General features: G+C 57.9%; 82 protein-coding genes and 1 pseudogene (2 of these 83 cut by a window edge). 39 read left to right on the top strand and 44 right to left on the bottom strand.

Annotated features, from left to right (window positions below; genetic code table 11):
- Positions 1-810, top strand: the 3' portion of a protein-coding gene (locus tag J4D97_RS09925; RefSeq protein WP_208307442.1) for an NAD(P)/FAD-dependent oxidoreductase. Its footprint begins 534 nt before the window's first position; the window shows 810 of its 1,344 coding nt (coding positions 535-1,344); the start codon falls outside the window, past its left edge; its stop codon occupies positions 808-810.
- A gap of 168 nt (positions 811-978) precedes the next feature.
- Here the strand turns inward: J4D97_RS09925 and J4D97_RS09920 are convergent, their stop codons facing one another.
- Entirely contained in the window at positions 979-1,935 is a 957-nt protein-coding gene (locus J4D97_RS09920) for a YihY/virulence factor BrkB family protein (protein WP_208307441.1), read from the bottom strand.
- Between the two features lie 175 nt (positions 1,936-2,110).
- On the opposite strand from J4D97_RS09920, the gene J4D97_RS09915 reads away from it, so the two are divergent.
- The gene (locus tag J4D97_RS09915) at positions 2,111-2,557 is read left to right on the top strand and encodes a DUF2062 domain-containing protein (RefSeq protein ID WP_208307440.1); all 447 of its coding nucleotides are present in this window, start codon (positions 2,111-2,113) and stop codon (positions 2,555-2,557) included.
- A gap of 144 nt (positions 2,558-2,701) precedes the next feature.
- Here J4D97_RS09915 and J4D97_RS09910 read toward each other — a convergent pair whose 3' ends face one another.
- From J4D97_RS09910 to J4D97_RS09895, 4 genes are all read right to left on the bottom strand, one after another.
- Positions 2,702-3,670, bottom strand: a complete 969-nt coding sequence (locus J4D97_RS09910) for an enhanced serine sensitivity protein SseB C-terminal domain-containing protein (RefSeq protein WP_208307439.1) — start codon at positions 3,668-3,670, stop codon at positions 2,702-2,704.
- A 168-nt stretch (positions 3,671-3,838) separates the two neighbouring features.
- Positions 3,839-4,255 (bottom strand): c-type cytochrome, encoded by a 417-nt coding sequence (locus tag J4D97_RS09905; protein ID WP_208307438.1) that lies wholly within the window; start codon positions 4,253-4,255, stop codon positions 3,839-3,841.
- Positions 4,252-4,956: an SCO family protein gene (locus J4D97_RS09900; protein ID WP_208307437.1), complete on the bottom strand. Its 705-nt coding sequence runs from the start codon at positions 4,954-4,956 to the stop codon at positions 4,252-4,254. Before J4D97_RS09900 ends, J4D97_RS09905 begins: the two co-directional genes overlap by 4 nt.
- Positions 4,953-5,384 (bottom strand): hypothetical protein, encoded by a 432-nt coding sequence (locus J4D97_RS09895; protein WP_208307436.1) that lies wholly within the window; start codon positions 5,382-5,384, stop codon positions 4,953-4,955. Before J4D97_RS09895 ends, J4D97_RS09900 begins: the two co-directional genes overlap by 4 nt.
- 237 nt (positions 5,385-5,621) lie before the next feature.
- Here J4D97_RS09895 and J4D97_RS09890 point away from each other — a divergent pair, with 237 nt between their 5' ends.
- From J4D97_RS09890 to J4D97_RS09860, 7 genes are all read left to right on the top strand, one after another.
- Complete coding sequence (locus J4D97_RS09890; RefSeq protein WP_185283979.1) at positions 5,622-6,299, top strand: response regulator; 678 nt, start codon at positions 5,622-5,624, stop codon at positions 6,297-6,299.
- Between the two features lie 174 nt (positions 6,300-6,473).
- A complete protein-coding gene (locus tag J4D97_RS09885; RefSeq protein WP_208307435.1) occupies positions 6,474-7,850 on the top strand; it encodes a sensor histidine kinase in 1,377 nt (458 codons plus the stop codon).
- Positions 7,851-8,046: 196 nt separating this feature from the next.
- Positions 8,047-9,168: a 23S rRNA pseudouridine(2604) synthase RluF gene (rluF, locus tag J4D97_RS09880; protein WP_208307434.1), complete on the top strand. Its 1,122-nt coding sequence runs from the start codon at positions 8,047-8,049 to the stop codon at positions 9,166-9,168.
- 347 nt (positions 9,169-9,515) lie between these two features.
- Positions 9,516-9,821: a hypothetical protein gene (locus J4D97_RS09875; protein ID WP_185283976.1), complete on the top strand. Its 306-nt coding sequence runs from the start codon at positions 9,516-9,518 to the stop codon at positions 9,819-9,821.
- A 58-nt stretch (positions 9,822-9,879) separates the two neighbouring features.
- Positions 9,880-11,031, top strand: a complete 1,152-nt coding sequence (locus J4D97_RS09870; RefSeq protein WP_185283975.1) for an efflux RND transporter periplasmic adaptor subunit — start codon at positions 9,880-9,882, stop codon at positions 11,029-11,031.
- A 107-nt stretch (positions 11,032-11,138) separates the two neighbouring features.
- Positions 11,139-14,306, top strand: a complete 3,168-nt coding sequence (locus J4D97_RS09865) for an efflux RND transporter permease subunit (RefSeq protein WP_208307433.1) — start codon at positions 11,139-11,141, stop codon at positions 14,304-14,306.
- A 304-nt stretch (positions 14,307-14,610) separates the two neighbouring features.
- On the top strand, positions 14,611-16,080 hold the full coding sequence (locus J4D97_RS09860) for a TolC family protein (RefSeq protein ID WP_185283973.1): 1,470 nt from the start codon (positions 14,611-14,613) through the stop codon (positions 16,078-16,080).
- Between the two features lie 155 nt (positions 16,081-16,235).
- On the opposite strand, the gene J4D97_RS09855 is transcribed toward J4D97_RS09860, so the two are convergent.
- On the bottom strand, positions 16,236-17,396 hold the full coding sequence (locus J4D97_RS09855; RefSeq protein WP_208307432.1) for a LacI family DNA-binding transcriptional regulator: 1,161 nt from the start codon (positions 17,394-17,396) through the stop codon (positions 16,236-16,238).
- 325 nt (positions 17,397-17,721) lie between these two features.
- On the opposite strand from J4D97_RS09855, the gene uxuA reads away from it, so the two are divergent.
- The 20 genes from uxuA (at position 17,722) to J4D97_RS09755 (ending at position 55,088) form a co-directional block, all read left to right on the top strand.
- Entirely contained in the window at positions 17,722-18,972 is a 1,251-nt protein-coding gene (gene uxuA, locus J4D97_RS09850) for a mannonate dehydratase (RefSeq protein ID WP_208307431.1), read from the top strand.
- A gap of 78 nt (positions 18,973-19,050) precedes the next feature.
- Positions 19,051-21,150, top strand: a complete 2,100-nt coding sequence (locus J4D97_RS09845; protein ID WP_208307430.1) for an alpha-glucuronidase family glycosyl hydrolase — start codon at positions 19,051-19,053, stop codon at positions 21,148-21,150.
- Between the two features lie 38 nt (positions 21,151-21,188).
- The gene (locus J4D97_RS09840; protein ID WP_208307429.1) at positions 21,189-22,007 is read left to right on the top strand and encodes an SDR family NAD(P)-dependent oxidoreductase; all 819 of its coding nucleotides are present in this window, start codon (positions 21,189-21,191) and stop codon (positions 22,005-22,007) included.
- Between the two features lie 136 nt (positions 22,008-22,143).
- Positions 22,144-25,185 carry a SusC/RagA family TonB-linked outer membrane protein gene (locus J4D97_RS09835; protein ID WP_243900238.1) on the top strand — a complete coding sequence of 1,014 codons (3,042 nt, stop codon included), beginning with the start codon at positions 22,144-22,146 and terminating at the stop codon, positions 25,183-25,185.
- A 12-nt stretch (positions 25,186-25,197) separates the two neighbouring features.
- On the top strand, positions 25,198-27,159 hold the full coding sequence (locus J4D97_RS09830) for a RagB/SusD family nutrient uptake outer membrane protein (RefSeq protein ID WP_208307427.1): 1,962 nt from the start codon (positions 25,198-25,200) through the stop codon (positions 27,157-27,159).
- Between the two features lie 231 nt (positions 27,160-27,390).
- On the top strand, positions 27,391-29,340 hold the full coding sequence (locus J4D97_RS09825; protein ID WP_208307426.1) for a sialate O-acetylesterase: 1,950 nt from the start codon (positions 27,391-27,393) through the stop codon (positions 29,338-29,340).
- A complete protein-coding gene (locus tag J4D97_RS09820) occupies positions 29,330-31,525 on the top strand; it encodes a glycoside hydrolase family 3 N-terminal domain-containing protein (protein ID WP_208307425.1) in 2,196 nt (731 codons plus the stop codon). The genes J4D97_RS09825 and J4D97_RS09820 overlap by 11 nt, the downstream gene beginning before the upstream one ends.
- Before the next feature lie 197 nt (positions 31,526-31,722).
- A complete protein-coding gene (locus tag J4D97_RS09815; RefSeq protein ID WP_208307424.1) occupies positions 31,723-33,249 on the top strand; it encodes a xylulokinase in 1,527 nt (508 codons plus the stop codon).
- Positions 33,227-34,558 carry a xylose isomerase gene (gene xylA / locus J4D97_RS09810; protein WP_208307423.1) on the top strand — a complete coding sequence of 444 codons (1,332 nt, stop codon included), beginning with the start codon at positions 33,227-33,229 and terminating at the stop codon, positions 34,556-34,558. The genes J4D97_RS09815 and xylA overlap by 23 nt, the downstream gene beginning before the upstream one ends.
- A 146-nt stretch (positions 34,559-34,704) precedes the next feature.
- Entirely contained in the window at positions 34,705-35,820 is a 1,116-nt protein-coding gene (locus J4D97_RS09805; protein ID WP_208307422.1) for an endo-1,4-beta-xylanase, read from the top strand.
- A gap of 129 nt (positions 35,821-35,949) precedes the next feature.
- Complete coding sequence (locus J4D97_RS09800) at positions 35,950-38,598, top strand: glycosyl hydrolase 115 family protein (RefSeq protein ID WP_208307421.1); 2,649 nt, start codon at positions 35,950-35,952, stop codon at positions 38,596-38,598.
- An 84-nt stretch (positions 38,599-38,682) separates the two neighbouring features.
- Entirely contained in the window at positions 38,683-41,049 is a 2,367-nt protein-coding gene (locus J4D97_RS09795; RefSeq protein ID WP_208307420.1) for a glycoside hydrolase family 127 protein, read from the top strand.
- Between the two features lie 71 nt (positions 41,050-41,120).
- Positions 41,121-42,803: a glycoside hydrolase family 43 protein gene (locus tag J4D97_RS09790; RefSeq protein ID WP_208307419.1), complete on the top strand. Its 1,683-nt coding sequence runs from the start codon at positions 41,121-41,123 to the stop codon at positions 42,801-42,803.
- 39 nt (positions 42,804-42,842) lie between these two features.
- Positions 42,843-44,771, top strand: coding sequence for a glycoside hydrolase family 97 protein (locus J4D97_RS09785; RefSeq protein ID WP_208307418.1), 1,929 nt, complete (start codon positions 42,843-42,845; stop codon positions 44,769-44,771).
- A gap of 86 nt (positions 44,772-44,857) precedes the next feature.
- A complete protein-coding gene (locus J4D97_RS09780; RefSeq protein ID WP_208307417.1) occupies positions 44,858-46,159 on the top strand; it encodes a glycosyl hydrolase family 8 in 1,302 nt (433 codons plus the stop codon).
- 74 nt (positions 46,160-46,233) lie between these two features.
- The gene (locus J4D97_RS09775; RefSeq protein ID WP_208307416.1) at positions 46,234-47,787 is read left to right on the top strand and encodes a glycoside hydrolase family 43 protein; all 1,554 of its coding nucleotides are present in this window, start codon (positions 46,234-46,236) and stop codon (positions 47,785-47,787) included.
- Between the two features lie 98 nt (positions 47,788-47,885).
- Positions 47,886-49,280, top strand: coding sequence for a family 43 glycosylhydrolase (locus J4D97_RS09770; protein WP_243900237.1), 1,395 nt, complete (start codon positions 47,886-47,888; stop codon positions 49,278-49,280).
- A gap of 78 nt (positions 49,281-49,358) precedes the next feature.
- The gene (locus J4D97_RS09765; protein ID WP_208307415.1) at positions 49,359-51,287 is read left to right on the top strand and encodes an alpha/beta hydrolase-fold protein; all 1,929 of its coding nucleotides are present in this window, start codon (positions 49,359-49,361) and stop codon (positions 51,285-51,287) included.
- Positions 51,288-51,606: 319 nt separating this feature from the next.
- Entirely contained in the window at positions 51,607-54,093 is a 2,487-nt protein-coding gene (locus J4D97_RS09760) for a glycoside hydrolase family 95 protein (RefSeq protein ID WP_208307414.1), read from the top strand.
- A gap of 38 nt (positions 54,094-54,131) precedes the next feature.
- Positions 54,132-55,088 carry a glycoside hydrolase family 43 protein gene (locus J4D97_RS09755; RefSeq protein WP_208307413.1) on the top strand — a complete coding sequence of 319 codons (957 nt, stop codon included), beginning with the start codon at positions 54,132-54,134 and terminating at the stop codon, positions 55,086-55,088.
- An 83-nt stretch (positions 55,089-55,171) separates the two neighbouring features.
- Here J4D97_RS09755 and J4D97_RS09750 read toward each other — a convergent pair whose 3' ends face one another.
- The 5 genes from J4D97_RS09750 to J4D97_RS09730 form a co-directional block, all read right to left on the bottom strand.
- Positions 55,172-55,525: a hypothetical protein gene (locus J4D97_RS09750; protein ID WP_208307412.1), complete on the bottom strand. Its 354-nt coding sequence runs from the start codon at positions 55,523-55,525 to the stop codon at positions 55,172-55,174.
- 1,162 nt (positions 55,526-56,687) lie between these two features.
- Positions 56,688-57,116, bottom strand: coding sequence for a hypothetical protein (locus J4D97_RS09745; RefSeq protein ID WP_208307411.1), 429 nt, complete (start codon positions 57,114-57,116; stop codon positions 56,688-56,690).
- A 21-nt stretch (positions 57,117-57,137) separates the two neighbouring features.
- Positions 57,138-58,514, bottom strand: coding sequence for a GMC oxidoreductase (locus J4D97_RS09740; RefSeq protein WP_243900236.1), 1,377 nt, complete (start codon positions 58,512-58,514; stop codon positions 57,138-57,140).
- 304 nt (positions 58,515-58,818) lie between these two features.
- Positions 58,819-59,322 (bottom strand): DUF4112 domain-containing protein, encoded by a 504-nt coding sequence (locus tag J4D97_RS09735; RefSeq protein ID WP_208307409.1) that lies wholly within the window; start codon positions 59,320-59,322, stop codon positions 58,819-58,821.
- A gap of 73 nt (positions 59,323-59,395) precedes the next feature.
- Positions 59,396-60,841, bottom strand: a complete 1,446-nt coding sequence (locus J4D97_RS09730) for a DNA integrity scanning protein DisA nucleotide-binding domain protein (protein ID WP_208307408.1) — start codon at positions 60,839-60,841, stop codon at positions 59,396-59,398.
- Positions 60,842-60,996: 155 nt separating this feature from the next.
- On the opposite strand from J4D97_RS09730, the gene J4D97_RS09725 reads away from it, so the two are divergent.
- Positions 60,997-61,239: a hypothetical protein gene (locus J4D97_RS09725; protein WP_185283948.1), complete on the top strand. Its 243-nt coding sequence runs from the start codon at positions 60,997-60,999 to the stop codon at positions 61,237-61,239.
- Positions 61,240-61,447: 208 nt separating this feature from the next.
- On the opposite strand, the gene J4D97_RS09720 is transcribed toward J4D97_RS09725, so the two are convergent.
- Positions 61,448-62,671, bottom strand: coding sequence for an NAD(P)/FAD-dependent oxidoreductase (locus tag J4D97_RS09720; protein ID WP_208307407.1), 1,224 nt, complete (start codon positions 62,669-62,671; stop codon positions 61,448-61,450).
- Between the two features lie 164 nt (positions 62,672-62,835).
- On the opposite strand from J4D97_RS09720, the gene J4D97_RS09715 reads away from it, so the two are divergent.
- Positions 62,836-64,023 (top strand): cation:proton antiporter, encoded by a 1,188-nt coding sequence (locus J4D97_RS09715; RefSeq protein WP_208307406.1) that lies wholly within the window; start codon positions 62,836-62,838, stop codon positions 64,021-64,023.
- A gap of 145 nt (positions 64,024-64,168) precedes the next feature.
- Here J4D97_RS09715 and J4D97_RS09710 read toward each other — a convergent pair whose 3' ends face one another.
- From J4D97_RS09710 to J4D97_RS09645, 14 genes are all read right to left on the bottom strand, one after another.
- Complete coding sequence (locus tag J4D97_RS09710; protein WP_208307405.1) at positions 64,169-65,950, bottom strand: chloride channel protein; 1,782 nt, start codon at positions 65,948-65,950, stop codon at positions 64,169-64,171.
- Between the two features lie 157 nt (positions 65,951-66,107).
- The gene (locus J4D97_RS09705) at positions 66,108-66,935 is read right to left on the bottom strand and encodes a mechanosensitive ion channel family protein (protein WP_185283944.1); all 828 of its coding nucleotides are present in this window, start codon (positions 66,933-66,935) and stop codon (positions 66,108-66,110) included.
- A gap of 105 nt (positions 66,936-67,040) precedes the next feature.
- Complete coding sequence (locus tag J4D97_RS09700; RefSeq protein WP_208307404.1) at positions 67,041-67,814, bottom strand: enoyl-CoA hydratase/isomerase family protein; 774 nt, start codon at positions 67,812-67,814, stop codon at positions 67,041-67,043.
- 109 nt (positions 67,815-67,923) lie between these two features.
- The gene (gene paaZ, locus J4D97_RS09695; RefSeq protein ID WP_208307403.1) at positions 67,924-69,975 is read right to left on the bottom strand and encodes a phenylacetic acid degradation bifunctional protein PaaZ; all 2,052 of its coding nucleotides are present in this window, start codon (positions 69,973-69,975) and stop codon (positions 67,924-67,926) included.
- A gap of 38 nt (positions 69,976-70,013) precedes the next feature.
- Positions 70,014-71,192, bottom strand: a complete 1,179-nt coding sequence (locus tag J4D97_RS09690; RefSeq protein ID WP_208307402.1) for a 3-hydroxyacyl-CoA dehydrogenase NAD-binding domain-containing protein — start codon at positions 71,190-71,192, stop codon at positions 70,014-70,016.
- A 135-nt stretch (positions 71,193-71,327) separates the two neighbouring features.
- Complete coding sequence (locus tag J4D97_RS09685; protein WP_208307401.1) at positions 71,328-72,107, bottom strand: enoyl-CoA hydratase-related protein; 780 nt, start codon at positions 72,105-72,107, stop codon at positions 71,328-71,330.
- Between the two features lie 19 nt (positions 72,108-72,126).
- On the bottom strand, positions 72,127-72,672 hold the full coding sequence (paaD, locus tag J4D97_RS09680) for a 1,2-phenylacetyl-CoA epoxidase subunit PaaD (protein WP_208307400.1): 546 nt from the start codon (positions 72,670-72,672) through the stop codon (positions 72,127-72,129).
- 58 nt (positions 72,673-72,730) lie between these two features.
- Positions 72,731-73,534, bottom strand: a complete 804-nt coding sequence (paaC, locus tag J4D97_RS09675; RefSeq protein ID WP_208307399.1) for a 1,2-phenylacetyl-CoA epoxidase subunit PaaC — start codon at positions 73,532-73,534, stop codon at positions 72,731-72,733.
- Positions 73,535-73,545: 11 nt separating this feature from the next.
- Positions 73,546-73,833: a 1,2-phenylacetyl-CoA epoxidase subunit PaaB gene (paaB, locus tag J4D97_RS09670; RefSeq protein WP_185283937.1), complete on the bottom strand. Its 288-nt coding sequence runs from the start codon at positions 73,831-73,833 to the stop codon at positions 73,546-73,548.
- Positions 73,834-73,911: 78 nt separating this feature from the next.
- On the bottom strand, positions 73,912-74,856 hold the full coding sequence (gene paaA / locus J4D97_RS09665; protein ID WP_208307398.1) for a 1,2-phenylacetyl-CoA epoxidase subunit PaaA: 945 nt from the start codon (positions 74,854-74,856) through the stop codon (positions 73,912-73,914).
- Positions 74,857-75,015: 159 nt separating this feature from the next.
- Positions 75,016-76,092: a 1,2-phenylacetyl-CoA epoxidase subunit PaaE gene (gene paaE / locus J4D97_RS09660; protein ID WP_208307397.1), complete on the bottom strand. Its 1,077-nt coding sequence runs from the start codon at positions 76,090-76,092 to the stop codon at positions 75,016-75,018.
- A gap of 103 nt (positions 76,093-76,195) precedes the next feature.
- Positions 76,196-76,777 (bottom strand): TetR/AcrR family transcriptional regulator, encoded by a 582-nt coding sequence (locus J4D97_RS09655; protein ID WP_208307396.1) that lies wholly within the window; start codon positions 76,775-76,777, stop codon positions 76,196-76,198.
- A 402-nt stretch (positions 76,778-77,179) separates the two neighbouring features.
- A complete protein-coding gene (gene fbaA, locus J4D97_RS09650; RefSeq protein WP_185283933.1) occupies positions 77,180-78,262 on the bottom strand; it encodes a class II fructose-bisphosphate aldolase in 1,083 nt (360 codons plus the stop codon).
- Between the two features lie 163 nt (positions 78,263-78,425).
- Positions 78,426-78,770 (bottom strand): hypothetical protein, encoded by a 345-nt coding sequence (locus tag J4D97_RS09645; RefSeq protein WP_208307395.1) that lies wholly within the window; start codon positions 78,768-78,770, stop codon positions 78,426-78,428.
- A 307-nt stretch (positions 78,771-79,077) separates the two neighbouring features.
- Between J4D97_RS09645 and J4D97_RS09640 the strand changes: the two genes are divergently transcribed.
- Positions 79,078-79,899: a phosphatase PAP2 family protein gene (locus J4D97_RS09640; protein WP_208307394.1), complete on the top strand. Its 822-nt coding sequence runs from the start codon at positions 79,078-79,080 to the stop codon at positions 79,897-79,899.
- 176 nt (positions 79,900-80,075) lie between these two features.
- Here the strand turns inward: J4D97_RS09640 and J4D97_RS09635 are convergent, their stop codons facing one another.
- Together J4D97_RS09635 and J4D97_RS09630 are read right to left on the bottom strand one after the other, a co-directional pair.
- Positions 80,076-80,513 carry a nucleoside deaminase gene (locus J4D97_RS09635; RefSeq protein ID WP_208307393.1) on the bottom strand — a complete coding sequence of 146 codons (438 nt, stop codon included), beginning with the start codon at positions 80,511-80,513 and terminating at the stop codon, positions 80,076-80,078.
- A 210-nt stretch (positions 80,514-80,723) separates the two neighbouring features.
- The gene (locus tag J4D97_RS09630; RefSeq protein ID WP_208307392.1) at positions 80,724-83,744 is read right to left on the bottom strand and encodes a PD-(D/E)XK nuclease family protein; all 3,021 of its coding nucleotides are present in this window, start codon (positions 83,742-83,744) and stop codon (positions 80,724-80,726) included.
- A 57-nt stretch (positions 83,745-83,801) separates the two neighbouring features.
- Between J4D97_RS09630 and J4D97_RS09625 the strand changes: the two genes are divergently transcribed.
- A complete protein-coding gene (locus J4D97_RS09625) occupies positions 83,802-84,728 on the top strand; it encodes an alpha/beta hydrolase (RefSeq protein ID WP_208307391.1) in 927 nt (308 codons plus the stop codon).
- An 86-nt stretch (positions 84,729-84,814) separates the two neighbouring features.
- Here the strand turns inward: J4D97_RS09625 and J4D97_RS09620 are convergent, their stop codons facing one another.
- From J4D97_RS09620 to J4D97_RS09575, 10 genes are all read right to left on the bottom strand, one after another.
- The gene (locus J4D97_RS09620) at positions 84,815-86,680 is read right to left on the bottom strand and encodes a glycoside hydrolase family 97 protein (protein WP_208307390.1); all 1,866 of its coding nucleotides are present in this window, start codon (positions 86,678-86,680) and stop codon (positions 84,815-84,817) included.
- Positions 86,681-86,807: 127 nt separating this feature from the next.
- A complete protein-coding gene (locus J4D97_RS09615) occupies positions 86,808-89,009 on the bottom strand; it encodes a GH92 family glycosyl hydrolase (RefSeq protein WP_208307389.1) in 2,202 nt (733 codons plus the stop codon).
- Positions 89,010-89,092: 83 nt separating this feature from the next.
- On the bottom strand, positions 89,093-90,256 hold the full coding sequence (locus tag J4D97_RS09610) for a glycoside hydrolase family 76 protein (RefSeq protein ID WP_208307388.1): 1,164 nt from the start codon (positions 90,254-90,256) through the stop codon (positions 89,093-89,095).
- A 109-nt stretch (positions 90,257-90,365) separates the two neighbouring features.
- Positions 90,366-91,505: a SusE domain-containing protein gene (locus tag J4D97_RS09605; protein WP_185283925.1), complete on the bottom strand. Its 1,140-nt coding sequence runs from the start codon at positions 91,503-91,505 to the stop codon at positions 90,366-90,368.
- A gap of 117 nt (positions 91,506-91,622) precedes the next feature.
- A complete protein-coding gene (locus tag J4D97_RS09600) occupies positions 91,623-93,230 on the bottom strand; it encodes a RagB/SusD family nutrient uptake outer membrane protein (RefSeq protein ID WP_185283924.1) in 1,608 nt (535 codons plus the stop codon).
- Between the two features lie 18 nt (positions 93,231-93,248).
- Positions 93,249-96,698: a TonB-dependent receptor gene (locus tag J4D97_RS09595; protein WP_208307386.1), complete on the bottom strand. Its 3,450-nt coding sequence runs from the start codon at positions 96,696-96,698 to the stop codon at positions 93,249-93,251.
- A gap of 98 nt (positions 96,699-96,796) precedes the next feature.
- Positions 96,797-97,861 carry a FecR family protein gene (locus tag J4D97_RS09590; RefSeq protein WP_208307385.1) on the bottom strand — a complete coding sequence of 355 codons (1,065 nt, stop codon included), beginning with the start codon at positions 97,859-97,861 and terminating at the stop codon, positions 96,797-96,799.
- 117 nt (positions 97,862-97,978) lie between these two features.
- A complete protein-coding gene (locus J4D97_RS09585) occupies positions 97,979-98,584 on the bottom strand; it encodes an RNA polymerase sigma-70 factor (protein WP_185283921.1) in 606 nt (201 codons plus the stop codon).
- A gap of 99 nt (positions 98,585-98,683) precedes the next feature.
- Complete coding sequence (locus J4D97_RS09580) at positions 98,684-100,879, bottom strand: xanthine dehydrogenase family protein molybdopterin-binding subunit (RefSeq protein WP_208307384.1); 2,196 nt, start codon at positions 100,877-100,879, stop codon at positions 98,684-98,686.
- Between the two features lie 154 nt (positions 100,880-101,033).
- A complete protein-coding gene (locus J4D97_RS09575) occupies positions 101,034-101,513 on the bottom strand; it encodes a (2Fe-2S)-binding protein (RefSeq protein ID WP_208307383.1) in 480 nt (159 codons plus the stop codon).
- A 142-nt stretch (positions 101,514-101,655) separates the two neighbouring features.
- On the opposite strand from J4D97_RS09575, the gene J4D97_RS09570 reads away from it, so the two are divergent.
- Positions 101,656-102,168, top strand: a complete 513-nt coding sequence (locus J4D97_RS09570) for a vitamin K epoxide reductase family protein (protein WP_185283918.1) — start codon at positions 101,656-101,658, stop codon at positions 102,166-102,168.
- Positions 102,169-102,235: 67 nt separating this feature from the next.
- Here J4D97_RS09570 and J4D97_RS09565 read toward each other — a convergent pair whose 3' ends face one another.
- The 3 genes from J4D97_RS09565 to J4D97_RS09555 form a co-directional block, all read right to left on the bottom strand.
- Positions 102,236-103,495 (bottom strand): TCR/Tet family MFS transporter, encoded by a 1,260-nt coding sequence (locus J4D97_RS09565; protein ID WP_208307382.1) that lies wholly within the window; start codon positions 103,493-103,495, stop codon positions 102,236-102,238.
- 75 nt (positions 103,496-103,570) lie between these two features.
- The gene (locus J4D97_RS09560; RefSeq protein WP_208307381.1) at positions 103,571-107,011 is read right to left on the bottom strand and encodes a UvrD-helicase domain-containing protein; all 3,441 of its coding nucleotides are present in this window, start codon (positions 107,009-107,011) and stop codon (positions 103,571-103,573) included.
- 148 nt (positions 107,012-107,159) lie between these two features.
- A complete protein-coding gene (locus J4D97_RS09555) occupies positions 107,160-107,585 on the bottom strand; it encodes an acyl-CoA thioesterase (protein WP_208307380.1) in 426 nt (141 codons plus the stop codon).
- Between the two features lie 205 nt (positions 107,586-107,790).
- Here J4D97_RS09555 and J4D97_RS09550 point away from each other — a divergent pair, with 205 nt between their 5' ends.
- Positions 107,791-107,985, top strand: a complete 195-nt coding sequence (locus tag J4D97_RS09550) for a cold-shock protein (RefSeq protein WP_185283914.1) — start codon at positions 107,791-107,793, stop codon at positions 107,983-107,985.
- Positions 107,986-108,482: 497 nt separating this feature from the next.
- Positions 108,483-110,435, top strand: coding sequence for a DEAD/DEAH box helicase (locus J4D97_RS09545; RefSeq protein ID WP_208307379.1), 1,953 nt, complete (start codon positions 108,483-108,485; stop codon positions 110,433-110,435).
- Between the two features lie 177 nt (positions 110,436-110,612).
- Here J4D97_RS09545 and J4D97_RS09540 read toward each other — a convergent pair whose 3' ends face one another.
- Together J4D97_RS09540 and J4D97_RS09535 are read right to left on the bottom strand one after the other, a co-directional pair.
- Positions 110,613-111,068, bottom strand: coding sequence for a PA2169 family four-helix-bundle protein (locus tag J4D97_RS09540; RefSeq protein ID WP_185283912.1), 456 nt, complete (start codon positions 111,066-111,068; stop codon positions 110,613-110,615).
- A 131-nt stretch (positions 111,069-111,199) separates the two neighbouring features.
- Positions 111,200-112,675 carry a DUF5723 family protein gene (locus tag J4D97_RS09535; RefSeq protein ID WP_208307378.1) on the bottom strand — a complete coding sequence of 492 codons (1,476 nt, stop codon included), beginning with the start codon at positions 112,673-112,675 and terminating at the stop codon, positions 111,200-111,202.
- 267 nt (positions 112,676-112,942) lie between these two features.
- On the opposite strand from J4D97_RS09535, the gene J4D97_RS09530 reads away from it, so the two are divergent.
- The 3 genes and pseudogenes from J4D97_RS09530 (at position 112,943) to J4D97_RS23520 (ending at position 114,689) form a co-directional block, all read left to right on the top strand.
- On the top strand, positions 112,943-113,659 hold the full coding sequence (locus J4D97_RS09530; RefSeq protein ID WP_208307377.1) for a bacteriorhodopsin: 717 nt from the start codon (positions 112,943-112,945) through the stop codon (positions 113,657-113,659).
- A gap of 32 nt (positions 113,660-113,691) precedes the next feature.
- Positions 113,692-113,940 carry a hypothetical protein gene (locus J4D97_RS09525; RefSeq protein WP_208307376.1) on the top strand — a complete coding sequence of 83 codons (249 nt, stop codon included), beginning with the start codon at positions 113,692-113,694 and terminating at the stop codon, positions 113,938-113,940.
- Positions 113,925-114,689, top strand: a pseudogene (locus tag J4D97_RS23520) (Brp/Blh family beta-carotene 15,15'-dioxygenase). The gene J4D97_RS09525 and the pseudogene J4D97_RS23520 overlap by 16 nt, the downstream one beginning before the upstream one ends.
- Here the strand turns inward: J4D97_RS23520 and J4D97_RS09510 are convergent.
- Positions 114,686-115,343: the 3' portion of an NAD(P)/FAD-dependent oxidoreductase gene (locus tag J4D97_RS09510; RefSeq protein ID WP_347879336.1), read on the bottom strand. Its footprint extends 590 nt past the window's final position; the window shows 658 of its 1,248 coding nt (coding positions 591-1,248); its start codon lies beyond the right edge, outside the window — the gene reads right to left on this strand; its stop codon occupies positions 114,686-114,688. The pseudogene J4D97_RS23520 and the gene J4D97_RS09510 sit on opposite strands and share 4 nt — an antisense overlap.

Below are 115,343 nucleotides of genomic sequence, written 5' to 3'. Positions count from 1 at the left end.
CCTACGGGCGTAGAAATGGCCGGCTCCATTGCCGAAATGCGCGCCCACGTGCTGCCAGAAGACTACCCTGGCTTGGATTTCAGCCAGATGCACATCTACCTGGTAGAAGGACTAGACCGCGTGCTGCCGCCCATGTCGCCTGTGTCCAGTGCTCACACCCACGAGGATTTGAAAGAGTTAGGCGTTATCGTGAAAACCAACACGCTGGTTGAAAACTACGACGGGCAGGTGGTGAAGCTGAAAAATGGAGAAGAAATCCGGGCACGGACGCTGATTTGGGCCGCCGGCGTAACGGGAGCCACAGTAGAGGGCATGCCCAAGGAAACGTTGGAGCGCGGCCGTTATGTGGTCAACTTGTTCAACCAAGTGCAGGGCTTCTCCGACGTATTCGCTATCGGCGACATTGCCCTGATGCGGAGCGAGAGATGGCCAAATGGCCACCCCGGCGTGGCGCAACCTGCCATTCAGCAGGGCGTGCACCTGGCCAAAAACCTACACCGCCTGCGCCGAGGTGAGATACTAGAGCCATTTTCCTACTTCGATAAAGGCTCCCTGGCCATCACCGGCCGCAACCGCGCCGTGGCCGATCTACCCGGCGGTAAGCACCTGAGCGGCTTTATGGCCTGGGCCGCGTGGCTATTCGTGCACATTTTCTACCTCATCGGTTTCCGCAGCAAGCTGGTGGTGATGGCCAACTGGGTGTACCGCTTCTTTACCTATCAAAGCGGTACGCGCGTGATTATCAGTCCGTACGTGCGCAAAGACGATGTGAAAACGCAGGAGTTCATGCAGCGCCAGCAGATGGAATAGAGGTGAATTTATGAGTGAATAGATAGACAAAGCGTCTGTCATCCTGCGCGCAGCAAAGGACCTTATCACGTTAGGACGAGTCGTTATTACACTTGTCGTTCTACTGTCATAAGGTCCTTCGCTGCGCTCAGCATGACAGACGCTTTCTTGATTTACAACCTAACCACTTCACCCCTGGCTCTCTTCTTCCTCCTCAGCTAAATTCACCAGCCGGTAGCGTACGGCGTGGCGTTTGGGCTTGATGTCGTGGCCGATGTAGTGGGCATAGACTTTCGTAAAGCAGGCGCCGAAATAGAAAATCATGGCGCAATAGAATACGAAGAGTAGCACCAGCACAATGCTGGATGCCGGTCCGTAAATGGGGCCAAGATTGCGCGGTACCAACAAATAGCCTAGGATAAATTCGCCCAAATCAATAAGTATGGCCGTGAGTACGGCGCCGGGCAGCACGGCCCGCCACGAAACAATGGCCAAACTAAGCGTGCGGAAGGTGAAGGCAAACCACGCCACCAGAATCAGCAAAGATGCCAGCCGGTTGAGCGTTTGAACTACGTAATAGCCGAAAGGGGCGTTGAAATCGACAAGCGAGTGAGCGAATAGCGAGAGCAGCGCGTCTACCAGAAATGCCAGCATGGAAAGGCCCGCCGTAGCCAGCAACACGCGTAACGAGCGGCCCCGCTCCTTCAGGAGATTGGAAAACGGCGAAAACCCATTCTCCGGCCGGATGCTCCAGAGCTGGTTGAGGGAGTGCTGAATAACGACAAACAGCGTAGTGGCGATGAATAGTAGGAACGCAAAACCCAACCACGTCACGGTGCGGCTGCGCTCCACGTTGGTCACGTTTTGCAAAATCTGCTGTACCAGCCCTGCAGCCGAAGCGCCCAGCAAATCGGCCACTTTGGTGAGCAGCATCTGCCGCACAATAGATTTGGAATAGAGCGACCCCAGCACCTGAATCAGGATGATGACGATAGGGGGTAGGGCAAACGTGGTGAAAAACGCCGTGGCCGCCCCTAGCCGCAGTGGGTCATTGGCCGACAGCATCCGACTGGCACGGCGCAGTAGCACAAAGAAATCCTTCCACTCTTTTGACCGAGGCTGGCCTGGCACGCGTACTTTTGTCATTCCCTGATTGATTCGCTGGCCAAGTAGCGCCGGAGCGAACTGCGAAGATACAACGCGGGGATGCCCGTCGTCTATCATTGCCTCAAAAACCTGCCTTGTTTTGGTTGAACCCGCCGCCCCGCTACCGCCCTCTTCATCGCCGCCTTCTTGGCTGCGCCGCCGGGTGCTATTGCCTTTGCAAAATATTCTCAAGCAAGGGCTTACTCCGCACCAATTGGCCCTCACCACAGCCGTAGGGGTAGCCATTGGCATTGTGCCGGTGCTGGGCGCCACCACGTTGTTGGGCACGCTGGCGGCCGTACGCCTGCGTCTGAATGTGGCCGCCATGCTGCTCATCAGTCACCTAATGAGCCCGCTGCAACTGCTGTTTATGCTGCCGCTGCTGCGGTTTGGGGCGCCGCTGCTGGGCGCCAACGCCCAAACGCTGACGATGGGCCGCGTGCGTTATCTATTCACGCATGATCTGGGTGGTGCCTTCACGCTGCTGTGGCGCGCCGAGTTGGGCGCGCTGCTGCTGTGGCTGGTGGCCGCGGTGCCGCTGGGCCTTATCCTGTATTTCAGTGCCCGGCCAATCTACCAGGGCCTGTTGCAGAAGAAAGCTCTGAAGGAGTTGGAGGGCTAAGGAGTAGAGGACTTACGTCGTTAAAGTAAAAAAAGCCGTCATGCTGAGCTTGTCGAAGCATCTCTATTGTGAGTAATCAATTTACTACCTGTAGAGATGCTTCGACAAGCTCAGCATGACAGCCTGATCTTTTTCCTTCCTAATCTACTTCTGATAAATCGGCTCGCTTTGTAGGAAGTACTGATTAATGGGCTCGCCCGAAGCGGGGTCGATGAGCATCATGTCCAGCTGGGGCTGGTTGGTGAGGTGCTCTTGCAGCGTGGGGCCGAATTCCTGTAGGAAATCGGGGTTGGCGGCGGTGGAGTGGAAAGCCAGCAGCAGGCGTGGCGGCTCAGGTGAGCCCTGTATCTGCATTTGGGCTAGGTAGGCGGCTTCAATGTCAGGGTTGGTGGCGCAGTAGGTGCGCACGGCCTCCGCCAGGCCAGCCGTCGACTCGTGGGGCGGGCCCAACATCACCTGCATTTCCTGGCCTTCGCCCTCGCCGGGAATATTGGTGAGGTTACCAGCCAGCAAATCGGCCAGCTCGGCGGCGGGCAGCAGCTTGCCTACTGGCGAGAAGGGGTTGAGGGCACAATCGGCACCTTGCACCATCTGAAACAGGTCGATGCCGCGCAGGCGCAGGTAGGAAATCGTCTCCTGTTCCACGGCGCCGTCGCTCACGCGCTCCAGCGACGTAAATACCGGAATCTTGCCGTCGTTCAGCACTTGCAACTGAATTTCCATGCCTTCGGTGGGCGTCACTTCGCCGGGCTCCAGGCCTTCTTTGGGGTGCAGTACTACTACCACTTCTTCCTGTAACAGCGCCCGGTAGAAAATGGGGCGTGCATTAGGCTCGGCGGCGGCGCGCATCAGCAATTCCTCCAGCACGTTGGTGGGCTCGAAGTCGGGCATAGGCGGCATGGGCGGAATATACGGCTCCTGCATAGGAGGCATAGGGGGCATGGACGGCGGTGCTGGCACACCGGCTTGCGGCGGCGAAGTATAATTGGAGCCTTTGTAGCGAGGGCCACCAGGGGTAGCGGGCTGCTCGGGGGTAGAAGGGGTAGGCGTTGCCGACGGTGTAGGAGTGGAAGTCGGCTCGTTTTTAGGTTTCAGAAAGTCAAACAGACCCATAGGAAAGGAATCAATAACGAAGCAAAGGGATAAGAAAAGTTGTTAGGGAGCAGTTGATAGTTGTCAGTCAACGATTTAGTTTAAAACCAACAATTGACAACTAATATCTGACAACTTAGGAAGGCCAAGCTAGGCAATTTGGGGCAAATTTATGCAGTGGCGTGCCAATTACTGGCCGTCGCTGCCGTGGCAGGCATCCAGCAGCTCCGACACCTCCCGGATGGTGTACGTCTGATTTTGATTGCCCCACTGCTGCTGCACAAAGTTGAGAATATTGGTAATCTGCGAGTCGGTAAGGTCGTCGTGGCCAGGCATCACCTGGTTAAAGGTCACCCCGTTGACCACGATCGGGCCTTGCTGCCCCTCGCGGATCAGGCAGGGTAGGGCAGCGCGCTGCTGGTGCAGGTAGTCGGCGCCAGCCAAAGGCGGAATCAGGCGGCGCAGGCCCTCGCCCTGCTCGCCGTGGCAGCTGGCGCAATGTGTGGCGTAGAGCTTCTCGCCCTCATTCTGGCGGTTGGAAAAACAGCTGACCAGCAAGCTAGCCGCTGCCAGACCCGCCGCGCCGCGCAGCCACCAGCGCCTCACGGCCGCGGGGCCGTAGCGGTGGCAGGGGTAGCACTCACTTCCTGCAACAGCACCGGAATTTCCTTGATCAGGCGGTCCACTTCGTCCTTGTTCAAGCCGTCGTAGATGCCGCGCACGTGGCGGTTGGGGTCTACCAGGGCAAAAGCGCCGGTGTGAGCAAAGCCGCCGGGGGCTTCTTTATCTACCTGAGCGCCCGTCATGTAGGCGCGGGCCAGCGCAAACACCGTATCGTGGGGAGCGGTGGCGAAGTGCCAGCGCGAGGCGTCGGTCACGCCCAGGCGCTCGGCATAGTCGCGCAGCACAGGAATGGAGTCGTGGGCCGGGTCGATGGTGTGCGACAGGAACACCACGCGTGGGTTGTCTTTATACTTTTCGTACACGCGCAGCAGCTCGCTCTGCATTTTGGGGCAAATGCTGGGGCAGGTAGCAAAGAAAAAGTCGGTGATGTAGACCTTGTCCTTGAACGTGTTGTTGGTGACGGGTTGCCCGGCCTGATCGGTGAGGTGAAAGGTAGGGATGGTGGCGTACACCGTGTCGGCGGGGCCGCCGGTGGGGCTGGGTACCACCTCCCGCTCCCCAATGTAGGGCAACTGGGCGGTTTGCTGATCAGCGGAAGACGACGAGCAGGCGGGTAGCAGCGCAAGGCTGCCGAGGCCAATGAACAACGAGCCGAGGGCGCGGCGCAGGGCAAAACGAATCATTGAGCAGAACTAGGGGTAGGCGCCGCGCCGGCGGCCAGCACTTGCCGGGCCGAGTCGAGGCTACTGGAAATGAGAACAGCCACGGAGTCGATTTTGTGCTGCTGCCGGGCATAATACTGCAACTTTCGCTCGTGGGCGGTGGAGTCGGCTGGGCGTCGGTACTGGTGCATCCAGCCGGTCATGGCGGCTTCGGCGCGGAGCAGGCTGCGTATCTGCCGGCCCGTGCGGGCGGTGTCGGGGCCGGGCTGCTGCTGGAGCTGCTGGCGCAGCTCGTACACTGGGCCGGTGGTTTGGGCCATGGCCTCGTCGTGCTTGCTAAGCACGGCTTTTTCGGCGGCTTCTTCTTTTTGCTTGTCGCTTTCCAGCGACAGACAGGCGGGTAGGGCGGCCAGCGTCAGCAGCCCTAATAGGAAAGTGGACGTTCTCACGCAGGCAAAGGTACAAAGGAGTGCGTGAGGGTAGGAGGGTGTGGGGGTAGGAGAGTGTGAGGGGTAGGAGGTAGGGCGTCTGTCATCCTGAGCGCAGCGAAGGACCTTATGCCCACAGAACGGGTCGTTGTTACGCTTGTCGCTCTGGCGTGAGAAGGTCCTTCGCTGCGCTCAGGATGACAGACTTCTTGTCCCCATTCCTCCTTTTCTCACTCTCCCCACCTGTATCTTTACAGCATGAAACTGCTGCTCGTCGAGGACGAACCCAAGCTGGCCTCGTTTATCCAGAAAGGCTTTGCCAATGAAGGCTATGATATTGAAGTGGCCTACGACGGGCGTGTGGGCCAGTCGCTGCTGCGGCAGAACAGCTACGCGCTGGTGATTCTGGACGTGAACCTGCCCTACCTCAATGGCCTGGAGCTGTGCCGCCTGAGCCGGCAGCTGCACCCTACGGTGCCCGTGCTGCTGCTCACCGCCCTCGACAGCCTCGACGACAAGGTGCTGGGGTTCGAGGCCGGCGCCGACGACTACCTCGTGAAACCCTTCGAGTTCAAGGAACTGCTGCTGCGCACCCGCGTGCTCACGCGCCGCGCCACTGAGGCCAGCACCGTGCAGCGGATACTGCGCATCGCCGACCTGGAGCTAAACCTAGAATCCAAAATCGTGACCCGCGGCGGCCAGCGCATCGAGCTGACTACCAAGGAGTATGCCCTGCTGGAATATCTGCTGCTGAATCGTGGCAAGGTGATTTCGCGGGTAGATATTGCCGAGAAGGTGTGGGAGCTGAACTTCGACACCAACACCAACGTCATTGATGTGTACGTGAGCTACCTGCGTAAAAAGCTCGACAAAGGTTATCCTATTAAGCTCATTCATACGATGGTAGGCATGGGCTACGTGATGCGGGAAGGGTAGGGGGTGAAGTCGTCTTGTCATGCTGAGCCTGTCGAAGCATCTCTACCGCTTCGCTGCTGTCATCGGGAATTACTATCAGTAGAGATACTCCGACTCCGGCTGTACCTACGCTCAGTATGACCAGACAATTCATCATCTTACAACTTCACCGCTCACAATTTCACCACCTCTCCTTTGCTGATTCGGAATAAGCTGTTGTTGCGCTTTACGCTGCTGGTGGTAGGCATTCAGCTGGCGCTGTCGGCGTTTATTTACTACTTCAGCTCGTTTTCGCGGGAGCAGCGCTACTACCATCGTCTGGAGGGCAAGGCGGTGCTGGCGGCGCGGCTGCTCATCCGGCGGGCCAACCTGGATACGGCCGTGCTGCGCACTTTCCGCCGCGCCGACCTGCTGACCATGCACCAGGAATACATCGGCATCTACGACGAGCAGAATCAGCTGGTATACGGGCTAGGCAAGTCACTGCGCCCCCTACCCGATTCTGTGTATCTCAATCAAATTAGAAGCACACGCCCAGCGCACTTCCAGCTGGACGGGCGCGAGGGGGTAGGGATATTGTATCAGCATCAGGGCCGGAGCTACCGCGTGTTGCTGGTGGGGCAGGATGTGTTTGGGGCGCGGGAATTTGCCAAGCTGCGGCTGCTGCTGCTGGTAGGCAATCTGGGTGCGCTGGTGCTGATTATTTTGGCCGGCTGGTACTTCACCGATCAGGCCCTACGCCCCATTGCCCGCGTGGTGCGGCAGGTGAAGCGCATCACGGCCTCCAACCTGAGCCGGCGCGTGGCCGAGGGCAACCGCCGCGACGAAATCGCACAGCTGGCCATCACCTTCAACGAGATGTTGAGCGGGCTGGAGCAAGCTTTCGAGTCGCAAAAAAGCTTCTTGTCGCACGCCTCGCACGAGCTGCGCACGCCCCTGGCCAACCTGCTGGGCACGCTGGAAACCTCCCTGGCCTACGACCACGACCTGAGCGAAGCCCGCCAGAGTACCGCGTCGGCGATGGAGGAAATTCGCCGCCTCATTGCCCTCACCAACGACCTGCTGGCCCTAGCCAAGGCCGATGACACGGCGTTCCGAAGGGAGCCCGTACGCCTGGATGAATGCGTGACCCAGGCCCTGACTCTGTGCAAGACCAAGTACCCTACCCGTACCATCCGCCTGGATTTCGACGATTTGCCCGAGGAGGTAGAAGACCCGTTTATGGTGCTGGGCAACGCTCAATTGCTGACCACCGTGGTGTTCAACCTATTGGATAATGCCTGCAAATACTCGGCGGGCGCTGTGAGTAGTACCCTGGGCTACGCCGATTCTGCTACTCTACGCCTCACCATCACTGATGCTGGAAAAGGCATGAGCTCAGCCGAGCTGACGCACGTGTTTGAGCCGTTGTATCGTGGTGAAAGTGGCCGCCACATGCCCGGCCACGGCCTGGGCCTACCCATCACCCGCAAGATTGTGCAGCGCCACGGCGGGCAGCTCACGCTGGCGTCAGAGCCCGGCGCGGGTACCACGGCTACGGTGCTGCTGGCCGCCGTGCAGGATGTGGGGTAGGAGGCACCCAAAACGGGTTTGCCCTGTGTGGTTACCGCATGTGCCACGCTGAAATCCACGCTAGATTCCTTACTTCAATCGAAATGCCCTGCAAGGTTAGCCGTATCTTTGCCGGCAGCCGACCCGCAGCGGGCTGGTCACTGCTTTTTTTATCGCTGGTCTAAGTACCCCGCACCCCGCGTTACGCTCTACTACTATGGCAACCCGACTCAATAAATACATCAGCGAAAGTGGCGTGTGCTCGCGCCGCGAAGCCGACCGCCACATCGAGCAAGGCAACGTGACGGTGAACGGCAAGCGCGCCGCCATCGGCGACCAGGTAACGAGCCGCGACCGGGTAGTGGTGAACGGTGTCCACATCGAGCCCCGGCCCGAGGAGGAGGCGGTGTACCTGGCCTACAACAAACCCCCCGGCATCGTTACAACCACCGATTTGGGCGTGAAGGACAACGTCATCCGGGCCATCAAGCACACAGTGCGTATCTTCCCCATCGGCCGCCTCGATAAGGAGTCGCAGGGTCTGCTGCTGCTGACCAGCAACGGCGACATCGTCAACAAAATCCTGCGCGCCGGCAACCAGCACGAGAAGGAGTACATCGTGATGGTAGACAAGCCCATCAAGGATGATTTTCTGGAAGCCATGCAAAATGGAGTGCCCATTTTGGGCGTGATGACCCAGAAATGCAAGGTGGTGAAGGAAACGCCTTACATTTTTCGGCTGACGCTGATACAAGGAATGAACCGCCAGATTCGGCGCATGTGCGAGTATTTTGGCTACGAAGTGGTGCAGTTGGAGCGCATCCGCGTCATGAACATCAGCATCAAGGGCCTGGGCCCCGGCGAATGGCGCGAGCTACGCGAAAAGGAGCTGAAGGTGCTGTTTGAAATGATTGAAGACTCGAAAGGCACCGACGATGGCCGCACGCCGCGCCGCCGCAAAGTGGTATCGACGGCTGATCAGTGGGGCGACCGTTCGGGCCCCAAAACAAACCGCCCCACCACCGGCCGGGCCGATATCGTGCGTCCTGCCTTCGACCCTTCCCTGCGTGACGACGCTCCTCGCAAAGCGAAGTCCCTTCCTGCCGGCACCTGGCTCGATAAAGACACTGCGCGACCCGGCGCGAAGCCCAAGCGGCTGGTTACGGCCGGCCGCAGTGTCGCCTCCGGTCGTCCTACCGACAAGGCCGGCCCTCGGCCCGGTAAATCGACCGGCCCGAAAAGCGGCCCCCAGGGCGACGCCAAGCGCCTGGCCAAGGGGGCCGGCAAACCGGCCAAAGGCAAATCCAGCGGCAGCCGCGGCGCCAGCCGGAGCCGGTAGCGCAGCGCCTTTATCTCGATTCTTTCCTATCTGATTCTACCGAAAACAGAAAATACCGGCTGGCGGGCTGTGCGTAGCGTTACGGCCGACTGAATCAGCAAGCGGACCGCTAAAAACTGATTTGGCTGGTATAATTATGCGACACGATACGCTGACATCCGCTCTACTGTAGGAGGGATTATTCGCGGTAGAACTGTTCCGGCGCCGTGCGCTCGGCGCAACGTCGCGCCCTAGATAGACCAGCCACTTTATCGCGGTTGCGGTCTTTTTTAATCTTTTCTAATGTTATTCTAAGACGGCTCTAACGTCGTAGCGGTTGCTTTGTAGTACACAAGCCCGAAAACCGAATGCAACAAGATAGCCGGCACATCATGCTGATTTGGCTGCTGTTGGGAGCCCTGCTGCTGTCAACGGGGCTGAATTGCTACCTCGTGCTGCCGCAGAACGACACCGCCTGGGTAGGCTGGCTGGGTTCCGACGACGAAGATGAAGACGAGGAGTTGCCCAGCGTGCCCAATGCCATTGAAGAACTACGCCTCACGCGTGCCATGTTGGCTCGCTGTCAGGCCGAGCATCTACGTAAGGACAGTTTACTGGTAAGTGAAGCCGCCAGCAAGTTGCCGGCAACGGCTGCTGCCTCTGGTCTCAGATGACTACGAGCCGCTTTTTTGTTTGTGAATCAATCCTCCTACACCTTTTTACTTTCTCTCCGTGTCTCTTTCGGATTCCTCTTTCCGCCAGTTTTTCTGGTTTGTTTTACCGTTGGCTGCTGCTACGCTAGGTAGCTGCTCTGAAAAAAGCCAGGCCGATACCAACAAATCGGATGTGCCGGAGGTGCCGGTAGTGCAACTCGCCCCCCGCGACACCGTGCTCCACCACGATTACGTGGCCGATATTGAAGCGGTGCGCAACGTGGATGTGCGGGCGCGGGTACCTGGTTTTCTGGAGCACATTTACGTGGATGAAGGCCAGGTTGTGAAGAAAGGCCAGCCCTTGTTCCGCATCAATGCGAGCGAGTACAAAGAGCGCCTGGCTAGCTCGGCGGCCAACGTGCGCAACGCCCAAGCCCAGGAACAGGTAGCAGAGCTGGAGCTGAACCGCGTGCAGATGCTGGTGAAGAAAAACATCATTGCTTCCTCGGAGCTGGATGTGGCCCAGGCCAAACTGAGAGCGGCACAGGCGATGGTGCGGGAGGCGCGGGCCACACAGGCCAATGCCAACTTCAACTTGTCCTACACGCTTATCAAAGCGCCCTTCGATGGCATCATCGACCGGATTCCGCTGAAAACGGGTAGCCTCGTCGACAATGGTACGTTGCTGACCAGCGTATCGGACCTGGGCGCTGTGTACGCCTACTTCAATGTGGCTGAAAACGAATACCTGGAGTACGCCAAAACCCGCCAGCGCACCAAGAAGTCTGGCCACGATAGCGTGACGCTGGTGCTGGCCGACGGCACGCCCTACCGCCACGGCGGCCGCATTGAAACCATGGAAGGCGAGTTTGAGGAAACTACTGGCTCTATTGCCTTCCGGGCGCGTTTTCCCAACCCCGAAGGGCTGCTGAAGCACAATGCCAGCGGCCGAGTGCGCCTTCAGAACGAAGTGAAAGACGCGTTGCTGGTTCCGCAACGCGCCGTGTTTGAGACGCAGGATAAAAACTACGTGTTTGTGGTGGGACAAAATGGCAAGATCAAGCAGCAGTCGTTCACACCCCAAGCCCGTTTGTCGGACTTCTATGTAGTGAAATCGGGTCTGAAAGCCGGTGAACGAATTGTGTACGAAGGCGTGCAGGACCTGCGCGACGGCAATACCATCCAGTCCCGACCCGTGACCATGAAAACGCTGCTGGCTGAAGCTCAGTAGTTAGAACGAACTCCCCTCCTCTGTTAAGGAGGGGAACTAGCCTAGCTTTTAGCCCTAGTTTCCAGCCTCCCACCCACTACCTCACCTAAGCATTCCTACCCTCCTCTATGTTCGACATATTCATTCGCCGGCCGGTACTGTCGCTGGTTATTTCGTTGGTTATCGTGTTTCTGGGCCTGCTGGCCCTGATTCAGCTGCCCATCACGCAGTTTCCCGACATCGTGCCCCCATCGGTGACGGTGACGGCGCGCTACACCGGTGCCAACGCGGAGGTGTGTACCAAAGCAGTAGCCACGCCCCTGGAACGCGCCATCAACGGCGTGCCGGGCATGTCCTACCTCACCTCGGTGAGTACCAACAGCGGCATCACGCTCATCACTGTGTTCTTCCAGGTAGGCACCGACCCCGACCTGGCGGCCGTGAACGTGCAAAACCGCGTGCAGACGGTGATTGACGAACTGCCGGAAGAGGTAATTAAGGCGGGTGTGAGTACCGAGAAAGAGGTGAATAGTATGCTGCTCTACCTCAACATCATGAGCGATGATAAGGCGGTGGGGGAGAGGTTTATCTACAACTTCGCCGATATCAACGTGTTGCAGGAGCTGAAGCGGATTGACGGGGTAGGTTTCGCCGAAATCATGGGCTCGCGTGAGTACTCCATGCGAGTGTGGCTGCGGCCTGACCGCATGGTGGCCCTGAACGTATCGGCCGACGAGGTGATTGAGGCCATCCGGGCGCAAAACGTGGAGGCGGCCCCCGGCAAATCGGGCGAAAGCTCGGGCGAGGCCGGCCAGGAATTACAGTACGTGCTACGCTACACGGGTAAGCTGTTCGAGCCCAAGCAGTACGAAAACATTGTGGTGCGCGCTACCCCCGATGGCTCGGTGCTGCGCCTCAAGGACGTGGCCCGCATCGAGTTCGGCTCGCTGAACTACGGCATGACCTCCAAGATTGACGGGCGGCCCTCGGCGGCCATCATGCTCAAGCAACGTCCCGGTTCCAACGCTTCGGAGGTAATCGAAAACGTGAAGAAGCGCATGGCCGAGCTGAAAGGCACGAGCTTCCCACCCGGCATGACCTACAACATTGCCTACGACGTGTCGCGCTTCCTCGATGCCAGTATTCACGAGGTGCTGCGCACGCTGGTAGAAGCTTTCGTGCTGGTGTTCCTAGTAGTGTTCATCTTCCTGCAAGACTGGCGCTCTACCCTTATTTCGGCCCTGGCCGTGCCGGTTGCGCTCATTGGTACGCTGTTTTTCATGCAGCTGCTGGATTTCAGCATCAACCTGCTCACGCTGTTTGCGCTGGTGCTGGCCATTGGTATTGTGGTCGATAACGCCATTGTGGTGGTGGAAGCCGTGCACGTGAAGATGACCGAGGACCACATGAGTCCGAAGGAGGCCACGTTTGCGGCCATGCACGAGATTGGCGGCGCTATTATCGCCATCACGCTGGTGATGTCGGCGGTGTTCGTGCCGGTATCGTTCATGGATGGTCCGGTGGGTGTGTTCTACCGCCAGTTCTCGCTCACGCTAGCGTTTTCCATTGTGATTTCGGGTATCAACGCCCTCACGCTCACGCCGGCTCTGTGCGCGCTGTTGCTGCGCCATGCCCCCGAGGGTGAGCAAAAAGGTCTGCTGGGTCGCTTCTTCGGCGGGTTCAACCGCTACTACGAGGGCTTGGCCCTGCGCTACCAGAAGCTGGTGCGCGTGGTGGCCAACCGCCGCGTAGTGACCATTGGGCTGATGCTGGTATTCTTTGTCGCCACTTACGGCATCACCACCATCTTACCCACCGGCTTCATCCCAACCGAGGACCAGGGCATGATTTACGTGAACGTGACCACGCCGCCCGGCGCTACCGTGGAGCGCACGGAAAAAATACTCGATGAGGTACAGCGCATCGCCGCAAAGTTGGAGCCGGTAGAGTCGGTATCGACGCTGGCTGGGTATAGCCTGACCACAGAAGTAGCTGGCTCGTCGTACGGCATGGGCATGATCAACCTGAAAACCTGGGACGACCGCAAGGAGTCGGTGCAGGACCTGATTGCCATTCTGGAGGAGAAAACCCGCCACCTCAAAGACGCCGATATTCAGTTTTTACCCCCACCCACGGTGCCGGGCTTTGGTAACTCCAGCGGCTTCGAGCTGCGCCTTTTGGACCGCACCGGTCGCGGCGACCTGCAACAGACCGCCCGCGTCTCGAACGAGTTTATTGCGGCCTTGCAAAAGACGCCCGCTGTGGGCTCGGCCTTCACCAGCTTCGACGCCAGCTTCCCGCAGTACCTTATTCACGTAGACCAGGAGCAGGCCGCCAAAAAAGGCGTGACCATTGATAAAGCCATGAGCACGCTGCAAACGCTGATGGGCTCGTTCTACGCCTCCAACTTTATCCGCTTCGGGCAGATGTATAAGGTGATGGTGCAGGCTGCGCCTAGCTTCCGTACCAAGCCCGAGGACGTGCTGAAGATGTATGTGAAAAACGACCGGGGCGAGATGGTGCCCTACTCCACCTTCGTTCGTCTGGAGCGTGTATACGGCCCTGAGCAGCTCACGCGCTATAACATGTATACCTCGGCCATGCTGAACGGCGACGCCGCCAACGGCTTCTCCTCCGGCGACGTGATTAACACCGTAGCGCGGGTAGCCGCCGAGGAACTGCCCCGCGGCTACACCTACGAGTGGTCGGGTATGACGCGCGAGCAGGTACTGTCCGGCGACCAGGCCCTGTATGTGTTTGCGGTGGTGCTCTTGTTTGTGTACCTGCTGCTAGCCGCTCAGTACGAAAGTTTCCTGCTGCCGCTGCCGGTTATTCTGAGCTTGCCGGCCGGTATTTTCGGGGCGTTCTTGTTCCTGAAATTGCTGGGGCTGGAAAATAACATCTACGCCCAGGTGTCGCTGGTAATGCTGATTGGTTTGCTGGGTAAAAACGCCATTCTGATCATCGAGTTTGCGGTGCTGCGCCGCAAGCAAGGCGCATCTATCCTGGATGCGGCCGTGGAAGGCGGCTACTCCCGCCTACGCCCCATCCTGATGACCTCCTTCGCCTTCATTGCCGGTCTGCTGCCGCTCACGATTGCCACCGGCGCCGGTGCCCTCGGCAACCGCAGTATTGGTACGGCGGCAGCGGGTGGTATGCTCATCGGCACGCTGGTGGGGGTAATTCTGATTCCGGGGCTGTACGTGCTGTTTTCGCGGGAGAAGAAAGAGCCTGTGGAAGACAAGCATAGCCCAGTGGAACCCGTAGCCGAAGAAACCGCCCACGCTATAGCTTAATGCTTTGAGAAGTTAGAACAAATTCCCCTTCTTTTTCAAGGAGGGGGTAGGGGGGTAAAAGTCATCAGAACGACATCTAGGATTAGTTTTATCTACTCTTTGACTTGCTAGGCTTAGCGTCGTTCTGACAGTTTTACCACCCCGCCCTGCGGGCACCCTTCCTTGAAAAGGAGGGAAACTAACCCTAGGCCTTGGCTTCTAACTTCTGGTTTTATTCACTGCCTAGCTACTAGCCTCCAACAACCCAAACCATACGCCCAGCAGAAGACCGTCGCTGCCGCTGCCTTCTCTCCTCCATACCTGCATGAACCCATCTTCTATGACCCGCCGTTTCCTACCCTTGGCTGCTAGTCTGGCACTGTTGCTGGCTGGTAGCTGCCGCTCGGTAGGCCCGGTGACCATGCCCCGCGCTACCCCCATCCCCACTACCTTCGGCACCGTCACGGATACTACCAGCGTCACCGATACGGTGAGCATGGCCAACCAGCAGTGGCAGCACTTCTTTGCTGACCCCAACCTGGTAGCGTTGCTCGATACCGCTATTCGCTCCAACCCGGATCTGGGCATTGCCATGCAGCGCGTAGAAGCAGCGCGTGCCAACGTGTTTATTACGCGCGGTGCTCTGCTGCCGGCCATCACAGGTGTGGCATCGGCCGGGGTGGAGCGCTACGGCAAATACACCCTCAACGGCACCGGCAACTACGACACCAACCTGTCGCCTAACATTGATGGTCGTCGCCTCATCCCAAACCCTACCCCCGATTTCTTTCTGGGTCTGCGTAGCGCTTGGGAATTAGATATCTGGGGTAAGCTACGCAACCGCCGCCGCGCCGCCTTCCTGCGCGTGCTAGCCACCGAAAAAGGTCGTCAGTTCGTGCAAACGGCCTTGGTGGCCGAAGTAGCTCGCCTATACTACACCCTGTTGGCTCTCGATAACGAGCTAGTAGTGCTAGGCAAAAACCGGGCATTGCAGGAGCGCGCCGTGGAGATTGTGAAGATCCAAAAGGCCGGTGGCCGCGCCACGGAGCTGGCTGTGCAGCAGTTTATTGCTCAACTCCTGCGCACACGCAGCCTACAATACGAAGCCCGGCAGCGCGTGGTAGCCGCCGAGAATGAGCTGAACCGCTTGCTGGGGCGCTACCCGCAGCCCATCACCCGCGGCGAGCCTATTGGCGTGCAGCCCCTGCCCGCCAGCGTGGCCGCCGGTGTGCCCGCTACCATGCTCCTGCGTCGCCCCGATGTACAGCAGGCCGAACTGGAGCTAACGGCGGCCAAAGCCGACGTGGCCGCCGCCCGCGCTGCCTTCCTACCCTCGCTGGTGCTCACGCCCTATGTAGGCTTTAATGCCTACCGCACCTCCGTACTGCTGAATCCTAGCTCTTTGGCCTATGGCCTGTTGGGTGGCCTCACAGGCCCCATCCTGAATCGCGCGCCCCTCCGCGCCGATTATGCCCGCAGTGCCGCCGAGCAACGCACAGCCTACTATGAGTATCAAAAAGCCGTGCAAACCGGCTTCGAGGAAGTGGTAACCAACCTGAAAGGCATTGAGAACTACCAGCGCATGTACGAGTTACAGCAGCAAGAAGTGGAAGCTCTCAATAAAGCCGTTGACATCTCCAACGACCTCTACGGCGTGAATTACTCATCTTACCTCGAAGTAATTACGGCCCAGCGCAACGTGCTGGAGGCGGAGTTGAACATCACCAAAACCCGTCGCGAGCAGTTCCTGCTCCTTATCGACCTCTACCGCGCCCTGGGCGGCGGTTGGGAGTAAGTTAGGGTAGTAGGGTAGGAAGAAAATATGTCATCCTGAGCACAGCGAAGGACCTTATGCCAGCAGAACGATTGACGTAGCAACGATTCGTTCAACTAGCATAAGGCCCTTCGCTGTGCTCAGGATGACACATTTTCTTCCTACTCTCTTACCCCCTAAGAACTCCTCTTCAACGACGACTGTCGCACTACTAAATCGCCGGCAATGACGAAGGTGCGGGGCTGGAAGTTCTCCTTTTGCTGTACCTGCTCCAAGAACAGACGGGCCGCTTGTTGCCCGATGCGGTAGGGGTGCAGGTCGATGGTGGTGAGGCCTGGCTCGATAAGGGCCGCCAGAAACTCATCGCCGAAGCCCACAATGGCCACGTCTTGCGGCACGCGGAGGTTGCGCTGTTTCAGGGCCAGAATCAGGTCGAAGGCGTTGGTGTAATTGATGGCGAAGATGGCGTCCGGCGGTTCGGGTAGGGCCAGCCAGGTAGCCAGGGCTGCTTCGGCTGCCTCAGACCGGAAGTTGATGTGGGCGCGTAATTCGTCGAGTATCGGCAGGCCGTGTTTCTGCAAGGCGCTGAGGTAGCCCGCCTCCCGCTGCTGACTGATGAGCAGCGACGCAGGTCCAGCCAGAATGGCAATGCGCCGGCAGCCCTGCTCAATTAGGTGCTCCGTGAGCACAAAGGCGGCGTGCCAGTCGTCCAGAATCACTTTGGCGCTATCTATTTCGTCGCTGACTCTATCGAAATGCACCACCGGAATGCCCCGGCTGGCGGGCGGCTTTACGTGGTCGAAGTTTTCCGTTTCGCGGGAATGGCAGATCAGCAGACCGTCTACCCGGCTAGCTACCAGCGCCTGCACGTTGCTCACCTCCATTTGATACGATTCCTTCGACTGGCAGATCATCACGCGGTAGCCCGCCTCGGCTGCTACTTGCTGAATACCGCTAACAGCCGTAGCAAAAAACGGCCGTTCAATATCGGGTATCACCACACCAATAGTATTGGTTTCGCTGCTTTTCAGACTCTGGGCCAATAAGTTGGGCTGGTAGTCGAGTTGGCGGGCTACCTCCAGAATGGCTTGGCGCGTGTTGGCATTGATGTCGGTGTGTCCATTCATGGCCCGCGACACGGTGGAGGGCGCCACACCCAGCACTTTGGCCACATCGCTGATGGTAGTCTGGTGGCGCTTGCGCGGTGGGGTAGGAGGGGCCGAGGCGGCATCAGTGAAGTGATAGTCGCAGGCTTTGCAGAAGTAACGCTGGCGGCCCCGAATAAACCCAGCCCGCATCACAGAATCGGCTAAGCCGCACTTGGTACACTTCATCATAGTTGAATGGTATTTTGGGAAAGGGAAGTAGTATCAAACAAATAAACGCACAGGAATAGTCGTTTCATTATTCAAAGATAAACTACAAATATTTTTTTGACGAAGTAACGAAAAAAATACCTATCGGAACCGTTTTCGAAAACGTTTACGATAGTTTTATTTATGCAAACAGTCATTTGGAGGATTACTGTAACGTTTGCGGAGACGATTGTATGGTTAACTTCGACAGAAATTGAGGCACAAAAGCAATAGAGTAACGTAGGTCTTCATACGTCTGCCTAAAGCTGTAATGTGTCTTAAAATTGTATTATAATAAGTAAAGGTCATGTTGCAAACCATGCGTTGGTTCGGTCCGCAAGATCCGGTTTCGTTGGCTGCTTTGCGGCAGGCAGGCTGCGCGGGAGTGGTAACGGCACTGCACCAAATGCCAGTAGGCGCAGTGTGGAGCGTGGCGGCTATTCAGGAGCGTCAGCAACTCATTGAAGCCGACAACGACAAGCAGACACCCCTGCACTGGGCAGTGGTGGAGAGCCTGCCCGTACACGAGGACATCAAGAAAGGTCGCCCCACCCGCGACCAGTACATTGCCGCCTATCAGGAATCGTTGCGCAACTTGGCGGCCTGTGGTATCCGCACGGTGTGCTACAACTTTATGCCCGTGCTGGACTGGTCGCGCACCAACCTAAGCTACCCCATGCCCGACGGCTCGCGTGCGCTACGCTTTGTGTGGCAGGACTTTGCTTTGTTCGACCTGTGCATTCTGCGCCGTCCCGGTGCCGAGGCCGATTACGAGCCCGCCGTGGCCGAAGCCGCCCGCCAACAGTTTGCGGCCATGACAACGGAGGAAGTACAACTCCTCACCAACGTAGTGCTGCTGGGCCTGCCCGGCTCGGAGGAAGCGTTTGAACTGCACCAGTTTCAATCTTTACTGAACGAATACGCTGCCATCGACGCGGCTGCGCTGCGCGAGAACCTGCACTACTTCGTGCGGGCCGTGGCTCCCGTGGCCGAGGAACTAGGCATCGGCCTGTGTATCCACCCCGATGACCCGCCCTACCCCTTACTGGGTCTACCTCGTGTGGTGAGCACCGAGGCCGACCTCACGGCCCTGCTCGCGGCCTGCGACGTGCCTGCCAACGGCATCACGTTTTGCACGGGCTCGCTGGGCATACGCACTGATAACGACCTGCCCGGCATGATACAACGCCTGGGGCACCGCATCCACTTTGTGCACCTGCGCTCCACCAAGCGTGAGGAAAACCCGCGCAACTTCCACGAAGCCGACCACCTCACCGGCGACGTGGATATGTATGCCGTGGTGCGGGCGCTGGTAGAAGAAGAGCTGCGTCGGGAAGCTGCTGGTGAAGAAAAAACCACCCTCCCCATGCGCCCCGACCACGGCCACCAGATGCTCGACGACCTGGAAAAGCGCACCTATCCTGGCTACTCGGCTATTGGCCGCTTGCGTGGCTTAGCCGAGTTGCGCGGGTTGGAACTAGGTATCCGCCGCAGCTTGTCGGACCAAGCCGCCGCAGAGAAATCGACGCTTGCCATGCTCTCCGTTGATGCGCGCTGACAATAAATAACTGGCTGATTTTCAAAATAAAAAGACACAAGAATGGCCGGCTGAGTAGCTGGCCAGTTCGCTCCCTCTATGCCGTACCGCTACCTTCTGTTTCTGCTGCTATGTCTACTCGCCCACCGTGGCCTCGCCGACGATGGCTACCGGCTGTGGCTGAAGTACGACCAGTTGCCAGAGGCCAGTCAGCGTAAGGCGGCGTTGCGCAATGCCCGCTTCATTGCTGTGCCAGCCAACGCGTCGGCTACCCTGCAAACCGCTGCTCGCGAGCTGCAAAAGGGTTTGCAAGCGCTGCTGGGGCAGGCGGTGCCAGTAGGGGAGGCGCGCGGCAAAGGTGGGATTCTGCTAACCGTAGCCCCCGACCCCGCCTTAGGCCGTGAGGGCTACCGGGTAACCACCCAAGACGGCAATATCCGCATCAGCGGCCCTACCGATGCGGGTGTGCTCTACGGGAGCTTTGCGCTGCTGCGTCACTTGCAAACCGGTCAGTCGCTGGCAGGCATCAACCTGAGCAGTCAGCCGAAAATTCAATACCGCCTTCTCAATCACTGGGATAACCCCAACGGCACCGTGGAGCGCGGCTATGCAGGCTCCAGCATCTGGAAATGGCAGGAACTGCCCGAGGTGCTCGACCCACGCTACCAAGACTACGCCCGCGCCAATGCCTCTATTGGCATTAATGGGGTAGTGCTCAACAACGTAAATGCCAGCCCCCGCCTGCTCACGGCCGAGTACCTGCGCAAAGTAGCCGCCCTGGCCGGCGTAATGCGGCCCTATGGTATTCGGGTGTATCTGTCGGTGTTTTGGGCGGCGCCCAAAGTACTGGGTGGCCTTCCTACCTCCGACCCATTGGACCCACAGGTGAAGCGCTGGTGGGCGGCCAAAATGGACGAAATCTACCGGGCCGTGCCTGATTTTGGGGGCTTCGTGGTGAAGGCGAATTCTGAAGGCGAACCAGGCCCGCAGGACTACGGCCGCAACCACGCCCAGGGCGCCAACATGCTGGCCGAAGCCCTGGGCCAACACGATGGTATTGTGATGTGGCGCGCTTTCGTCTATAAGGCCGATGGGAGCGGCGACCGTTTCAAGGAAGCCTACCAGGAATTTCAGCCACTGGATGGGCAGTTCAACCCCAAGGTGCTGGTACAGGTGAAAAACGGACCGATTGATTTTCAGGCGCGGGAACCGTTTCACCCGCTTTTTGGCAAGATGCCCCGCACCCCGCTGGTGCTAGAAGTGCAGCTTACGCAGGAATACCTGGGCTTCGCTACCCACCTAGTGTACCTCGCTCCCCTGATCAAAGAATGCTTGGAAGCTGATACCCACGCTAAAGGACTGGGCTCGACTGTAGCCAAGGTGGTAGACGGCAGCTTAGACCAGCACCGCATCAGCGGTATTGCCGGGGTAGCCAACATCGGCGCCGACCGCAACTGGACGGGCCACCCCATGGGCCAAGCCAACTGGTACGCTTTCGGGCGCCTGGCCTGGGACCATACACTACCTGCTAAGGCTATTGCGCAAGAGTGGACGCAAATGACGCTGACCCAAGAACCCAAGGCCGCTGCTACCATTGTGGCGTTGCTGGAACAGTCGCGCAGCATTTACGTGCGCTACACTACGCCGATGGGCCTGCACCACATCATGGGGCAGACGTTGCACTATGGTCCCGAGCCCTGGTTGGCCAAGAGTGCCCGCCCCGACTGGACCGCCGTGTACTACCACCGGGCCGACGCCGAGGGCCTGGGTTTCGACCGTACCGCCCAAGGTAGCAATGCCCTCAGCCTCTACTACCCGCCTGTGCAGCAGCAATGGGGCACGTTGGCTACCTGCCCGCTCAACTACCTGCTCTGGTTTCACCACGTGCCCTGGGACTATAAACTCAGTACCGGCCGCACCCTTTGGAACGAACTAACTACTCGCTACTACACCGGCGCCGACTCGGTGCAGTGGATGCAACGGCAGTGGGCGCAGGTGCAGCCCGCCGTAGACCCCGCCCTGCACGCCGACGTGACAGCCCGCCTACTGGTGCAGCAGCGCGAGGCCCTGTGGTGGCGCGATGCCTGCGTGCTGTACTTCCAGTCGATAGCGCGCCTGCCGCTGCCGCCGGGCCTGCCGCCGCCCACCCGCACCCTAGCCGACATCAAAGAGCAAGTTGATACCTATCAACTTCGCTAGTTATTTTTCTCATTTTCAATTGCCTGGCTTCCTGGTACATGAACACGCATTTGGTTTCTCCTGCTTCTAACGGCCACGCGTCGCACCCGACGGCGCAGCCGCATAACGTTTTCTCCCTGGAAGGCCGCGTGGCCCTTATTACGGGCGGTGGCAGCGGCATTGGGCTAGAAATAGCCCGTTGCATGCTCACGGCGGGTGCTACTGTGGTGATTACCGGCCGCCGCGAGGAAGTCCTGAAGGAGGCTGTAACCGGCTTGGGCGAACGGGCCGCTTACATGGTAAACGACGTGACGGAGCGGACGTCGCTGGAGGAACTGGTGGAGCAGATTGAGGCGGCACACGGCCCGCTGGATATCCTCGTCAACAACGCCGGTATCAACATGAAGAAGCCCGCGCTGGAAGTCACAGACGAGGAATTTGACCGCATCGTGCACACCAATTTGAACGCGGTATTTGCCCTCACCCGCGTGTGCGCCCGCCGCATGATGGCCCGCCAGCGCGGCGTAATTCTGATGATTTCCTCCATGGCCGCCTACTACGGCATCGACCGAGTAGCCGCCTATGCAGCCTCCAAGGCAGGTTTGGAAGGGATGGTAAAAGTGCTGGCCTCGGAATTTTCAGGCGCTGGGGTGCGGGTGAATGCCATTGCACCCGGCTTCATCGAAACAGCCATGAGCCGGACCGCCATGAACAACGACCCCGACCGCCGCGACCGGGCCATGCGCCGCACGCCCATGGGCAAGTTTGGCCAGCCCGAGGACATTGGTAATGCCGCTGTGTTCCTGGCCTCCGACGCGGCCCGCTACATCACCGGCGCCTCGCTGCCCGTGGATGGTGGCAATTCTATTGGATTCTAGTTTTTTAAATATTCAACATAAACTCCCACATGCCATGCAATCACCATTACGAAAGACGGTCTTAAGCTTAAGTTTGCCGCTTTTTGCGGGAGCGGGACTACCCATAGTTAGTGTATTACTACCGACCACGCAGGTGATGGCGCAGGCCACACAAACTGTCTCCGGCCGAGTTGTCGGTAAGGAAGGTGGCGAAGGTCTGCCTGGTGTTACGGTTCTGCAGAAAGGTACCACCAACGGGGTTTCAACCAATACTGACGGAGAGTTTACGTTGTCAGTGCCTATTGGGAGCACGCTGGTATTTAGTGCTATCGGCTCCATTAGCCAAGAGGTAGTTGTTTCCGGACCCACTGTGAACGTCACGCTGGCCACCGATACCAAGGCTCTAGATGAGGTGGTGGTAGTAGGCTACGGTGTGCAAAGAGCAGAAGCAGTAACGGGTTCCGTTGCTTCTATCAGCGGCGAGGCTTTGCGCGAAGTACCAACGGCTAACATCTCGCAGGCCCTGCAAGGCCGGTTGCCGGGGGTACAAATTGCCCAAACCTCCTCCCAGCCAGGCGCAACTACGCAGATTCGAATCCGCGGTACTCGTTCTCTCACGGCCAGCAATGATCCGTTGATCGTATTGGATGGCATTCCGTTTCCGGGCTCTATCGGCGACATCAACCCCAACGATATCCAGAGCGTTGACATCCTGAAAGATGCATCGGCCACAGCCATCTACGGGTCGCGGGGCGCGAATGGAGTTGTTTTGATAACCACCAAAGGAGGAAAAAAAGGGCAAAAGGCACAGGTAACATACGATGGTTTTGTGGGAGCGAAAACCCTTTTCGCCCCATACCCCATGATGAACGGGCCAGAGTTTGCGGCGCTTCGTAAAGCAACGGCCTTGTACAATCCTAGTGGGCAACCCTTGTACACTAACACCCTAGACGAATCCGATGACGTCGATACCGATTGGCAGAAGCTATTGTACCGAACCGGCATTCAATCCAACCATAACTTAGGGCTTACCGGTGGTACGGAGAACGGGCGGTATAATTTCAATGCGGGTTATTATCAGGAAGAAGGCGTAATTCCTACCCAGCAGTATACCCGCTATTCTGTTCGTGGCTCGCTTGACCAAGGCGTTGGTAAATATGTCCGCTTGGGCTTTACTACCAACAATACCTATAGCTTAACGGAAGGCTCCAACGTGGGGGTGTATGGTGCCTTGACTTCATCGCCACTCGCTAGTCCGTACAATGCGGATGGGACGCTGAGAAGAACCATCAAAATGCCCTTGGATGAACAGTGGGTAGCTACCAAGGAGGTGATAGAAGCCAATAAAGATAGATGGCTGAGTCAATCGAGAAACTTTGCCAGCTACAACTCTCTCTTCGGTGAATTCAGTATGCCAGGAGTCGATGGGTTGAAATACCGTATCAACCTGGGTGTAAACTACCGGCAAGGCCAGGGTGGTAGTTATACGGGGCAGGGCATCAACGCGGTTCTCGCTACTAATCCTTCTTCGGCATCCACTAGCAACTCGCTTACCACGGATTATACCGTTGAAAACATCTTGTCCTACGACCGTACCTTGGGCGGGAAGCATAATATCAATGCGTTAGCCTTGTATTCTGCCTCCAGCAATACGTTCAATCGGTCGCAGATTAATGCCCGGGATATTCCTGCCGACGCCTTCCAGTTCTATAATCTGGGGCTGGCGGCCGGCGAAATAATAGTAAACCCCAACGACCAGCAGTATGTAAAATACGGGCTGTTGTCCTACATGGGGCGTGTGATGTACTCCTACGATGACCGGTATCTGCTGTCCGCTACAGTCCGTTCGGATGGCTCCTCTCGACTTGCCGAAGGAAGAAAATGGAACACGTACCCGGCGGTATCAGCTGGCTGGAACATCGCCAGAGAATCGTTCATGCAGAGTGTTGCGGCCGTAAACATGTTGAAGCTGCGGGTTGGCTACGGTGTAACGTCAAACCAGTCCATTAATCCCTACGCTACCCTGGGCCGCCTGGCCACCCGGCCCTACAATTTTGGCCTTAGCCCTACCGGCTACCAGACGGGCCTGTTTGTAAATGAGTTGCCCAACCCTAACCTGGGTTGGGAATTCTCTAAAACCTGGAACTATGCGTTGGATTTCGCAGTCCTGAAAAACCGTCTTTCGGGTACCGTGGAGTACTACCTTACCAACACCGAAGACCTTCTGCTGGCGTTGCCTTTGCCTCCCACCTCCGGTGTGGGTAGCTATACGGCCAACATTGGCTCCACTCAAAACAAAGGGATAGAGCTTTCCTTGAACGGGTTGATTTTGGACAATCTTAACGGCTGGACGTGGGAAGCGGGCTTCAACGTGTATGCTAACCGCAACAAGATTACGTCGCTGGCAGGGGAGCAAGACCGAGACGAAGGAAACTGGTGGTTTGTGGGCAAACCGATCAATGTAGTCTTTGATTACGAAAAAATAGGGCTGTGGCAACCTGAAGACCCCTACAGAACCATTCTGGAGCCATCTACCAACCCGGATGCCACAATTGGTATGATTAAGGTGAAATATACTGGTGATTATAACTCGGATGGTACCCCTACTCGCCCCATTGGCACCCAAGACCGTCAGATTCTGGATGTAAACCCCAACTTTCAGGGAGGTTTGAACACCCGGGTGGCATACAAAGGCTTTGACCTGTCCATCGTAGGGGCCTTCCAAAACGGCGGCCTGCTCAACAGTACGATTTACGGTTCGTCGGGCTACCTCAACCTGCTGAATGGTCGTCGCGGAAACGTAAAAGTGGATTACTGGACGCCGGAAAACACGGATGCCAAATATCCTCGGCCAGGTGCCCTCGCGAGCGGCGACAACCCGAAGTACGGCTCTACGCTTGGCTATTTCGATGCCTCTTACCTGAAGATCCGTACCATCTCGCTCGGCTATAATTTCGACAATATGGCGTGGTTGAAGAATGCTGGCGTTAACCGACTGCGGTTGTACGCAACGGCACAAAACCCCTTCGTGCTGTTCTCGCCCTACCACAAAGAATCAGGGATGGACCCGGAGACTAACTCGTTTGGCGACGAAAACGCGGCCGTACCCCTGGGCCAGAACCTGCGCCGCATTCTGACGCTGGGTACCAATGCCCCGGCAACCCGCGCCTTCATCGCCGGACTCAACCTTACCTTTTAAGAAAAGATCAATATGAAAACCTCTACCATAAAATTCTTTATTGGAGCGGCCATCATCTCCATGTCCGCCGCTGGGTGCACGGATCTTTTGGAAGAAGAACCCCGAAGCATTTACGAGCCCGGCTACTTTCAAACAGAAAGGGGCGTTAGCGGTGGGTTAACCTCTATGTACGCTCACTTGCGCTACATCTACGGAAACGCTTACTACTATAATGCTACGCTAACCGGAACCGATGAGGTAACCTACGGCCGGGATGCCGATGAGAACTTTCTGGCCATGGACCTCTCCGGCAGAGCGGTGCTCAATGCCAATAACAGCCGGGCAGATGCGTTGTGGGGAGCTGCTTTTCCTAATATCAACACCGCCAGTGGTATTATTAAGAATGCTACCGCCGTCGGTACCATTTCTCCGGCGTTGATTGCCGAAGCGAGATTCTTCCGCGCCTTCGATTACTTCATGCTAGTCCAAACGTTTGGCGGGGTGCCCCTAGACTTGGGTTCGGGAGAGTTGGAGTTCAACAGCAATGCTATCAGAACCTCGGTCCGCAACACAGTGCCCGAGGTCTATACCAAAGCTGTTTTTCCTGATTTGCTTCAAGCCGTCAACGACTTGCCGGCGAATCCACGGGTTGTAGGAGGCGCAACCAAGACGCTTGCCCGCCTCTATCTGGCTAAAGCTTACCTAACCTATGCCTGGTGGCTTGAAAATCCAAACAACATTCCCACTTATCCCGCGGCTCCAAGAACCGATCCGGACGGCCATGACGCCCAGTATTATTATCAGCAGGCCTACAATGTCGCTACTGCTGGTATTGATAACCCGGGGCCGTTCCGCCTGCAGCCAACGTACTACGATGTGCACGTGGGAACGAATGACCGCAATTTGGAAATGCTGCTGTTCGCGGACCACACCGAAGCCAGCGAGTTATACAATGGTGGCAGCATCACCTTTGGTAGTGGTGGTTCCCCTGACAACTTTGCCGGCTGGATGATGACGTGGAACTACACCAACATCCGAAGCACAGGACTAGACGCAAAAGGGGTACGTGGCCCTTTCTCTTCTGTACAGCGCGAAGCAGTACAGGCGTTAGGCCGTCCTTGGAACCGTATGGCTCCTACCATTGGTGCTGTTGTAAACACCTTTGCCGACAAAACCAACGATTCGCGCTACGATGGCACCTTTACTACTGTCTATCGTGGTAACTGGCCGAAAGCAGGTGGCGTTCTGCCCACAGAGCCATGGAACGCCAACAATCTGCCAGTAAATCCAGGTGACCCAATCCTGACTTTCCTGAACGCAGAGCCCGCTACTGCCATTACGTACCCCACCGGCACTGGCGCGAGCAATGTAGGCGCAGGCGTGCTACCCGGTAGAGCAGATTATGTGATTTCGCCGCTTGGGATCAGCCGGATTGTGTATCCTGGTCTCTGGAAACTCGGCCCCTACCGTACCGACAACGGTACGGGCTTAGGACAGCCCAATGCCGGCAGCACGCGGCCGTTCAACATTGCCAAGTTCTCGGAACTATACTTCGTAGCGGCCGAAGCCGCCGTAAAAGGAGCCACTACCAAATCTGGTCAGAGCGCCCGGGAATTAATTAATGTAATTCGTGCCCGGGCCGGTAAGTGGCGTTTCGATAACAACGGGAACATGGCCAAAGTGCAGGATAACAGCGCTGCGATGGTGGCGGCTACTCCGAACACTATAGATATCAACTACATCCTGGCAGAACGTTCGCGTGAATACTATGCTGAAGGTTACCGTTGGTTTGACCTAGTGCGCACTCAAAAATGGAATGAGTTAGCTTCTACCTACCGTATTGGGGGCACTAACTACGGAGACCATACCCCTATAACCGTTACGCGCACCATCCAACCGTATCACTATCTGCGTCCTATACCGCAGTTCCAGCTTGAGCGTTTAGACGTATCAGCAGATGTAAAGGCGGCTTATCAAAACCCAAGCTATCAATAGGCTGATGCGAAAGATTGGCTGCCCAAGATGGGCAGCCAATCTTTTCTCTACCCTCTGAGGCATTGTGTGCGCAGAAGGGAAAGCCAATTGTATAGCAGCACGCACGGCAAGTCGCTGGTATGTGCAAGGAAGTGCGAGCCAGTCTTTTATAGATATTGAGAGTATCGGTTGCCGCGTTCGTTCCTGGCAGCTACGGATTGGCCGCGAGCAAGCGCATTCAAATACTGACGCATGAATTCTTTTCTAAAAGTAGTAGTATTGTTTTCCTGCACCTGTGTGCTGCCCGCTTCGGCGGCATTCAGCCAGATCCGGCTGCCACAACTGGTCAGCAATGGCATGGTGTTGCAGCGCGAGAAGCCCATCACCATCTGGGGCTGGGCCGCAGCGGGGGAGAAAGTCACCATCACTTTTCAGGGTAAAACCTACCGCGCCACTGCCGATACCAAGGGGCAGTGGCGCGTGAGCCTACCCGCCATGAAAGCCGGTGGTCCTTACGATATGACCCTGACGGCTAGCAATCAGCTGAAAGTGAGTGATATTCTACTTGGGGACGTGTGGCTGTGCTCGGGGCAGTCGAACATGGAAACCACCATGACCCGCGTGCGCGACAAATACCCCGAGGAGGTAGCCACCGCTAACAACCCGCGCATCCGCCAGTTCAACGTGCCGATGAGCTATGCGTTCAACGGTCCGAAAGCCGACCTGAAAGGCGGCAGCTGGGTACCCGTGACGCCGCAAACCATTGGCGACTACTCGGCCGTGGCCTACTTTTTTGCCAAGGACTTGTACGCCAAGTATAAAGTACCCATTGGTATCATAAAAGATGCTGTGGGTGGCTCGCCGGCCGAAGCCTGGCTGAGCGCCGACGCCCTCAAGCAATTTCCTGCCTATCAGCAAGCCGCCGAGAAGTATAAGGATAGCACTCTGGTAGCCAGCACCCAGCAGCGCGACCAAGCCGCCGGCCGCGACTGGCAGCAGCGCCTCTACAAAGCCGACCAGGGCGAAGCGCCCGGCCAAACCAAATGGTCGGACCCCAGCTACAACGCCGCCGACTGGGCCACTATGAACGTGCCCGGCTACTGGGCCAACCAAACCCCGTTGGGACCCGTGAACGGTGTGCTCTGGTTCCGGAAGGAAGTGGACGTACCGGCCAGCATGGTGGGCAAGCCCGCTCGCCTGGAGCTGGGTACGCTGGTTGATGCCGATTCCACTTACATCAACGGGAAACTAGTGGGCAGCACCGGCTACCAGTACCCACCCCGCAAATACGACTTTGGGCCAGGCGTGTTGAAGCCGGGTAAAAACACGGTGGTGGTGCGCTTGGTCAGCAACGGCGGCCGTGGGGGCTTCACCCTCGACAAGGAGTACCGCTTGATGGCTGGCGGCCAGACGCTGGATTTGCGCGGCCCCTGGCAGTACAAGGTAGGCGCCACGATGTCGCCCGCACCCGGTAGCACCACCTTTCAGTACCAGCCCGGTGGATTGTACAACGGCATGATTGCCCCTGTAACGCCCTACGCCATCAAAGGCATTGTGTGGTACCAGGGCGAATCGAATGCCGGCCGTACGCAGGACTACCAAGCGCTGATGACCAGCCTGATTGCCGACTGGCGCCAGCACTTGCAGCAGCCCAATCTGCCGTTCCTCTTCGTGCAGCTACCCAACTTTAATGCCGCCAAGAAAGAGCCCGGTGAGAGTGGCTGGGCCATGATTCGCGATATCCAGCGCCACTTGCTGGAAGTGCCCAACACGGGCATGGCCGTGACGCTGGGCCTGGGCGAGTGGAACGACATTCACCCCGTAACCAAGCAGCCTGTGGGGCACCGCCTGGCCTTGGCCGCCCAGAAGGTAGCCTACGGCGACAAAAATGTGGTGGCCTCGGGCCCTCTTTACCAGTCGATGCAAAAGAACGGCAACAAGGCTACCCTCACGTTTTCGGGGGTAGGCAGCGGCTTGGTAACCCAGGGCAAGGGCCCGCTGGAAGGCTTTGCTGTGGCTGGGCCCGACCATCAATTCCATTGGGCGCAGGCTCGTATCGAAGGCAATAAGGTGGTGGTGTGGAGCGACCAAGTGCAGGACCCCGTAGCCGTGCGCTACGCCTGGGCCGACAACCCCGAAAACGCCAACCTCGCCAACAAAGAAGGCCTTCCCGCTTCTACATTCCGCACCGATGATTTCTAATTCCAAACGCTTTCTAACGAGCCTATTGCTGGCGGGCCTGAGCCTCAGTGCCCAGGCTCAGCAGTCGGCCACGGCCCTCTACCTGGACCCCAAGCAGCCGCTGAACACCCGCGTCAACGACCTGATCAGCAAGCTCACGCTGGAAGAGAAGGCCGATCAGATGATGTACAATAGCAAGGCCATTGAGCGGCTGAACATTCCGGCGTATAACTGGTGGAACGAAGCCCTGCACGGGGTAGGGCGGGCCGGGGCGGCCACCGTATTTCCGCAGGCCATCGGGCTAGGCGCTACCTTTGATGAGGACCTGGCCCAGCGTGTATCGACGGCTATTTCCGACGAGGCCCGGGCCATGTACAACGTGGCGGTAGCCAAGGGCTACCGCCAGCAGTACAGTGGCCTCACCTTCTGGACGCCCAATATCAACATCTTCCGTGACCCGCGCTGGGGTAGGGGACAGGAGACGTACGGCGAAGACCCTACCCTCACGGGTCGGCTGGGGGTGGCCTTCGTGGAGGGTTTGCAGGGCAACGACCCGCGCTACCTCAAAACTGCCGCCTGCGCCAAGCACTTTGCCGTGCACAGTGGCCCCGAGAAACTACGCCACGAGTTCAATGCCCAGGCCTCGCCTCAGGATTTGTGGGAAACCTACCTACCCGCGTTTCACCAGTTGGTGAATGCCAAGGTAGAAGCCGTGATGTGCGCCTACAACGCCACTAACGGCGAGCCATGCTGCGGCAACAGCTACCTGCTGCAAGACGTGCTGCGTGGCCAGTGGCAGTTTAAGGGCCACCTTGTGAGCGACTGCTGGGCATTGGTGGATTTTTACCAAGGCCACAAAGTGGTGAAAACGCCCGCCGAAGCCGCCGCCCTAGCCCTGGAGCGGGGCGTAAACCTGAACTGTGGCAGTGTGTACCCCTCCCTACCCGAAGCGGTGCAGAAGGGACTCACCACCGAAGCGAAAATGGACAGCTCGCTGGCTATTCTGCTGCGCACCCGGTTCAAACTGGGGTTGTTTGATCCGCAGGGTAGCAGCCCCTACGATAAGCTGGGCGCCGAAATCATCAACAGCGCCAAGCACCGCGCCCTTGCCCGCGAGGCGGCCCAAAAGTCCATTGTGCTGCTCAAAAACAACGGCGTGCTGCCCCTGCGCAACGACTTGCCCAAGTACTTCGTGACCGGCCCCAACGCCGCCAACCTCGACGCGCTGCTGGGCAATTACTACGGCGTAAATCCGTCCATGAGCACCATTCTGGAAGGCCTGGTGGCCGGCGTGAGCCCGGCCAGCCAGATGCAGTACCGCCCCGGCGCCCTGCTCGACCGCCCCAACCAAAACGGTGTGGACTGGGTGAGCGGCACGGCCCGCACCGTGGATGCTACGTTTGTGGTGCTGGGTATCAACGGGTTGCTGGAAGGCGAAGAGGGCGAATCCATTGCTTCCCCCTCATTCGGCGACCGGCTCGACTACAACCTGCCCAAAAATCAGATTGACTTCTTGCGCGGCCTGCGCAAAAACAACGACAAACCCATTGTGGCCATCGTGACGGGCGGCTCACCCATGAATCTGGCCGAAGTGCACGAGTTGGCCGATGCGGTGGTACTGGCCTGGTACCCCGGCGAGGAAGGTGGCAACGCCATTGCCGACGTAGTGTTTGGCAAGGTAGCGCCCTCGGGCAAGCTGCCCATCACCTTCCCCAAATCTCTGGAGCAACTGCCTGCCTACGAAAACTACTCGATGCAGGGCCGCACCTACCGCTACATGACGCAGGAGCCGTTGTATCCCTTTGGCTTCGGGCTGAGCTACGGCAAATTCGAGTATGGTGGGCTGAAGCTGCCCAAGAAAGCAGCCAAGAATAAGCCCATGGAGGTGGAAGCTACTGTGCGCAATACAGGTAAAATGGCCGGTGAGGAAGTGGTGCAGCTCTACGTAACGCATCCGTCCCGCGCTGGGCAGCAAGTGCCGCTGTTTGCGCTGAAGAACTTCCGCCGCGTGCGCCTGGAACCGGGTGCCAGCGCCACTGTGAAGTTTACACTCACGCCCGAACAACTGGCCTTGGTTAACGCCCAAGGCAAAACAGTAGCCGCCAACGGACCCGTTACGATTTCGGTGGGTGGCGCCCTCCCCGGCAAGCGCAGTCAGGCGCTAGGGGCCAGCGCGCCAGCCGTGGCTACAGTCGTCGTACGGTAACAAGATGGTGTTCAAAGCAGGATGAACTCCGTAGACCATACAAGAAAAAAATAGGTTTATTGCACCTATCGGAAACGTTTTCGAAAACGGTTCCGATATAAAAAAGGCTTATACGCTTCGTTTAAGCGGTTTTTAGACTGGTATCCTGCTTAGTGCGGGTGTATATTTCGAGAATATTAACCCTACCTTTTCCTTCTATGAACTACCTGCTTGGGTATGATATCGGCAGCTCGTCGGTGAAAGTTGCGCTCCTGAATGCCGACACGGGTAAGTGCTTGGCCAGCGCCACCTCACCCCGGCAGGAAATGGAAATCCTGGCTGTGCAGGCGGGCTGGGCCGAGCAGCGTCCTGAGCGCTGGTGGCAGGAAGCCATCAATGCCACTCAGGAGTTGAAGGCCAGCTACGGTTTCGATGCGACGCAGGTGGCCGGCATAGGTATTACCTACCAGATGCACGGGTTGGTACTGATGGACAAGGCCGGCAAGGTGCTGCGCCCCGCCATTATCTGGTGCGACAGCCGCGCCGTGGACTACGGCAATGCGGCCTTCGAGGCCTTGGGCGAAGAATATTGCCTGCAAAATTTCCTTAACTCGCCTGGCAACTTTACGGCGTCCAAGCTGAAGTGGGTGCACGATAACGAGCCGGAGGTATACGCGCAAATCCACAAAATCCAGCTGCCCGGCGACTATATCGCCTTTCAGATGACAGGTGAGTTGCAAACCACCGTGTCGGGTCTGTCAGAAGGCGTGTTCTGGAACTTCCGAGAGCAAGCGGTAGCGCAAGAGCTACTCGACTACTATGGTCTCGACCATGACTTGCTGCCTACCCTGGTAGACACCTTTGCCGAGCAGGGCCGCCTGACGCCCGAAGCCGCCCAAGAGCTAGGCCTGGCAGCCGGCACGCCCGTGAGCTACCGCGCCGGCGACCAGCCCAACAACGCCTTCTCCCTGAACGTGTTGCAGCCCGGCGAAATTGCCGCCACGGCTGGCACCTCGGGCGTGGTCTACGGCATCAGCGACCAGCCGGTGGTAGACTCGCGCTCTCGCGTGAATGCTTTTGTGCACGTGAACAGCCAGCCCGATCAGCCCCGCAACGGCATGCTGATGTGCATGAACGGCACGGGTATTCTCAATAGCTGGCTGCGCAAAATTGTGGGCGAGCTGCCTTATGATGAGATGAACCGCTTGGCTGCCCAAGCGCCGGTAGGGGCCGAGGAGCTGCTGTTCCTACCCTTCGGCAATGGCGCCGAGCGCATCCTGGAAAACGAGCCGACCACTGCCGAGCTGCTGGGCCTCAGCCTGACGCGCCACGACCGCACCCACGTGCTGCGCGCCGCCCAGGAAGGCATCGTGTATGCGCTCAACTATGGCATTGACATTATGCGGGCGGCGGGCGTGCAGGTACATACCGTGCGCGCCGGCAACGCTAATATGTTCTTGAGCCCAGTGTTTCGGGAGGCCTTTGTGAATACGGCTAACGTAACACTGGAACTGTTTAACACCGACGCCGCCCAGGGTGCAGCCCGCGGTGCGGGGGTAGGAGTGGGGCTCTACGCCTCGCCTGCCGACGCCTTTGTAGGTCTGGAGCGCATTCTCACGCTGGCGCCTACCTCTGAGCTACAAACGCAATACCAAGCAGCCTATGCCCGATGGCACCAGGCGCTTACCCAACAGATTCTTTCAACTTCAACTATTTCCCACCATGTCGAGCAACACGCTAACTAAGACGGAGCATTTCAAAGGCATAGACGTTATCAAGTACGAAGGCCGCGAGTCGGACAACCCATTGGCGTTCAAATGGTACGATGAGAACCGTGTGGTAGCCGGCAAAACCATGAAGGAGCACCTGCGCTTCGCTGTGGCTTACTGGCACACCTTCACCGGCACCGGCGGCGACCCGTTTGGTCCTGGTACTAAAGAGTTTGGCTGGGATGCCAAGGGTGATATCCTGGGCCGTGCTCACGATAAGATGGACGCTGCTTTCGAGTTTTTCACCAAGCTGGGCACGCCCTACTACTGCTTCCACGACGTGGATTTGGTGGACGAGGCGTCTTCCCTGAAAGAGTACGAAAGCAACCTGCAAGCCATCGTGGGCTACGCCAAGCAGAAGCAGCAGGAAACCGGTGTGAAGCTGCTATGGGGCACGGCCAACGTGTTTTCGAACCCGCGCTATATGAACGGCGCCAGCACCAACCCCGACTTTTCGGTGCTGACTTATGCCGCTACCCAAGTGAAAAACTCGCTGGACGCGACTATCGCGCTGGGCGGTGAAAACTACGTGTTCTGGGGTGGCCGCGAGGGCTACATGACCCTGCTCAACACCAACATGAAGCGCGAGCTGGCGCACATGGGCCGCTTCCTGGCTACGGCCCGCGACTACGCCCGCAAGCAGGGCTTCACTGGCAAGTTCTTCATCGAGCCTAAGCCCGCTGAGCCTACCAAGCACCAGTACGATTTCGACGCCGCCACGGTAATCGGCTTCCTGAAAGAGTATGGCCTGGAAAACGATTTCATGCTGAACCTAGAAGTGAACCACGCTACCCTAGCTGGGCACACATTCCAGCACGAGTTGCAAGTGGCCGCCGACGCCAACATGCTGGGCTCAATGGACGCCAACCGCGGCGACTACCAGAACGGCTGGGACACCGACCAGTTCCCCAACAACCTGAACGAGCTGGCTGAGTCGATGCTGGTGATTCTGGAGGCCGGTGGCTTCAAGCACGGCGGCATCAACTTCGACGCCAAAACCCGCCGCAACTCCACCGACCTGGAGGACATCTTCATTGCCCACATTGCCGGTATGGACGCCTTCGCCCGCTCGCTGGTGATTGCCAACGACATTCTGGAGAAGTCGGCCTACAAGAAATTCCGCACGGAGCGTTACGCCTCGTTCGATTCGGGTGCGGGTGCGGCCTTCGAGCGCGGTGAGTTGACCTTGGATGACCTGCGCCGTCTGGCCTTCGAGCACGGCGAGCCTACCCCTCGCAGCGGCAAGCAGGAGTGGTTGGAAAGCCTGATCAACCAATATATTTAAGCTGAAAAGATGAAATGCTCTCCCTGGTTGGCTGCCTAGCAACGAACCGGGGGGAGCATTTTTTCCATGTATGTATTCCCGCCACCCCACATGGGGGTAGGCGCGGGGCGGTATATCCTGTTACGATCTTCCTTATCGACTTTCCAATGAAAACTAAAAGCAGCTTATTGTATCTCGGTTTGGCTGGCTTCTGCCTGGGATTTGTGCAGAAATCAGAGCCGACCCTAAAAGATGCTTATAAGAAGGATTTCTACGTGGGAGCGGCGCTTAACTACCGCCAAATCGGCGGACAAGACGCCCAGGCTACGGCCCTAATCAAGCAGCAATTCAACACCATCAGCCCCGAAAACCTGCTGAAGTGGGGTCCGGTGCACCCGCAGCCCGACAAGTACAACTTCAAGCCTGCCGACGACTACGTGGCCTTTGGCCAACAGAACAAGATGTTCATTGTGGGCCACACGTTGCTATGGCATCAGCAAACGCCCAATTGGGTGTTTGAGGGCGAGAACGGCCAACCCACTAGCCGCGAGGTGCTGCTGAAACGTCTGGAGGACCACATCAACACCGTAGTGGGCCGCTACAAAGGCAAGATTGGCGGTTGGGACGTAGTGAACGAGGCCATCGACGACCAGCAGGGTAACCTGCGCAAGACCAAGTGGCTGGAAATCCTGGGCGAAGATTTCGCCGCCAAAGCTTTCGAGTACGCCCACAAAGCCGACCCCAAGGCTGAGCTCTACTACAACGATTACAGCCTCTACCGCCCCGAAAAGCGGGAAGGCGTGATTAAACTTGTGAAAGGCTTGCAGGCTAAAGGCATCAAGGTAACAGCCATCGGCATGCAGGGCCACTACGGCCTCACCAAGCCTACCATTGCGCAGGTGGAGGAAAGTATTGTGGCCTTCGCGAAGCTGGGTGTGCACGTCAACTTCACGGAGCTGGATATTGATGTGCTGCCGAACCCCAGCCGCCGCCAAGGCGCCGACATTGCCGAGACCTTCGGTGCCGATGCCAAGTACAACGTCTACACTACCGGCCTACCCGACTCGGTGCAGCAGCAGCTCACGAAACGATATGCCGACCTATTTGCGTTGTTCCGGAAGCACCGCGACGTGATTGACCGCATCACCCTCTGGGGCGTGACAGATGCCGATTCTTGGCTGAACGATTGGCCCATCAAGGGCCGCACCAGCTACCCGCTGCTGTTCGACCGTCAGTACCAGACCAAGCCCGCCTTCCGGGCTGTGGTGCAGGCTGCGCGGTAGGGGCGCGTTGCACCACAGCTCATTTTCGTGGGCGTTGTGGTCAACTTCCCTACCTGCCATATGCAACGACGGGCGCGTGCAACGCGCCCCTACTACCCTGTTTCCTACCCGCGCGTTAACCCACCCACTATGCCTTCTTTATCTATTCCTCGGCGCTTCATCTTGCTGCTTGTTACTGGCCTGACGCTCGGTGCCACGCAGCCCGCTCAAGCCCTTGATGGCACTTCCTACGTCACGTCGAAAAAGCAAAAGGGCAGTTTCGCGCTGGAAGCTGGCGGCAAAGCCGCGCCACTCTACGCCAGCGCTCAGGACTGGCCAGGCGTGCTGCGAGCGGCTAAAGATTTGCAGGCCGACATCCACCGCGTGACCAGCGTGACGCCTACCCTCACCACCGACCAGGCGCCGAAGGGTAGGGAAGTGGTACTGATTGGCACCATCGGCAAGAGCCCGCTCATCGACCAGTTGGTGCGCGACAAGAAGCTCGACGTGTCGGGGGTAGTGGGCAAGTGGGAAGTGTTTGTGGAACAAATAGTTGACAAGCCAATGCCCGGCGTAGACCGCGCCCTGGTGATTGCCGGCAGCGACAAACGCGGCACCATCTACGGCATCTACGATTTGTCGGAGCAGATGGGGGTATCGCCGTGGTACTGGTGGGCCGATGTGCCAACCAAGCCCCAAAAGGCCTTGTATGTGGCGGCGGGTAGGCACACGCAGGGCGAACCGAAGGTGAAATACCGCGGCATCTTCATCAACGACGAGGCGCCGGCCATGTCGGGCTGGACGAAGGAGAAGTTTGGCGGCTTCAACTCAAAGATGTACACCCACATGTTTGAGCTGATCCTACGCCTGAAAGGTAACTACCTCTGGCCTGCCATGTGGGGCAACGCCTTCAACGACGACGACCCGCAAAACCCCGTGCTGGCCGACGAGTACGGTATTGTGATGGGCACCTCCCACCACGAACCCCTCACCCGCGCCCACGACGAATGGCGTCGCTACGGGAAAGGCCCCTGGAACTACCAGACTAACCCCGACGTGCTGCGCGACTTCTGGCGCGGCGGCATGCAGCGCATGGGCACCCGCGAAAACGTAGTGACCATTGGGATGCGTGGCGACGGCGATGAGCCTATGAGCGAGGGTAGCAATATTGCCTTGCTGGAAAAAATTGTGGCCGATCAGCGCCAGATTATTGCCGATGTTACTGGCAAACCCGCCGAGCAAACGCCGCAAATGTGGGCGCTCTACAAAGAGGTACAGGACTATTACGACAAAGGCATGCGTGTGCCCGACGACGTAACGCTACTGCTCTGCGACGACAACTGGGGCAACCTGCGCAAGCTGCCCAAACTGGGCGAAAAGCCTCGCGCCGGTGGTTACGGCATCTACTACCACTTCGACTACGTGGGCGGTCCGCGTAATTACAAGTGGCTGAATACGAATCCGCTACCACGCATCCGTGAGCAAATGCACCTGGCTCATGCCTACGGTGCCAACCAGATTTGGGTAGTGAATGTGGGGGACCTGAAGCCCATGGAACTGCCCATCAGCTTCTTCCTCGATTACGCCTGGAACCCTGACAACATCAAAGCCGACGAGGTAGGGAAGTATACTCAGCAGTGGGCCGCTCAGCAATTCGGACCGAAGCACGCCGCCGGCATTGCCGACATTTTGGCCAAATATGCCAAGTACAATGCTCGCCGCAAGCCCGAGCTACTCTCTCCTGATACCTACAGCCTGACGAACTACAACGAGTGGCCCATGGTGGTAGCTGACTACAACCAGCTGCTGACCCAGGCGGAAGCTATTGGCCGGCAATTGCCCGCCTCCTACCAGGATGCGTATTTCGAGCTGGTGCTGCACCCTGTGCTGGCCTGCGCCAACCTCAACGAGTTGTACTACACCGTAGCTCTGAACCGCGAAGCCGCTAAGAACAACCGGGTAAATACCAACGAGCTAGCTGCTAAAGCCAAGGCGCTATTCGAAAAAGACGCCGAGATTTCGAAGCGCTACAACGCCATTGCCGGCGGCAAATGGAACCACATGATGGACCAGATGCACATCGGCTACAAGGCTTGGCACGACGAGAAGGCCGACAAAATGCCGGAGGTGCAAACCATTGCCGAAGCGGCGGCCACGGCACCGGCGCTATCTGTTGCCGCGGCCGTGCAGAAACCGCAGCCACAACCCGCGTCGGGCGCGGCCTTTGTGGAAGCTGATGGCTACGTGTCCGTAGAGGCACCGCACTACAGCAAGGCTGTGGATGGTAGCCAAGCGAAATGGCAAACTATTCCGAACCTGGGGCGCACGCTGGGCGGCATCAGCACATATCCAACGACGGCGCCCATTACGCAACCTGGCGGCAACAGTCCACATCTGGAATATCAGATGCAGCTTTCTACGGCCGGTCCCGTCACTGTACAAGCCTACCTGGCGCCTACCTTGAACTTTACGGGTGGCGAGGGGCTGCGTTACGCTGTGTCGTTCGACGACGAAGCCCCGCAAATCGTGAATCTGCACACGGGCATGGTAGCCGACAACGGCAACCGCCCCTGGGAAAAAGCTGTGGCCGAGAATATCATCCTGAAAACCACTCAGCACACCCTTGCCACGCCCGGCAAGCACATGCTGAAGTTCTGGCGCGTTGATCCGGGCGTGGTGCTGGAAAAGCTGGTGGTAGACTGCGGCGGACTGAAGCCCAGCTACCTGGGTCCGCCGGAAAGTGCTACGGGTACCAAGCCAGCTCCTGCGGCAACGAAAAACAGCGTGGGGCAGCGCTAGTGCTACCCCGCATGGCGTGCTCTATTTCGTTACCTTTTCGGCACCGGACTCTCTTTAGCGCATACAACCAGAGCATTGTTTATCATGACGCATCGTTTTCTACTTCTTTCCGCTTGCTTGCTGCCCCTGCTCGGCCACGGGCAAAGCACGGCCTTGGAAAGCTTTCCTCTCTCGGCGGTGCAGCTGCTGGACAGCCCGTTTCAGCAGGCGCAGCAGACCGACAAGGCCTACATACTGGCCCTCGACCCTAACCGGCTGCTGGCTCCCTACCAGACCGAGGCCGGCATTCAGCCAAAAGCGGAGCGCTATGGCAACTGGGAAAACACCGGCCTCGACGGCCACATTGGGGGGCACTACCTCTCGGCGCTGGCGCTTATGTATGCCGCCACCGGCGACGCGCAAGTGCAGCAGCGCCTCACCTACATGATGGACGAGCTGGACCGCTGCCAGCAGAAAAACGGCAATGGCTACCTCGGGGGCGTGCCGGGCGGCAAGGCCATGTGGCAGCAGGTGAAGGCCGGTAACATCAAGGCCAACAGCTTTGGGCTGAATGATAAGTGGGTGCCGCTATACAACCTGCACAAAACCTACGCCGGCCTGCGCGACGCCTACCTGATTGGCGGCAACGCCAAGGCCAAAGACATGCTGATCAAGCTGACGGATTGGTGCCTGGACCTTACGGCCAACCTCACCGATGCCCAAATTCAGGACATGCTGCGCAGTGAGCACGGCGGCCTGAACGAAGTATTTGCCGACGTAGCCAGCATCACTGGCGACGCAAAGTACCTGAAGCTGGCCCAGCGCTTCTCGCATCAGGCCGTGCTAGAACCGCTGCTGGCTAGCCAAGACGTGCTCAGCGGCATGCACGCCAATACGCAGATTCCGAAAGTTATTGGGTTTGAGCGCGTGGCAGAAGCTGGTGGCAACCCTACCTGGTCCAACGCAGCCACGTTTTTCTGGAAAACCGTGGTGGAAAACCGCACCGTATCGATTGGGGGCAACAGTGTGAGTGAGCACTTCAACCCGGTTGATAACTTCTCCTCCATGCTCGAAAGCACGGAAGGACCGGAGACGTGCAACACCTACAACATGCTCAAGCTCAGCAAACAGCTGTACCTGCGTAGCGCATCTACCCGCTACCTCGACTACTACGAGCGGGCTATGTACAACCACATCCTTTCCACGCAACACCCCGAGAAGGGCGGCTTCGTGTACTTCACGCCCATGCGCCCGCGCCACTACCGCGTGTATTCGCAGCCGCAGGAAAGCTTCTGGTGCTGCGTGGGTTCGGGGCTGGAAAACCACGGCAAGTACGGCGAGTTGGTGTATGCCCACCGCAATACCAATGAGTTGTTGGTGAATCTGTTTCTACCCTCGCGCCTTGCCTGGGCCGAGCAGGGACTCACCCTAACCCAGCAGACGAAGTTTCCCTTTGAGGAACGCTCGCAACTACAATTGCAACTGAAAAAGCCGCGCACCTTTGCCCTCAGCATCCGGCAACCCAGCTGGGTGCCGGCCGGCCAACTAACCATTCAGGTAAACGGCAAAGCCGTGACGCCTACCACCGCCGAGCCGGGCTACGCTACCGTAACGCGCAAGTGGCGTTCGGGCGATGTGGTGACGGTGGCTCTACCCATGCACACCACCGCCGAGTACATGCCCGACCACTCGCCCTGGGTGTCGTTTGTGCACGGGCCGCTGGTGCTGGCCGCCGTCACAGACACCACCGATCTGGCCGGCTTGCACGCCGACAGCAAACGCATGGCGCACGTGGCAAGCGGTCCGCTCTACCCCGTGGAGGATGCCCCACTGCTTGTCTCTACCAGCCCGAATGTGGCCGAAGGTATCAAGCCTGTAGCTGGCAAGTCGCTGACATTCAGTGCTGCTGGCCTCATCAACTCCGATAAGTACCGCAACGTGCAGCTAGTGCCGTTCTACCAGATTCAGGATGCGCGCTACATGGTGTATTGGCCCGTGACAACGCCCGAAGGCTTGGCCGCCCGTAAGGAAGAAATCCGCCGCCGCGACGCCGAAAAACGCGCCCTGGAAGCCCGTACTATCGACCAGGTAACGCCCGGTGAGCAACAGCCCGAGTCGGACCACAATTTCCAAAGCGACCGGTCGGAGACGGGCATCCACAGCAACCGCCACTGGCGGCACGCTACAGGCTGGTTCAGCTACCAGCTGCGCAATCCTAACCGGGCCGCGCGTGCGCTGCGCGTCACTTACTCCGGCGGCGACCGAAATCGGCAGTTCACCATTCTGGTCAACGGTGCGCCGCTGACTCAGGTAACGCTCACGGGCAATCAAAAAAGCGACTTCTACGACGTGGAGTACGCCCTACCCGAATCTCTGCGTCGCGCCAACGCCCCTACTACCCTTACGGTGAAATTTGAGGCGGCAGCGGGCTCCACGGCGGGCGGCGTCTACGACGTACGGCTGCTTAAGTAGCGTCCTACTTACCGCCAGCTACTCCTTCTGCTAAACAATTCGAAACATCATCGCCATCCGAACCCGATACTATGTTACCAAAGCGTCCGAGACTATTCATCACTGCCCTAGCAGCGCTACTGCTACAAAACGCTGTTTCTTCTGCACAATCGATTGAGTTAGTCAATCCTATCCTGACCGGCTTCTACCCCGACCCTAGTATTACCAAGGTAGGCAAGGACTACTACCTAGTGAATTCAACGTTTTCCTACTTTCCCGGCATTCCGGTGATGCACAGCCAGGACCTCAAAAACTGGAAGCAGGTAGGTAACGTGATAGACCGGCCTTCGCAAATGACTTTCATGGGCGACCGGATGACCCGTGGGCTGTTTGCGCCGGCCATTGAGTACCACAACGGCACGTTCTACGTGACGTGTACGCTAATCGACCACAAGGGCAACTTCGTGGTGACGGCCAAAAACCCAGCGGGCCCGTGGAGCGACCCAGTGTTCCTGCCCGAGGTGCGCGGTATCGACCCTTCCCTGTACTTTGAGGGCGACAAAGCCTACGTTATCTACAACAGCGACCCGCCCGGCACGCCTCTGTACGATGGGCACCGCTCCATCAAGATTATTGAGCTGAACCCGCAGACGTTAAAAACCGTGGGTGAAGCCAAAATAGTGGTGAATGGGGGAGTAGACCTCAGCAAAAAGCCCGTCTGGATTGAAGGACCGCACTTGATGAAGCGGGGCGACTGGTACTACCTCTACGCGGCCGAGGGCGGCACGTCGGTCAACCACACCGAGGTAGTGTTCCGCGGCAAGACGGCCCTGGGGCCGTTTGTGCCTTATGAGAAGAACCCCATTCTCTCGCAGCGCGAACTGCCCAAAGACCGCAAAGACCCTATCACTTCGGCTGGTCACGCGCAGTTTGTAGAAGGACCCGATGGCAAGACGTATGCTATTTTCCTGGCTGTGCGACCCTACGAGGACAACTTCTATAACACGGGCCGCGAAACGTTTATCGTGCCTGTGGAGTGGAAGGATGAGTGGCCGGTAACGGTGCCTGGCCCTAACGGAGTGCAGTATTCCTACAAAGCCAACTTCCCCGAGGTAAAGCAAAAAGGCGCCCTACCCCAGAGCGGCAACTTCGCCTACACGCTCACCTTCGAGAAGCAACTTGACCCTGCGCTACTGTTTATGCGCACCGTAGACAGCACGAATTTTTCGCTGAGCAAAGCCAACGGCCTGACTTTGAAACTGAAGCCGGAAACAGTGGCCGAAACGGGCAACCCGGCCTTCATCGGCAAGCGCCAGCAGCACATGTACGGCAGCGCCGAAACCGAACTGACGTTTGCGGCCAAGGCGGCCAACGAAACGGCGGGATTGGTGGTATTCCAAGATGAGAAGCACTTCTACTACCTCTGCAAGTCGGTGGAGAATGGCAAGCCCGTTGTGCAGCTGCTCAAGAGCACGGCCGACGCGAAGAACACCGAACTGCTGGCGAAAGCGCCTTTGAAAGCGGCGACCGGCAAAGTGCAGCTGCGCATCAACGCCGACGGTGATACCTATAGCTTCCGCTTTTCAGAGGACGGCAAAAAGTATACACTGTTGAAAGACAAGGTGGATGCGCGCTTCTTGAGCACGCAGGTGGCGGGTGGCTTCATTGGCTGCCTCTACGGTATGTATGGCACCTCGGCCGGACAGCCTACCACTAACACTGCCTCCTTCAAGTGGCTGAAGTACGAGGGCCACGACCCCATGTACAAGAAATAAGACGCGGTCCGCTAGCTACGCTTCCACCTTCCTTTCTCTATGCGCTTATACTCAGTTATTTGCTTGCTCGTGCTACCCCTTGCCGCTGCCCAGGCCGCTAAGCCCATCCAGATTAGTAGCCCCGACGGGGCCGTGCAGGTGACGGTAGATGTAACGGCCCAAGGCCAGCCTACCTACGCTGTGCGCTACCGCCAGGCCGAGCTGCTACGGCCCTCGCGCCTGGGCCTCCGCCTTGCCAGCGCCGACCTCACGCAGGGCCTCAAACTCACGAAAGCTGACAAGCAAACCGCGGTGGCCGACGACTACCAGCTGGCCACCGACAAGCGCGCCAACTGCCGCTACCGGGCCAACCGGCGCGTGCTGCACTTTATGGGGGCGGCCGGGGCGCCGCAGTTCAGCGTGGTGTTTCAGGTGTCGAATGATGGGGTAGCGTTTCAGTATGTACTGGAGGGACCTAGTAAGGAGGTGCAGCGCATCACAGCCGAAGCCACTTCTTTTCATTTGCCGACTAGTGCTAGAGGCTGGCTGCACCCACACGCCAAAGCCCAGACGGGATTTGCAAACACGCAGCCCTCGTATGAGGAAAACTACCAGCGCGGCATCGCGGCCGGTACGCCTTCTACCATCGGGCAAGGGTGGTCGTTTCCGGCCTTGTTTCAAACCGCCGGGCACTGGGTGCTGCTGACCGAGGCCGGCATGGGCCGCACCTACGCCGGCACCCATCTGGCCCACGAGTCGCCCGATGCCGAGTATGCCGTGGCCTTTCCGCAGGCCCCCGAAAAAACGACGCCCGACGCGGCCCTGCTGCCCGAAAGCAGCTTGCCGTGGAGTACGCCCTGGCGCGTGGTGGTAGTAGGAAATTCGCTGGCGCCCATCGTAGAATCGACGCTGACGACAGACCTGAGCGCACCCGCTACAACGCCGGTACTCACCGAGGCGCCCGGCAAATCGTCGTGGTCGTGGGTGCTGATGGGGGACCAAAACACCACCTACGACGTGCAGCGCCGCTTCATCGATTACGCCGCTACTATGGGCTGGCGCTACTGCCTCGTGGATGCCCTCTGGGACAAGCAAATCGGCTACGACAAAACCCAGGAGCTGGCTCAGTATGCGCGCTCCAAAAACGTAGGCCTGCTGGTGTGGTACAACTCGAACGGCCACTGGAACCAGGCTCCGCAAACGCCTACCAACGTGCTGTTTGAACCCGAAAGCCGGCGCAAAGAGTTTGCCCGCATCAAGCAGATGGGCGTGGCCGGGGTAAAAATCGACTTCTTCGGAGGCGATGGGCAGTCGTTTATGAACTACTACCAGGATATCCTGACGGATGCTGCCCAGGCTGGCCTGCTGGTCAACTTTCACGGCACGACCATCCCGCGGGGCTGGAACCGGACTTACCCCAATCTGATGACGATGGAGGCCGTGAAGGGCTTCGAGTTCCTGACCTTTGACCAGCGCAACACCGATCAGGAGGCCACCCACTGCGCTACACTGCCCTTCACCCGCAACGCCGTGGGCCCAATGGACTTCACGCCCATGGCCTTCTCGGAGATACGTGGCAAGGAGCGCCGCACGTCCAATGCCTTTGAGCTGGCGTTGTCGGTGCTGTTTCAGTCGGGTATTCAGCACTATGCCGAGGTGCCCGAGGGCATGGCCGCGCAGCCCGCTTACGTGCAGGATTTCGTGAAGAAGCTGCCGCCGCGCTGGGCTGACGTGAAGCTGATGGACGGCTTCCCCGGCGAGTATGCGGTGCTGGCCCGTCAGGCCCCCAGCGGCGGGTGGTATGTGGCCGGCATCAACGCCACCGACGCACCCAAAACCATTCAGGTTGACCTCGGCAAGCTAGGCCTCAAAAACGGCACGCTCATCACCGACGGTGACACCAACCGCAGCTTCAGCACGCGGGCCGTGGCGGACAGCACCATCAGCGTGACGCTGCCCGCGCGGGGCGGCTTCGTGGTGCAGCCTTAGGCCACTGATCGGCCTCGTCTCCCAACCATCTACCAAACGGTCAGCCCGTGCGAAGCGCCGCACGGCCGCTTATTTGCCTTATCTCTATGAACGCACGCTTTTCTTTTCTTCACCGCATCCGGGTTGGCTTGCTGCTGCTAGTCTTGCAATGCGCTGGCCTAGGTAGCGTAACTGCTCAGCGCCCCCCCAAACCCAAACAGGCGTCTACCACGCAGAAAGGGGCTTTTTACACGGGCAAGTACCCGAATTTGCTGCGGGAGGTAGGCTACAGCCAAGCCGCCATCGACCAAAAAGTAGCGCAGGCCTACCACGATGTATTCGAGGGGCCCAACAAGGTGTATTTCGAGGTAGGCGACTCGATGGCCTACGTGTCGGATGTGAAAAACCACGATGCTCGCACCGAAGGCATGTCGTATGGCATGATGGTGGCCGTGCAGATGAATAAAAAGGAGGTGTTTGACCGCCTCTGGCGCTGGTCGAAGAAGAACTTGCAGCACCAGAGCGGCCCGCTGGAAGGCTACTTCGCCTGGAGTTTCAGCACCACCACGATGAAGCTCAATTCGGAGGGGCCCGCCTCCGATGGCGAGCTGTACTTCGTTACGAGCCTGCTGTTTGCCGCCAACCGTTGGGGCAACAACACCAGCATCAACTACTACCAGGAGGCTCGCCGCATCCTGGATGCCTCGTGGAAAAAAGACGGTACGGGCGGCGTGCGCAGCCTTTTCAATACCGAGCACAAGCAAATCACCTTTGTGCCGGTAGGGGATATGTATAACTGGACGGACCCATCCTACCATGTGCCGGCCTTTCTGGAAGTGTGGGCCACCTACGCCAAGGACGGGCACGAGCCGTTTTACCGGGCCTGCGCCGATACGGCGCGGGCGTTTCTGCACCGTGCCTGCGCCGCTCCCACGGCCCTCAACTACGACTACACCGAGTTCAGCGGCAAGCCCCACGCTACCAAGTGGGCGCCGCCCGCCTTCCGCTACGACTCGTGGCGGGTGCCCATGAACATTGCCATGGACTACGTGTGGTTTGGCAAGGACAAGGCCTGGCAGGAGCAGTATGCGCGGCGCTTCCAAGGGTTTTTGCGCGGCAAGGGGGTGAATACCTTCGAGGACCAGTTCAACGTGGATGGCTCACGGCCTGAGTTCATACTGCAGGCCGGCGACGTCAAGAAATTGCGGCACTCCCTAGGCTTGGTGGCCACTAGCGCCTCGGCCTCGCTTATGCACCAAGACCGGGACCTGGCCTTTGTGCACGCGCTCTGGAATGCCAAGCTGGCCCCCTATGAAGACGGGTACTTTGACCCCTACTACGACGGCCTGCTGTACCTATTTAGCCTGCTGCACTTGAGCGGCAAGTACCAGGCTATCAAGCCTGCTTAAATCCGATTCTCTACTTACCTCAGCGTTTGTGGCTTATGTCTTATTCTTTGAAACGGAGTGTTTTAGCTATTGGGATGTTCTTCGCCTCTGCGGTAGTGACCCCGCTGGCGGCGCAGGTAAAGCAGGCGCAAAACCCTGTCATCTTCGCCGACGTGCCGGACCTGTCGATGATACGGGTGGGGGATACCTACTACATGAGTAGTACGACCATGCACATGACGCCGGGCGTGCCCATCATGAAGTCGAAAGACCTGGTGAACTGGCACTTGGTGAGCTACGCCTCTGACACACTGGGCAACCAGGATGAGCTGACGCTGCGCAACGGCAAGAGCACCTACGGCCGCGGCTCGTGGGCCAGCAGCCTGCGGTTTCACCAGGGCACCTACTACGTCTCGACCTTCGCCCAGACCACGGGCAAGACCTACATTTATTCGACCAAGAACATTGAGAAGGGTCCCTGGAAAGCCGTGTCGTTTAAGCCGAGCTACCACGACCATTCCCTGTTTTTTGATGATGATGGCCGTGTGTACCTAGTATATGGCGCCGGTAAGCTGCAGTTGATTGAGCTGACGGCCGATGCCTCTGGTGTGAAGCCCGGCGCTACGGAGCAGGTGCTGATTGAAAACGCCAGCGCCCCGGCCGGCCCCAACCTAGGCCTACCCGCCGAAGGTTCGCAACTGTTTAAGATCAAGGGCAAGTACTACCTCTTCAACATCACCTGGCCCAAGGGTGGTATGCGCACCGTGGTGGTGCACCGGGCCGATAAGCTCACTGGCCCCTACGAAGGGCGGGTGGCGCTGCAAGACCTAGGCGTGGCCCAGGGCGGCCTCATCGACACGCCCGATGGTCGGTGGTTTTCCTACCTATTCCGCGACTACGGCGCCGTGGGCCGCATCCCGTACCTAGTGCCCGTGACGTGGACTGACGGCTGGCCGGTGCTAGGCAGTCCGGCCGGCAAAGTGCCTCAGACGCTGGCCCTACCCGCCAGCAAAGGCCTGATTCCGGGCATTGTAGCCTCGGATGAGTTTAGCCGGCGCAAGGGCGAGCCTGCCTTGCCGCTGGTGTGGCAGTGGAACCACAACCCCGAAAACTCCCTTTGGTCGCTGACTGACCGCCCTGGCTACCTACGCCTCAAAACTGGCCGCACGGATACCACCTTCCTGCTGGCCCGCAACACCCTCACCCAGCGCACCATCGGCCCGACTTGCGCCGGCACTACGGCTCTGGATGTATCGCACCTTAAGGATGGTGATTTTGCTGGCCTAGCCCTGCTGCAAAAGCGCTACGGCCTGGTGGGAGTGGAGTCGCGCAACGGCCAGAAGTCCATCGTTATGGTTAGCGCCGAGACGGAGAAACCCGTGGAGCTGCAACGCCTACCGCTGACGCAGAACACAGTGTACTTCAAGGCGGAATGCGACTTCACGGAGCGCAAGGACGTGGCGACCTTCTACTACAGCCTCGATGGTAAAATGTGGAAAGCCATTGGCGGCCCGCTCAAGATGGCTTACACGCTGCCCCACTTCATGGGCTACCGGTTCGGGCTGTTCAATTACGCCACGAAGCAGGCGGGCGGCTACGCCGATTTTGACTACTTCCGAATTGCGGAGACACTTGCCAGTGCTAAGTAGCTTTTACCCAACGGTCATGCTGAGCGCAGCCGAAGCATCTCTACCGCTTCATCTGCACCGTTTAACGAATCGGTAGAGATGCTTCGGCTGCGCTCAGCATGACGGCCTCTTTTGACTTCACACTCTATCTGAAAATCCTACCCTCGATGCTGAAACACAAACTATCCTATATCCTGACTGGCCTAGCTTGCCTAGTGGGCGGCGCGGCCCAGGCGCAAAACCCGATTATTACCAATCAATTCACGGCTGACCCCACGGCGCGCGCGTTCAACGGGCGGGTGTACGTGTACCCCTCGCACGATATTCCGGCCGCGCCCGGCCGGGGGCGGGCCGGCTGGTTTGTGATGGAAGACTACCACGTGTTTTCCTCGGCTAACCTCACCGATTGGACCGACCACGGCGTCATCGTCACGCAAAACAGGGTGCCTTGGGTGAAGCCCGACAGCTACAGCATGTGGGCACCCGACTGCATTGCGCGCAACGGCAAATACTACTTCTACTTCCCGACTACCCCGAAGGACACGACCATCAACAAGGGCTTCACCATTGGGGTGGCCGTGGCCGATAAGCCTACCGGGCCGTTTGTGCCGCAGCCGATGCCCATCAAGGGCGTGCGCGGCATTGACCCCAATGTGTTTATTGACCAAGATGGACAAGCCTACCTGTATTGGTCGCAGGGCAACATTTACGGCGCCAAGCTGAAGGAGAACATGCTGGAGCTAGCCTCCGAGCCCGTGACGCTGGGCGAGCTGCCGACCAAAGGCTTGAAGGAGGGGCCCTACCTATTCAAGCGCAACGGCACGTATTACCTGACCTACCCACACGTGGCCAACAAAACCGAGCGCCTCGAATACGCCACCAGCACGAGCCCCTTGGGGCCATTCACGGTGAAGGGCGTGCTAATGGACGAGTCGCCGACGGGCTGCTGGACCAACCACCACTCCCTGTTGGAGCTCAAGAACCAGTGGTACTTATTCTACCACCACAACGACCTATCGCCCAACTTCGACAAAAACCGCTCGGTGCGCATCGACAGCCTGTTTTTCGAGCCCGACGGCGCCATTCGCAAAGTAGTTCCTACCCTGCGCGGCGTGGGCCTGACCGATGCCAAGCAGAAAATTCAGCTGGACCGCTACAGCCGCCTGAGCAGCAGCGGCGCTACCATCGCCTTTCTGGATACGGCCAACAAGTTCCAGGGCTGGAAAACGGTGTTTGCCAACAACCAGGGCTGGGTGCAATACAACGGGGTAGCCTTTGGCAAACAGGCGCTCAAGACGGTGACGCTCCGCACAATGGCGGCTGCCGGCGCTACGGTGCAACTGCGGGTAGATGGGGCCACCGGCCCGGTGCTCGCCCAAGTGACCGTACCCAAGGGTAACAAATGGCAGGAGGTGAAAGCGCCCTTATCGGCCTTTAAGCCCGGCACGCACACGCTGGTGATGGCCTCCAAAACGAATAGCCCCGTCGAGATTGACTGGGTAAGATTTGAGTGAGGGGTAAAGAAGCTGTGCGCTTGCAAACCATCTGATATTCCCACCTATTACCTGGCCTGCTAGGCCTCTTCCCGAGGTATGAGAAATATAGTCCCCGCCATTCTGAGTGTTATGCTACTGAGCACTGGTAGCGCCTTAGCTCAAAAAACCATCATGGAAGCCCCCAGGGGCTTTGACCAGCCCGCCGCCGGCATTACCACCGGCAAGCTGGACAGCATTAGCTACACCTCGAAAACCGTGGGCACGGTGCGTAAGGCGCTGGTATACACGCCGCCGGGCTATTCCAAGAAAAAGAAATACCCAGTGCTCTACCTGCTGCACGGCATCGGCGGCGACGAGAAGGAGTGGTTGAAAGGTGGGCGCCCGCAGGTGATTTTGGATAATCTGTACGCGGCCGGCAAGCTCAAGCCCATGCTGGTGGTAATGCCCAACGGCCGGGCCATGAAGGACGACCGGCCCATCGGCAATATCTACGGGCCAGACAAGGTGGCCGCCTTCGCCAACTTCGAGCAAGACCTACTCACCGACCTCATTCCCTATATCGAAAAGCATTACCCGGCCCTCAAAAATCGCGAGGACCGGGCCATTGCCGGCCTGTCGATGGGAGGGGGGCAGTCGTTGAACTTTGGGCTAGGCCACCTCGATAAGTTTGCCTGGGTAGGGGGCTTCTCGTCGGCCCCGAATACCAAGCAGCCCGAGCAGCTGGTACCCGACCCGGCGAAAGCTAAAAAGCAGCTCAAGCTCCTCTGGATTTCGTGCGGCGACCAGGACGGCCTGCTGCCCATCAGCCAGCGCACCCACGACTACCTCTACGAGCACAACGTGCCGCACGTGTACTACCTGGAGGCCGGCGGGCACGACTTCAAAGTCTGGAAAAACGGGCTTTATATGTTCTCGCAGCAGCTGTTTAAGCCCGTGGATGTAGCCGCGCTGCCCACCTACACGGTACTGGGCGCGCCGGCCTCCACCAACGTGCGCAATGCCAAGTACCCTCAGATTCTGCCCGACAACCGCGCCGTATTTCGCCTGAAAGCCCCTGGCGTGCAAAAGGCCCAGCTGGACCTAGGGCGTAAGTACGACATGGTGAAGGACAGCACGGGCACCTGGACCGTCACCACTGATACCCTGAGCCGCGGCCTGCACTACTACTCTCTGGTGCTCGACGACTTACCTATTGCCGACCCCGCCAGCGACACCTTCTACGGCATGGGGCGCATGGCCAGCGGCATTGAAATACCGGGCCGCGGCACCGGCTTCTACGCCCTGCGCGACGTGCCCCACGGCGAGGTGCGGGAGCGGCGGTACTTCTCCAAAGTCACCAACTCATGGCGCCGGTTTTTCGTATACACGCCGGCCGACTACGATGCCAACACGGCCGCTAAATACCCGGTGCTGTACCTGCTGCACGGCGGCGGCGAAGATGAGACCGGCTGGGTCAAGCAAGGCAAAACCGACGTAATTCTGGATAACCTAATTGCCGACAAAAAAGCCAAGCCCATGCTCGTGGTGATGCTCGATGGCAACATGGATGGCCCCGGCGGCCTAGCTGGCTTCGGCGAGCCTACGCTAAAGCGCTTTGAAGACGAGCTCAAGCAAACTGTGCTGCCGGTGGTGGAAAGCAACTACCGCGTAGCGCCCGGCGCTCAGAATCGGGCATTGGCGGGCCTGTCGATGGGTGGCCTACAGACGCTGTACGCGGGCATAAAAAACACCGACATGTTCAGCTACCTCGGCGTGTTCAGCTCGGGCTTCTTTGCCAATAACGCGGCTTTGTCGGACCCGCAGTATGCTTATATGAAGGCCAACGCGGGCACCATCAATACCAACCTCAAGCAGCTGTGGCTCTCGATGGGCGGGCCTGAAGACATTGCCTACGCCAACAACAAAGTGATGCGCGCCAAAATGGACGAGCTGGGCATCAAGTACGTGTACAGCGAGTACCCCGGCGGCCACACATGGCCCGTGTGGCGCCACGATTTGTATCAGTTTGCCCAAAAGCTGTTTTAAGCAGCTAGCCGCAGCTAAGAAGTCTTAGAAGACCGTCATGCTTCGTCTGGCGTCCGCTTGTCGAAGCATCTCTCCCGCTTCGCCTACCGGTTGTAGAGACGCATACTTGCGTCTCCCGCGTGCTGATGTTGTTTAGCTAGCGGTTCTAGGCCAGTCGTTCAACAAGGAGACGCAAGTATGCGTCTCTACATCGTCCTTATAAAGCGGGAGAGATGCTTCGACAAGCGGACGCCAGATGAAGCATGACGGTCTGAATAAATCCATAAAACCCATTCTACCACTCACTTTCTTCGGAAGTCAGTGCTCACCCCACCCGCATATGAGGAAACTTCACTGGTCGGCTCGGGCCTCTTTGCTACTGCTCTGCTGGGTAACTTTCCTATCCGCCGCGGGCAAGCCCAAGCCTACCCCGCTACGACTGTGGTACGACAAACCAGCCGCCAACTGGAATGAGGCCCTACCCCTAGGCAATGGCCGCCTGGGGGCCATGGTGTTTGGCGGGCCCCAGCGCGAGCGGTTGCAGCTGAATGAGGAGACTATCTGGGGCGGTGGGCCCAACAACAACGTGAAGGCCGATGCGCTGCCGGTGGTGCGCCAGCTCCGTGAGCAACTGCTGGCCGGGCAGCTGGTGGAGGCGCAGGCCCTGGCGCAAGCCCAGATGCAGCCCGCTGGCAACAGCGGCATGCCCTACCAAACGGCCTCAAACGTGTACCTCGACTTCCCAGGCCACGACAACGCCACCCACTACCAGCGCGACCTGGACATCGGCCGGGCCGTGGCCTCAGTGAGCTACGAGGTAGGCGGGGTGGCCTACCGGCGCGAAGTGTTCAGCTCCCTGTCCGATCAGGTGCTAATCGTGCGACTCACGGCTAGCAAGCCGGGCCGCATCAGTTGCCTGATCAGTGAGGAAAGCCCCATGCAGCACACCCGGCACGCCGAGCAAAACCAGTTGGTGCTGGATGGTCGCGGAAGTGAGCATGAAGGGCAGGAGGGGAAGGTGCGTTTCCAGACGCGGGTGCAGGTTGTGGCCGAGGGCGGCACCTTGCAAGCCACCGACGCGGGTATTCGTTTGGATGGAGCCAACAGCGCTACGCTTTATATTTCTATCGGCACCAACTTCAACAATTACCATGATGTAAGCGGCGACCCGGTCGCGCGGGCCGCGGCCTACCTTGCCACTGCCGTGCGCAAGTCCTACAAGCAAGCCCTGGCCGACCACGTAGCGGCCTATCAGCGCTACTTCAACCGCGTGACGCTGAACCTGGGTGTGACGCCCGCCGCCCAGTTGCCCACTCCCCAGCGCCTGACTGGTTTTGCGCAGGGCAATGACCCCGCGCTGGCAGTTTTGTATTTTCAGTACGGCCGCTACCTACTCATTAGCTCCTCGCAGCCGGGCGGGCAGCCCGCCAACCTGCAAGGCATCTGGAACGACCAGCTCAAGGGACCCTGGGACAGCAAGTACACGGTGAACATCAACACCGAAATGAACTACTGGCCCGCCGAAGTCACCAACCTGACCGAGCTGCACGAGCCGCTGTTTGGGATGATAAGCGACCTGAGTGTAACCGGTCAGCAGACCGCCCGCCAGATGTATGGGGCCCGCGGCTGGGCCCTGCACCACAACACCGATATCTGGCGCATCACGGGCCAAGTTGACCCGCCGCAGTACGGCCTCTGGCCCATGGGCGGCGCCTGGCTGAGCCAGCACCTCTGGGACCATTACCAGTTCACTGGCGACCTAGGTTTTCTGCGCACCTACTACCCTGTGCTGAAGGGCGCGGCCACGTACTTCGTTGATGCTCTGCAGGAGGAGCCGACCCATCACTGGCTGGTGGTAGCTCCTTCGGTGTCGCCTGAAAATACGTATTCACTTCAAGGTAAGCAGATTGCCCTTGTTGCTGGCACCACCATGGACAATCAGTTGGTGCTTGACCTGTTCTCGAAAACCATCCGGGCCGCCGAGCTGCTGCAGTTGGATATGCCGTTTGCGGATAGTCTGCGCCGCTTGCGCGAGCGGCTGCCGCCCATGCAGATTGGCCAGTATGGGCAGGTGCAGGAGTGGCTGCAAGACGTAGACAACCCCCAGGATCAGCACCGCCATATTTCCCACCTCTACGGCCTGTTTCCGAGCGGACAAATTTCGCCCTACCGCACGCCGGAGCTGTTTGAGGCCGCCCGCGTGACGCTCACTCAGCGCGGCGACGTGTCCACGGGCTGGTCGATGGGGTGGAAGGTGAACTTCTGGGCGCGCATGCAGGATGGTAACCACGCCTACAAGCTGCTCACCGATCAGCTGCGGCTGCGCTCCGGCGCGGGTGGCAACACGGGAGAGGGCGGCGGCACCTACTCGAACCTGCTGGACGCCCACCCGCCATTTCAGATTGACGGCAACTTCGGCTGCACTGCTGGGCTAGCCGAGCTGTTTGTGCAGAGCTACGACGGCGCTATCGACATTTTGCCTGCCTTGCCCGACGCCTGGCCTACGGGCGAAGTAACGGGCTTGGTAGCCCGCGGCGGCTACGTAGTGGACCTGGCCTGGGACAAGGGCAAGATTACTCGTGCGCGCATCACTTCGAAGCTAGGAGGCAACTGCCGCATACGGGTGCATAGCTCTATAGCGGCTGCTAGCGGCTTGACGCTGCGGGAAGCGCAGGGCGAAAACCCCAACCCGTTTTACCAAAACATAGCCGTTAAGCCGCCCCTGGTTTCCTCCAAAACTACCCCTAGGCGGCCCACGCTGGCCCCGTCGTTTGTGTATGATTTTCCCACCGAAGCCGGCAAAACCTATTCCCTAAAAGCCCAGTAGCTCTGCGGTTCTTTCCTACTCAGCCCATTCCTAGCCCTATGAAAAAGACCTTGCTTGTCGCCCTGCTAACCCTCGGTGCTTATCTGCCTTCGCAGGCGCAGAACCCGATTATTAAAGATGTATTCACGGCCGACCCCGCCCCACTCGTGTACCGCGACACGCTGTTTCTATACACCGGCCACGATACGGCTTCGGTGCAGGAAACCAACTACAAAATGCCCGACTGGCGCATCTATTCCACCACCGACATGGTGCACTGGAAAGACTACGGCACGCGCCTCTCGCCCCGCACCTTTGCCTGGGCCACCGGCGATGCCTACGCGGCGCAGTGCGTGTACCATAAGGGCAAGTTCTACTGGTTTGTATCCACGTTCCATAAGAAGGACGACAACAGCCAGGGTGGCGCGGCCATCGGCGTAGCCGTGTCGGATAGGCCTACCGGGCCGTTCAAGGACGCCATTGGTAAGGCGCTCATCGTGAACGAGATGACCAAGGACAAGCCGCATGCCTGGGACGACATTGACCCCACGGTTTTTGTGGACGACGACAAGCAGGTATATATGTACTGGGGCAATGGCAGCTGCAAGTGGGTGAAGCTCAAGGATAACATGACTGAGCTGGCTGGCCCCATCAATACCTTCACGCCCAAAAACTACATCGAAGGGCCCTGGTTATACAAGCGCAAAAAGCTCTACTACCTTGTGTATGCCAGCGCCGGTACCAAGCCTGAGATGATAGAGTATTGCACGGCCCCCAGCGCCACCGGCCCCTGGACCTATCGCGGCATCATCCAGGAAAACGTGCCCAACAGCTTCACGACTCACCCCGGCATCATCGACTACAAAGGCAAGAGCTATTTTTTTTACCACAACGGCTCCTTGCCCACCGGCGGCAGCTACCGACGCTCCATCTGCGTGGATGAAATGCACTACAACAAGGATGGCTCCATCCAACCCATCGTGCAGACTACTAGTGGGGTAGGGCCGGTGAAATAAGGTATGGCACCAAAATGTAAGTTGTGCAAAGGCAACCGTTCGGGTAGTAGAAATCCACGACGGCGCCCACGTGCGGTAGCGAGCTAGTGCTGGCAGGGCTGCGGATCTACCTTGTTGATCATACGGAAGCGCATAAACTTGCGCAGCAACGACGGGCTTTTGTGCAGCAACTCGTCGTTGGGCGCGGCCGAGGTCAGCTCAAACGTGCGGCGCTGCCCGTTGCGAATGTACTCCACCCGCGCTGGCCGCACATCAGCCACCCGGTTTTTCAACTGAAAGAATGTTATTAGCTTGCCTTCGTCGGCAACTCGTTGCAACTCAGTGTCCGACGAGGCTACTACCTCAATCATGTCTTTCTGAAAGTCGAATACCTGTGCACTCACCGGAATAAACAGGTGATTGGTGATGCCCCCTTCTGTGCGCAGGTTGGAAAACATGGCGAATGAAGATTCCGTTTTCAGGCCGATATAGGGACTGATACCATTCAGGAAAACCAGTAACGGAAGCAGGCAAAAGAACGCGTTGGGTAACGTAAAAAGGCGCGTAGGGAAATACTGCCGCGCTTTATATAAAGAAAGAAGAAAGAGTAGTATATATAAGAAACTATAGGCGCCCCAAATTAATTGAAAATAGTCAGTAAAGATTCTGGTAAACAGTTTAATACTGCCAACCAATAAAACAAAAAGAATTGCCCATAGAGCAATATGCGAAAAAGTAAGTTGCGAAAAGCGCTGCTTAGCGATGCGCCAAAAGGAAATAGAATTGTTGCGAAATTGATGAAGTGTTGTAATAAATGTGTAGCTGGTGAATAAAAAATAAGAAGCGAAAATCATAGAAGAAAAATCATAAAACCCATTATAAGAATTAAAAGCAATAACGCAGTGAAAAACAAGGCCAATTAATAAACCGGCGTTACGCGTTTTTCTAAAAATTAGCAGCAACGGGATAAGGGTTTCAATAGCAATAGTTAGGTAGATATTTGCCAAGATAAGCGTAGGCGAATCGGGTAGGAGGGCCTCTGCGTGCTGGGCTTTATACAAAACGGCTGCGCAGCTGGCGCTGGGCGAGAAGAACGCCCAATTGAGCTTGTGTAACACCACGAAGAAGTAAAGAATTATCAGCTCTAGGCGCACAACGGGCGCAAAGGCCCGGAGCAAAGCAGCGCGGTCTACCGATAGACGCTTTTCCTTGAAGGCTACCCACAAAAATGCCTGTAGGATAGTGAGATTGACGAACGTGGTAAATAACCAATGATTGCTGATATCGGGTAGGCGAGAGAACACCTCGTATAGCTGGAGCCCAATAAGTACCCCCAGCCGAGCGATGGAGGAAGGCTTATTTAGGAGGGCCAACGCCGCCAATGTTAGCAGTAGGTAGTGCAACTGAGTGGTATATAGCCGGGACTGCGCCATATGAAACAGTGTGGCAATAGCCCATAAAGCGCAAAAAACAGCGTAACGCGTGGCGTCGGCCGCTGCTACATCGGCAGCAGAAGTAAGGGTAGTAGGTGCTGCGGAATACCGGCCAGATAGCGACGGTACAGTGCTGGTTATAGAATGCATACCAGAGTAGCGTTATATCATGCAGATGATGTATAAATTAAACAGCGGGTGCTGGCGGATAATACAGCGCAGAAAATGGATTGGCGCAGGGCGTTTTATACGGATCATAAATACCCTGGTATCGTACGAGCTTACCCTCGTCCATGCGATTTTGGAAAAAATCGGTGGATAGTAAATACAGCGTCGTGATAGTGCGAACTAATTGTGATTGATCGGAATTTATATTCAGCATATAATATCCTCTCATCTTCACTTGCGCCAAGGCTGATTTACTGGAGCCTTCCTGTTTATAATAATCTTGTACAAACTGGTCGATTCCTTTTCTGTCCAGATTCAGGAAACGAAATTGATGCAGGATGACGCCGGCTGTGGCCTCGTTTAGCGATATGGCGTAGGCGCCAAGGCTGGGAAGCGCCACCGCAGCGGCGCCAAGCCCAGCTATTTTTAGAAATTTTCGGCGAAACATAGCCAAGTAGGTGCAGAGTGGTTAGAAAGACTGATCGGCGGCCAAAAGTGACAGCGCCGATAGGGTAAGGGTAGGGTTGGCGGGGGTATAGGTAGTGAAGCTGCTAGCCCCCAGCACAAACAGGTTGCGGTATTGATGGTGGCGCAAATGCTTGTCTACCACGCTGTCCTGCGCGCTGGTGCCCATGCGAGCAGTACCCAGAATATGCGCCTCGGTAGAGTATGGGTCGTTGTAAATGATTTTCTCGACGGGCAGGCAAGACAGGATTTCCGGTAGTTGCTGCTTCATACGCTCAATGCCGCGCAGGGCGTAGTCGGAAGGGCCACCGAAGAACACGGCGGGCTGCATGATGTCGTCGGAGGTAGTTACGTAGTTTTCGGGGGTAGGCAGGTCTTCAAACACCATCCGGAAGCTGGCCATCTGGCGCCATTTGCCGCTCTCGGGCCGGAAGAAAGGGGCGTTGCTAGATTCGATCAGGCAGGCCGCTGCCTCCCGCCGATGGTCGCCGTCGTAAAGCATGTAGCCATTGGCGTTTACCCAGGTGCTGCCTCCTACGTTCTCCAGTTTATCAAGATATATGTGCGCCTGCAAGCCTAGCTGCTCGCCTAGGCCTTGCCCGGTGAAGGCATTAGTATCGCCAGAGTTGAGCAAGATGTTGGCGTTGAACAGGGGGTTGGCACCCAAGGCTACTACTTCGCCAGCTACATGGTAGTCGCGGTTGTCGCGGCGGAAGCTGACCTTGCGCACTTGGTCCCGCACCAGCTCCAACCCGTAGACCTGTGCCCCGGCCAGTAGCTCTACGCGCGGGTCTTCGTACACCCCCATGTTGGAGTTGTCGATGGTGAACTTGGCATTCACCGGGCACACGCTGCACACCCCGCTGGCGCAACAGGGGTTACGACCGTTTATGGCCACGCGGGCGCGGGCGGTGGGCTGATTGATGTAGAGGTTGCCGTATTTCTTGTGCAGAAGTTTGTCTACTTCCGTGAATAGATGGGGCGGTTGCGCGTAGGCTTTCCGGCGAGGAAAAGGCGTATCGGCCGGCCCAGAAACAGCCATAATATCCTCTACCTGCTCGTAGTAGGGGTCTAGCTCCTCATACTGCACGGGCCAGTCGTTGCCGACGCCGTAGAGCGTTTTCATCCGGAAATCGTTGGGCAGAAACCGGGGTGTGCAGGCATACCAGCAATGGGAACTCCCCCCAAACCCTACCGTAAACATCCAATCCTTACGGGGCTGCTTGTTGACGAACGTACTGCGCCAGTCGGGGTTTTGCCCGGTATAAGTCGTTTCCTCGCCCCGTTTTTCCTTCACACGCTCTGCCCAAGGAACTGCGTGGCCGCGCTCCAATACTAGGACTTTTTCCGTGGCGGGGCGTTTCGCAAGGTATTGGTACAAAAAGAAGGTGGAGGCAAAACCTGTCCCTACTACGATAAGATCGTATGTGGTATACTTCATATTACTGGTTGCTGGCCAGTAAAGTTATACATTTTATTGCTTTAGTAATAAAATGTATAGGTAAAATAATAAATACTTAATCTTAAAGGAGTACAGTTTCGTGCCTTGTGTCAAGCATAAGCACACATTATTATCTGGATTATCTGGCAAAGGCAAATAGGAAAAGCTAGTGGGTACATACCTGCTAGTGAAGCTTTGTTGCTCCGTTAGGAATACCATACGCCTAACGAGCTCAATGCCTTGCCTACCAAGCGCCCTGTACCGCGTGCCACAACCAAGTGAATAGGGCAAAGAGACCCCAAGCAAGCAGACCGAAAAACAGGAGCATACCAATAAGCACCAACGCAATCAATCCTTTGCCGCTGCCTTGGTATTTGCCTTCTACATAGTGCTCCCGTAGCAAGCGCACATTGCGGTCATTGGCTTTATAGGCGAAGTCGAAGACATTGCCGAGGATAGGAATAGCGCCGACGATGGTATCGAATAGCACGTTGAGGACCATACGCACTACGACACTACCCTTGGCGCCGTGACGCATCATGGTCACAATCAAGACGGTAGATATGGCAAAGGTTGATAAATCCCCGACGATGGGTAAGAGGCCCAATACCGGGTCTAGACCAAAGCGGAAGCGAGTGCCGGGCATCCGAAACTGGCTGTCCATCAAACGGGCTATGCGTTCTACCCATACCAGACGATCATCTTCAACGAGGGTAGGCGTGCGGGACGGAGTAGGGGTAGTAGGCATAAGGAGAGTGGTGAAATGGTGAGTAGTAAGCCGTGAGTGACAAAGAATTAAACACACTTCATCACTCACGGCTTTACTTTTTCGTGGGCAGCAGATCAATCCAGCCATCTTCACTAACCACAATGGCTAGGCAAGGATACTGACTGGATTCTACGTAACGCAGGGCTGAATTGTAGCGTGAGCCGCGTGAAGAATCGCCTTTGGCCGTGGCGAGGCCATCGAGGATGGCTCCGATGCCGTAGCAGGTGCCGGCCGGGTCGATAACCACGGCCCCGTCGATGTTGGTGACCAGGCGCAGCAAGCCGGGTGTCATCAGGCGGGGCGCCACTTGAAAGCACTGCCGTGTGAGGCGGGCCGCTTCCTGCGCCGCGCCCTCCGAAATCAGCAGGATAGTGCCATTGGGCTGGTTGGTAGCCTTTTGGGTGAGCAGCCAGAGGCGGTCTACACCTTCAGTTTCCAGGTGCGGAAACACAAGCTGCACCACACGACCAAAGTTGTCCTGGGCCACGGTGCCCTGGGGTAGGCGAGGCGTGTTCGACACTACGCGCATCATTACGTTGCCGTCGTGGCTCAGCTCCCAGCTATAGTGGCGGGTGAAGTGCACAGTGAACACCGGCTCGTATTGTGGGTCGTCGGTGTCTACCAGATAGCCCAGACCAAAGACATCGGTGGCATCGCTTACCAGCGAAGCGCGGTCTTCGCTCATTTCCAATAGCTTACGGATAGAGCGATGGTCGCGCAGTGGAATGGGGGCGTCCAGCGTCAGCACTGGCTTGATGGCCGGGTGATGACGACGGCCTACTAGCATGGTGCCCACGCCTTCGTCGCCCTCGTGGCGCAGGGCGGCTACGCCATTGCAGGCATCGTAGAGGCCGTGGGTGCCAGCGGCGGCGCGCAGCATAAAGCGGCGACCAGCGGCGCGTAACACCTCGTTGTAGTCGCGGTCGAGAATGGGGTGGTCCTCATCATTCTCTGTTTCGCGCAGGGCTCGGCCACAATCGTGCAAAAACTCCTGCACCACAGCATCGAGCAGGGAGTTGGACCGCCCGCCTGGTACTGGCGGCAACATATAGTAGCTGTTGTAAGCTTCAGCAGATAGCTGCAACACCACAAACACCAGGTACCCGTGCACGTTGATGGGGGCTGAGCAGAAGTTCACCCGGTTTTCCTGCTGCTGCTCTACCAGTTGCGCAAGCGTATGCTCGGTGGAGCGGCGCAAGAGCTCATACCAGCGGGCTTTTTCGTAACGGTCGTGGTCGAGAGGGTGCAGGTGGTAGACTACCTCGCGGGGGCCTTCGGGCTCCAGGGAGGCCGCGTATTCTTTCACCCCGGCAAAGCGCTGGGGGGCATAGCGGTGCTTGGCAGGCTCTACCACGATGGCGCCGGGGTCGTCGGCCTCTTTGGCGGAGGCCAGACCCAGTAGCAGCACTTCGGGCTTCAGATTACGGTCGAGCAGGTTGAAAACGCCATCGGCTGAAAGCTGGGCCGAGACGCGAAATAAGCTTTGATGTTCCCACATAGGGTAGGGCGGGTCGGGAGAGAATAGAGGAGTATACGGAAAAAGCGGGCTAGTAGTCGGGCGAAACCTGGCAATAGGGAACACCAGTGGGTTTGGGAAACGTTGGGGTATCTTGTATCTTCGGGAAGAAGTCGTCTACCGTTACCCCCGCCCGTATGCTGGTTGATTTACTGTTAGGTGGTCTGTGCGCCATTATGTTCCTACCCCTCACTACGGGGTACTGCGCTTACAGCTACGGCCGTTCGTTCTGGCTATGGTTCGCCCTGGGCTGCTTCCTTCCTATTGTTTCTTTTTTCGTGCTATTCGCCCTCATCGCACGTCGCCAGCTCAACCCCGGCCAGCAACTCGTAGACGAAGCCAAGCAAATCCTGGCGCAAGCAGCGGTGAAGAAAGGGTAGGAGTTTGTGAAGGTAGAGGGCGTGTGAGTTTTGAGGGTAAAACATGTGTCCTCCTGAGCGCAGCGAAGGACCTTATGACAGTAGAACGAGTCGTTAATACGTCTGTCGTTCGACCGGCATAAGGTCCTTCGCTGCGCTCAGGAGGACACATGTTTTACCCTCCAAAACTCACACCCTCATACCCTCCTGGCCTCAAAAACCTCTACCCTCATACCCTCAAAAACTCTTGTATACCCTTTGCGGCCCAGGCGCCAGTGCTGAAGCAGCCTTGCAGCAGGTAGCCGCCGGTGGGGGCTTCCCAGTCCAGCATTTCGCCGGCCACGAAGGTGCCCGGCTGGTGGCGCAACATCAGGTGCTCATCTACTGCCTCCCACGCTACGCCTCCGGCCGTACTGATGGCCTCATCGAGCGGGCGCAGGCCGGTGACGGGTAGGGGCAGGGCCGTGAGCAAGGAAAAAAGGCCATCGGGGGTAGTAGGGAGCGGTCCGGCTGGAGCCAGCTCGCGTAGCAGTGTGGGCACGGGCGGCCCCAGGCGTAGCGTCTTGCTCAGAAACGAAGCCAGCGAAGCTCCGCTGGGTCGGCGGGCCAGGTGCTGCCGGAGTTGCGCGTCCGGCAGGTCGGGCTTGAGGTGCAGGTGCAGCAGGGGTGGTTCGCCCGCGGCTTGCATGGCCCGCAGGTAGGGAGTGAGGGCGTAGACGGGCGTGCCTTCCACGCCGTAGTCGGTGAGGAGCAACTCGCCACGCACAGTGTGAGTGCCACAGCACAGCGCAATGTTTTTGAGCGGCTGGCGCCCTACCTTCTCCCGGAAAAAAGCCGACCATGCCACCTCCGCCCCGCAATTGGCCGGCGCAAAGGGCACGCACTCCACCCCGGCCGCCAGGAGCAGAGGCAGCCAACGGCCGTCGGAGCCGGTTTTGGCCCAACTGGCACCGCCCAGGGCCAGCAGGGTAGCATCGGGCCGGATGATGAAGTCTTCCCCCGTGGCCTCGTTACGCAGGTGGTGCGCGCCGGGGGCATCGCCGAAGCCTAGCCAGCGGTGGCGCGTGTGTAGCTGCACGCCCAACGCCCGTAGCCGATCCAGCCACGCCCGCAGCACGTGGGCGGGCTTGTGGTTGGGGGTAGGAAACACGCGCCCGCTAGTGCCCACAAAGGTGTCGATACCCAACTCGGCCAGCAAACGGCGTAGCTCAGCTGGCGAAAACAGGTGCAGGTAGCGCGCAAACTCGGGGTGGCGCGTGCCGTAGCGGGTAGCAAACGCGGATGGCGGCTCGCTGTTGCTAAGATTGAAGCCGCCGTGGCCGGCCACCAAAAACTTCCGGCCTATGGTAGCTTGCGCCTCATAGAGCGCAACGGCGTGGCCCGCTTCGGCTAGCTGCCAGGCCGCTAGCAGGCCGGCGGGGCCGCCCCCCACAATGGCAACGGTAGCAGGCATGGTGATAATCAACAAAGCAAAACCATCCGGCAACTATCCGGGTTTATCGGCGCAAGATACGGCCGGCGGCCAGCTATATCGTCAGTGTACGCGAAATAGCGTAAGTTTCGGCTTTGCAGCGCAGATTGCCGTATAGGCAGCTACTGTTGGATTTACTTTTCTGTATGGGTTCATACACTATTCTGATTGGCTTAAGTATAGCCGTCATTCTTTCTTACTTGTTCAACCTGGCCGCCCGGGCTACTAAAATTCCGTCGGTACTGATGCTGCTGCTCACGGGCATTGCCCTGAAGCAGGTAGCAGAATATACCGATTTCGGGTTGGGCATTCCGAAGGTGGTACTGGAGATATTCGGGATTATCGGCTTGATTATGATTGTGCTGGAAGGTGCGCTCGACCTCAAGCTCAGCCGCGACAAAGCCCCCCTTATTCGGCGTTCTTTTATAGCCGCCGCTATTATGCTGGTGGTGCAATCAGTCGCTATTGCGTGGCTGTTGCAGCTCTACGTGGGTGGGCCGTTCCAGAGCTGCCTGATCAACGCCGTGCCGCTGGCCGTGGTGAGTAGCGCAGTGGCCATCCCTAGTGTGGCCAGCTTGGCGGGCGAAAAACAGGAGTTTATCATCTATGAGAGTACGTTCTCCGACATCATGGGCATCCTGTTTTTCAACTTTGCCATTCAGGATAATTTCGCGCAAGGGGCGTCCATTCTCACCTTCTCGCGCGACGTTATTGCGGTGCTCATCGTAGCCGTGGTGAGCACCGCCGTGCTCACGTTCTTGCTGTCACGCATCACACTGCACATCAAGTTTTTCCTGATTTTCGCCTTCTTGATTCTGCTTTACAGCTTGGCCAAGGAACTACACTTGTCGTCGCTGGTGCTGGTGCTGGCCTTCGGCTTGGCCGTGAACAACGCCGAGCTGTTTCTGAAGGGTAGGCTGCGCGAGTGGTTCCACCCCGAGCGCCTAGCCAACGACCTGCACCAGTTCAAGAACATCACCGGCGAGTCGGCCTTCCTGATCCGGACGTTCTTTTTCCTGCTGTTTGGTTTCTCTATCAACCTGAACAGCATCATCAACATCACGTTGCTAGAACAGGGCATCCTCATTGTAGCCATCCTTACCCTGATCCGCTACATCTTCTTGCGCTACGTGGCCAAAACCGACCTGATGCCGGAGCTGTTTATTGCTCCCAAAGGTCTGATTACCATTTTGTTGTTCTACAGTATTCCGCCCCAGCACTTCATCGGCGAGGTGAGCGAGAGCATCCTGTTTGTGGTTATCCTCCTCACAGGCGTCCTGATGATGGTAGGCCTGCTGATTACTCCCAAGCAACCAGAACTGGGAGAGTATTAACGAATGACTGAGTGAAGTTCTGTCCTCCTGAACGCAGTGAAGGACCTTCTCACGCGAGAACGAGTCGTTGTTACGATAGTCGTTCTCGCGTGAGAAGGTCCTTCACTGCGTTCAGGAGGACAGAACAATACAATGAGTCCACCACTTAGTCCACCTCGCGTAGGAGCTGACGGCGGTAGCCGGCCAAGATGGAGGCGCGCAGGATGAAGCCGATATAGCGACCCTCGGAGCTGAGCACGGGTAGAGCATAGGCATCGTGGTCTTCGAGTAGGTGCAACGTGTCGAGGATGCTATCGGAGGCGTGGATGATGGCGGCGGGCTCGCGCATCAGCTCGTGCACGTGGGTGGTGGTATAGTGCTCGTCGTCGAAGAGGGCATCGCGCACAGAGTCAAGCGATACGATTCCAAGTAGTTGGTTGTCTTTGTCGAGCACTGGGAAGATATTTCGGGTAGCGTGGCGAAACACGTTCACCAGCTCGCCCAGCGTATCGTCGGGGTGTACCGGGATGAAGTCGGTTTGCAGGAGGGCTCGCAAATCCAACTGCGAGAGCAGGCCCCGGTCGCGGTCCTGGTGCATCACCACGCCCTGCTTCACCAGCTTGCGCGTGTACACGGAGTAGGGTTCGAAGTACTTGGCTACCAGGTAGGAACACGACGTGACCACCATCAAGGGTACAAACAACGCGTAGCCGCCCGTGATTTCGGCAATAAGGAAGATGGCCGACAGTGGCGCGTGCACTACCCCGGCCAGCATACCCGCCATACCCAGCGCAATGAAGTGCACTTCCGGCACCGGGTGCACGCCGCTCATGTTTAGGAAGCGGGCATACACGAAGCCCGCCATGGCGCCTACAAACAGCGAGGAGCCAAACATGCCCCCGTTGCCGCCTGCCCCAAAGGTGAACGTGGTAGCAAACACCTTGAACAGCACGCTACCAATGGCCACGGCCAAGATCAGCCACACGCTTTGGTCGCCGTACACAGAGAACAACGAGCCGTCGATGATGCGCTCGGGGTGGCCGTTGAGTAGAAATTGCACCATCTCGTAGCCCTCGCCGTAGAGCGGCGGGAAGATAAAGACTAGAATGCCCAACAGCGTGCCGCCCATCAGCACCTTACGAAACGTTCCGGTCTGCTTTTCCCAAAACTTATCGGCCATGAAGTACACCCGAATCATGTACACCGACAGCAAGGCCGTGAACAAGGCCAGCATGAGGTAGTAGGGAATGGCACCCACGGGCCAGCTAGTGGTAATCAGCACGAACGGCTGGCCGGCGTACAATGCTTTCGACACCACGGTAGCTGTGGCTGAGGAAATCAGCAAGGGAATGAAAAATGGCGCCGATAGCTCCGATAGAATGGCCTCTACGGCAAACAGCACGCCCGCAATGGGGCTGTTGAAGATGGCCGCCACCCCGGCAGCCGCGCCGCAGCCTACCAGCAGGCGTCGCTCGCGCCGCCCAATGTGCAGCAGCCGCGCCATGTTGGAGCCAATGGCCGCGCCCGTCACGGAAATAGGGGCCTCAGTACCCGCCGAGCCGCCAAACGTAACCGTGAAAAAGGCCGTAACAATCTGCGAATAGAGCTTGCTGCGCGGTATAATGCTGCTCTGCCGGGAAATGTTGTAGATGATGGGCGTGATGCCCCGGCTAAGTGTGCCGCCCAAAAACCAGCGCGTAAACAGCACCGACAACGAAATACCAATAATGGGGTAGAGCGAGCGGGCAAATACCACGTACTGCTCGGGCACCCACTTAAATATCAGATGCTGGGAGAAGTGAATGGAATTCTTGAGCACTACTGCTGTCAGACCCGCCAGAACGCCTACCAGAATGCTGAGGATAATGAGATAGAGCCGATCGTTGATGTGGCGCACGCGCCACATCAGTAACGGCCGCAGCAATCGGTGCAGACGACTTTTAGGCATGGAAACAGAAAAAAAATAAGCAGGGTCCTCCTATAACTGCAAAGGACATGAAAAGCCGGCAATATCCGCGCCGCAAGGTGAATGACGCATGAAATAACTCAATAATGAGCCAAGGAACTGGCTAACGCTCATTATAAGACGTTATTTTCACTACGCACTACTGCGTGGCATTGGGTAGGGCATAGCCAGCGGCTTGTAAGGCGGCGCGTGTTTCCTGCATTAGATTGCTTTTCAGCTCCAATACCACGCGGCGGTAATCCTCGGAGAACGTCCAGAAGTACACGCGTAGGTCGACGGTAGTGCCGGTGCCTTTCTCTTGCAGCACGTAAGGCGTGCGCGGTTCCTGGTTTTGCACGCCCTGCGTATTTTGTACTTTTTTCAGAATCAGGGCCATCACCTTTTCTGGCCCGGCATCTTGGCCGTAGTCTACGCTAAGCAGGAAGTCCTGCCGTATGCTGCCGTTGCGGGTGAAATTGGTGAGGGGCTCCTTTAGCACCACTGAATTGGGTAGGTAAATGTGCTTGCCGTCAAAAGTTCTAATGATGGTGGTGCGTAGGTTGAGGGCTTCTACGTGGCCCTGCAAACCCTTCACTTCCACAGTGTCATGAATTTGGAAGGGGCGGTTGAAGGCCAGAATCACGCCGGCCAGAAAGTTCTCGGCAATGTCCTTGAACGCAAAGCCCACAATGAATGCCGATAGTCCGGCCGCGCTCAGCAGCCCCGTTACTACCCCCGAGAAGCCGATAACTTGTAGGGCCAGCAGGAAACCAGCTAGTACCAGCACCCACTTGCTGAATTGAATGAGAAAATCGGCTAGTAGTAAGTCGTCGGAGTGGTTGCGCACCCGCGCACCGAGCAACTTGCTGGCGCGGTTGGCCACTACTAGGGCGACCACCACGATAAGCAGCGCAATAATGAGTTTGGGAGACAGGTACAGGAACTGTTTCCAGTAGGTGGCCAGTACCCGTTGCATATCATGCAGCATAGAAGGTAGGGAAGAGTAACTACACAAAAAGCCCCGACCAGCGGGGCAGAGACATGGTGTACTCTACGCGGGGTCGGGGCAATGTGTTAGGCAGAACAGTAAACCCTACCTGGTTTTGAACTGCTGAATGGCGTTGCGCGTGAAATCCGATAGCGCAAGCCGCCCGCTGATGGCAGCTCGCTCAGCCAGAAGCGTATCCCAGTTTTCAGTGCCGTGCCAGAGCACCCGCTTCAACTCCGCCAGTGCCTCAGGATGGTAGCCGACTAACTTGACGGCAAAGGCCGCTACGGCGGCATCCAGCGCTTCAATGGAGTCGGTGAGGGTAGCGTAGAGCCCTTTTTCCTGGGCCCATTCGGCGCTGCGGAACTCGGTGGCCTCCAGGGCCAACTGCGCAAACGCGGCATTCCCGATTTTGCGCTCCACGGCCGGCCCCACTACAAATGGCCCGATGCCAATGATCAATTCGCTTAGCTTCACGGCCGCTTGCTGGGTGGCAAAACAGTAGTCGGTGGAGGCGGCCACGCCTACCCCGCCGCCAATGGCCTTGCCCTGCACCCGCCCGATAATGATTTTGGGGCAGGTACGGCAGGCGTTGATCACCTTCGCAAAGCCCGAGAAAAACGTCAGCCCCTGCGCTTCGTTCTCAATAGCCAGTAGCTCATCGAAGCTGGCGCCGGCGCAGAAAGTCCGGTCACCTTCGCTCCGCAGGATAATGACTTTCGTGGCGGGGTCTTGCCCTACGGCTGTAATGGTTTCGGCCAGCTGCGTGAGCAGAGCGCCAGGTAGGGAATTGTGGCTGGGGTGGAAAAATGAGATGGTGCTGATGCCCTGGGCGTCGGTTGAGGCTTCAACTTTGCCGGCAATTAGAATGTCGTTCATGGGTAGGTTTCTCGCAGTGTTGCGCAGAGAGTTGCGCAGTGTTTCGCAGTGCTTTGGCGTCAGCACACTGCGAAACACCGCGCCAACATTGCGAAACACTGCGAGAAATCTATTCCTGGTTTTTCTTCTTGACCATTGTCAGAATCGTAGCTATGGCCACGGTTTCGTCGGTTTCGTCGGTCACCGTCACCAGCCAGCGCACAATGCCTTTGGCCACGTCGCCGGCGTCGCGCTTTTCCTGAGCTATTTTCTCCTTCACCGTGAGTTGCACGCCAATGGTAGTGCCGGGGTAAACGGGCTTTGTGAAGCGGCACTCATCTAGCCCATAGTTGAGCAGCACGGGTCCCTTGCGCGGGTCCACGAACATGCCGGCGGCCTTGCTCAGAATATAGTAGCCGTGCGCCACGCGGCCCGTAAACAGCGTGCCTTCCAAGGAGGTAGCATCCACGTGGGCGTAGAAGTTGTCGCCGGATACCTGGGCGAAGTTGGTGATGTCGGCTTCCGTTACGGTGTGGCGGTGCGTGGTGTACGTCTGCCCGATTTCCAACTCCTCGAAGTAGTGTTGAAACGGATGCTTGTCGCGCTCTATCTGTTTGGCTTTGGGCTGATATACGTCCGTAATGGCCGTAATCATCGACGGCGAGCCTTGAATAGCCACGCGCTGCATGAAGTGCTCCACGCCCCGGATGCCGCCCATTTCCTGCCCACCGCCGGCCCTACCCGGTCCGCCGTGAATGAGCAAGGGTAGGGGCGAGCCGTGCCCGGTGCTTTCCTTCGCCATTTCCTCGTTCAGAACCAGAATGCGGCCGTGGTGGGTAGCGGCACCCAGCACAAACTCTTGCGCCACAGCCGGGTCGTTGGTCGCTACAGAGCACACCAGCGAGCCTTTGCCCAGGTTCGCCAGCGCAATGGCTTCGTCTACATCGTGGTAGGGCATGAGGGTAGCCACCGGACCGAAGGCCTCTACCTCGTGCGTATCCGTGAACCGGAACGGCTCCGGGTTCAGCATGACGATGGGCGACACGAACGCGCCTACCTGGCAGTCACCCCCAATCACGGCCACTTGGTCCAGGTCGCCGTACACGATGGGCGTATGTTGGGCCAGACGCTGCACTTGCTCACGCAGGCGTTGCACTTGCGCCCGGCCCGCCAGCGCGCCCATCCGCACGCCGGCAGCCTGCGGGTGGCCAATGGTAGTCTGCGCCAGGGCTTTGCCCAACGCAATTTGCACGTCTTCCACCAGGTTTTCAGGCACCACAATGCGGCGGATGGCAGTGCATTTCTGCCCGGTTTTAGCCGTCATTTCGCGGCGTACTTCCTTGATAAACAAGTCAAACTCGGGCGTGCCTAACGTGGCATCGGGACCTAGTATGGCGGCATTCAGCGAGTCGGCTTCCATTGTAAACGGCACCGCTTCCTGGATGATGCGCGGATGGGCGCGCAGCTTGCGTCCGGTTTCGGCCGAGCCCGTGAATGTGACTACATCCTGGTAGGTCACGTGGTCGAGAATACCCTCGCCCGAGCCGCAGACCAGTTGCAGTGCGCCTTCGGGTAGTATTTTAGAAGCAATGATTTCGCGCACCACAGCCTCGGTGAGGTAAGCCGTCGGCACGGCGGGCTTCACAATGGCCGGCATGCCAGCCAGCAGGTTCACGGCAATCTTTTCCAGCATCCCCCAGATGGGGAAGTTGTAGGCGTTGATGTGCACCGCTACCCCCTCCTTGGGCACCAGCAAATGATACCCAATGAAGTTTCCGCCCTTCGACAGCGCAATGGGGTCCGACTCCACATAAAACGGTTTGTTTGGAAACTTGCGGCGCAACGAGGCGTTTGCAAATAGGTTGCCGATGCCGCCCTCAATATCAATCCAACTGTCGGCGCGGGTAGCGCCGGAGCGGTAGCTCAGGGTGTAGAAGTCTTCCTTTTTACTGTCGAGGTGAAAAGCCAAAGCCTTCAGCATGCGGCCTCGCTCGTGGAAGGTCATCTTGCGCAGAGCCTTGTTGCCGGTGCGGCGGGCGTAGTCAAACATGGCCGCATAGTCGAGACCTTCGCCGTTGGCAATGGCCACTACCTCGCCGGTGCTGGCATCATATAATTCCTGCTGCTCGCCGGTGCCGGCCATCCAGCGGCCAAGAGCGTAGTTTTCGAGTTGGGTAGGCATAGGGTGGGAAGGTTTAGATCGAGAACTAAAACCGGCTGCTACAGCGTAGCCCCGGCTTCTGTTGGAAAGAACGTTTGCCCGGCTTGCGCCATGCGGCGCAGGAGCGGACTAGCGCGGTAGCGCTCCTCGTGGTACTCATGGTAGAGGTCGTCGAGGGTTTGCAGTACTTGGGGTAAACCGAGTTCATCGGCCCAGGCCAGTAGGCCTTTCGGGTAGTTGACACCGGTGGTCATGGCTACTTCCAGGTCGGCGGCGGTGGCTACGCGCAGGTACAAGGCATCAGCGGCCTCGTTGATGAGCATGGCTAGGATGCGATGAAGGATAGCTTGGCCGAGGGCTTCGTCTCGGGTAGGCGAGGGAGTATGGGCGCCGGGCGCGTAGTCGTAGAAGCCACGACCCGACTTACGGCCGTAGTAGCCGGCTTCCAGCAGCCGTTTCTGCGTGAGCGAAGGCCGGTAGCGTGGGTCGTAGAAAAAGGCCGTCCAGACGGATTCTGTCACGCGGTAGTTCACGTCGTGCCCGATGAAGTCCGTCAGCGCAAACGGCCCCATGCGGAAGCCGCCTAGCTCGGTCATGGCCCAGTCGATGGTAGCCGCGTCGGCCACACCTTCCTCCAGCAGCCGGATGGCCTCGCCGTAGAACGGACGTGCCACGCGGTTCACGATGAAGCCCGGCGTGTCTTGCACCAGCACGGGACGCTTGCCCCAGCTCTGCACCAAGGCGCGCACCTCGTCGGCCAGGCCAGGGCGGGTTTGCACGGCCGGCACCACTTCCACCAGCTGCATCAGCGGCGCCGGATTGAAAAAGTGAATACCCACAAACCGCTTTGGGTGCTGACAAGCGGCAGCAATGGAGGTAATGGATAGGGAAGACGTATTGGTAGCCAGCACACAATCAGTACTCACCACGCGCTCTACCTCCTGGAAAACCTGCTGTTTTGCGGCCAAGTCTTCCACAATGGCCTCTACCACCAAGCCGCAATCCGCAAAATCTGCCTGGTTTTCGGTGAATTGGATACGGGCGAAGGCCCCCACGGCGTCTTCCGCCGTCAGCTTGCCTTTCTCGGCTAGCTTATCCAAGCTCTGCCGAATGCGTTGGGCGGCCTGTTGCAGCGCCGTCTGGTTTTGGTCGAGCAGCCAGACGGGGTGTCCGGCGGTGGCTGCTACTTGCGCAATACCCGCGCCCATCGCGCCGCTGCCGATAATGCCAATGGTCATGGTTGTATAGTATAATACAGTACGTAGTCATTCCGACCAGCGGAAGAAATCTCGCTTGCTAGTAATTTCTGACAACGAAGATTACTGTGACACGCGAGATTTCTCCCGCTGGTCGAAATGACGTTTTAATGGATTTTACTGTCCCTTAAACACCGGCTGGCGCTTTTCCATGAAGGCGGCTACACCCTCCTGATAATCGGCGGTGTGGCCGGCGCGGAGTTGGTAGTCAGCCTCGGCGCGGAGCTGTTGGGTGAGGTCGTTGGTGGAGCTGAGGTTCAGCAGCTGCTTGGTGTAGGCGAGGGCGCGGGTGGGTAGGGCCGCCAGTTTCTGGGTGAGCTTCGTTACTTCCTCATCGAAGGCATCATCGGCAAAGGCTTTGTAGATCATGCCCATCTGCATGGCTTCGGTGGCGCCTACTTTGTCGCCGAGTAGCATGAGGGCCGCGGCGCGCTGCTGGCCCACAAGGCGGGGTAAGAAATACGTGCCGCCGCTATCCGGTATCAAGCCTATTTTGCTGAAGGCCTGAATAAACGAAGCCGATTCCTTGGCCACTACCACGTCGCAGGCCAGCGCCAGGTTGGCGCCCGCGCCGGCTGCCACGCCATTCACGGCCGCCACCACTGGCTTCTCCAGGTTCCGAATCAGCTCCACAATCGGGTTGTAGTGTCGCTCCACAATCTCCGACACCTCGGGGCGGTCTGGCCCGGTGATTTCCGCCAAGTCCTGCCCGGCACAAAACGCCCGGCCGGTGCCCGTGAGCACCACGGCGCGCACGCTTTCGTCCTGCTGGCATGCTTGCAACTGCTCCTGTAAGGCCAGCGCCAGCGGCTTATTGATGCTATTAAACACATCGGGACGGTTGAGGCGCAACGTAGCTACGCCGGCATCGAGGGAGAAATGGAGAAAATCACTCATAAAAAAAGTAAGGTGAAGCCTAGGCGTGGCATTTGAAGTAGTCGAACGGCTCGCGGCAGTCGTTGCACTGGTAGAGGGCTTTGCAAGCCGTGGAGCCAAACTGGCTGACTAGGTGCGTGTTGTCGGATTTGCACAGCGGGCAGCGCACGGCCGTATCGGCCCCGAATAGGTTGAGCATATGGCCCGTGGCGGTGCCGTCTACGGGCGGCGCAATGCCGTAGACCTCCAGCTTCTGACGACCAGCGGCACTCATCCAATCTGTGGTCCAGGCGGGGCGCAGCTGGGTATGAATCGTCACATTAGAAAACCCCTCGGCCAGCAGCCGCAGCCGAATGTCGGTGGCAATGGCATTCATGGCCGGGCACCCCGAGTAGGTAGGCGTAATGGTGATGGTTGCGTGCTCATCCTCAACCACTACATCGCGCACAATACCCAAATCGAGGATGCTGAGCACCGGCACCTCGGGGTCCGATACCTCTTCCAGCAACTGCCATAGCTTTTTGGCTGTTAGCGGTTGGCTGTTAGCTGCTAGCTGTTGCGGCGTTGTGGCTGTTAGTTTATGCACGATTAGGTGAGTTAAGAGAAGCTATCAGCTAACAGCCAATAGCTAGCAGCTAAAAATACTACCAGGTCATGCCGGGGTAGGCGCGTTGCATGTACTGCAATTCAGCCAGTAAGTAGCCTAGGTGCTCGGAGTGGCGGCCCAGCTTGCCGCCCTGCTGCATCACTACGCCCTCGGGCAGAGGTAGGGTGGCCTCCGCGAATACGTGGGCCGTGTGCGCCTGCATGGCTGGCAGTAGGGACGCGTAGTCGGGGAGGAGGCCGGCGGTTTGGATGGTTTGCTCGGCGGGGGTAGGGGTGGTCAACTCGTCGGCGTAGCGCCAGAGGGTGCGCAGGGCTTTTTCAATGCGCTGACGGCTTTCCTCGGTGCCATCGCCCAGCCGAATCACCCATTCCGAACTCCACTTCAAATGATACGCAGCTTCCTTTACCGATTTTTCGGCAATGGCAGCCAGCCGCTCATCGGGGTAGCGCTGAAGCTGTTGCAACACATGGTAATGGAAGTTGTCGAAGAGAAACTGCCGCACAATGGTAGCGGCAAAGTCGCCGTTGGGCTGCTCTACCAGCAGGAGATTGCGGTACTCGGTGGCTGGGCGCAGAAAGGCCAAGTCGTCCTCGGTGCGGCCCTTGCCTTCCAACTCGGCGGCGTACTGGTAGAGGCTGCGGGTTTCGCCCAGCAAGTCTAGCGCAATGTTAGCCAGAGCCAAGTCCTGTTCCAACACCGGCCCGTGTCCGCACCACTCCGACAAGCGGTGGCCTAGTACCAGGCTCGTATCGGCCAACTGCACCAGGTAGGTCAGCAAGGCTGCGTGCACCTCGGGCGGGTATGTGGGTAGGGGTTGGGTGGTAGCTGAAGCAGATTGCATAACCTACAGGTTTACATATGTTTGATGGAGTCCGGTACCTCAAAGAAGGTAGGGTGCCGATACACTTTATCCGCCGCCGGATCGAAAAAGGCCGCCGCGTCGTCGGGGTTGGAGGCGTGGATGTGGCGTGACTCTACCACCCAGATACTCACGCCTTCGAGGCGGCGCGTATACACGTCGCGAGCGTTTTGCATGGCCATAGCGGCGTCGGCGGCGTGCAAGCTACCCACGTGTTTATGGTCGAGGCCCTGCTTGCTGCGGATAAAGACTTCCCACAGGGGCCATTCGGATTGGGTCATTTTATTAAGCTGTTAGCTGATGGCTATTAACTGTTAGCCACGTGTACAAACCAAGATAGAGCTAGTAGCTAACAGCTATCAACTAATAGCTTTCTCCGTTCTTTTCTTGGCATGTGCCAAGGCGGCTTCGCGCACCCAGGCGCCGTCTTCGTGGGCCTGCACACGGGCTTGCAACCGGTCATGGTTACAGAGACCGTTGCCCTTCACCACCTGCCAGAACTCGTCCCAATCTACTTCGCCAAAATCGTAGGCCTTTTTGTCTTCGTTCCAGTGTAAGTCCTTGTCGGGAACCGTAAGACCCAGAAACTCGGCCTGAGGCACCATCATATCCACGAATTTCTGGCGCAGCTCGTCATTAGTAAAGCGCTTGATACGCCACTGCATCGAGCGCTCGGTGTTAGGCGACTCCGCATCTTTCGGCCCGAACATCATCAGGGTAGGCCACCACCAGCGGTTGAAGGCCTCCTGGGCCATAGCTTTCTGCTCGGGCGCACCCTCACACAAGGTCTGCATAATCTCGAAGCCCTGACGCTGGTGGAAGCTCTCCTCCTTGCACACGCGCACCATGGCGCGGGCATAGGGGCCGTAGGAAGTGCGGCACAGCGGCACCTGATTCAGAATGGCGGCGCCATCTACCAGCCAACCCACGCAGCCAATATCGGCCCAGCTGAGGGTAGGGTAGTTGAAAATGCTGGAATACTTGGCCTTACCCGAGTGCAGGTCGGCCAGCATCTGGTCGCGGGAGGCGCCCAGGGTTTCGGCAGCCGAGTAGAGGTAGAGGCCGTGGCCGGCTTCGTCCTGCACCTTCGCCAGCAAAATGGCCTTGCGCTTCAAGGAAGGCGCCCGCGTAATCCAGTTACCCTCCGGCAGCATGCCTACCAACTCAGAATGAGCGTGTTGAGAAATCTGCCGAATCAGAGTTTTGCGGTAGGCCTCGGGCATCCAGTCCTTCGGCTCAATGCGCTCATCGGCATCGATACGGGCTTGAAACTGTTCTTCCTGGGTGAGTTCTAGCGTTTCCATAGTTTTCTAACAATGGTTAACTAACATTTGTTAGTTAAAGGTAGGGAATTTAATGCTCTGTCATTCCGAGCGGAGCGAGGAATCCGAGTCAGCCATTAGGATTTCCTCTCATATCAAATTCAGATTCCTCGCTCCGCTCGAAATGACAGAGCATATCACTTACTGGTCAAAATCCACTTCTACCTCTGCCGAAACCGGTCGGGCCTGGCACGTGAGCACGTAGCCTTTTGCCACTTCGGTATCAGATAGTGAGTAGTTTACGTCCATTTCTACCTGGCCGGTTGTGATGCGGGCGCGGCAGGTGCTGCACATGCCGTTTTTGCAGGAGTAGGGCGCATCTACGCCGGTGGCCAGTAGCTCGTCCAGGATGGTATTGCCGTAGTACGACATTGGCAGCACGTGCGTGTGGCCGTCGAGCTGCACCGTTACCCGGCTCTGCTGGTCGTCGTGGCCGGGCGGTGGGGTAGGGGCAGCAGTGGTAGGCCTAGGTGTACTGGTGCCAAATAGCTCAAAATGCACCTTCTCGGGCGCTACGCCAGCCTCCGATAAGGCAGCGCGCACGTCTTGAATCATCTGCTCGGGGCCGCAGATAAAGCACTCGTCGATGAGGCTAGGCGGGATGAGCGTGTTCATAAACTGCTGAACCTTGGCTTGGTCGAGGCGGCCAAAGAATAGGTCCGTATCGCCCTGTTCGCGGCTGAGGACGTGGTAGACACGCAGGCGCTGTAAGAACGTATTCTTCAGCGCCTCAATAGCTTCCTTGAAGATAATACTGTTGCGGCCCCGGTTGCCGTACACCAGCGTCACGCGGCTTTGGGGCTCCGTGAGCAGCACCGTTTTGATGATGCTCAGGATGGGCGTAATGCCGCTGCCTGCGGCAAACGCCACGTAGTGCCGGGTTTGGGTAGCAAGTAGGGTGGCCGGCCCAAAACTGCCGGCCGGGGGCAGTACCTCCACCGCGTCGCCGGCCCGCAGTTCTTCCACGGCTAGCTGCGAAAACCGCCCGCCGGGTACTTTTTTCACCGCTACGCGCCACTCCTCGTCTAAGGGGCTGCTGCACAGCGAGTAGGAACGTCGGATTTCCTCGCCGCCTACCTCCCGCCGAAACGTGAGATATTGTCCCGGCCGGTACTGGAACGTTGCCCGTAGCTCGGCGGGCACGTCCAGCGTGAGGGCCACGCAGTCAGGCGTCTCGCGGGTGATGTGCTTGATTTTGAGGGTATGGAAGCGGGGCATTTTTTGGAAAGCTGTTAGCTGATGGCTATTAGCCGATAGTCATGTAGTATTGAAAAGAGCTAAAAGCTAGTAGCTATCAGCTAACAGCTCAAAACTAAGAAGCTCATCTAGCCAATCCATTCAGCAGAATCGTCATGATGTTTTCCTCCAGCTCTTCGGGTGTCACATCGCGGCCGGGGCGGTACCACAACTCCACCCAGCGCACTGCTGATAGAATGGTGAACAGCGCCACCGACACGTTGACGGGTTGCAGCTCGCCCGCCGCTATGCCCTGCTCGATGAGCGCGGCAAAGCCTTTCTCGTAGCGTTTGCGGGCCGTTTTGAAGGCTTCCAGCGTGTCGCCGGTGAGGTACTTCCAATCGTTGTTGCCGACGGACACAGCCGCGCCGTCCTCAATCATCAGCTGAATATGACGGCCAATCAGCGTCCGGATTTTCTCCACGTACGTGGCTGTCATCTGCTCTACCTCCGTGAGCTGTCGGATGTAGGTATCGGAAACGTGAAAGCAGATCAGCTCCAGAATCTCGTCCTTAGACTTGATGTGGTTATACATGCTAGCGGCCTCCATCCCTACCTGGGCGGCCAGGTCGCGCATGGAGGTGCCACCAAATCCCTTCAGCTTGAATAGCTTGGCTGCCTCGTCCAGAATCAGCTGGCGCTTGGCGGAGTTCGTGCGTTTGCTCATGCAACGAGGCGGCCTGCTTTGGCCGAATAGGAATGAATACGGAGAGCCTAAAGATAGTTTAACTAACAAACATTAGTTAAAGTTGGCAGCCAAAAGTTTACTGGAGCTAAGAAGCTGTTGGAGTTAAATACGGACGTGTAGAGACGCATACTTGCGTCTCGTCGCATGCGCCAGCTGCGTCATCAAACCTCATCTAATTCAACGCTGAGACGCAAATATGCGTCTCTACACCGTTCCAACTGCCGTCGATTTAATTCCAACGGCTTCTTAATAAAGGATGCACAGTGTAGAAATATAAGATGGTGCGTCAACAGGCCACCTGCCTAAACGACAACTGCCCGGCTGCCCGTGCTTCAATAAGCAGGACAACCGGGCAGTCAGATAAAAACCGAAACCTAGAAACTAGGGGCGGCGGTTGATGGCGTTCAAATCCTCAAACGCGTGCTTAAGACGCTCTACGAAAGTGGTTTCAGCGGAGCGCAGCCACACGCGTGGGTCGTAGTACTTCTTGTTGGGCGAGTCAGGACCGGTGGAGTTGCCGATCTGGCCTTGTAGGAAGTCTTCGTTCTTCACATAATAGTCGCGGATACCCTGCCAGAACGCCCATTGCAGGTCGGTGTCGAGGTTCATCTTCACAGCGCCGTAGCTGATGGCCTCGCGGATTTCCTCGCGCGACGAACCCGAACCGCCGTGGAATACAAAGTTGATGGGTTGCGGGCCGGTTTTGAAGTGCTCCTGCACGTAATCCTGGGAGTTTTTCAGGATGATGGGTTGCAGCTTCACGTTGCCGGGCTTGTATACGCCGTGCACGTTGCCGAACGCCGCCGCAATGGTAAAGCGGGGGCTTACCTTGCTCAGCTCCTCGTAAGCGTAGGCCACTTCCGAAGGCTGGGTGTAGAGCTTGGAAGAGTCCACGTCGGAGTTGTCGACGCCGTCTTCTTCGCCGCCGGTTACGCCCAACTCAATTTCCAGGGTCATGCCCAGCTTATCCATGCGCTCTAGGTAGCGCTTGCAGATTTCGATGTTCTCCTCAATGGGCTCCTCCGACAAGTCCAGCATGTGCGAGCTGTAGAGTGGCTGGCCGTGCGTCTGGAAATGCTTTTCGCCGGCAGCCAATAGGCCGTCGATCCAGGGTAGAAGCTTCTTGGCGGCGTGGTCGGTGTGCAGAATCACAGGCACATCGTAGAGGGCAGCCATCTGGTGCACGTGCTGGGCACCCGAAATAGCACCAGCAATGCTGGCGCGCTGATCGGAGTTAGACACGTACTTGCCGGCGAAGAACTGCGCGCCACCGTTCGAGAACTGCACGATAACAGGCGAATTCACTTCGTGGGCGGCTTCCAGCACGCCGTTCACAGTGTTGCTACCCGTCACGTTGACGGCGGGTAGGGCGAAGGCGTTATCCTTGGCGTATTGGAACAACGACTGTACTTCGTCGCCGTGGAGCACACCAGCGCGCAGCTTGGTTAGGGTTTGGTCGGCCATAGGGCAAAATATAGAGGCAATGAAAAAAGAATCCGTGGGAGCGTCAAACCTACGAAAACCGGCCGTTAGTTGCTAACCGGCCGCGCTGGTAACGCTGCCATTCATCCTCTTTCCTAACCAGCTACTACCCCAAATCGTTTAGCGCCAGTGTCGGATACGCAGTCTACAGCCGACGGCGGTAGGGGCGCAAGGGAGTAGATGAAAGGGGCTTAATAAGGGCGCCTACCCCGCCGTGGAGTGCAAAATACGCCGCCAGAGCAGCTTCCAGACCCGGCTTATCGTCCAGGCTTAGGTCGGCCAATACGTTGGCCTGATCCAAAGGAGCTGCCGACAGGCTGAGGCGGCAACGGTTAATCAAGTAAGGGTGCTCGAGGTAGACGTGGGTGCCATCCTGCGCAGCGTGGGTGTGCATGCAGCGCCAAGAATCGTCGTTGGGGCTGCGTTGCGTGGTGCGGGAATGGTTGTCCAGAGGTTCAAAACCCAGGGCACTTAAATAGGCTTGTGTCATGGGTGAAGGTAGGTATAAATAATTGATTTTCAGGTATAAATACTTAAAGCGCTAGTGCATACCCAACTGCGTACGGAGCGCGTCAGATACAGCAGAAGCGCTAGAAAAGGTTTTTGCAACAAAAATCAAAAAAATGCAATCGGCTAATGCCCAGAGTATTTGCTGCTTAAGTGAAATAACGCGTAACAATTTGGTAATAAGTGGGCGTATCTAAGCAGACTTTCCTTAAAAACACCGTTTAAGGTGGTGCTGCACGGGTAATGCAGTGGACGATAACCGCACATATTTCTGATTCTACTCTTTACGCATGCGCACTTTTCTCTCCCGCAGTCTGGTTGGCTTTGCTCTATGGCTTTCTGTTGTTACGCCTACCCTGGCTCAGGTTACGCCGGCGCCCATTACGCCCGCTGATACCATCACCCGCCCCTACGAAAACCCCAATGGCATTCCAACCCCGCCAGCCGCGCGGCCGCCGTGGTACAAGGGCAAGCTGGTGCGGGCAAGCATCATTCCGGCCATTCTGATTACCTACGGCGCCACTACCATCAACGGCAACGGCTTCTATAGTAGCTACCAAGCCAACCGCGACATTCACAAGCTGTTCCCTACCTTCCGCACCCGTGCCGACGATATCTTGCTGGTGGCACCCTACCTGGAGCTGGGCGCCGTGCTGCTGGCCGGGGTCGAGTCGCGCGACGATAACCTGAACATCGGCTTGGTAATTCTTAAGAGCGAGGCCATCATGCTCAGCAGCGTGTTTGCGCTGAAAAACCTCACTAAAATTCGCCGGCCTGATAATTCGGATATGCTGTCTTTCCCCTCGGGGCATACAGCGCAGGCGTTTTTGGCGGCCAGCATTGTGCACAATGAGTTTCGGCACAAAAGCCAATGGTATGGCATTGGCGCGTATACTATTGCTACCAGCGTGGCCGCGCTACGCATGATTAATAGCAAGCACTGGCAGAGCGATGTAGTGGCGGGAGCCGGCATTGGTATCTTGTCGGCGCACGTGGGCTACCTCACGCACCGCAACCGCTGGGGCCGCAAGCCCATTCTGCCCAAGGGCATGAGCTTTTCGCCTACTTGGCAATACAACGCGCCTGGTTTGGGCATGGTGTGGCAGTTGTGAGGTGGTGAGTTTGTGAAGTTGTGAATAGAAAATACGGCTGTCATCCTGAGCGGAGCGAAGGACCTTCTGCCAGTTGAACGAGTCGTTGTTACGCTTGTCGTTTTACCGTGATAAGGTCCTTCGCAAGCTCAGGATGACAGCCGCATTTTCTATGCACAAACTCACCACCTCACCACTTACTCCTCCATAATATCCTCACTCCAAAGAGTAGGCTCGGCTTCGATGAACTCCTGCATCATCTCCACGCACTCGGGCAGATTGAGGATTTCCACCTCCACGCCGTGCGACTGCAAAAACTCCAGCGACTCGCCGAAGGTCTGCGCTTCGCCTACCACTACCTTCGGAATCTTGAACTGCACGATGGTGCCGGCGCACATATAGCAGGGCATCAGGGTGGTATAGAGCACCGTGTCGCGGTAGGTGCGCTGGCGGCCGGCGTTGTTGAGGCAGTCCATTTCGCCGTGCAGGATGGGGTTGCCCTCCTGCACGCGCTTGTTGTGGCCGCTGGCTACCACTTCGTCGCCGCGGCGTAGTGCAGAGCCAATCGGAATACCGCCTTCTTTGCGTCCAGCACGTGCTTCGTCGATGGCGGCTTGCATGAATTTGTCTTTCATGGGGTAGGAGTTTTTATTAAAGTAGAAGCTATTTAAATTAACTGAAAGGGTCACCGAAACGGTGTAGAGACGCATACTTGCGTCTCGTCGCTTGTGTCGTGCGTGCAGAACCGTTCAACGACGAGACGCAAGTATGCGTCTCTACACCGTTCAACAAGCAACTGAAACAGTTTCCTAGATAAAGTAGAATACCGAGAACGGTCATTCTAGCTACCGCGCGCAAATGCCCCGGTAGGCGCAGTACTGGCACCTATCTAGGTCGTCGGTTTTGCGGATGGGTTCTAGCGGGTCGAGGATGCGGTGCACCAATTGCCCCAGCAGCTCCTCGCTGGCCTGGCGAAACGACTGGCCGTCCTCCGTCAGAAACGACATATCGGCCGTGAGCAGGCCGGCGGGCAGGTTGCGCATGGAGAGGATGGCCGCGTCGGCGGCCGGCTGGCCCTCGGCTTCTAACATAAAGCGGTAGAGCCAGAGCTGGCGCACCTTCTCCGCGCCCGAGCTAGCCTCCATCAGTAAGCGTTCTACGGCCGCAGAGGCAGGCTCTTTGGCTTTTTGCAGCTTCAGTTCGAAGCCCTGCACCATACCGGTTTTGTAGTCTACCACTCGCAGGCTGCCATTGGGTAGGCGGTCGAGGCGGTCGGCGTAGCCGATGAGGCGCACTGGCAGCTTTTCGCCGTCGGGCATAGGCACGAATACCGTGGCAAACAGCTGCTGCTCCAACCCATGAATCTGCAAGGGTAGGGCGCCTGGCTGCGTGAGTAAGCTCTCGAAGTAACGCCGCACTAGCTGTACGGCTACCTGACCCAGCACGTAGTTCAGGCCTTCGTCGGCGCGGGCATGGCGCTCTTTTTCCTCGCGGCGCAGGGCGCGGGCCACCTCTTTATCGGCTTGTTTAATGAGCCCTGGAATATCCTCGGCCGTGAGCAGGCGCTGCTCCTGTGCAAAAGGCTGCAACAGCTTTTCCAGCGCCGCGTGCACCGCCGTTCCAAACCCATCGGCTCCCAGCGTTTCCTCTACCTCCTCGGCCTCCTGAAACCGCGCAATGCGGGAGAAATAAAACTGCAACGAGCAGCCCACGAACTGGTTGAGCGCCGAGGGCGACAAGCCGCGCTCCAACGCGCCGCGTAGAGCGGTCAGCATTTCGGGGTCTTTAGCAAGGGTAAGATCGCCAAGGGCCGTTTCTACTATTTCAGTGCCTATGGGTATTTCTTTTGCTGGCGAGGGTAGGGAAGAAGGTACTGTTTCCACCGTTACGTCGCGTAACTCCATTTGGGAGTTTTGCAGGCGTAAGTCGTTCTCTATCTGTAATAAAAAGCGGCTCCGCTCGCCGGTGCGGCTGCCGTCGGCGCCAGGTAGCACGTGCAGTAGGTCTACGCGGCGGGCGCGCTGCAAGAGGCGCCAGAACTGGTAGGCGGTGGCCGCTTCGTGGTCGGCGTAAGTAGGCATGTTGAACTGCGTGAGCACGTCGTAGGGAAACAGCGACGCGTGATTTTTGGGGGCCGGCAGCACCCGCTCGTTACAGCTCAGAATGATGATGTGGTCGAAGTCTAAGGCCCTGGTTTCCAGCAGACCCATTACCTGTACGTCGGCAATGGGCTCGCCGGAGAAGGGTAAACGGGTGCGGGCCATCTGCTCGTAGAGAAAGCGCCGGAACGAGCGTACCGACAGCCGCTGCTCCCGGCAGTCGAACACCGAATCGAGCCGCTTCACCAGCGTAAAAAACAGGTACAGATACTCCGCCTCAATGGCCGAGTGCTGATCCTGGTAGGCCTTCTTGAGTAGGTCGATGAGTGTGTAGCAGGCGGCAATGATGTCGTCGCAGGTGTCCCAGGTGGCAAACAGCGCCTCAATAAGGGGGTGTTGCTGGCCCATTTCCAGTAGCTCGGTGGCGGGTAGCAGCACGGCCTGGCGCTTGACAATCTGCTGGCAAATCTGGTCGAGCAGGTGGTGGGGCTGCTCGGGCTGCTGATCGAGCCAGTGCTGATAGCGCCGCAGAAACGGGTGCGTGAGCAGCTTTTGCACGGCCAAATGATGGTAGCGCGGCACGCCGTAGCCCGTTTCCTGCGAGCCCTCCCGGATGCCGGTGAGGTGCACTTCAAACAGCAAATCGACTAGGTTGAACAGGGGGGTGCTCTGGAAGCTCAGGCCCATGGTCACGTTGTACTCGGGCACGGCATCGAGCGGTAGGCCGTGAAGCACGGGTAGGAGCAGGGTTTCGTCGGGCAGCACCACGGCTACCTTGGCCTTGGGGTCGAGGCGGCGCGACTCAGCCAGCAGCTGCCCGGCTACCTTGCCTTGCATGGAGGAATTAGCCACGCCCACAAACTGCACCTGGCGGGGTAGGCCGCGCAGCAGCTCCGGTAGCCCGTGGCCGGGTACGCCGCCAAAGGCTTCGGCTGGCAAATCCCACAGCTTGCGGTAGCGGCGCAGATGCTGGCCGGCGCGGTTGGGCGAGTCGGTTTCCAGGTAAAACGCGTCGCCATCAAACAGCACCTCGGCCCGATCGGCTTTGCGCAGACGCTGAATCAGTTTTTCTTCGGATTTCGACAGCGTGCCAAGTCCCAAAAAAACGTGCTGAGGTAGCGTTTCGCCGGCTTCTAAACGGTTCTTCACGCGGCGGGCAGCCAGGCGGTAGGCCAAGCCGGGGTAGGCAAGGTGGTCGTGTTCCATGCGCCGGCGGAGGCGCCAGTACACCTTCTCCAGATCATCCCAGAAACGGAAGTAGGCGGCCGTGGTGCTGTCCTCGGCGGGCGTGAGCGACAAATCCCAGCGCTCCAGGGCTTTGGCCTGGGTGAGGTATTCAAAGACTTTTTTCGGGTTGGCCAGGTTCTGATCGAGGTTGGAAAAGTCCTGCACCAGCAACCCCGACCATCCCACGAACTGGTCGAAATCCAGGCGGGCGTCGATGTCGCGCAAGATGTCGAACAGCAAGAGTTGCAGGGCAATGGGCTCCTCTACCTGCACGCCCGCCAGCTCCACCATGTAATCTTCCATGGCCGCGATGCGCGGGCTCCACACGGCCTGGCCTACCTCGGCGGCCAGAGACAGCTCGTTCTTCAAATACACCACCGCCCGGCGCGTGGGCACTACCACCACCACATCCGACAACTCCCCGCCGGGGTAGCGCGCGAGCAAGTCGCGGGCGGCCTGGGCGAGGAAGGGTAGGGGCCGCGCAGTGAGTAGCGCGGTGGTATTTTCGGGAAGAGTAGCGGTAGATCGGGTAGAAGGCATATACTTGGTGCAGCAAACAGCAACTTAAAGGTACGCTACTCCGTCAACCCTCACACCATGAAAAAATTCCTCCTCGCTACGTTCTTTCTCGCCGCTTCCGCTGCGCCGCTCGCTGCCCAGCAGCAAATCCTACCGCTCTATACCGGCACTATTCCCAACTCCAAGCCCAATAAAAGCGTCACCGAAACCGCCGAAAAGCGCCCCGACGGCGGCGAGTTTGTGCGGCAGGTGGTACAGCCCAAGCTGCTGGTCTACCCTGCGCCGGCCGACAAAGCCAACGGCACCGCCGTGGTGGTATGCCCTGGCGGCGGCTACGGTATCTTGTCGATGGTGAACGAGGGCTACCAGGTAGCCGAGAAACTGAACGCCATGGGTATCACGGTGTTTGTGCTGAAATACCGCCTGCCCGACGACCGTACCCAACCTGACAGAAGCATTGCGCCGTTGCTGGATGTGCAGCAGGCCATTCGGATGGTGCGTGAGCAGGCTGCCAAGTTCAACATCAACCCCAACCGCATTGGGGTAGCGGGTTTCTCGGCTGGTGGGCACCTGGCCAGCACAGCCGGTACGCACTTCGCGAAACCAGTAGGAAACAAGCCCGGCCCTACCTCCGTGCGCCCCGATTTTCTGATTCTGGCCTACCCCGTTATCACGTTTGCCGATAGCCTCACACACGGCGGCTCACGGGATAATCTGGTGGGTAAAAATGCTTCGGCTGAGCAAATAAAGCTGTATTCCAACGAGTTGCAGGTATCGGCCCAAACGCCGCCTACCTTCCTGGTGCACTCCGAGGACGATGAGGTAGTGCCGGTGCAAAACAGCCTGCTGTTCTACCAAGCCTGCCTGCACCACAAGGTGCCCGTAGAAATGCACCTCTACCCCAAAGGTGGCCACGGCTACGGCTTCTATAACCGCACAACAAAGGACGATTGGGCGGAGCGGCTACGTAACTGGTTGGATATGAACGGGTGGCTGACGAAGTAGCTCGTAATAAAGTTAGATTAAAAAGCAGTGCCCCTCCTTGAGAAAGGAGGGGCACTGCTTTTTAACTGATACCGGTAGCAGCCGGGCTACTCCTTGGTAAACCGACCAAGGTAGCCGCCGCCCTCCACTAGCTTGAGCGTCAGCTTACTTTTCTTGCTGACGCTGCTCTTTTGGATAGCATCTGCCTTTGGGTTACCGGCTTCATCGGCTAATGTAGCGGCCTGGTAGCTGCCCGTTCCAAGAAAACCCAGATCAACAGCGACGGACTGGGCTTTTTCGCCGTTCAGGGCGGCAAGGTACCAAGTGGTGCCGCTGCGGCGCGCCAACAGGGAGAGAGTACCTATTTCACTGGCTGGCAACACAATCGTTTCGTCCCACACGGTGGGCATGTTCACAATCAGGTCTTTGGCTTTGCTGGCCAGCATGTCTTCGGGGTTGGCGGCTACGCACAGAAAGGGCGAGGTGAACGTAGCCAGCGAAGCCATTTGGTGGGCGAACGTAGTGCCTTTGCCAATGTCGCGGAAAGTGAGGGGAGTGTAGTCGCCGTGGCCGGCCAAGTAGCGCGTGAAGGGTAGGGTAGCATTATGGGCCGGCCACACGGTTGCGTTTTCCAGGCCCCGAACACCCTCGCGCGACAGCTCATTGGGCCAGGTGCGCGACTCGCCAGTGGGCTTATTGGCGCCGTGAAAGTCCAGCATCAGCTGTAATTCGGCGGCATCGTGTAAAGCAGCCTGGTAAAAGTCGATAATCTCCTGCGACTCAGTGTCGAAGAAGTCGATTTTTAGTCCTACTACGCCTGTGTCCTTGCAGCGCTTAAAGAAGGCTTTGCGGGCAGTAGGATCTTTCAGGCCGGGGGTGCCGTCGTGGTCGGGGTAGGCTTTCCATACCCACACCTTTACCTTTTGGGCGTCAGAATACGTCACCAACTCTTGCAGCAACGCCCACGGGTCTTTGCCGCCATCGTTCCAGCGCGACCAGCCTTCATCTACCAAGTTGTATTGAATGCCTAGCTGCCCGGCCCACTGCGAAAAACGCTTCATGTTCTCGAACGTCACGCCGCCGTTGCCGGCCAGCCACGACCACACGCTCTTGCCCGGTTTAATCCAGCTAGTAGCCAGCCCCTGCGGAAACAGTTTCGGATCGGGCTTGGGCGACACGTTGTGCACAATGTCGCAGTTCACCAGCGTGTTCAGGTCAGACCCTACCTCGATGATGCGCCAGGGCGTTTCGACGGAGCCGGTTTTCTTCGTGTCGCCGGTCAGATGGGCCTTGAACACGCGCTGCCCCTCCGCCACCAACGACATGCCCGCAAAGTCGGTGAGGCCACCCTCGGTAATGGCTACATAACCCTGCTTGTTGGGTAGCTGCACCGTGAGCGGTGGCCCGGCTTTCTGGCCAGCCGGTACGTCTTCGATGCGCTGCTTTTGATACTTACCTTCGTAGTTGCCGATATCAGGCTGGCTCCACACGATGCTACCCGCAGGTAGGGTAAAGCGGGTATCATCGGCCGTGGTAGTACTAGCGCCGGTTTTGTTGACCACGTAACGCAGCGCCACACCATCGTTGAACACGCGCGTTTCCACTTGAAACCCGGACGTATTACCGCTTCCCTGCACCGGCACAATAGCCTGGTTGTACTGGTTCACGGCCTTGCTGTGTACGCCGCGCCACGGGTAGGTTTCGTTAACCGACGTGCGCTTTACAGCACCGAACGCACGGCCTTCGCCGATTTTCTGCTGATCTACCTGCAAGCCAAGCGTCGAGGGCTCAACGACTGCTTTGCCCTTGTACACTACACGGTATTGCAGCTGACCTTGCGTCAAGAATAGTTCTACCTGAAGGTTCTTATCTGGACTGACAACCGTGGTTGGCTTGGTTTGCGCCAGTAAGTGGTGGATAGGTAGGGTTTGACTTAGCAATAGAGCAAAGCCGAACAAGGGAAGTTTGCACATAATAGGGTTGAAAGATGGTTAGGGTAAGGTGCGGGACAGATGGAAGCTAGAGTTAGAAAGCTAGACTAACTCCCTTCCTTTTTTAAGGAGGGGAATTCTAGCCTAGTCTAGCTTTAGCTATAGTTGATTATTGTGTAATAACCGCTACTTCGCCGCCGTCGCGGAATAGCGCAAAAGGTACAAAATACCCTTGGTTGGCAGTCCCGTTCACCTGAATGCTGCGCAGGTTGCGGCCCGTGCCGGTGTGCTTCACCGTCAGGGTTTTACCGCCGGGCATGTGCCATTGCACCTCATCAAACACCGGCACGCTCACGATGTAGCGCGCATCGGCCGCCGAGAAGGGGTAGAGGCCCGTGGAGCTGAACACATACCAGGCCGACATCTCGCCGGCGTCGTCCATGCCGGAGTAGCCCAGTTGGTTTTTACCCATGCCGTAGAAGCGCTCCATAATCTCGTCGAGGCGGCGTTGCGACTTCTCGGGTTTGTCGATAAAGTAATAGGAGAAAGGCGTTTCGTGGTCGGGCTGGTTGCCGTGGCAGTACTGCCCAATGAAGCCCGATACGTTGCGCGCAATGTAGCTGGGGTTCCAAGGCACCGTAAACAGCGAATCCAGTTTGGCCTCGAAAGCCCGCGGGCCGCCGTATAGGGCCACCAAACCCGGCATATCGTGGGGGGCGAAAAACGACACCTGCCAGGCATTGGCTTCGCGGTACATGTACTCGTAGTAGGGATACTCTGGGTTGAAGTTCTTCACCCACTGCCCGTTGGCCAAGCGGCCGCGCATGAAATTGGTACCGGAGTCGAAGACGTTGCGGTAATTCTTCGAGCGCGCCATGAGGGTGCGGTAGTTGGCGGTATCTTTCAGAATTTTTGCCAACTGAGCCACGGCGTAGTCGTCGAAAGCGTATTCCAACGTTTTCGACACGCCGGCTTTGCCCTTGGTTTCCACCTGGGGGTTAGGCGCTTCTTCGGTAGCGATGTAGCCTTTCTTGATGTACTCCTGAATGTGAGGGCGCGTGCCGCCCTCTACGTTGGCGTTGCGCAGGAGCAGGCGGTACACGTCCTGCACATCAAAATTGGTGAGGCCGCGCTGATAGGCGCCCGCAATAAAGGCCGCGCCATGGTCGCCGTGAAAGAAGGTAGGGATGAAGCCGGTCTTCTTGCCCACATCGTGCAACGACTTAATGACATCCGTAGTGGCCTCGGGCGCGAGCATGCTCATCAGCACGTCCTTGTTGCGGTAGGTGTCCCACAACGACGGCTCGGTGTAGTAGTTGAAGTCGGCTTTCACCACGTTGCCTTTCGTGTCGCGGTACTCGCCGTTCAGGTCGCTGCGCAGGGCCGGCCACAAGAAGGAGCGGTACAGGCAGCTGTAGAACATTTCCTTCTGTTTGGGCGTACCGCCCTTCACGTCTACCCGCGCCAGCATAGTTTCCCAGGTGTTGGCGGCGGCTTGGTGCACCTGCTCAAACGAGCGGCTACCAATCTCCTGCGCCAGGTTTTGCTTGGCATTTTCGATGCTCACGAACGAGATGCCGACGCGCAGCTCCACCGGTTTTTTGCCGCCATCGGGCAAGTGTAGCACGGCCAGGCCATCCTTTGTGCCCGGTCCGCGCACATCCAGGTTTTGGATATTCTCGCTGAGCATTCCGTAGAAAAACACCGTTTGCCGGCCGGTTTCCTGAAAACCCTGCACCGCCGCGTCGCCTACCTTTTCCATAGCCCAGTTCGAAACCCGCTCGTTGGACTGTGCCAGCTTGAACACGATGCTGCGGTTGTCCTTCTGCGCAAACCGGTACCGGTGAAAACCGGCCCGCAGGGTAGAAGTCAGCTCCACCTGCACGCCGTAGTCCTGCAACGTCACGCCGTAGTAGCCCGGCGACGCCGATTCGGTTTTCTTATCGAAGCGGGAAGAATAGTCGCCCTTCGCATTGGCCGCACCCGTGACGGGTAGCACCGGCAGGTGGCACAGGTTCCAGTGGCCTTTATTGGTGTGCGCAAATGCCACAATCACCGAGTCCTCGTAGTCGTAGCCCGCGCCGGTATGAAACTCTGTGATGGGGCTCAGCTGCACCATGGCATTGGGTAGGGAACTGCCCGGAAACACCAACCCGGCCCACGCGCCGCGCCAGTCTGGGGGCGTGGTGTAGCCCATGTCTTTGGGGTCGTTCAGCGGCCCCGTCCCCATAAAGGGGTTGGCGTATTGCAGGTGGCTGCCCAGCTTCTCACTACGTCCGCCGTTGGCAGTGCCGGTGGGCGGGGTGGTTTTGGTGCAGGAGAAGACGGCCAGCGCAGAAAGAAGAAGGCAATAGCTAGGTCGTTTCAGCATGAGTTTGGGGGTAATAATAACCCTGACAGGGGCTTGAAATCCTGTCAGGGTTAAGAGTTTTACAATTAAGGAGACGAACTCCTTTACAGCACGTTGCGGGCCTGCAAATCGGCCAGCGCTTCTAGCATCATCACGCCGCTCATTTCAGTAGAGCCGTCCACGGTGGTACCGGGTAGGGTAGTCCAGTTAGTGTTGAAGATATATTGCGGCCGGCGCGTGCCTTTGGAATAGAGGCTTTCGCCGTTGAACTTCAGGAAAGACACGTAGTTGGCCCGGTTGGTGGCACTCACGGCCGGCTCGGTAGCCAAAATCGTGAGGTAGCGCACCAAAACACCTTTGAACAAGCCACCGTCGCCGCCACCTTCATCCTTCATAATACCACCCGGCGAGAGCTGGGTGTTGTTGAGCACGTAGGCGGCCGTGCGGTTGGCATCATCGAGGTAGGAGGTTTGCTGGGTGGCGCGGTACAGCGCCACACCTGCCCCTATGAAAGTGCCCTGGTTGTAGGTGAAAAGCCAGTTCTTGTCAATCTGGTTGTTGTTCTCCCGGTTCACACCATCCCACACTTCCCCATTGGCAGGATCTACCAGGGTGGCTTTCTGCCAGGCATAAATCTTTTTAGCCCACTCCAGGTCATCGGGGTTGCGGTCAAGCATGTAGAGGCGGGCGGCCAGAATGGCGGCGGGAGCGTTGGCGGGCGTGTTTTTGTAGCTGCGCTGCGTTTTTTTCCACGCAATGCCACCGCCCTGCTGCTCGTTCCAGCCCAGCTTAATGTCGTTCCAGAGCAGGATAGCAATGTTTTTGTACTCCGCTTCCCTGGTCACCTCGTAGGCGCGCAGGCAAGCCAGCGCATGCCACTCCATGTCGTCGTAAAACTCGTTGAGGTAGGTGTTGCCGTTTTTGGCTTTCGCCCCCTGTATCAACTGCCGCATACGGGTAAGGTAGTCGGCGCTGCTGGTGCGCTGAAAGCCGTCGATCAGTATATCGAGGCCGTGCGCTTGCCACCAGTAGTTGAAATTGTTTTGGCCGGCGTTGTTTTGCCGATAGTAGTTGTCGTTGGCGACGTAGAAGTTCTGCTGCAACGCGGCCTGCGCCGAGTCGGCGCGGGCCGACCAGTTGGCTGTGGCCACCACGGGCGGGACGGTGGGTGGGGCCACGTAATCGTCTACGGGGTCTTTACAGGCGGTCAGTAACAGGCCCAGCAGGGCGCAGCTACCCAGGCGGGAATGCCAAGAAGTCAAGATCATATCGTTCAGTTGCTTAGGAGAAGTGAATTTTGAGCGAGCAGATGGCGAGAAGGTCTATCAGCTATGCCGCTTGTCGCACGTCTCACCGTCTACTCGCTCAACATCCGCATTAGCGCACGGTAATCTGGTGCGTGTAGGGGCCGTCGGGCTGCATGCGCACGGTCACGTCCACGCTCTTCATGTCGGCCTCCGTCTGGAACTTGTAGGTGTAGTCGTACGACGCGGCCGTTACGGGTATCAGGTAATAATAAGCAGCTGGTGTGCTAGCGGTGGCGCGCTGGTTGTCGGAGTTGGTGCTGCCGTAGAACTGTTGGGTGGTAGCGCCGGCCGCGTTTTTCTCTGTGAACCGGAATTTGTAGCGCTCATCCCGGCCCCAGCTTTCCTGGAAGAACTCGATGGGCGTATTCTCCACTTTCCACACACCTTTACCCACGTAGGGCAACTCTACCAGTATTTTGCTTTGAGGCGCGAACCACAGACCTACCGACTCGATTTCGGTGAGGGTAGCGGCGGCATTGTTGAAATCCAGACGGATACGGTACACTTTGGGCGTGGTGGTGGGGCTGGTGCCCTGGTCGCCTTCTACTAGCTTGTTGCCGTCGATGGCGTAGGTAGTGGGTGTGCCGCTGGTTTGGTCAATCAGCTTCACGTCGCCGGCGCTCAGGCGGGAATACAGTTCAAACACACCAGCCGAGATGCTCTTGAACTGGATGGCCTGGCTCATGTTGGCGCCAGCCTCCGTGCCCGAGCCCGTAAGGTAGAGCGCCGGGGGTAGGGCAGAGAAGCCCGCGGGCCGCTCCAGCGTCATCGTCCGCGTCTCGGTGCCTTTCTGCACGTTCAGGCCTTTCGAGGCATTCACCGTCCAGATCAGCTTGCCTTGCTGCTGCGACTTGATACCGGCAATGTCGGCAATGCGGTTCAGGTCGCCGTGGCTGAGCACCAGTCTGGTGTCCAGACCATTGGTGCCCGACGCAATGCTGTACACGGGCTTCGAGAAGTCGCCGCCTTCCTTGTCAAACACCAACTCGTAGAGCACCACCGTGCCGTCGGCGGCGCGAGCCTGGCCCCACTCAAAGGTCACGGCCGCGTTGGAAGGTGGGTCGAGGCGTATGAAGGCGTTGTTCACGGGCGAAATCAAGTTCGATACCGGCGTAATGGTCTCGTCCAGCGCGTTATCGTCGTCGTTACAGGCCGAGAGGATGCCGGTCAGGAAAAGGAAGAAAAGAAGCAGTATGGGATGGGTTTTCATTATGAGTAGTTGTTGATTGTTCGTTGTTTATTTCTTGATAAGAACGTCATGCTGCTCGGAATAACGTCCTAAATAGAGCAGCATGATGTTCTATCCTAATCACTTCGTCATTTGGGCCTACCAGCCTGGGTTTTGCTCCAGGTTGCCGTTGATGTCCCGCTCGCGTTGAGGAATGGGCCAGAGGTAATGGCGGGCCGGATCGAAGGTGCGCTGGTCTACGCGGATATAGCCGTTGTCCACGTTCGGGTCGCCGGCTTTGATGCCGTGGGCGAAGCCGTTGAGTACGGTTTCGGCCGTGCGCCAGCGGCGGAGGTCGAAGATGCGCAGGCCTTCCATCGCCAGTTCCACGCGCCGCTCACGGCGGATGGTAGCTTGCAAGCTAGCTTTGTCGCCGCCGGGGAAGGTGAGGGCCGCGGCATCGGTGAAGCCCGCCCGGCGCCGCAGCGCCCCGATGGTGTTGTCCCAGTCGGCAGCCGTGAACTGACCCAGCTCGTTCTTCGCCTCCGCGTGCATCAGCAGCACGTCGGCGTAGCGAATCAGGATCAGGTTCAGGCCCGAGTTCAGGTTGGCGTCAGACGTGGGGTCGAAGTATTTCGAGGAGTAGTAGCCGGTCGGGCTGGCGTCCTGGCGGTCTATAGAGTTGTCGCCGGTACCGGGGAAAGTGCGGATAACGATGGTCGAGTTATCGGGGCGACGCCACGTGTAGCCGTCATACACCAGCGTAGCCATGAAGCGCGGGTCGCGGCCCTGGTAGGGCGTGGCCTCGTTGTAGCCCGAGCCGGCTTCGTTGATGGTCTTGCCGTTGGCCATCAGGTAGCTATTCACTAGCTCCTGGGTAGGGGCAATAGACGTCACCAGCTTGCCCTCAGTACGCGGAATAAATTGCCGCTGTACCGAGTGCGTGCGCGTGGGGAAGGCATACTGCAAATCCAGCATGTCCTCGTTGTTGTTCTCATTGCTCGGCGCAAATATGCCCATGTAGCTCGGGAACAACGTGTAGGTACCCATCGAGCCGCTCATCAGCTGCGTCGTGATGGCCACTACATCGGCCCAACGGTCGCCTTCGTACAGCAGCACACGGGCTTTCAGGGCCATAGCGCCGCCCTTCGTGAAGCGGCCTTTATCCTCGGCTCCATAAGCCGTGTTCACGGGTAGAACGGCGGCGGCGGCATCCAGCTCTTTCAACACAAAATCTAGCACCTCGGGGCGGGGCGTGCGGGTCACGCTGTTGGCCTCAGACACGCTCAGCTCGGTGGTGATGAGGGGCACGGCGCCGTACCAGGTCATCAACTGAAAATAGTGGAACGCCCGGATGGCCTGCGCCTCCGCAATGTAGCGGGCCTTCAGGCCTGCGTCGAGCGACGTAATCTTGTCGATGTTCGTCAGCAGGCGGTTGCAGGCGCGAATGCCGCCGTAGTGGTAGCCCCACTCGTTGGTGATGCGCGCCTGGTTAGTGCCGTAAGCGCCCTCGGCCACGTTGCGCACGTTGGAGCCGTCTACATCGCTCTTGTTATAGGCGTTGTCGGAGAGGGCTTCGTTGAAGAAGAAGTACTCGCTCGGGTAGAGGCCGGCGTAGCAAGAGTTGAGCACGTTGGCTGCGTCGCTGGGCTGCGTCCAGAACGTGGCGTCGGTGGGGCGGTCGGTAGGGGGTAGGTCCAGGTCCTGGCAGGCGGCAAAGCTCAGTCCAAGGCCCAGCAAAAAACTATAGCGAAATATGCGATTCATGGTCATACTGTTGGATCGTTAGAAAGAAACCGTGAGGCCCAGCGTGGTCACGCGTACGCTGGGGTACACGCGGCCGCTGCTGCCTACACCACCGCCCAGGCCCACGCTCTCGCTGAACTCCGAGATTTCGGGGTCGAAGCCGATGTCACGCAAGTGCGTGATGGTGAACAAGTCCTGGCCCGATACAAACACACGCAGCTGCTGAATACCTGCTTTGGAGGTAAGAGCTGCGGGTAGGGTGTAGCCCAACTGCACGTTTTTGAGGCGAGCGTAGGCTCCGTTGCGCAGCCAGTAGTTGGAGCCCTGGTTGTTGTTGGTAGAGGCTGTGCCCACGGTCAAGCGAGGGTAGGAGGCATCGGTGTTGGTAGGCGTCCACCGGTCGAGGTGCTGCTTGTACACGTTCTCCCAGTTGTTGTGGAACGCTTCCACACCCTCACCACGGATGTACAGATTACGACGGCCTACCCCTTGCACAAACACCACCAGGTCGAAGCCCTTGTAGGTGGCCGTGTAGTTCGCGCCAAACGTCAGGCGCGGAAATGGATTGCCCAGCACGTAGCGGTCATCCTGGTTGATCACGCCGTCGCCGTTGCGGTCCACGTAGCGGATGTCGCCGGGGCGCAGGCTACCAGGCGTCACAAAGGCTGGCTTGGGGCCATTGGCAATTTCTTCCGTGTTCTGGTAAAACCCGTCGGTGCGGTAGCCGAAGTAGGAGTTGATGGGGTAGCCCTCGCGGATGATGTTGGTGGCGTCGCCACCCCGGATGGTTTCCACGCCCTTCGTGTCCCGTACCAGGTTGCGGGTATCGGCTGCGTTCAGCGTCAGGGTCTGGTTGAAACCGCGGGCGGTATTCAGGCGGTAGGTCGCCGATACTTCCCAGCCCTGGTTCTGCACGCTAGCCGCGTTCTGGGTAGGGGCACCAGCCCCAAAAGCTCCGGCCACGGGCAGGTCAATCAGAATGTCGTTGGTACGCTTGTCGAAGTAGTCAAAGCTAACCGACAGGGCATTCTGTAGAAAGGCCACGTCTACCCCCACGTTGCCCATGGTAGCCGTTTCCCAGGTGATGTCGCGGTTAGCAGTGTTGAAATTGACGCCGGCTACCGGCTGGTTGCCGAATGCATACGCGCCCGGTGCCGTGCTAATCGTGCTCAAGTAGCGGTACAGACCAATGTTTTGGTTGCCGAGTTGCCCGATAGAGCCACGCACTTTCAAGTCGCTAAACATGGGTTGCAGGAAGTCCAGGAAGTTTTCTTCCAGGGGCCGCCAGCCTACCGACACCGACGGGAAGAAGCCCCAACGCTTGTCGCTGGCAAAGCGCGACGAGCCATCGTAGCGGAAGCTACCCTCGATGAGGTATTTGCCGGCAAAAGCATAGTTCAAGCGCCCAAATACCGAGTTCAGCGCCCACTGCTCGTTGTTGCCGTAGGTGCCGTTGGGGTGGAAGCCGCCACTGGGGTCCGAAATGCCGGTGTAGGTGGTGCCGTTGCTAATCACCCCGAAGTCGTTGCCGGGGATGTTGATAACAGCAATACCAGATCGGTCATCGTTGAAATGCTCACTGGAATAGCCTACCAATGCCTTCACATCGTGCTTGTCGGCAAACAGGTGCTCGTAATTAAGAGTAGTCTGGTAGTTGGTGAGCAGGGTACGCTGCGTGCGATTCGTAACGGCGTTGTTGCCGTCGCCACCAGAAGTAGGCGAGCCGTCGGGGGTCACGTACTGCAAGCTGCGCCGAAACTCGTCCATGCGGTAGTTCCACAGGTCGCCGCCCACTAGGCCACGTAGTTTCAGGCCTTTGATGATTTCGTACTCCGCATTCAGGTTTGCGTAGCCGTTGTCGTCGGCAAAAGTGCGCTGGCCGCCATTGCGCAAGCGGTTCACGGGGTTAGCAGTAGAGGTAGGGGCCGTCAAATAGTTGCCAGCCGAATCTTGCACGGGGTAGATAACGGGAATGCGCACGGCGTCGCCAATAATCCAGTCGGTGCCGTAGGCGTGCTCTTTTCTGTTCACGCGGGCATAGGCCAGAATAGCGCCTACCGACAGCTTATCCGTCACCTGCGTATTCAGGTTCAGGCGGGCGTTCAGGCGCTTATAACCGTAGTTGTCGCCCACAAACAGGCTGTTTTGGTCCACGTAGCCCAGCGACACCAAGTAGCGTGTCTTGCCTGAGCCACCGCTCAGACTCAGGTTGTGGTTTTGCTGCAACGCCTGCTTTTTCAGCACTGCGTCCAGATACCACTCATTATCACCCCTGGCAACCTGTTCGCGGATCTGCTGAGGCGAGAACTGCGGGGATTGGCCCGAGTTGATCAGGGCCTCGTTCTTGAGCTGCATAAACTCCAGGCCCGTTACCGGCCGGCGCAGGAAGGTAGGCGTCTGCAAGCCCACGAGGGTATTGTAGGTCACCACGGGCTTTTGGTTGAGGGCGCCTTTCTTGGTGGTCACCAGCAACACGCCATTAGCACCCCGCGAACCGTAGATGGCCGCCGAGGCAGCGTCTTTCAGCACCGTAACGCTCTCAATATCGTTGGGGTTTAGGGAGTTAAGTGAGCCAGCAATACCGTCCACAATGATCAGCGGTGAGGAGTTGCCCAGCGTGCCTACCCCCCGGATGTTGATGTTGAGGCCCGCGCCTGGCTCGGCGCTGCTCTGCTGGATGGTCAGGTTGGGCGCAGTGCCCTGCAACGCCTGCGACACGTTGGTTACCGGTCGGTTTTCCAGCGCCTTTGCCGATACCGTGTTCAAGGCACCGGTCACCTCCGCCTTCTGCTGGGTGCCGTAGCCTACCACCACTACCTCTTCCAGCGCTTTCACGTCCTCGCGGAGCGTGATGGTGAGGTTGCTGCCGGCATCGGCCACGGCTACTTCCTGGCGCACATAGCCTACAAAGCTGAAGGTGAGGGTGCTACCCTCGGGGGCTTGCAGCGAGAAGTTGCCTTCTGCGTCGGTGCTGGTGCCGGTAGTAGTACCCTTCACCACCACCGAAACGCCCGGCAGCCCGGCCCCGTTGGCATCTACCACGCGCCCCGATACGGGCGGTGCTTTAGACGCGGAAACGTTTGCACGGGCATTGCCTACGTTGGAATCGATTGCAGATGTGGGCTTAGAAAGCACGCGCAATACCACGCGGTCCTCATCCACATCATACTGAATTTTGAGGGGAGCCAGCAGCTCGTCGAGCACCGCAGACAGGGGCTCGTCCTGCACGCGTAAGCTCACTTTGCGCTCGGCTTTTACCAATTGTTGGCTATACACAAAGCGCACGTTGTAGTGTCGCGCAATCTGGCTTAGGGTAGCCTTAATGGTTTGCGCTTCAACTTTCAGCGTGATTTTTTTCTCGAGCACCGCCTGCATAGGCTGCGAATGGGCAATTGCCCGGCCGGGCAGTCCGCCGCCCAGCACTGCCAGCAACAGCAGCACGCGTAAGCAATACCCGACCAATGGTGGAAGGTGTACAGAATTTTTCATAGGAATAGTGAAAATGGGTAGGTAGGTGGGGGTTAGCGGTGAGGGTAAGGGAGCATGTGTTGGAAAAAAATGAAAGTGAAAACGTACTAGACAAAGTGCTAGCTGGCCGGTGCTAGCTGGCAGCCGTTGCTGTGGAGTAGAATCTGTGCATCAGAAATAGAGTAGCTGGCACCCAATGACTTGCATAGCAAATTGAGCTTGCCAAACAGGGGCTCGTTGTAGAACGTGATGCTCACCGTGCAGTGCGCTAGGGTGGCCCGGTCGTACACAATATCAACGCCGTAGGCTTTTTCCAGGGCAGCGAGAACTTCCGCCACCGGGCGCTCTTCAAACTCGAAGGGCTGCGGCACCAGCACGGCCGGTTGCGACACTAACTCCTTCGTAAATTGCCGTTTGGCCGCGGAGTATACCGCCTGCTGATTGGGTAGCAACAGTACACCCGCTGCGGCCGGGCGCTTGGGCGTAGCCGACAAATCGGCATCTGCACGGGTTTGCACGGCCACCTTGCCCTCGCGCACCGACACCGATGCCTGCGCCGCATTGTGATAGGCTTTCACCCGAAAGCTGGTGCCTAATACTGTGGTTACCACCTGGTTGGTGAACACCAGAAAGGGCCGCTGGGGATTTTTGCTAACTTGAAAATAGGCTTCGCCTACCAAGTGTACCTCCCGCCGGGCACCGGCCAACGCAACGAGGTAGCGCAGGCTGCTACCAGGATGTAGCGTAACGCGGCTATTATCGGGTAGGCGCACGGCCAGAGGATGTTGCGAAGTGTTGGTTTGCTTCGTCCAGCCATTGGTTACGGTCACGGCAATGGGAGCTTCAGGAGCCCAGGTGCGGCGCACGGCGGGCCAGAGTAGGGCCAATGCTACGGCAACCAGCACCAGGGCCGCGGCTATGCGCAGGGTAGGGGCCTGCCACCAAGCGGCGGGGTGCCGCACCACTTTTGCCTCGGCGGCCACCGGAATGTTCTGGGTAGCTAATCGATGCCAGATGGCGTCTTCCACTGCTTCCTGGTTCTGTCCGGGCAACTGCATCCCCTCCGATTCTTCCAGGCGGTCGTACCACTGCTCCACTGCTACCCGTTCCTGGGGCGTGCAGAGGCCATCGAGGTAGCGTTGTAGTAGCAGTTGAAATTCGGCTTCCGTCACGGTTTCGGGCAAGAGTAGAGTAGTGCTTCTATCTACTAAGTCAACGAACTGCTGGGTACCCCTAAAATAAGGTTGTGTTTTTTTGAAAAATAACAGTGAATAATCAATAAGTGTTTATAATACAGTGATTTAAATTTTAGTAAACCAAACTAATAAGGGCCAGGTAACCAGCAAAAAATCCTGTAAGTAGCCGCGCAGCAGCTTCAGCGACTTGGTGATGTGGTACTCGATGGCCTTCTCCGATAGATGCAGGCGGCCGGAAATTTCGGGTACCGTGTGGTGCTCCAGGCGACTCAACCGAAACACCTCACGCGACTTTTCAGGTAGGCGGTCGAGGCTGGCTTTCAGGGCAGTGTTTAGGTCTTGTTGCGCCAACTGCTCCTCGGTGTTATGGGTTGCGTCTGACTGTGCTATGCGGCAGTACAGCGCGTACCCATCCCGCACCCGTTGCGACTTCACATAATTGATAATACGGTAGCGCAGGGCCGAGAACAGGTAGGATTCCAGATGCTGAATATGCCCCTCGGCGCGCTTGGTCCAAAGGGTGGCAAATAGGTCCTGCACCAGCTCCTCGGCCACCTCCCTACTCTTAAGCTTGCGGTAGGCCATCGTGAACAGCCGGTAGCAGTAGCGCTTATACACTTCCTCAAACGCACCTTCATTGCCCGTCTGCACTGCATCGAGCAAGGCAGTATCCGGCCAGAGAGAGTATTGCAGAAGGCCAGAACGATTCATAAGCAACTGAATGAAAAAATCGGGACTTATAAGTGAAGGTACATTTTTATATTCGTTTATGGAAGAAAACGACAAGTCAATGCTCGTTAAGCGAGAAAGTTACGCTTCACGTGTCAGTTTTTCGGGGCGTAGGGGCAATTCACGCACGCGTTTGCCGGTGGCGCGATACACGGCATTGGCCAATGCTGCGGCTGTGGGGCCCTGCGCGGCCTCGCCCGCTCCCAGCGGCGGCTCGGTGGGCCGGTCGATTACCGTCACATCCACGTACGGAATCTCGTCGAAGTGAAAGATGGGGTAGGCCTCCCAGTGCCGGCTGCGCACTTGGTACCGGTCAAACTTCACTTCCTCCATCAGCGCCCAACTAGCAGACTGAATCATGCCACCTTCCGTCTGGTTTTTCAGCCCATCGAGGTTGATGACTTCGCCAGCATCAATCACGGCCCATAGCTGTGGGCGGTAGGGCGTGCCCTCCTCGTGAATGCTGACTTTGGCCACCACCGCCACGTAGGCCGCTTTGTTTTTGTATTGTGCAAAAGCGAAGCCCAGTCCCTCGTTTTCGCCTACCTGCTGCTGGTGGGCAATAGCGCGGGCACGCTCTACCACGGCAATGGCCCGCTTGTCCTGCAAGTTGCGCAACCGGAAGTCCCAGGCGTCAAGGCCGGCCTTCTCGGCCAGCTCATCCATGAACGACTCAATAGCAAACACATTGCCGTAGGCCCCCAAGGCGCGCAGGGCCGATACGCGCAGCGGCCCCTGGAAGAAATACGCGTCCACGCGCAGATTGGGGATGGTATAGAGCGGGTCGGCGTTGCGGTAGCCGCCCGCGCTGGGGTCGGTGGCTCCATTGTCTGCGGGGCGACGCGGCTGGGCCAGGTACTGGGCAGGTAACAACTTATCGGCATTGCCGCCAGGGCGGCTGCTGTGCGTGTCGATCCAGACCTGCTGGTGCCAGTGCGTGAGGCGGCCGGTGGCGGGGTCGAGGCGGGCCGCAAGGTCCAGCACCATGGCTGAGCCGTAGGGCTCCCAGCAGTGCTCATCCTCGCGGGCCCACTGCACGCGCACGTGGCGGCCAGGCGTGGCCACGGCCAGCAGAGCCGCGTCGGCGGCCACATCGTCGGCGCCGTTATGGCCGTAGCAGCCCGAGCCGGGCACGCCTTTCACGTGAATAGTATCGACTGGCATTTTCAGCAGGTCGGCCAGCGCTTCGCGCAGAGGGTACACGCCCTGACTGTGCGTCCATACCTCCAGGCGACGCTGGGTGTCGTCGTAGCGGGCCACGGCGCAACTCGGCCCAATGGAGCCGTGCATGAGATAGGGCTTGTAGTAGCTGGCGCGCAGGGTAGGGGCGTTGGTGGGCGTGCCCTTGTCCTGCACGCGCTTGGGCGTGTTGGGTAGGGTGCGCAGATAATCTTTCAGGGGTTGCCCGGCCGGCAGCACCTTCCCCTCGGTCCAGCGGACGTGCAGCTTGCCCCAATCCTGCGCTAGCTTGGCGTCGTACTCGCGCTCGGCCAGCAGGCCCACAAAGCTGCCGTTTACCACGGCCTTGGCCAAACCCGGCACGGCGCGCTTCAGCTCTTTCTCATCAAACTGCACCAACTTGGAGTCGTAGTTGAACGGCCGCAGCACGCGGGCATGTAGCATCCCCGGAAAGCGTAGATCCTGCACGTAGTATTCCTGGGCGCGCACCATGCGCTCTATTTCCGGGCGCGGCACGGCTTTGCCTACGTATTGGTATTCGGCTTTGGGCTTGAGGGCCACGGGTAGGCGCACTTCGTCGGTGAGCTGCTGGCCGCCAAGGAGCTGGGCGAAGGTGCGCGTCTGGCCGTTGGGCGCCGTCACCACGCCGTTTTGCGTTTTCAGCTGAAATGCCCGTGCCTGCAACTGGGTAGCGGCCAGCGCCAACAGCTTCTGGCGGGCGGCAGCAGCGGCGTAGCGCACAGCCGTGGCGCTGTTTTCAATGGAACCGCTGCCAGCGGTGTATCCTTCGTTGGGCGTGCGGTCGGTTTCGGCCAGCACTACATCCACACGATTCAGGGGTATATTCAGCTCCTCGGCCGCCATCTGGGCCACGGCTATCCGAATACCTTGGCCTAACTCAATCTTACCCGTAAGCACGCGCACACGGCCATCGGCCAGAACCTCCAGCCAGGAATCGATGCGGGGGTAGTCGCCAAGGCTGCCAGGTAGCTCGTCGGCGGCTTCAGTAGCGGCCTTTGCCCATGTAGGGCCAAGCAGGGAAAAACCAATGGTGAGGCAGCCAGTGGTTTGGAGGAAGTGACGGCGGGAGGTAGGCATAGTAGGGTAGGGTACAACTATTTAGAAGAGCGTCATACTGAGTTTGTCGAAGCATCTCTACCACTTCGCTGTGTTCAGTGAAAAGTTACTCACAGTAGAGATGCTTCGACAAGCTCAGTATGACTCGCTCCTTTTTCGCTGTGCTACTTTAACATCAAGACTTTTTATTGGCCGCCACTACCTTCTGCGCGGCCCGGATGGCGCGGTGCTGCACGCAGCAGCGGCACAGCACGCGCATCATGCCGTTGCGGATGGTTTCTTCGTCGGCGTGCGGGTACTGTTGCAAGGTAGCCACCGTCGACATCACCATGCCATTGAGGCAGAAGCCGCACTGCACGGCCTGCTCGTCTACGAAGGCCTGCTGCACGGGGTGCAGAGTGCCGTCGGGGCGGGCCAGGCCTTCGAGGGTAGTGATGCGGATACCGCCCGTTACGTCGTGCACGGGGAGCTGGCAGCTGGGCCAGGCCACGTCGTCGAGCATCACCATGCAGGCGCCGCACTGCATCAATCCGCAGCCAAACTTGGGGCCGTTTAGTTGCAGTTGGTCGCGCAGTACATAGAGCAGCGGCGTGGCCGGATCGATGCGCACCACGTGCTGCTGGCCGTTGACGAGAAGGGTAATATCAGCTTCCATAAACTAAAGAAGGGTGTATAGAAGAATACTCCAAAACAGGCCGAAAAGATACTGCCGGCCCAGCGCTATGTAGTAAGCTGAGGCTTAACCAAAGCCCTCCCGACGCGTACTGTGAATAGAACGTTTTACTTAGCTTTTCCTTATGAATCCTACCCAACTAAGCCACGAATTGCGCAACGGCCAGAGCCCCGATCTGAAGCGCCGCCGCTGGATCATTGGTCTGTCGCTGGTGACGGTGGCCGCCGGCCAGATTGTGACCCTATACCAGACCGGCATCATCAAGCACCTGCCCGATCCGCCCCTGGATATCTTCGATTCCGATAAAGTAGACGCCTCCGACTACGGCTACAAGCGCCTCGACACGCCCGATGCCGCTCCCATGATGATAACCGGCGCCCTCACGGCTACTCTGGCCGCCGCCGGGGGCATGGAGCGGGCCACTACTACGCCGTGGCTACCCGTAGCAATGGGCGTGAAAACAGTGGTAGATGTGGTAACTAACCTTTCCTTAGCGCGGGAAGAATGGAAAGAAAATAAAGCCCTGTGCTTCTACTGCCAAGCTTCATCGGTGGCAGCGATGGCGGCATTGGCGCTGGCAATGCCAGAAGCGGTAAAGGCCGCGAAGAATTTGTTTGGCGGTAAGAAAACAGCGTAAAGCTGCTGCTTGTCAGGCGCTATAAAGCCCGCGGAGCCAATGGCTTCGCGGGCTTTGTTTCTTATTTCTAATGCCCTATGACTGTCTCAGGCGCTGGCTCATGGGTAGGCTGCACGTAAGTCGCCAGTGAGCGGGCGGCCAATAGTACGCTGATCAACACCAGGAAAGCCCCAGCCAAAAAGGGTGCCCCCGCAAACTGTACCGGCGCCTTCGGACTAGTGAAGTAATAGAAGAGATTGGTCATGAAGGGCGGCCCTACAATGGCGGTAGCGCTGATCAGGCTGGTAAGGCCGCCTTGCAGTTCGCCCTGTTGGTTACCCGGCACCTGACCCGAGATAATGCCCTGCAAGGCGGGTCCGGCAATACCGCCCATACAATACGGCACCATGGCGGCGAACAGCATCCAGGTTTTAGCCGCAAAAGCAAACAGCACGAAGCCCACCAGGTAGAGCGAGAAGCCTACATACACGGAGCGCTTGTTGCCCAATCGGGGATTCACCACCCGAATAAGGCCACCCTGCACAATAGCCGTGAGCAACCCAATGAATCCCAATGAATAGCCTACCCAGGCCTCGTTCCATTTGAACTTCAGCATAGTATAATAAGGCCAGGTACTTTGGGTAGCGTGGCTGGCGATGTACAGAAAAATCAGGGAGCCTACCAGCCCAGCAATGACGGGGTAGCGCTTGAGGCTGAGGAGAGAACCGACAGGATTGGCCCGGCGTAGCTCGAAGGGTCGGCGTTGGTCGAGGGGTAGGGATTCGGGCAGGATGAAGTAGCCGTAGAGCCAGTTCAGCAACGACAAGGCCGCAGCCGTCAGAAAAGGGATACGGGCGCCAAATTGGCCCAACGCCCCGCCAATGGTAGGGCCCAGAATGAAGCCTACCCCAAACGCGGCGCCCACCAGACCAAAGTTCTGCGCCCGTTTCTCGGGTGTGCTGATGTCGGCAATGTAGGCCGAGGCCGTGGTGAAACTGGCCCCCGTGATGCCCGAAATAATGCGCCCTACAAACAGCCACGTAATGCTGGGCGCGAAGGCCAGAAACAGGTAGTCGAGCCCGAAGCCGAGCAACGAGAACAGCAGCACTGGCCGCCGCCCATAGCGGTCGGAGAGGTTGCCCAGCACCGGCGCAAACAGGAACTGCATGCCCGAGTAAGCAAACGTCATCCAGCCGCCAATGCGGGCCGCGTCGCTTAGGGTGCCGTGACTCAGTTGCTCAATCAGCTTCGGCATGACAGGGATGATGATGCCAATGCCCACTACATCGAGCAGCAGCGTCACGAAGATAAAGCCCAGCGCAGCTGGGCGATGAGTAGAAGCAGCCATAACAACGGAGAGGAGAGTGCGCCGCGAAGGTAGGCAAAGTGGCCGGCCGCGTAGAATTCGGCCGGCCACAGCGCGCTAAAATGTCACTATTTCCTGCGTATCGAAGTAGTATAACACGCACTGCACATCGGTGAAGCCCAACTGCCGGAACAGGTCTGCGTAGCGAGCCAGCTGGTGGCGGTGGCGCGGCTCGGGCGGCGGCACTTTAAAGTCAAGCAGCGTCACGCGGTTGGGCTGGGCTGCGTCGAACACCACCCGGTCGGGCTTGTATTCCTGGCGCCGGGTGCCACCTACCAGAATCTCGCGCTCCGTTTCGGGCTGCACCGCCGCGCTGAAATAATGCGCCAGATGCGGATGCTCTACCACTTGGTGCATTTTCTGTAGCAGCTCTGGCCGCTCTTTGGTGCTGATAAGCCCCTCGGCCACCAGCTGGCCTGCCACGCGGTCTACATCGGTGGCGTACAGCGTGCGGCGTAGGGCGTAGTGCAGCTTGCGGTTCCACTCCTGCTGCACCTGTTGGGCATCAAAGTCGAAAACCGTATTGGCGTGTCGGCGCAGGCGCAAGCGTTCTTCCCAGGGCGTACTGCTGAGGTTGGTGAGTTGCCAGTTACCCATTGAGTGCTGCGCGGTATTCGCTACCGGCCTATTAGCGGAAAGTTGTTTGGTGTGAGCTGGTAGCTCATCATCCACGACGGACAACTTATTTACTGCCAGTGAATAACGAAGTTGCTCGGCGTCGTACTCGCCCTGCGCCATGAGGTAGCGGTGCAGCAGTTCGGCCACGTTTTTGGCGGATTCGGTGAGTTCGATTTCCGGATCTTCCGCTTTACTACCGGCTTTCTTTTTAGGCTGGCGACTGATGAGGTAGAGGCGATGCTTCGGGCGTGTGAGGGCCACGTACAGCATATTCAGTCCTTCGAGAAAAGTTTTTTCCAGCTCCTCGGCGTACTGTCCGGCCAGGGCCGTGCGCTGCAAGGCCTGCACCTGGGGCACCACGGCCACAGGGGGCATCTCGGCCATGGGTTTGGCCTCGTCGGGTAGGCGGCCCCAGAGCAGGGTGTTGCGATGAGGCGTCAGGCTCCAATCGGCGAAGGGCACAATCACTACCCCATAAGCCAAGCCCTTGGCCTTGTGCACAGTAGTGATGGTAATGGCATCGCGCCCGGCCGGCGCGTTGATGCTCAGCGCGCTTTTTTTCTGCTGCCAGTAGGCTAGGAAGTTGTTGAGGTTGTTGCCGTGGCGCAGGCTGAACTCCAGTGTCAAGTCCAGGAAACGGAACAGGTATTCGCTTTCCCCCTCGCGTCCCAGTAGGCCAAACGTGCCAATCAGGCGTTCTGTCAACTCGTAGAGACCCAGGTTGCCGGTTTCGCGCTCCTGCAAGTCAAAGCCCAGAGCCCGCAGCTCGTCGAAAAAGGGTAGGGCATCCGGTACGTTGGCTACCTCGGCAATGTGTCGGGCACGGACCGGAGTAGGCGCCAAACCACGCACCACCTTGTCTACCAGCAACAACGCTTCCGCTTTTGCCAGCGTGTCGGCCGGCTGGTTCAGCACGCGGTACACCGCCACCAGCAAGTTCACCACCTCCGCAAATTCCAGGGACAGCGAGTCGGCGGAAATAATGTCGTAACCACGCTCTTTTAAGAACTTCGCTACCCGGCGACTCTGGTCACGGCGGCGACACAACACGGCTACATCCTGCTGCCGGAAGCCCTGTTGCAGGGCTTCTTCTACGAGTTGCAGCGTGAGGTAGAGCGTGCTTTCGTCATAGCTCAGCAGTTGCTCGGGTAGGGTAGGGTGAGGGGCATCGTCGTGGGTTAAAAGGAGTTCGACGATAGCCTCACCCCCTTCGTTTTCCGCGGACTGAGAGGCTGGCAACCGATGCGGCGCCTCCTGCCGAAAATCCTCATCATAAATACTTTGTACCAGCGGCAGCTGCGGATGCGTGTTGCTGATATGCCCAAAAAAATCATTGTTAAAAGAAATGATTTCCGGAGCCGAACGGTAGTTGGTATTTAGGTTTCTTGCCTGCAATGCCCCGTCTAGCGTGTAGTAACGGCCTTGCAGCAGGTCGCGCAGCTCTTCGTCGGCCACACGGCTATAGAGGTGCTCCGTTTCGTTTTTGTAAAGGCGCAGAATCTGCTCCATCTCGCCGCCCCGCCAGCGGTAAATGGCCTGTTTCGCGTCGCCCACAGCCAGGGAAAGATTACCGTTGGCCACAGCGTTTTCTACCAGCGGCAGCAGGTTATTCCACTGCAATACAGAGGTGTCCTGAAACTCATCGATCAGCAGGTGCTGATACCGTTCGCCCAGGCGCTCGTACAAAAACGGCACCGGCTCGCGCAGCACAATATTGGCAATGCGCCGGTTGAACTCGGCAATCAAGACCACATTTCGCTCCCGGCTGAGCTGGTCCACGGCCTTGTTCAGCTCACTCAATAGTGATACGTGGAAGATATAAGGCAGCATACCCAGCACCAGCAGATAGTCGGGTAGGAGGCGGGCGCGCAAGTCCTCCAACTCTTGGTAGGCTGCCGTAAGGTCGGGTTTTGCGGCATCCACACGCTGCTTGTCGGCGGCGGTTTTCACTTTGCCGCTGTACCATTTGTCCTGCTCTACGGTCGCCCGCACGTAGCTGTTAGCTTCTTTGTCGGGTAGGAGGCGTTCTTCCCAACGCGTCACATAGCCAATAATGCCGCTCTTTCCTTGGTAGAGGTCCGCTTCCGTTACGCCGGCGGCATCCAGCGCCGCCAGCGCCCGCACACTCACCGCCCGAAACTCTTGCTCAATTTCCTCCCGCCGCTTGCGTAGGTTTTCGTGCAGGCGACGGTAGTCCTGCAACGAGAGCTGCTGCAACTGCGCCACGGCCTCATGCACCGGCTCGGAGAGCAGGAATTGCCCAAACTGCACCAGCTCCTCGGGTAGGGTATTCCAACTCCGGCCTTCTTCGGCTTTGCTCAGGGCATAGTCGGCCAGAGAACGGGCCAATAGCTTGCTGTTAGGGTCGCGGTTCACTTTGTCCAGTAGCAAGGCCACGGCGCTTTGTAGTACGGCCTCGCCGTCCAGCTCTACCTCGAAGGCCGCGGGCAACCCCAACTCCCGTGTAAAGGCTTGCACTATACGCTGCACAAACGAGTCGATGGTGCTCACCGCGAAATCGGCGTAGTGATAGAGCACCAACCGGAACGTGGCTGCTGCCCGCCGCCGCAGCTCCTGTTGTTGCTCCTGGGGCGTGTCGGCGCGGCGCGGCAGTTTGCCTTCCACGGCCAGCTCGGTAGCTATATCGCGCAGCAGCGTGTCTTCTTTGCCGCTGTCGTTGGGGTAGGCGAAGCGCCGCAAGGCCCCAATAATACGCTCCTTCATCTCGCCCGCCGCATCGTTGGTGAAGGTGATGGCCAGAATGCTTTTGAAGTACGCCGCGTCTTCGGCACCGAGCGCCAGCTTTAAATATTCTTTGGTAAGCTGGTAGGTTTTGCCAGAACCGGCAGAAGAAGAGTAGATGCGGAAGGTGGCGGGCATTGAGAAAAGTAAACGGACAGTCTACAAAAGTAACGGAGAAGCAAGCGAAACAGCGCCTACCCTCGCAACCGCTGATTTTCTAGCTGCTAAAAGCATACAGAAAAGTATTCCCTAACCTATACTAATACCCGGAGCGCTATTCATTTTCCTACCCCACCGGCTCCCACAGCCGCCGCTCCACCTCTGCCTCTATCCGCTTCGGGCGTTGCGTCTGCGGGTCCAGCAGCACCCACTGCGTTTCGGCTTCGCAGAGCAGCACGCCATCCACGGCCCGCTCGATGCGAACAAAACGCTGGCACTGCGCCCCGCGGATTTCACCAATCCAGGTGGTGCAGCGTAGTTTGTCGTGGAGCAGGGCGGGACGGTGGTAACGTATATGATGCTCCCGTACTACCCATATATAATGCTCCCGCTCGCCCACGGGGAAGGCGGCCAGCCAGTGTGCAGTGGCCGTATCCTGCACCCAGCGCACGTATTCTACGTTGTTGGCGTGGTGTAGCTCGTCTATGGCTGAGGCGGGTACTACAATCTCATGGGTGAAGTGGAAGGCAGGGTGGTTGTGGGGGGTAGGCATATTAAGTAGGTACAAATACAACGCAAGTAGGGAAAAACCCGTAAATGATGCTGTTGATAGCTGAAGTCCGCCGAATGGTGTATATTTGGCTCAACTTAAGAGGATGTGACTTTGTTAGCCTGCCAGATGCCTAGAGTTTCAGCAGTTTTCAGTAGCTGCATTTGCTTAAAGAGACTCTTTTTTTAACCCCGTAGTAAGTAGTACAATGGCAACCGGAACCGTAAAATTCTTCAATGACGCCAAAGGCTTTGGCTTCATCAAAAATGACGAAAATGGTCAAGACATTTTCGTTCACATCAGCGACCTGCTGGTAAATGAAATCCGTGAAAACGACAAGGTACAATACGAAGTAGCGCAAGGCAAAAAAGGCCCGAACGCTGTGAAAGTTCAGCTCCTCTAAGAGCTAGCTTACTTTGCACGAGTTTGAAAAGCACGCCCCAGGGCGTGCTTTTTTTTGTCTTAACCACGGATTCGCTCGGATTTTTCGGATGACACAGATTTTGTAGGTAATAAAAACGGTTGTCATCCTGCGCTTGCGAAGGATCTTATCACGTTAGAACAACTGACGTGACAACGACTCGTTCATGCATTACAAGGTCCTTCGCTCCACTCAGGATGACATAAACCTATTGACATAACCTTACCTCCGTCCATAAAATCCGCGTAGTCCGAAAAATTCGAGTAACTCCGTGGTTTAAGTAATATTTTTCCTTACCTTTGCACCCGCATTGAGAACGGCCCGGTTCCGCGCAGCTTGCGTGGCCCTTAGCTATTAGATTGGCCGCCTGTATCTTCCGTAGTTGCTTCCGTCACTTGTCGTTGTTGTGAGAGTGGGAGAGGAGCGTCGCTGAATTCGCTGTTTTCAGAGCTATTGTCTCCACTCCATCACTATCAGACATGGAAAAAGTTAAATTTGAAGAGCTTTCGCTCTCCGAGGAAATGCAGCGTGCCATTACGGAAGTAGGCTACGAAGAAGCATCTCCTATCCAAACAGCTGCCATTCCGGTACTGCTTGAAGGCAAAGACGTAATTGGCCAGGCCCAGACGGGTACCGGCAAAACGGCTGCCTTCGCCATCCCCGCCATCGAAAAAGTAGATACCGACTCGCGTGAGGTACAGGCCCTGGTGCTGTGCCCTACCCGCGAACTGGCCGTACAGGTTTCGGGCGAAATTCAGAAACTAGGTAAGTACAAGCGTGGTCTGGCCGTAGTGCCGATTTACGGCGGCTCCAGCTACGACCGGCAGTTCCGCGCCCTGGAGCGCGGTGTGCAGATTGTAATTGGTACGCCTGGTCGCGTAATGGACCACTTGGAGCGTGGCACGCTCAAGCTTGATCATTGCAAGATGATCATTCTGGACGAGGCCGACGAAATGCTGGACATGGGCTTCCGCGACGACATCGAGACGGTGCTGAAGAAAATGCCTGAGGAGCGCCAGACGGTGTTTTTCTCGGCTACCATGAGCAAGCCCATCATGGACTTGACCAAGCGCTACCAGCGCGACCCGCAAATCGTGAAGGTCAACCATCAGGAGATGACCGTTACGAACATCGAGCAGAGCTACTACGAGGTGCGCGGCCCCCAGAAAAAGGATGTGCTGACCCGCTTGGTAGACATGTACAACCTGAAGTCGACCATCGTTTTCGCTAACACGAAGCGCATGGTAGACGACATCGTGGCTGATTTGCAGGCCAAAGGCTACTTCGCCGACGGTTTGCACGGCGACATGAGCCAGCAGCAGCGCCAGAACACGCTCGATAAATTCCGCAAAGGCACGCTGGAAATCCTGGTGGCTACCGACGTAGCCGCCCGCGGTATCGACGTAGACAACGTGGAAGCCGTAGTGAACTACGACCTGCCCGCCGACGAGGAATACTATGTGCACCGCATCGGCCGTACGGGCCGCGCTGGCAAGTCGGGTCGCGCCTTCACCTTTGTGAGTGGCCGCGACATCTACAAGCTGCGCGACATTATGCGCTTCACCAAGGCTACCATCAAGCAGGAGCGCGTACCTTCATTCGAGGATGTGTCGGAGGTGAAAACCACCCTCATGTTGGAGTCGATTAAGGAAGTGGTGGAGAAGGGCAATCTCGACAAGTACATTGCCCGCGTGCAGCGTCTGATTGACCAGGATAGCGAAGAAGGCATTACGTCGCTAGACATTGCCGCTGCCCTGCTCAAAATGACGATGAAGGAGGACAAGCGCGCGCAGGAAAGCCTCGATGCTACCCGCGCCCACGGTGCGCCACGCGCTGGCTACACGCGTTTGTTCGTAACGATGGGTAAGAAGGACCGCATTCACCCACGCGACATCGTAGACCTGATTGCCGAGAATACTTCCCTTACCGCTGGTAAGGTAGGCGACATCTCGCTCTACGATAAGTTCAGCTTTGTAGAAGTGCCTTCCGAATTTACGGAAGAAGTGACCGGTGCTCTAGGTCGTACCAACATCAACGGCCGGCCAGTATCCTTCAACGTGGCTACGCCGCGTCAGGAAGGTGATGCCCAGCAGGAAGGTGGCCGCGGCGGTTTCGGCGGCGGCGACCGTCCACGTCGCACGGGCGGCTACGGTGGTGGTGGCGACCGTCGTGACGGTGCCTTTGGCAACCGCAGCTACGGCAACAACCGCGGCGGTGGTAGCTATGGCGGCGACCGGCGCGAAGGCGGTAGCAGCTATGGTGGCAACCGCGGAGGTAGTAGCTACGGCGGCAACCGCGAAGGCGGCGGCTACAAAGGCAACCGCGATGGTGGTGGCAGCAGCTACGGTGGCAACCGGGGTGGTGGCAGCTACGGCGGCAACCGCGAAGGTGGCTACAAGCCACGCCGCGACAACCAGAGCTTCGACGAATAGCATCGCAGATATTGCAGATTGGTTGGCTTACACAGATTCAATCAATCTGCAACGCTGAGCTACTAATTAACCAATAAAAAAAGCCGCTGATACGTCAGCGGCTTTTTTGTTTCTGCGAGTAGAATAAATGCACACAAGAACCTGTGCGATTCATCTAATCTACAATATCTGCGATGCTTATTTAGAAGCGTCGCGCAGGTCGCGGATTTCGTTGTGGGCTTTTAGTACGCCTTCAGCTTGCTTGTCGATTACCGATTTCAGCTCGGCGGGTAGGCCATCAAACTTCTTGGCTTTCTCGTAAGCTTCTTTGGCGTAGTCTTCGCCACGCTCGCACTCAGCCAGAATGCTGTGACGGTCTTTGCCGGTTACCAAGCCTTTCAGGTTGATGAAAGCGCGGTGCACGGTGCCGGCTACGGTATTGTTGCCTTCGTTGGTGTCTACCTTCAGGTCCAGCTTGTACATCTGGTCTTCCAGCTCCGTGATGTAGCTGGCGCGCTGGGCAGCATACTTCTTGAAGAGGTCTTTCAGGTCTGCGTCTTCTACGTCGGTCATTGCTTCCGCATAGCCTTTCTGGCCTTCTTTCAGGGTAGCAATGAGTTCGTTCAGTTCGGATTGGGCTGCTTTAGTGTCCATAATCGTTGGTTCGTTTTTAGGTGGTAGGGAGAATGTATTGTGTGTCTTTGTACTAGCTATTCGTGTGCAGGGTTGCGCCGAAGCCACTACAATCCGTTTCCTTTCCACATCGGCACCAGCCAAGCTTCTGTTTATGGATTGGCCGCAGGAGTCCTGAGCTTATGGCGCTTATTAGCTAGGGCTAGGGTCAGCTCACCAAAAAGGTTGGCCCCGTAAGGCTGGGTAGAGCGGAATAGCGCAGGCAGGTTGTTGGAGCCAATGGTCAGAGGGCCAGCGCGTAGCACCAAGCCGTAGGCAAAATCATGGTAGCTATTGGTGAGGGAAAGCGGCACGGCCACCTCCAGCCAGCGCATTTCCAGCCGGGGCGTGAGGGCCGCGTAAGAAAAGCGTCGCATGCCTACCGCATAGCGTCCACGCAGGCCCTGGCTGAGGGAAGCATTGGCGTATAATTTCCAGAGAAGGTGATAGTCCAGATCTACATTCAGCGTAGTGGGTAGGGCCGCCCGAAATGCATTGCCACGGTTCTGTGACTGAATCTGGAAGATTTTTTCCAGCTGCTCGTTGTAGTTGTCCAGCGTAATATCATTGATGTCTTGACTATTGATGCCCAGGTTGGTACGCCGAATATCATTATACACCACTGCCTGCTTACGGTAGCGAATGCTGCCTATATCCGTAAGGGCCACCGCCAGACGGTAGCGGTACTTATTGTGGCCGTAGTCCGTTTGCCACGCCCCTTTTTTGTCTTGGTAGCGGTATTGTTCCGAATTAGGGCGGTATTCGTACACCACCCCCACATCCAGGCCCCAGCCGGCGCCCGGCGAGCTGCCGGGTGTCAGCCAGCGCCGCACGGTGCCCGCATCCAGATCACGAAACGCGTCGGGGTTGGAGTAGCCGAAGGAGCCATCGAGCCGGTCGAGGTGTACCACCGTATCGGCCAGTTGGGTGTTGCGGTTAGCGGGCGTGGTTGTGTAGTCGAACTGTTTGGATTGGAGGTAGGCCGAGCCGATGCCCATCAACCGCTTCACCGTGATTCCCGCTTTCAGCACGTGGGTTTGCTGGTCCAGTAGTACGCGAGCGTAGGTGGCATTCCACTCCGAAAAGGCGTTGATGTTGAAATTAGCCGTGTTGTTGGTATACGCACCCGCCGTTTCAAATTGATCAACGGCGCTGCGCACCAACTCCTGCGACACTTGGTTGCCTTGCAGCGCGGCCCGTGCTCCTACGCTGAGGGCAATGCTATGGCGCGGACTCAGGCGGAGCATAACGCCCGGCCCGCGCACGTTCAGCCCCACGCTAACCAGTTTGGGGCGGCTGTTTTCCTGTAAGGTCAGGTCGCGGGCCGATAAAGCAAAAGACTCGTTTAGGTTGCCCAGGCGCCAGGGGCCGGTGTAGCGGTAGGCCGAGTTAGTCGCGTGCCCGTCTACGGCCAGCAGGCGGAATTCGAAGCTCAAACGGCTATCAGCAATAGCGGCTGGGTTCCAATTGGCTTCGTTCAAACCAGAAAAATTACCGTGCGTGCTGTTGAAGAGCATCTGCGCAGCAACCGGCTGACTCGCCGCGGCGCACAGCCACAAACAGCTGCCTTTGAGTACATGTTTCAGCATGAAGTGTCGGGTAAAGCACCTCGTATAAGGCACTAGTGAAAAGTGTATTAATTGACACTTAATACTATTTTTTTGTCTTTTAGAAAGACATACCTACATCTAGGTATTTTTCAGAAAGAGTTGAGTACTATTTCGCTAGGCAGCTACGGTAGCGCTACCCGTCGAAACACTAGCTCGAATTAACCTAGCTAAGTGGCAGATTAAAAAGAACTTAAAAAGTAGGAGAAAAGTAAAAAGTAGTATTCTCCATTTTTACTTTCTCTCCCGATGGAAACACAAACACTACTCCACTGGCTATATGTCGCCTCTATGGTAGGCGGCGCACTTCTATTCTGGGTCTGGAGTCGTAACCCCAAAGGCGTCCCGCAATACGAATACAGTATTGCCATGATGATTCCGATTTGGTCGGCGCTGGCATATATGGCCATGGGTCTGGGCCAGGGCAAAACGGAAGTGGCAGGGCAAATCACCCACTACGCCCGTTATATCGACTGGGTAGTGAGCACGCCGCTATTGCTGCTGGCGCTGGCTTTCACGGCCATGTTCTACATACCGAAGCAGGAGCGCAAACTCAACCTGCTGTTTGGTTTGGTGGCCGCCGATGTGGTCATGATTGTGTGCGGGCTGTTTGCTGATTTATCAGAAAACAGCACGGCGCGGCTCCTGTGGTACATCTGCGGGGTAGGAGCCTTCCTGTGCGTGCTGTATCTGATCTGGACCAAGCTGCGGCAGATTGCCATCAACAGCGATGCAGAACTGGGAGGTATATATACCAAACTAGCTGGCTTCCTAACCGTTCTGTGGATCTGCTACCCTACCATTTGGGCTGTTGGACCCTCGGGCCTGGGCATAATCAGCCAAACTACCGAAACCGTTTTGTTTGTGGTGGTACCCTTCTTCTCTAAGATAGGCTTCAGCATTCTCGACCTAAATTATCTGCGCGATTTAGCCCCGCGTAAGCCCGCCTATCACCACGCGGCGTAACAGAGCGTATACAGCAGGATAACGCCTGCCTTATGAAAGCTTCTGCTCCCATCGCCACCAGTTTTGCACCGCACATGTTGTATTCCTACGGGGCGGTGGTGGTGGCAATGGGGGTAGGTCTGTTGGCTCCGGCCACCGCCGCTATCCTACTAGGACCGGTATTGCTGCTGGGATTAGTGCTGCTAGGGTTGGCCCACGGCGCCTGCGACCAACTGGTATTGCCAGCCTACCATCCCGTGCGGGCAAGGCGTGGTGGCTGTATCTGGTGCGTTTTCTGGTGAGCTACCTGGCTTTGGCAGCGGTAGTGGTGGTAGGGTGGTGGCTGTGGCCGAGTGCGGCTGTCTTGTTCTTTTTCCTGCTCACTATCTGGCACTGGGGCTCCGCCGATGCGCCCACGCAACCCCAGCGGCCGGCGCTATGGGTAGTGCATAGCGTACTGCGCGGCACGCTGTTGTTTGTCATCCCGGCTTTTGCCTGGCCTGCCGAGATGCTGCACATTATCAACAGCTTACTGTACTTCACAGGCGGCCAGTTGGTGACGGCAGCAGTATTTACTAGCGCGGCACAAGGCGCCGGGTGGGTTGTGCTGCTGGGTCATCTGGGCCTGTGAGTAGGGTATGCCAAGCTGAACGAAGCAAACCGCTGGCGCATTGACATGCTAGAGGTGTTGCTGCTCATAGGGCTGTTTGTGGTCCTGCCGCCGTTGCTGGCGGTAGGGGTATACTTCTGCTTCTGGCACAGCTTACAGCACGTGCTACGCCTCAATCCGCTGCTGGGCTACACGGCGCCTATAAGTAGTAGACGCGCAAAAGGCTGGGAGCTAATGCGCGAAATAGGTTTTTTCGTGCGTCGCTCGCTGCCTATTCTACTCATCAGCCTAGTAGCGCTGGCCGTGTTGTACGTGCTATTCGCCGCCCGGCTTTCCACTTCCGATGCACTGGTCAGCCTGGCGCTGGTGGTGGCTTCCGTGGTTACCCTATCTCATGCTTTGCTGGTGAGCTTGGTGATGGACCGCAAAGCAGCTAACTAGACGGTAGGCGCATCGGCCATGGCCCGACCGGCCAGGTAACCCGTAGTCCAGGCAGCTTGGAAATTGAAGCCGCCGGTAATACCGTCGATGTCCAGCACCTCGCCGGCGAAATACAGGCCCGGCACGCGGCGGCTCTGCATGGTTTTCATGTCCACTTCGCCGAGCACTACGCCGCCACAGGTCACAAACTCATCCTTGTAAGTGGTTTTGCCCTGCACGGGTAGGGCCGTGCGCAACAGCCCTTCGATGAGACGGTTTTGCGACTTACTAGGCAGCTCATTCCATTTCACCTCTGCACCGATACCCGCCTGCTCCGTGAGCGTGCGCCACAGCCGCTGGGGTAGGCCGAAGAGCGGATTGGAAGCCACCAGCTTTTTGCCATGCTGTCCCCGAAAATTCAGCAGCCACTGGCGTAGCGAGTCCTCTGTGTAGGTAGGAAGCCAGCTAACCAGGGCCGTGTGGCGGTGCGCCAGTTCGTGCAGGCGACGGGCGCCCCAGGCTGAGAGCTTTAGCACGGCCGGCCCGCTCACGCCCCAGTGCGTCACCAAGATAGGACCTTCGTATTCCAGCTTTTCGCCGGCAATGCGCACGCGGGCGTGGGGCACGCTCACGCCCGGCAGGTCCCGCAACGGCGACTCCGGCACGTTGAACGTG

It is taken from the genome of Hymenobacter defluvii (assembly GCF_017589435.1).
Lineage (GTDB): Bacteria > Bacteroidota > Bacteroidia > Cytophagales > Hymenobacteraceae > Hymenobacter > Hymenobacter profundi.
Note: the sequence above shows the minus strand (reverse complement) of the source record. Positions and strands in the feature narration are given on the sequence as shown.

Bases quoted from the DNA above. Each gene is read 5' to 3' on its own strand.
- J4D97_RS09920 (WP_208307441.1), bottom strand. From the start codon at position 1,935: ATGACAAAAGTACGCGTGCCAGGCCAGCCTCGGTCAAAAGAGTGGAAG.
- J4D97_RS09910 (WP_208307439.1), bottom strand. From the start codon at position 3,670: ATGGGTCTGTTTGACTTTCTGAAACCTAAAAACGAGCCGACTTCCACT.
- J4D97_RS09900 (WP_208307437.1), bottom strand. From the start codon at position 4,956: ATGATTCGTTTTGCCCTGCGCCGCGCCCTCGGCTCGTTGTTCATTGGC.
- J4D97_RS09890 (WP_185283979.1), top strand. From the start codon at position 5,622: ATGAAACTGCTGCTCGTCGAGGACGAACCCAAGCTGGCCTCGTTTATC.
- rluF (WP_208307434.1), top strand. From the start codon at position 8,047: ATGGCAACCCGACTCAATAAATACATCAGCGAAAGTGGCGTGTGCTCG.
- J4D97_RS09875 (WP_185283976.1), top strand. From the start codon at position 9,516: ATGCAACAAGATAGCCGGCACATCATGCTGATTTGGCTGCTGTTGGGA.
- J4D97_RS09865 (WP_208307433.1), top strand. From the start codon at position 11,139: ATGTTCGACATATTCATTCGCCGGCCGGTACTGTCGCTGGTTATTTCG.
- J4D97_RS09860 (WP_185283973.1), top strand. From the start codon at position 14,611: ATGAACCCATCTTCTATGACCCGCCGTTTCCTACCCTTGGCTGCTAGT.
- J4D97_RS09855 (WP_208307432.1), bottom strand. From the start codon at position 17,396: ATGATGAAGTGTACCAAGTGCGGCTTAGCCGATTCTGTGATGCGGGCT.
- uxuA (WP_208307431.1), top strand. From the start codon at position 17,722: ATGTTGCAAACCATGCGTTGGTTCGGTCCGCAAGATCCGGTTTCGTTG.
- J4D97_RS09845 (WP_208307430.1), top strand. From the start codon at position 19,051: ATGCCGTACCGCTACCTTCTGTTTCTGCTGCTATGTCTACTCGCCCAC.
- J4D97_RS09840 (WP_208307429.1), top strand. From the start codon at position 21,189: ATGAACACGCATTTGGTTTCTCCTGCTTCTAACGGCCACGCGTCGCAC.
- J4D97_RS09835 (WP_243900238.1), top strand. From the start codon at position 22,144: ATGGCGCAGGCCACACAAACTGTCTCCGGCCGAGTTGTCGGTAAGGAA.
- J4D97_RS09830 (WP_208307427.1), top strand. From the start codon at position 25,198: ATGAAAACCTCTACCATAAAATTCTTTATTGGAGCGGCCATCATCTCC.
- J4D97_RS09825 (WP_208307426.1), top strand. From the start codon at position 27,391: ATGAATTCTTTTCTAAAAGTAGTAGTATTGTTTTCCTGCACCTGTGTG.
- J4D97_RS09820 (WP_208307425.1), top strand. From the start codon at position 29,330: ATGATTTCTAATTCCAAACGCTTTCTAACGAGCCTATTGCTGGCGGGC.
- J4D97_RS09815 (WP_208307424.1), top strand. From the start codon at position 31,723: ATGAACTACCTGCTTGGGTATGATATCGGCAGCTCGTCGGTGAAAGTT.
- xylA (WP_208307423.1), top strand. From the start codon at position 33,227: ATGTCGAGCAACACGCTAACTAAGACGGAGCATTTCAAAGGCATAGAC.
- J4D97_RS09805 (WP_208307422.1), top strand. From the start codon at position 34,705: ATGAAAACTAAAAGCAGCTTATTGTATCTCGGTTTGGCTGGCTTCTGC.
- J4D97_RS09800 (WP_208307421.1), top strand. From the start codon at position 35,950: ATGCCTTCTTTATCTATTCCTCGGCGCTTCATCTTGCTGCTTGTTACT.
- J4D97_RS09795 (WP_208307420.1), top strand. From the start codon at position 38,683: ATGACGCATCGTTTTCTACTTCTTTCCGCTTGCTTGCTGCCCCTGCTC.
- J4D97_RS09790 (WP_208307419.1), top strand. From the start codon at position 41,121: ATGTTACCAAAGCGTCCGAGACTATTCATCACTGCCCTAGCAGCGCTA.
- J4D97_RS09785 (WP_208307418.1), top strand. From the start codon at position 42,843: ATGCGCTTATACTCAGTTATTTGCTTGCTCGTGCTACCCCTTGCCGCT.
- J4D97_RS09780 (WP_208307417.1), top strand. From the start codon at position 44,858: ATGAACGCACGCTTTTCTTTTCTTCACCGCATCCGGGTTGGCTTGCTG.
- J4D97_RS09775 (WP_208307416.1), top strand. From the start codon at position 46,234: ATGTTCTTCGCCTCTGCGGTAGTGACCCCGCTGGCGGCGCAGGTAAAG.
- J4D97_RS09770 (WP_243900237.1), top strand. From the start codon at position 47,886: ATGACGGCCTCTTTTGACTTCACACTCTATCTGAAAATCCTACCCTCG.
- J4D97_RS09765 (WP_208307415.1), top strand. From the start codon at position 49,359: ATGAGAAATATAGTCCCCGCCATTCTGAGTGTTATGCTACTGAGCACT.
- J4D97_RS09760 (WP_208307414.1), top strand. From the start codon at position 51,607: ATGAGGAAACTTCACTGGTCGGCTCGGGCCTCTTTGCTACTGCTCTGC.
- J4D97_RS09755 (WP_208307413.1), top strand. From the start codon at position 54,132: ATGAAAAAGACCTTGCTTGTCGCCCTGCTAACCCTCGGTGCTTATCTG.
- J4D97_RS09750 (WP_208307412.1), bottom strand. From the start codon at position 55,525: ATGTTTTCCAACCTGCGCACAGAAGGGGGCATCACCAATCACCTGTTT.
- J4D97_RS09745 (WP_208307411.1), bottom strand. From the start codon at position 57,116: ATGTTTCGCCGAAAATTTCTAAAAATAGCTGGGCTTGGCGCCGCTGCG.
- J4D97_RS09735 (WP_208307409.1), bottom strand. From the start codon at position 59,322: ATGCCTACTACCCCTACTCCGTCCCGCACGCCTACCCTCGTTGAAGAT.
- J4D97_RS09730 (WP_208307408.1), bottom strand. From the start codon at position 60,841: ATGTGGGAACATCAAAGCTTATTTCGCGTCTCGGCCCAGCTTTCAGCC.
- J4D97_RS09725 (WP_185283948.1), top strand. From the start codon at position 60,997: ATGCTGGTTGATTTACTGTTAGGTGGTCTGTGCGCCATTATGTTCCTA.
- J4D97_RS09720 (WP_208307407.1), bottom strand. From the start codon at position 62,671: ATGCCTGCTACCGTTGCCATTGTGGGGGGCGGCCCCGCCGGCCTGCTA.
- J4D97_RS09715 (WP_208307406.1), top strand. From the start codon at position 62,836: ATGGGTTCATACACTATTCTGATTGGCTTAAGTATAGCCGTCATTCTT.
- J4D97_RS09710 (WP_208307405.1), bottom strand. From the start codon at position 65,950: ATGCCTAAAAGTCGTCTGCACCGATTGCTGCGGCCGTTACTGATGTGG.
- J4D97_RS09705 (WP_185283944.1), bottom strand. From the start codon at position 66,935: ATGCTGCATGATATGCAACGGGTACTGGCCACCTACTGGAAACAGTTC.
- J4D97_RS09700 (WP_208307404.1), bottom strand. From the start codon at position 67,814: ATGAACGACATTCTAATTGCCGGCAAAGTTGAAGCCTCAACCGACGCC.
- paaZ (WP_208307403.1), bottom strand. From the start codon at position 69,975: ATGCCTACCCAACTCGAAAACTACGCTCTTGGCCGCTGGATGGCCGGC.
- J4D97_RS09690 (WP_208307402.1), bottom strand. From the start codon at position 71,192: ATGACCATTGGCATTATCGGCAGCGGCGCGATGGGCGCGGGTATTGCG.
- J4D97_RS09685 (WP_208307401.1), bottom strand. From the start codon at position 72,107: ATGAGTGATTTTCTCCATTTCTCCCTCGATGCCGGCGTAGCTACGTTG.
- paaC (WP_208307399.1), bottom strand. From the start codon at position 73,534: ATGCAATCTGCTTCAGCTACCACCCAACCCCTACCCACATACCCGCCC.
- paaB (WP_185283937.1), bottom strand. From the start codon at position 73,833: ATGACCCAATCCGAATGGCCCCTGTGGGAAGTCTTTATCCGCAGCAAG.
- paaA (WP_208307398.1), bottom strand. From the start codon at position 74,856: ATGGAAACGCTAGAACTCACCCAGGAAGAACAGTTTCAAGCCCGTATC.
- paaE (WP_208307397.1), bottom strand. From the start codon at position 76,092: ATGCCCCGCTTCCATACCCTCAAAATCAAGCACATCACCCGCGAGACG.
- J4D97_RS09655 (WP_208307396.1), bottom strand. From the start codon at position 76,777: ATGAGCAAACGCACGAACTCCGCCAAGCGCCAGCTGATTCTGGACGAG.
- fbaA (WP_185283933.1), bottom strand. From the start codon at position 78,262: ATGGCCGACCAAACCCTAACCAAGCTGCGCGCTGGTGTGCTCCACGGC.
- J4D97_RS09645 (WP_208307395.1), bottom strand. From the start codon at position 78,770: ATGACACAAGCCTATTTAAGTGCCCTGGGTTTTGAACCTCTGGACAAC.
- J4D97_RS09640 (WP_208307394.1), top strand. From the start codon at position 79,078: ATGCGCACTTTTCTCTCCCGCAGTCTGGTTGGCTTTGCTCTATGGCTT.
- J4D97_RS09635 (WP_208307393.1), bottom strand. From the start codon at position 80,513: ATGAAAGACAAATTCATGCAAGCCGCCATCGACGAAGCACGTGCTGGA.
- J4D97_RS09630 (WP_208307392.1), bottom strand. From the start codon at position 83,744: ATGCCTTCTACCCGATCTACCGCTACTCTTCCCGAAAATACCACCGCG.
- J4D97_RS09625 (WP_208307391.1), top strand. From the start codon at position 83,802: ATGAAAAAATTCCTCCTCGCTACGTTCTTTCTCGCCGCTTCCGCTGCG.
- J4D97_RS09620 (WP_208307390.1), bottom strand. From the start codon at position 86,680: ATGTGCAAACTTCCCTTGTTCGGCTTTGCTCTATTGCTAAGTCAAACC.
- J4D97_RS09615 (WP_208307389.1), bottom strand. From the start codon at position 89,009: ATGCTGAAACGACCTAGCTATTGCCTTCTTCTTTCTGCGCTGGCCGTC.
- J4D97_RS09610 (WP_208307388.1), bottom strand. From the start codon at position 90,256: ATGATCTTGACTTCTTGGCATTCCCGCCTGGGTAGCTGCGCCCTGCTG.
- J4D97_RS09605 (WP_185283925.1), bottom strand. From the start codon at position 91,505: ATGAAAACCCATCCCATACTGCTTCTTTTCTTCCTTTTCCTGACCGGC.
- J4D97_RS09600 (WP_185283924.1), bottom strand. From the start codon at position 93,230: ATGAATCGCATATTTCGCTATAGTTTTTTGCTGGGCCTTGGACTGAGC.
- J4D97_RS09595 (WP_208307386.1), bottom strand. From the start codon at position 96,698: ATGAAAAATTCTGTACACCTTCCACCATTGGTCGGGTATTGCTTACGC.
- J4D97_RS09585 (WP_185283921.1), bottom strand. From the start codon at position 98,584: ATGAATCGTTCTGGCCTTCTGCAATACTCTCTCTGGCCGGATACTGCC.
- J4D97_RS09580 (WP_208307384.1), bottom strand. From the start codon at position 100,879: ATGCCTACCTCCCGCCGTCACTTCCTCCAAACCACTGGCTGCCTCACC.
- J4D97_RS09575 (WP_208307383.1), bottom strand. From the start codon at position 101,513: ATGGAAGCTGATATTACCCTTCTCGTCAACGGCCAGCAGCACGTGGTG.
- J4D97_RS09570 (WP_185283918.1), top strand. From the start codon at position 101,656: ATGAATCCTACCCAACTAAGCCACGAATTGCGCAACGGCCAGAGCCCC.
- J4D97_RS09565 (WP_208307382.1), bottom strand. From the start codon at position 103,495: ATGGCTGCTTCTACTCATCGCCCAGCTGCGCTGGGCTTTATCTTCGTG.
- J4D97_RS09560 (WP_208307381.1), bottom strand. From the start codon at position 107,011: ATGCCCGCCACCTTCCGCATCTACTCTTCTTCTGCCGGTTCTGGCAAA.
- J4D97_RS09555 (WP_208307380.1), bottom strand. From the start codon at position 107,585: ATGCCTACCCCCCACAACCACCCTGCCTTCCACTTCACCCATGAGATT.
- J4D97_RS09550 (WP_185283914.1), top strand. From the start codon at position 107,791: ATGGCAACCGGAACCGTAAAATTCTTCAATGACGCCAAAGGCTTTGGC.
- J4D97_RS09545 (WP_208307379.1), top strand. From the start codon at position 108,483: ATGGAAAAAGTTAAATTTGAAGAGCTTTCGCTCTCCGAGGAAATGCAG.
- J4D97_RS09540 (WP_185283912.1), bottom strand. From the start codon at position 111,068: ATGGACACTAAAGCAGCCCAATCCGAACTGAACGAACTCATTGCTACC.
- J4D97_RS09535 (WP_208307378.1), bottom strand. From the start codon at position 112,675: ATGCTGAAACATGTACTCAAAGGCAGCTGTTTGTGGCTGTGCGCCGCG.
- J4D97_RS09530 (WP_208307377.1), top strand. From the start codon at position 112,943: ATGGAAACACAAACACTACTCCACTGGCTATATGTCGCCTCTATGGTA.
- J4D97_RS09525 (WP_208307376.1), top strand. From the start codon at position 113,692: ATGAAAGCTTCTGCTCCCATCGCCACCAGTTTTGCACCGCACATGTTG.